The organism is Leptospira noumeaensis (assembly GCF_004770765.1).
GTDB classification, from domain to species: Bacteria; Spirochaetota; Leptospiria; order Leptospirales; family Leptospiraceae; genus Leptospira_A; species Leptospira_A noumeaensis.
In genome coordinates, this window is sequence record NZ_RQFK01000011.1 from 230,687 (window position 1) to 346,029 (window position 115,343).

The window sequence follows — 115,343 nt, forward strand, 5'->3', positions numbered from 1 at the left end:
TAACGGGCGCTAAGTGCTTGTTTAACGAGGGAGGATACCTTGGAGCCGTCTATATTTTGTCCTTTAAATTTTGCCATTACTTTACCCATCACCTTTCCCATATCCTGGGCTCCGCTCACATTCAATTCCACAATGGCTTCGTTGACAGCGATTGAGATTTCTTCTTCGGAGACTTCTTTTGGAATATAACGAGAGATGACTTCTGCTTCCTGAATTTCTTTACTAGAAAGATCAGGACGATTGGCTTTGTCATATTCGACAGCCGTGTCCTTTCTTCGTTTGAAATTGGATTTGAGGATCTGCATCACTGCAGTATCCGTCAGTTCGGAAGCACCGGTTTTGGTTAATTCATACTGAATTTCTGCTTTGATCAGACGCAAAGTGCCGAGGACGGTTTCATCCTTGGCCTTTAATGCCGTTTTTAGATCTGTACTGATCGTATCTTGCAGGGTCATTGCATCACCGGCGGAAAGATTAAAGTTTATCTTTTTTAGCGAATAATCTTTTCTTTTTGTCTCGTTTGCGTTTTGCCGCTTCGACAGCCTTCTTTTTCACAACACTAGGCTTTTCGAAGTATTCACGGCGTTTGATTTCGCTCATAATACCAGCATTCGCACAATCTCTTTTGAACCTACGAAGCGCCGCCTCAATAGATTCCCCTTCTTTTAAATAAATCCCTACTTGTGGGGTCATAGACAAACAACTGTCCTTTTGTAAAAATGGTCTAGTTTTGACGGTATCGGAAACCGCCCTGATTTGTCAATTCAGCCGAAAAACAAATCAGAAATTTTCAATGAAAATAGAGGAAAATCGGGTGTCATCGGCCAAAACGTCCCTGTCGATGGGAAAAATCTTCAGTTTGTAATCCAAAATCAAATGTTTGGACGGAAAGTAAAGCGACCCAAACCTTTGGTTGGCTCCATCTAGAGTTTCTCCGGGACAAAATAAAAAATAGGATCTAGGATTCAGTTGGAAATTAAATTCATTTTCTCTGGTTTCTTTGTGGAGGGTTGTTGTGACTTCCCTTAAAATTTCCTGGCTTTTCACCACTCCCATCGGTTTGAAAAAGGGCGAAAGATCCTGGAGATGGAAAAAGGCAATGACTCCGGATTTGGTCTGTCCAGAAAAGGAACGTTCCATCTTTTTGCGGATCGGCTCAGTGATGGTTTGGAAATCGAGAAGGTTCTTTTCTCGCATGGAAATGCCTGTGGCACAAAAGGTCAAAACCTGGTTGGACAAATCTTCCCAATTTCGTTCGGAAAGTTCTGGTCCGATTTCTTGAACCACAAGGACAAATACAGGAACTTCGCCTTCGGGAAGACGCATGATATTGATTTTTAAGTTTTTCCCTCTTTCGGTAAATGTTCCGAGGGGTTTTGGTTCCATAAATTCCAAATTCCGAACCAGATCCGTTAGTTTTTCAGAAACAAGGCCTCGCAACCATTCTTCTTTTTCGGTTCTGCCAAATTCATAAACAATTTCACCCGCAAGATAAACCCAACCCAAAATGGCACCCACACTGGCAAAACTGATGCCGAGCCTTCTCGAATGGTAGTCTGTCATTTGCATGGAGGGAGACGTATTTACATGAATTGGATCTGTCATTGGAATCTAATTTTAGTATCGGCGGCTCCATTGCCAATCAAAAGGAGAAAGGATTGCTCCTGGAGTTATCCCCCCAAAATGGAGTAAAAACCACTCGGGGAACCTGTGAACGCAACACCGAAACAAAAAAAACTCATCTCTCTATCGCAATTCATTCTAGAAGAGCAACTCAAAATCCCTCACGCTTCCGGAGAATTTACAGCCCTACTCAGCCATCTCGTTTATGCGGCTAAAATTGTCGGTCGTGAAGTGAGAAAGGCAGGACTTTTGGATGACATTCTCGGTGCCACAGAAGACACCAATGTCCAAGGCGAAACCCAGATGAAACTGGACCAATACGCGGACAATGCTTTCAACCAATCCCTAAAAATTTGTGGCCACCTTTGTGTGCTCGCAAGTGAAGAACACGAACACATCATCCCGATTCCTGGGGGATACAATATTGGGAAGTATACCATGGCCATTGATCCTTTAGATGGATCTTCCAACATCGACACCAACGTATCCATCGGAACCATTTTCTCCATCCACCAAAGGTTAGAACCAAATTCAAAAGAACCAGGTGGCGAACGCGACCTATTGCAACAAGGCCATTTACAACGTTGTGCGGGTTATATCATCTACGGATCTTCCACGATGCTTGTCCTTTCCACAGGAAAGGGAGTTTCGGGATTTACCTTGGATCCAAGTGTGGGGGAATTTTTACTCTCTCACCCCAATATGCAAATGCCTGCTTCCGGTGATATTTACTCTGCCAATGAAGGAAATGCATCCTATTGGTCCCCGGAAGTACAAGCTTACCTCCAAAAAATTAAGTCCATCGAAGGTGGAAAAAAACCAAAAACGGCCCGTTACATTGGATCCCTAGTAGCCGATTTCCATAGAAACCTTCTCAAAGGTGGGATTTTCCTTTATCCAAACGATACAAAATCTTCTAAATACCCAAATGGTAAACTCCGATTGCTCTATGAAGCAGCACCAATGGCCTTTATTGCAGAACAAGCCGGAGGAATGGCAGTGACTGTGAAAGGAGAGAGAATCCTTGATCTGACTCCAAAAGAACTTCATGAAAGAACAACGCTCGTTATTGGAAGTAAGAAGGAAGTAGAAGAATTCCTTACGTTCATTCCTAAGGCATAATTTTCGATTCAGATACAGAAATTTCTTTCAAAAGAAATCGCAATCGAGTAGTTTTGGCAGAATTAAAAGATTTTAGGAGAAAACTTTCAATGAATAAAAAACTACTCGTTTTAATTCTTGGTGTGACTATGGCTTCTGGACTTGCTTTCTGCAAAAAAGAAGAGCCAGTTGTTGAAGAAAAAATGGAAACTGTTGAAGATGCGGCAAAAAAAGTATCTACAGAAGTAGAGAAAAAAGTTGATGCAGCTATGAAAACAGCAGAAGCAGAAGCTAAAAAAGCAGCAACAGGCGCCATCAAAGACGCAACAAAAGACATTAAAAAACCTGCTGGTTTCTAAACATCTTTTCTTTGTAAAAAGAAAACCAACCGTTTAACGGTTGGTTTTTTTATTTATAAGTGATTCAAATTTTAATACTCAATTCAAAGTTCCTTTTCAATTTTTAAAGATCGAAATCTTATAATTCTAATCTCTATTCAATTTTCAGTATTTTGAATTTTAAATATCTAAATCTAACTATCTGAATATTTAATTTTTTCATGAAGTTCTTCTTCTAACGCGCATTTGGGATAAGTTCCCACATCCAACGAGATTCCAATATGTCCAAATGGATCTTGTGGAGAAATGATTCTTAAATCCCAACCATTCACAATCCAAGGGCATTGGTAATTTTTATCTCTGCATAAAATCTGTGCGGCTTTTGGTTTTGGATAGGCCCAAGCTGAAGTTTGGAACTTACATTTGTTTTCAATATCTGCTATGGTTCGAATTCGTTTGATGGCTTGGTCAAATTCTTTGAACCGGTCAATCATTGGATCGGCTAGGTCTTTTCTGAATAATCCCTTCTCCGCATTGTAAGTAAACATCACCAGAAGTTTTTCAGAAACATGTTCCTTATCCGATGTTATTTTTAAATTCTCAATGATATAACGAGCAATTTTTAAAGCATCGAGTGTGACTTCTGCCGTATCATCTGCATACTCACCTGCTTCTTCTTCATCGTCACTAGCATCATCTTCCATTCCACTTCCCGTAAGAAGGTCTTGGTTGAGTTGGTGTTTCCTTAGTTCCTCAACGTTTATATTGGCAGGTGATACACCAGGAATTTCAAACCCATTCGAACCATGGTTGTTTATGGCACTAATCACTTCTTCTGGAAGATTGAGTTTCCTTGCAATTTCAAGAGAAAGTCCAACCGCAGAAGTTAAGGAAGAACCAAAAAAACTTTGTTTGTACAATCCTTCTTTTGAAACAGAAATATCGGCACAAAGACCAGCAAGGAAACTAAACCGGTTCACCATTTTAAATCCATATTTTTTTTGAATGACCGCACCCAAACTGATCAGTCCAAAGTCAGCTAAATGATTAAAAAATTCTTTATGGCTTAGTAAAATTCTGAAAAAAGACAAAGCCAATGATTTTGAATAAAATGAATTCTGAATGATTCCTTTGAGGCTTGCCATTCTTTCAGCATTTTGTTCATATAAATGATAGATGAATTCATTGGATCTATCTTCGATTCGACTGAGGATTGCTTTGGAAAGTACCATCCGAAGCATCCGCATCAAATCCTTCGACATGGCAAGTTTGAAAGAAGGAATGTAGTTTCCTTCCATTCCTTCTAACTTCATTAAAATATTTTCTTTGATCGCAACTTTCTCTTTGATTAAAATATTTCCGTTTTTTCCAACAACAGGTTCGCTAAGGGAAACTGATCCTAATAAATCATAATCCACTGCAAAATTTTTAAATTCATTGAATTCTAAGAATTCGATACCAGCATTCGTTATTTTCATAAGTATCCTATGGAAAGTGTCTCATAGAAGAGCCTTGGAGAGCAAGATTTTTGCTTTCCTTCTGCGTCTAAATAGTGTAGTTTTTTAGACGTTTTGGAGGTTCTCGTTGGTTTCTTCTATCCCAAAAGACTCACAATCAGTGAGCGAGTTGAAAGAGTTCTACAGACAAATGGTACTTATACGAAAGTTTGAGGAAGCCGCTGCCAAAGCCTATAGCGTAGGAAAGATTGGTGGTTTTTTACATTTGTACATCGGCCAAGAGGCAGTGGGAGTTGGTTCCATTGCGGCCCTCACCCCAAAGGACTATATTGTTTCGACATATAGAGACCATGGCCATGCTTTGGCAAGGGGCTTAAATCCCAAACCATTGATGGCAGAGTTATTTGGAAAAGGCACAGGTATTTCAAAAGGTAACGGCGGTTCAATGCACTTTTTTGATAGGAACGCTCATTTTATGGGCGGGCACGGAATTGTGGGTGGGCATATCTCTCTTGCCGCAGGGATTGCATTTGCCTCTAAATTTAAAAAAGAAGATTCTGTGACGATTTGTTTTTTTGGAGAAGGAGCTGCCAATATCGGCTCCTTTCATGAAGGCTTAAACCTCGCTGCCATTTGGAAACTCCCCGTAGTATTTATTTGTGAGAACAACCATTATGCGATGGGAACTCCAGAATACCGTGCTCTTGCTGTCAAAGATGTATCGGTGAGAGCATATGCTTACGATATGGCTCGCGATCATATCGAAGGTGATGAAGTGAGAAAGGTAAAAGACCATGTCCAAGTGGCAGTGGAACGAGCAAGACGCGGGGAAGGTCCCACACTCATTGAAGTTTCCACTTACCGGTTTCGTGGCCACTCCATGTCCGATCCGGCTAAGTATAGAACCAAAGAAGAATTAGAAGCGTATAAAAAGAAAGACCCTCTGATGCGAGCAAGACATGAGCTAGAGTTAGGTGGTATTAAAACAGAGGAATTAGATAAAATGGATTTGGAAATCCAATCGCAAATCGATGAAGCTTATCAATATGCAGAAACCTCACCAGAACCTCCGCTCTCTCAATTACACAAGTATGTGTATGCGGAGGATAAATAAATGGCCATCCTAACTTATAGAGAAGCTCTGAACCGTGCCATGGTGGAAGAGATGGAAAAAGATCCACTCATTTACCTGATGGGAGAAGAAGTGGGGCATTACCAAGGGGCATATAAAGTATCCCAAGGAATGCTTGATAGATTTGGAGAAGAAAGAGTGATCGACACTCCCATTTCCGAAAATGGATTTGCGGGGATTGGAGTGGGTTCGGCGATGGTGGGCTTACGTCCCATCATTGAATTTATGACTTGGAACTTTTCCCTTGTTGCCATTGACCAAATCATCAACTCAGCTGCCAAAATGAATTATATGAGTGGGGGTCAATTTCCCATGCCGATTGTCTTTCGTGGTGCCGGTGGTGCGGGAGGAAGGCTTGGTGCCCAACACTCGCAGGCCTTCGAATCTTGGTATGCCCATTGCCCCGGCCTCAAAGTGGTTTGTCCTGCCACACCAAAAGATGCATACGGACTACTCAAATCCTCCATCAGAGACAATAACCCAACGATCTTTATCGAATCAGAAGTGTTATACGGATCCAAAGGAGAAGTCCCGGAACAGGAATACACAATCCCTTTAGGTCTTGGTGAAATCAAAAGAAAAGGTACAGACATTACCCTTGTAACTTGGTCAAGAGCCCTCGGGTTTGCTGAAGAAGCGGCGGCCATTTTAGAAAAAGAAGGAATCTCTGTAGAAATTGTGGATCTTCGCAGTTTACGTCCGTTAGATGAAAATCTCATTTACGAATCGGTCAAAAAAACAAACCGAGCTTTGGTTGTGGAAGAAGGATGGCCTGTAGCAGGATTTGGGGCTCAAATTGCTTACCTCATCCAAAAAAATGCCTTCGCCTATTTGGATCATCCTGTGGAACGAGTGACTCAAATGGATGTTCCTATGTCTTACGCCGCCAACTTAGAACGAATGAGTTTGCCGAATGCAACACGAGTTGCCGATACCATCCGCGAGATGTTACAGTAGGAGATCTGCCAATGGCAAAAATTCAAGAAATGACGCAACTTTCCCCTACGATGGAAGAAGGAACCATTGTGAAATGGTTAAAAAAGGAAGGAGATTCGGTCTCTCCTGGTGACATCATCGCCGAAGTGGAAACTGACAAAGCAGTGATGGAAATGGAAGCCTTTGAATCGGGTGTTCTCTTAAAAATCCTTCATACCGAAGGTGCCAAATTAAAAGTCGGACAGGCTTTGGCTGTGATTGGAAAACCAGGAGAAGACGTATCTTCACTAATCGCTGATCTTCCGAAACCTACACCAAACCAAACAAAGATGGAGGGAACACCCCAAACGGAATCTGATCCCCAAACTGCAAAACCGGCGACACAAGAACCGGTTGCCACTACGATCCCAAAGAAAGATACGAATGCTATCCCTTCTCCGCAAACAAAACCAACCTCGATAAACTCGGTTACCGAGGTAAATTCTGCAAACCGAGGAGGATTAAGAGTTCTTGCCTCTCCCCTTGCCAAATCCATAGCCATTGAACAAGGGATAGATTTACATACGGTGATTGGAACAGGACCTGAGGGAAGGATTACTAAAAAAGATGTTCTGGATACTTTAAACCAAGGAAGTGGAAACTCCCGGTCGACTGGTGTTGCGGCAACTCGTTCCGACGAGGTCGTGACTTTGAATGGAATGCGCAAAACCATTGCCAAACGCCTGACCGAATCCAAACAAAATCTTCCTCACTTCTATTTGAATGTGGATGTAAGTGCCAAAGCAATGGAATCCTTTCGCACAGAACTTTTGGAATTTCAAAAACATTTAGATCCAGAACTCCAAGTGAAGGTCAGCCTGAACGACATTGTCGTCAAAGCGACAGCTGCTGCCCTGAGATTCCATCCCAAAGTCAATGCGAGTTTTCAAGGAGATTCCATTTTACAATTTGGACGGGTGGATGTGGGGATTGCTGTTTCTCTAGACGGCGGACTTTTAACACCCGTTATCCGAAATGCGGATAAAAAATCCATATTAGAAATTTCGAAAGAAGTGAAGGAACTTGCCAAAAGAGCCCGCGAGAGAAAATTAAAACCCGAAGAATTCTCTGGCGGAACTTTTACCATTTCCAATTTAGGAATGTATGGAATCAGTCGGTTCACAGCCATCATCAATGAACCGGAAAGTGGAATCCTGGCAGTTGGTTCTGTGGAAGACAAACCAGTTGTGGAAAACGGGGCCGTGGTAGCTGGCCGAGTTTTGTCTCTCACCCTTTCTTGCGACCACCGAGTGATCGATGGTGCTGTCGGGGCCGAATTCTTAAGAACCCTAAAGAGTTTACTCGAACAACCGAGCCTTATGGCAGGGGTGGTCTAACTCTTAAGATGATGTGAATGGATTAAGCTGCGAAAAAATCAGCGCTTTGGATGTCGGCGATGGGGATACGAACCACACCACTTGCTAAGTTCCCGATCACGACATCGTCCATCATTTGGCGATTTTTATCGAGTTCAATGCTTTTGCCGTCTTTGAGGTGAAGAACGATATCAATTCCTCGGTAGTGGATGTATCTTTCGAGTGTGTTTTTGAATTTGTGTGCTTTGTCCATCTGGTTTCCTGTTCCTTATCTTTGTAACTTACAAAGGGTATCGTACGAATTTATGAGACCTTTAGAAAATTTTGTCTCATTAGGTAAGTTTTTTTTGACAGTATCAGGAAACCGGGAGAATTATGTCACATGAAGCCTGAGAACAGTACATCCGCCACTCCTGGCGTACGGAAAGCCGCCCTCCTCCTTTTATCCCTTGGCAAAGAAAGAGCTGCCGATGTTCTAAAACACCTAGACGACTCCATGCTCGAAGCTGTGATTTTGGAAATGTCTAAAATCCGCTCCATCTCTAAAGAAGAAAGAGAAGTCATTTTAAAAGAATTTCATAATACCATCGAAGACTTAAACGAAACTACATCCGGTGGGCTCTCCACAGCCAAGTCCCTTTTGGAACATACAGTAGGCGCAGAAAAAGCCAATGTGATCCTAAAAAAAATCCATAAAGAAGAAACTAAAAACGATTTTGAATTTTTAAACCAAGTAGAACCAGGGGTTTTACAGGGAATGCTTGGAACCGAATCCCCACAAATCATTGCCGTCACCTTATCGCATTTGGATCCCAAAAAGGCTGCCGATGTTTTGAAACTTTTTCCGAAACCAGAACAGGCAAAAATTGCCGTAAGACTCGCCACCACATCCAAAACCCATCCCGATGTGATCCAAAACATTGCTCGCATTCTCAAAAAACGATACGAAGAAAGAGACAAACAAGAATACTCCGAAGCTGGTGGGGCTCACGTCCTTGCGAACATTTTGAACTTTATGGAAAAAGGGGCCGAAGAAACGATTCTTTCCGAACTCGAAGAATCTTCTCCCGATGTTGCCGACCAAGTTCGTGAAAAACTCTATACATTCGAAGACATTCTTTCTCTTGATAACAAAGAAATGCGAATCCTGATCAATCGTTTGGCAGATGACACTTCCATCTCCCTTGCCATCCGTGGTGCAGGAGATGAAATCAGGAAAAAATTTCTAAACAATATGAGCCAAAATAGATCAGAAGATATTTTAGATGCTCTGGATATGAAACCGCGAGTCACCTTACGAGAGATAAACGAAGCAAGAAGTAAGATTGTGCAAGTGGCTAGAGTATTAGAAGAAGAAAATCAGATTCTGTTTAAGAAAGAAAAAGAAGAGTATATCGAGTAAAGGGGAAAAACCGATGGCGGAGTTGACGGGGCTCGAACCCGCGACATCCTGCGTGACAGGCAGGCACTCTAACCAACTGAGCTACAACTCCATCGGAATAAAGACCAAACTATAGAATCGACTCCGAGAGTCAACACTGTTTTCATTTGTTTTCTTGCCTTTCGTTAGAATTTTTAGAATCTGGTATTGGTTCTATGCAAATCGAAGAAAAAAAAGCCAAAGACCTTTTCCAGGATCGAATCTTTACCCTTTCCAATTTCCTTTCTGTGTCCCGAGTGTTGTTATTACCATTTTTCTTCCAAAGCACTTATACTTACGCACATGATCCGGCGAACGTAAAAGAATTATTTGCTTCCATATTCTATGCACTTGCAGCAGTTTTCAGTGATTATCTAGACGGACTCTTTGCTCGCCTCCTCCATCAAGAAACCACTCTCGGAAGATACTTAGATCCTGTTTGCGACAAACTAGTCACACTCGGTGGGCTCTTTGTGGTCACCATCCATTTTGATTTTCCGAGTTGGATCCTCATTGTTTATTTTATTAGAGAGATCCTCGGTGTTTGGCTAGGTGGGTATCTGTATTTAAAAAGAGGATTACAAGGAAGACCCAACTGGTGGGGAAAATTTGGTGTGGGGATTGTGGCCGTATCAGTGATTTGGTATATGTCTTTGCCTTACTTTTTACAGTTTGGTGCGCCTTATTCTTTTTTACTCCATCCTGTGATCTCAGCTTATGTTTTACTTTTTGTACTCACTGCGGGTGTTGTCGCTTATGTAGTTCGGTATTGGAATATAGTTTTTCATCCGGAAGCCATTGAGTTAGATCCAGAAAATAAAAAACAAGCAAAGAAATACCAAAAGATTTAATTTGATTTCTACGAATGTTTTTATTTGTCTAAACGATTTTAGTCTCAAACAAAATACCAAAAGTAGAAATCAAACTTTTAAATTTTACTTTTTAGAATCCATCTACTTCAAAGTGCCAGTTTGTTTTCTGCGAAGTAAATACCATTCATATAAATTTTGTCCCGTTTCCAGCCAAACAAATTCCGCATAATGGTAGTAAGCACCATCAGCTGCATTCATTGTCAGTGCCGAATAATTTTTGGGATTTTCATAGACACCTTTAGCAATGTCCGCAGACATTTCTGTGACGGCACCTGTAGCAATGTGTTTGTATGTGGTAAGTATTTTTCCATCAGTGGTCTTGGCTTTGGCATCCGTAATTTCGAGTTTTTTCATACCCTTGGATTGTAAGTAAGATAGAAATTCTGGTTTTCCTTGGGATTTTCTAGCTTCGGCCATTTCCCAAATGCTATTTTTACCAGACTTGTTATATACATTTGGGTTAGCTCCGGCTTCTACCAAAACCTTTACTAGCTCAAAATCTGCGTTACGTACTGCATTCCATAAAGCAGTGTCGTAATCGGGGCCAAACGTATATTCACGATATCCAGCAATGTTTGGATTGGCACCTTTTGCCAAAAGTAACTTTGCAATTTTTGCGTTGGCCACTCGGTCAAGAGCTGTTCTTGCACCCCATCGGAATTTCATTTTGAATGGCCCGATTCGATCGGTATAATCACATTCTTTAGAACGATTTTCTACCTTCGCACCTTTATCTAATAATAGTTTCACGAGACTTTCATCACCTTCCATGGCTGCAATGGTGAGTGCGTGGAAACAATCAGAAGTTTGGTTTACATCAGCACCTTCTTCGATCATTTGTTTGGCTTTGTCGAATTTACGATCTTCAATTGTGTAGGGCAAACTCGCACAAGAGACAGAGATCCATAAAAGGGAGAATGGAATGAGTTTTTTCATCCCAATATCTTAGAGGATTTCGTTGAAAAGCAAGCCAAAAACAGCCATTAGGTAGTAAGAATTGTAATATCCTTTTCGGAAGAGTTTAATTCCAAACGACTGTTTATTTTTTAACTGCCCTTCTTCTTTTGTTTGGATTTTTGTTTTGCTAATTTTTCAAATTCTCTTAACCTTAACTTTAGAATCTCTAATGTTTCTTTCATAACTGCTTTACCATGATCCACTTCAATTTCACGGACAAACCGAATGACCATACCAATGGTGTGACTGAAATACAAGGCAAAAGGTCTGACTTCTGATTCTTTTAAGATAGGTAGACAACGCAAAGTTGTTTTTACGATTAATTCGGCATTTCTATATGTATCACGATTGTCTTCAGTTACTAATTCGGGAATGGCCCTGGCACCGGCCCAAAGATTGGCGAGGGCCGGATCTTTTTGAAATATTGTTATAAATTGTTTGAAAGCAATTTCAGCGGCAACTTCCAATTCAACTATGGTTCGCACTGGCTCTAAGATTCTTTTTGTTTCTTCATACAATGAATCGTAATATTGATTCATAATGGTTAACAATAATACACTTTTTCCTGGGAAGTATTGGTATAAGGAACCAATTTGAATCCCTGCTGTTTGCGCAATTTCTCGCATACTCACAGCATCAATTCCCTTTTCACCAATTAATTCCCTGGCAGTTTTTAGAATGAGTTCGACTCGGTCACGACTTCTCGTTTGGACAGGGATTTTGAACTCAAGACTCATAAGAAAAGGAGAATTTCCTGATGATAATTTGCACTTCTTTTTTTACCAAAAGACAGAATTTGATCTTGACCGATTCTAATTTATGATCAATGATCGCATTAATGTGATCATTGATCATATTAATGCAAGAGGGATTATGGATCTCGTAAAAAACAACCAATCTGATTCTACTGGAATCATCGACAAATCAGAAACAATTTGTATTGTCGGTGCCGGACCTGCTGGCTTAACAATGGCGAGGTCCCTACTAGCAAAAGGGATTCCCTTTCAAGTTTTTGAAAAACACAACGATGTGGGAGGAATTTGGGATATCAGTAATCCAGGTTCTCCCATGTATGAAAGTGCTCACTTTATTTCTTCAAAGTATTTATCTAGTTATTTTGATTTTCCGATGCCTGAAGATTATCCAGACTATCCTTCCAATCGACAAATTTTAAAATACCACAGAGATTTTGCGAAAACCTACAATCTCTATCCATGGATTCAATTTAACACATCAATCATAGAAATCAAAGAAAAAGACGGATGTTGGATTGTTGAAACAAGTTCCAAAGAAAAGTATTTGTTTGGAGGAATTATTTGTGCCAGTGGAATCACATGGTCACCGAACCAACCAAAACTGGAAGGTGAAAATAGTTTTACCGGAAAAATATTACATAGCGTAAATTATAAATCTCCAAGTCTTTTTCATGGGAAACGCGTTCTCATCGTAGGTGCAGGTAACTCCGGATGTGATATAGCCTGTGACGCAGGAGCCAATGCGGAACAAGGATTCATTAGTGTTAGACGAGGTTACCATTTTATTCCAAAACATATACTGGGCCAACCGGCAGATGTTTTTGGAGATGGTGCTCATTGGATCCCCAATTGGATTTCTCAATTGGTATTTGGTAAGTTATTAAAATTTCTTGTCGGTGACTTAACAAAACTTGGATTACCTGCACCAGATCATAAAATCTTTGAAACTCATCCGATCATCAACGACCAGTTAATCCATAATTTAAGACACGGCGATGTCATTGCAAAACCTGATATCGAAAAACTTGAGGGTGATTCAGTCGTTTTTAAAGACGGATCTAAGGAAAAAATAGACCTCATCATTCTTGCAACAGGATACAACTGGTCCATTCCTTATATGGAAAGGAAATACTTTGAATGGAAAAATGGAAGGCCTGATCTTTACTTAACTTTGTTCAATCGGAATTTCGAAAATTTGTATGCCCTGGGTTATATGGAAACCGACGGTGGTGCTTACAAGATGTTTGATGAAATGGCAAATTTAATTGCATCCTATATCGAAGCAAAACGGAAAAAAAACTCATCCTATCTACGTTTTGCCAATCTCATCAAAACTGATAGGCCTTTATTAAATGGTAAAATCCAATACTTAAATACAGGGCGCCATTCCGTTTATGTCAATCAAGTAGCTTATAAGAACTATAGATCCAAAATCCAAAAGAAAATGGGTTGGTTCGATTTAAAACCAGGACAATTCAACTCTCTAAAATCATCAATTGGTCCTTCTATATCCCACGATCAAACTACTTCTTCTGGAATTTCCCAATGACAAAAAACAAATCCCATCCAAAGAAAAAAATTGCATTGATTACCGGCGGAGGTGGTGCCATTGCAGAAGCAATTGCCCTCCGACTCGAAAAGGAAGGATACCAACTACTTCTTTCCGACATCAGTTTAGAAAAAATGTCTCAGGTAAAAGAAAAACTAAACGGAAATCCGGTTTGTTTTGTTTGCGACCAGACGAACCCAGAGGAAATCCAAAATCTAATTCACTCCATTCAGAAAGATTATCCAGAAATCAGTGTTTTGATTAACAACGCAGGATATACCAAAGAAGGTCCTTTTACGAGCCAATCCATAAACGACATCCAAAGACAAATTTGGATCAATTTACTCAGCCCCATTCATATTACACATGGAATCCTCCCACTGATGTTGAAACGAAATGAAGGTGCCATCGTATCCATTGTTTCAATTGGAGGAATCATTGCCTTAGCCGATTCTTCACTTTACTCTGCTGGTAAATTTGGACTGAGAGGATTTTTAACCGCGCTTTATGAAGAGCTAAAAGATACGAAAATTAAGGTGTCAGGGATTTATCCGGCAGCAGTTGATACTCCCATGTTATTACATGAAGCGTTAAATGGTGGTACTGCACTCAATTGGGTGAACCAAGTCCAAACACCAGACGATGTGGCACATGCTGTCATGAAAGGAATCAAAAAAGGGAATTTGGAAATCTATGTTCCTTACTCGGATGGGCTTATCTCTAGGTTGGTAGCTGTTTTTCCTTGGCTTATGGGGAAACTGTCACCTGCCCTCTTATGGATTGGCAAACGAAACCAAGAAAAATGGTTAAAAGAAAAAGGTATGCTCCATACAAAAACAATGCACTAGGTTGGGTGAAAGGTTTGTCATTGCCACATACTAACAACTTTAAATGGATAGAATGAGGAACTGAGGATGGAATTCCAGTAGAGTGGGATAATAGAATCAATTCAAATTTCGGAATGGAAATCTCGAACCAACCTATTATCCCAAAAGGATTTAACGTCTTTTTTTCTTTCTTGCGACTTTCTTCTTCGCTGCTTTTTTCTTAGCAGTTTTCTTTTTCGCAGGTCTCTTTTTAGTGAGAACTTTTTTGGCTTTTTTCTTAGCCACTTTCTTCTTTTTAGCAGCTTTCTTCTTCTTTGCTGCCTTTTTCTTTTTAGGAGCCGCTTTTTTCTTCGCTGCTTTCTTTTTTGCGGCTTTTTTCTTCTTAGGAGCTGCTTTTTTAACCACTACTGCTACTTCCGGAGCAGGTTCTTCTTGAATCTGTGGTATTTCTATTGTTTCGTTTTCTTCCATACATGTAACCTTATGAAGATAGTATCAAATCTTCCTTCTTGGTACGATAACAAAGCGTGGATTATTAAAAGTAAATTCATTTTTATGATAAGCAATAAAACAAAACTAATTTATTTAAAAATGATTCTATTTTTGTGAGTTTGATAGCGAAAGTTCACTAACATTTCCCATTAAGTAAATAGGGAAAATTCACCTAACCCAAAAGATACGAATTCAAACATCTCCTTAGGGCTTTGCCGATCCATTTTGCAATCGAAGGATTTCTTTTTGGTATTCTTCTGCTTTGTCAGGTCGTTTTGACTTTTTATAAAGGCGAGAGAGGATCCTGATTACGGGGATCACTTCTGGTTTTCGACTGTAAATTCGTTCTGCCATATCAATTGCTTCCTCGATCAGACTTGCTTTTGCATACTGAATGGCTCCATCAAGGATCATTTGGAGTCCAGATGGATGATGATTGGAAAAATTCTCAGCCGCCTGGCCTGCCTCTGCCGGTTTCTCCAATTTACGATACACTCTGTATAATAATTTCCATACTGCCGGGTCAGAAGAATAGACATCAGCATAATTTGTTAGTAAAGTGAGAGCTTCTATATCATTATTTTTTTTTAAGAGACGAATTGGTTCTTCTAAACCCTTTTCACGACTATTTGTATCCCATTGGGGCTGAGGACGAAATCGAATGCTGAGTAAGGAAAGATCATCTGTCAGTTCCCCCACTTTTTGAAGGCGTTCCCCTAAAACCTCGATCTCACCCGCACTTGCTTCTACTTGTGACAAAATAGAAGTATGATCCATATTGATCACACGATTTGCTTCAGCATCAATCCCTATACTAAGATCATCTCGCCCATCAGAACCAATGACGATCGTATCACCAGGACGAATCCAACAGGTCTCAATCCTGGCTTTGTCTTTTTTCATCCCTAGTTTGAAATTGGTAGCTTCTTCGGATAAAAAACTTGCCTTCCCCTCTCTGTACCGAATCGGAAATGGATGTTCTGCATTGATATAATATAAAAACCCATTCTCTTCATCTACTAAACCAAGAAGGAGCGACATGGACATTGATCCTTCAAATCCTTCGAAGACATCATTAAGATCACTGAGAGCCGTATGCAACCATCGTTCAGGATAGTATCCGGATAATATTCCTTCTCTATGGGTTCGTTCTACCAAAGCTCGAAAGGCAGTTCCAAAAACAAGAACCCCACCTGCGCCTTGCATGGACTTACCCATGGCATCCCCATTCGCAAATACACAATAACTTCTACCCCGAAGGACAATTTGATCGGCTACGCAGATATCACCACCCAGTTCATATTCTCTATTTTTGAATTGGAATGCTTTTTTCTGTTTGATATAGGTTTGGAACTGAACAGTTTTCGAATGAATCCGAATTCCAGAAAGAGGACGAGTCAGAAGTGAGGTGAGATAATAATCGCCATCTTGTTGGTATTTCAAACGGCTCACTTCTCCAATCGCATCTTCATAAGAACGGTTGAGGGTGCGTAACATAAGTCCTAATAAAAATAAAATGGAGATGCCTGTGATGAGAAAATCTTCACGCCGGGCTTTGTCTGTAGAATAATCAGAAAACCAATCGGGATGATCTATTTGGATGTAATTCAGAGTAAAAACAGCAGAGACAAAAAATACAATGGCCAACCAATCAAATTTTTTTCCCAAGATGAGCATATTCAAAACTAAGATAGGTGCAAGTAACATCACATTGGCGCTGACTATTCCGCCACTGTATTGAATTTGCAAAAACGAAGTGAGGGAACTGATGATAAAGGTGGGAAGGATGAGGATTTTAAATTGGTGTTTGAACCGAGCGAGATAATAAAAGAAAATAGCAAATCCAAATGCGACCCAGAGGGCAACGAGTCCAACGATTTCAAATCCTTCGCGAAAAAATTCAGAACTAAGTCCAACCCCCATTGCGATGATGCCGGCAAGTAAGGTTCCATTTAGAATCCTATGCCGCATGACAAATTTTTCTTGTGCCCCTAAAACAAAAGAAACAAACTCAGCCAAAATTTTTTTGGTTTTTCGAAGTACAAGGCTAAGGTTCATTTCAAACATCGGATTCTCCTTTATCAAAATCCGAAGACAGTAGAAAAATTCTTTCTAAAAAACTAAAGAGAAAGAACCCAACATCGTCCCTAGGATGTAAGAAGTAATCATACGATAACCGACAATTGTCGATTATTTTTTTAGAGAAGGAAAACAAATAAGAGGGAATTAGGAAGGTGATTTTACCTGCGATTCAAATATTCAGGGAGATAACATCTTAAATAGGCAATGGCAGCCCTTCCTGCCTCATTCACCATCTCGTCCGAAATATCCCCTCCTTCGCGATAAGAGTAGCGAAAGACGGAATCAATGAGAGATACTGCAATGGCAACCTTCCTTGCCATTTCCGAAAAGTTCGGCAATACAAACTGTTCTTCCACTTGCGCTAAAGCAAGATTTGCAATGCTGGAATCCAAGGTTTTTCCTATATGCATTGTCTCTTCACTACGCACCCCATACACAACTCTCATAAGAGCCCTATCTTCACGCACCACAGAAGCTGCTTCTCTAGCCAGAAGGTGTACATAGTCTTGCCAACTAACAAAGTCAGAAGCATTTAGTTTTTCTAAACGAAGTGATACCAGATCCGCATGTACCAAACGAAGTCCAAGATACATGGCTCCCATATTCGGAAAAAAATGATAAGCGGAAGCCCGTGGAATTTCTGCTCGCGCACAAACCTTTGCAAAAGTGACGGCTTCCGGTTCTTCGATTCGTAAGAGTTCGCGTAAGGCATGGAGCAAAACCTTTCTGCGGTCAGGGTCATTTGTTTTTCCTTCCTCCAGTTTTCCTGGTAAGGTAGATCGCCTCGATTCCTTTCCTTGGGTTTGGTTTTGCCGGAGATTGTCCATTGTATCGACAGATGCCGAGTTTTTTGATACTTACAAGCAAAATTTGTCCACTTTGAAGAAAATTACTCGACAAATGCCCAAAAGGTAATATTTTATAATCGACAAATGTCGGGTTTTGGAACCATACCATTCCCACCATAAGGAAAAGTAGATGAAAGATTCAAAAATAGATTCTGTTAGGAAATCCATGCTAACCGCCTGTATTAAGTTAGCTGATTTAGGATTTTTAGCTGGGGTTGGTGGAAATTTAGCTGTGAGAATCGATTCCAAACTAATGGCAGTCACTCCCTCTGCTACCGATTATTATACAATGAAACCGGAAGACCTTTGTATCTTAGAAATCAAGGGACTAAAAATGGTGGAAGGAACCAAACAACCTACCACAGAAAGCGGAATCCATGCGTCGTTTTTTACCTTAAGACCAGAGATTGAAGTGAGTTTGCATACCCACCAACCACTAGCGAGTGCTGTCACCCTTCTTGGTTTGGATATGGAAATCCAATCAAGTGAAGGGAAAAAAAACATTGGTCCGTATCTTAGATCCATATCTTATGCACCGTCAGGTACATCCTTTCTTGTAAATGCATTCAAAAAAAGAATCAATTCAGAAACAAACGGTTACCTACTCAGAAATCATGGATTGGTTTGTGGCGCATATACGTTAGACCAAGCCATAGAAAATGTTAAGTTAATCGAAAAAGAAGCAGCAAGTTTTCTACGCACAAGAATTGAAAAAAATACAAACTTATCTTATATGACAAGTGGTATGAAACAACAGTTACTTTCTGCATTATAACTAAAAACTGCGAACTTAAAAATTTGAAGAATCACTGATTTGTATCAGTAAAGATTAAAAAGGAAAGATCATGAAAGTTAGTACTACTCTTAAGAAAAAAACTCCCAAACCAATTTCTTCTCCTGATGAGATAGAACTTAAAAATTTATGGCATAGGCTCGAAACAAAAGGTTTATTACAAAACCACAAAGCAGATCTTTCTTTCCGACTTCCAGGAAAAGGAAGTTTTCTTCTGATACATCGCGAAGAAGGAAAAAAATCAAAACCAGAAATTGCAGAATATAAAATTGAAAACCCTACAGAATCTTTACGAATCCATTTGGTGAGTGATGAAACTTTGAACTTGATTCGGTTTCACGCAAGTATGTATTCTTTAAGACCAGATATTGGTGCAGTAGCTTCTTTTCGTCCGCACTGGAGTTCTTTACTAAAAACACTCGATCATCCCCTACCCTTGGTTTTTGACGAACAGTGTCGCCAGTTAGGTGCTCCCGTCATCCACCTTCCCAAACATATAGATGGATCTGTGAAAAATAACTCCATAATTCAAAGTGGAGCCAATGCATTTCTTGATGAGAACCATGTCGTGATCACAAGTGTGACTCGGGACAAAGCCATTTACAACTGTGAGTTGATTGAAAAATGTTCTAAAGCATATCTTTTAGCATATTCCACAGGAAACCCGATCAGAAATATTCCTTGGTGGGTGCGTTTCATTGCGAAATCGAGACTTCTCAAAGATGAAAAAAAAGCAAGCCGGGCTTATGCACTTGGTCAAGCACCGACTGGGTTTAAAGCTTATTAATCATCTTTCCATTGTATTTGATAACCTTAGGAATGAGTTTATTTCATTCCTAAATAAATATCAAACTGAGCATGGTTAGGGTCGCCTGCATTTTTCCCATAAATTTCCAAATCAGCAATATAAGACCTATTTTTTTTATACTGATCTTCTGACCAAATGGTTTTCCAAGTTTCGAGTCCAATGCTGGAGATTGGCCCCCAATTTGTAGGAACTTTGAGATACGCCGATTCAGGAATTTGGATCCAATCAAGTCCTGGGTTTAACGTTTCAATTTTATCTACAGCTGCACCAATAAACATCGTATAGGCGCCCGTTTCATCGGATTCAAATTCTGTATATACCACCATCCATTCAGAAGGACTGACTCGGTTTTGAATCTGAGACAAAATACCTTCTCCTAAAAACTTCCCCCAAAGCGCGGCAATTTTACCATTCCCAGACATTTCCTCAGCGTTTGTTGTACGAGTTTTGATTCCCACAAGGGTGATGGGTTTTAAAAGAACCTTTCGATCTGTTGTGTTTTCCATACCTGAATCCTAACAGATAGGGAAATTCAATTCTTGACAATTTGTGCTTTTTTACATAACCAGATTGAAACTAAGAACAGAAAAGGACGTGCGAAACGATAAAAATTCCAAAGAAGAAGTTATGGAAAATGGATGTAAAAAAGAAAGGTGCAATTCACTATTTAATAGGAATGTAAATTTCAGATTCTGGATTTGTTTCTGATTGGAAACGGTCATCAAAGACATCAAAATCATCACTAAACTCACGCTCATAACCCGTATTCGGCATCCAAGTTCCGTATATATATTTCCATCCATTCAGAATGTCTTCGTTTGTATTTCCTGGAACGGTGAATACCATATATTTGGCTGGTTTCATGCGGTGAGTCACAAACCCACTGGGCACCTGAGTATCATTTTTGACTTGCGCCCCGATGATTACATCAAAATTTTCCGCATAATCCCAGTTTGTATAAATTCCCATAAAAGAATTTCCAATCGGTTCAGGGATACGGTTCATAATACCTTCACTAAAAAACTCGGCCCAAAACTTAGGAATGTCGATTTCGTTCTGGCATTTCTGCATGGTGGTTCTATTCGGTTTACCCATTAGTATAAATTCATTTTTTGTAATGATTTGGGTTTTGATCCTAGATCCATCGATTCGAGTTTTATCTCTTAAAGGTTCGATCTCCAATTTGAGAAAATTTCGGTGTTCGGAAGTTTTTCTAAAGTCAGAAGGATTGATACCAAATTCCGTACGAAATGCACGAAGGAAAGATTCAGGGGTTGCATAATGGTATTTTAATGCAATATCGATGATTTTGTCTTTTCCGAGAATGAGATCATTTCCCGCTTCTGTAAGCCTGCGTTTTTTTAAATAAGTATAAACGGAATATCCAGTAACGTAACGAAAAATTCTTTGGAAATGCCACCTAGACTGGAAGGCATTTTTAGAAACATCCTCAACGCCAATGTCTTCCGTTAAATGTTTTTCCATAAAACTTATTGCAAGTTCGATATGATCATAATAGTCCATGGGATAAAAACCAATACTAAAATTAAAATCCCAATGAGGGATAAATTTTTTTCTAAGTTTCCTCAGGCCATTGGTTTTTGATTTCAAGAATTGTAGGTAAAACGGAGATAAATTTTTGCACAAGATCCGGATCAAAATGGGTCCCAGATTCCTTCTTTAAAAACTCGATGGCCTCGTCCACTTCCCATGCTTTTTTATAAGGCCTTACGGTTGTTAATGCATCAAACACGTCTGCAATGGCAATGATCCTTCCTTCCAGAGGAATTTGATCTCCCTTTAACCCATATGGATATCCTGTTCCATCATATTTTTCATGGTGAGTGATGGCAATGGATCTTGCCAATTTCAAAAGGCTTGAGTTATGATCACCAATGATTTCCGCCCCAATTTCAGGATGGCGTTTCATAATTTCCCATTCGTCGGGACTGAGTTTTCCCGGTTTTTGGATGATCTGGTCAGGAATTCCGATTTTCCCCACATCATGCATGGGAGCTGCATTTAAAATCTCTTCAGCTGCCTCAGAAGAATACCCATAGGCCAAAGCGAGGGTTTGCGAATAATGACTCATCCGAATCACATGCATTCCTGTTTCATTGTCTTTGTATTCCGACGCCATACCGAGACGTTGGACAATTTGTAACCTAGTGGCTTTGACTTCATTCACATCAACAAGAGATAAATGATTTTTTATTCTAACTTTTACGATCGGTGGGCTCACCGGTTTTGTAATATAATCAACGGCTCCCAATTGAAATCCTTTTTCCTCATCAACAACGTCCGTGAGAGCAGTGACAAAAATTACAGGGATGTATTTTGTTTTTTCATTCGACTTCAGAACCTTACAAACTTCATGGCCTGTCATCTCAGGCATCATCACATCCAAAAGAATTAAGTCGGGTTCTTGTGATTCGGCTAATTCAATTCCTTTTAAACCATCTTTTGCAAATAAAAGATTATAATCCTTTTGTAAAATCTCGTTTAATATCTGTAAATTGGTAGGTTCATCATCAACAATTAAAATTTTAGGTTTAGAGTTTATCTGCACTATGATCTCCTGAAATTATATTTTTGATATTTTTTAGCTTATTTATTGTTTTTTCAAAATCAAATTGTTGGATCGATGATTCAATTTCTGAAACCAAAGTAGAATATTTAGTTCCATCCAATAAGTCATACAAATTCTTCCAATTTTGTTGATCTACCGATCCACGCGAAAAAGACTCAGTTAAATCATGAATGGACTTTAGAATTTGTTTTTCATCGTTTGCAGAAATTACTTTTCCTTCTAAAGGCCGATTCCTATTTTTTGGAATTCTATTTTTATATTTATTTTGAAATAAACTGAATGCATCAAAGAAAGTTGATTTTAAACTTTCGAATTCGTTTTTATTTAGACTTAGTTTGTTTTGTAGTTTTTCTTCTAAACGAAGAGTCACCAGAGAAATAGGAACGATTCCTAAATTAGAGGAAACACCTTTGATTTTATGTAGAAATGATTCTTGGTCGGATATATCTTTCAAATGATCCGAGAACTCCTCAATCTCAGCCTTAAAATCCTTAAAAAATCCATCCAACATAGTGATATACTTTTCTAAAGATCCAAATAAAGCCACACCCCTATCGAATTGAAATGTTTCTCCAGAGTTTACATCGGATTTTTTTTGGTTTGGAATTTCAACTGCTCCACCCAGAAGTTTTTTAATTTCAAAGAATAAATCATGTATGTCGATTGGTTTCGAAACAAACCCATCCATTCCGGCATCTTTTGCGGATTGTTTGTCTTCTTCAAAAACACTTGCAGAAAGTGCGATAATCGGTGTACGGCGAGAACTTGGTATTTCAAATTTTCGAATTTGGCGTGTCGCTTCCAAGCCGTCCATCTCTGGCATCTGGATGTCCATAAGCACCAAATCAAAAGATTTTGATTTAAAAATTTCGAAGGCCTCCAGTCCATTTTTCGCAATTTCCACCTTATGCCCATTAGATGACATTAAAAGTTGAATGAGTTCTACGTTCTGTTTGACATCATCCACAATGAGGACATCCAAACTAGGCAAATCAAAATCGATTTTTTCTGTAATTTCAAAAATGGGACTCCCTTTTTCCAAAGGAAGGGATACATAAAAATTGGTTCCAACACCAAGTTCGCTCTCAAGCCAAATTTTTCCTTTCATCAGTTCGACTAATTGTTTAGAGATTGTTGTACCAAGTCCTGTTCCTCCAAATTTTCGACTCATAGAAACATCGGCTTGTGTGAAGGGATCAAAAATTTTTTCCATTCGATCTGGTGCAATCCCTATCCCACTATCTTGGATATGGAATAAAACTTCGCCGTCTTTTGTTGTGATATTTAAGTGGATGAAACCTTCTTTGGTAAACTTAATTGCGTTTCCAAGTAAATTGGTTAAAATTTGTCGAATACGGAGACTATCTCCTTTATAATACTCTTCTAAATTTTCATCCAGTTTATAACGAAAGTCTAGTCCCTTACGTTTGGATTCCATTCCCATGGTAGAACAAACTTGGTCTACCAGTGAAATTAAAGAAAAATCGATGATTTCCAATTCCACTGCACCACGATCCAGTTTTGCCGAATTTAAAACATCGTTTAGTAATCTTAACAAAGATTTGGCGGAATTTTTAACAGTTTCCAAATGATTTTTTTGGTTTCCGATTAAATCACCAGATAACAATACTTCGGTAAATCCAATGATGGCATTCATAGGAGTTCTGATTTCATGACTCATATTTGCCAAAAAGGTTGTTTTTGTGATTGCTGCCATCTCTGCTTTTTCTTTGGATTCAATGAGTGCTTCCTCAATCATCCTTCGGTCAGTATTGTCTAAAATCACTCCATCCAAATATTTAACTTTATTGTTTTCATCTAAAACAAGACCGCCATATTCTAAAACCCAACGAATATCCCCTGATTTTTGAATGATTCGATAGTTAAGAACAAAGGTATCCGACAAATCGATGGCATTTTGAATGATATTGGCTACATGGGCACGGTCATCAGGATGAATGATTTCTGTGAAAGTACGGATACGATTAGGCTGTAAAAAATCTTGTACAGGATATCCAGATAAATTAAGAATCGCATCGCTAATGAAAATAGAAGTCCAATCTTCGTCCACAAGGCATCTGTAAACTACCCCTGGAATGTTTTGAATGAAAGATTCTAGTTGTTCTTCATTTTCTTTCAGAGCATTTTCAATTTTTATTCTTTCAGTAATATCACTAATGAGTCCGACAAAGATATCATCTTGTGGAAGTTTGGTATGACCAATTGCCAACCGAATGGGAAAAGTGGATCCATCTTTTCTAATCGCAATGGTTTCTCTTCCGATACCAATGATTTTGGCATCACCAGTTTTTAAATAATTGGAAAGATAATTGTTATGTTCTTTCTGGAATGGATTTGGCATTAAAATACTTACATTTTTTCCAATGATTTCTTTTGCCTTCCAACCAAACATCTTTTCGGCGGTAATATTAAATTCCTGGACAATCCCTTTGGTATTGATCATCACAATGGCATCGGCCGCGGTTTCGATAATCGCTCGTAACCTAGATTCACTTTTTAAAAGATTTTGAAAAAGATCTTTATAACTAATGAAAGCAATGGTAACCACTGCCGAACCAATCACAAAGATACTTCCGAATCCAACAAGGGCCACCATAAACAATTGGTCCGAACTAGACTTGTCTAAAACTTGCCCTGGTTCGATCACAAAACGGGCAGCAGCCATTCCTGTATAATGCATTCCAGAAATGGCACTACCCATAACAATTCCACTCAACATTGTGAGATAAAAGCTACGAATTTTTAAATTTGAATTTTTTAAACGGAACTGAATGAAAATAGAAAGGATTGCAAATGAAATCGCTACAACAAGGGATACCAAAAACAAATAAGGATCATACATCAATTTTGGTCGCATATCCATGGCGGCCATTCCCATATAATGCATAAAACCAATTCCGGCACCAACAATGATCCCAACGGAAATCAGTTCCTTTTTTGTGATCCTCTTTTTACTTAACGTTTGTAAGGCGAAAAAGGATGCAAAAAAACTAGGTAAGATGGATAAAATCGTGATGAGTTTATGATAAGTGACTTTTGTACACAACTCAAAAGACATCATACCAATAAAGTGCATTGACCAAACGGCTCCACCCATCGATAAACTAGAAGTAAATAAAATTGCTAAACGTGAATATTTGTTCTCAACGTTGGAAAAACGAGTGAGCATGTATAAAGAAATCCAAGAAGCAAAAATAGAAATTAAAATGGAGAGAGAAACCAACCAATGGTTATAGGTTCCTTCCACAAAATACAACTGGTCTGCCTCTAATATAAAAAAATGTTTTAGAAATTCGATACCCATATTCGTGGTTCCTACACTCACTAGATCCTATCATCCATTTAGGGATTCTTTGGATACTACCAAATTAGATAGGTTCTAATTTCTTCTTTCTATTTTAGGTACTATCACTAAAAAGATTGAAGATGTTTTGGAGGAACTAAAGGAATTGTCGCGATATTTGCTATAATCCATAAATCATCAATTCTATCTAGAAAGAAATAAATATTACATTAGTATATTACAATGTAACGTTACAATTACTATATAACCATCGATAGACCAGCCAGATCACCTTTTTCGATCATCCATCAAGGTAGACCGTTCGGTTCATACTATCATCATCCAATCAGTAAGAATTGGTATTTGGCTTGCCTTGATTTTTAGCCAAAGGATACCTTTGTTCATGGATCAAATTTTAAATCAGAAAAATGCCATCGTTACAGGTGCTGCCCTCGGAATCGGAAGAGAAACTTCGCTTTTACTCGCAAAAAAAGGAGCACACGTGATTGTTTCTGATATCAATGAACCGGAAGGAAAACGAGTCGTTCAGGAAATCGAATCCTCCGGAGGGTCAGCAGAATTTATCAAATGCGATGTTACCATTGAAGAAGATATTATATCCCTTGTAGAAACATTCAAATCTCGCAACCAACGATTGGATATTATGGTAAACAATGCAGGGATTGCCAACAAACCCACGTTTATGCATAAGGTGACAACGGAAGTTTGGAACCGTTTGATTCTAATGGATTTAACTAGTGTATTCTGGTGTCAAAAGTATGCCACAAAACTGATGCTTGGCGACCGTATCGGTGGATCGATTGTCAATGTGGCATCCATCGCAGGACTTGGTGCCTCCCCTTCCCTTGGGCCCTATTGTGTGGCCAAAGCTGGTGTGATTGAACTGACCACAACGGGAGCAATGGAGGTGGCAAGGTTTGGTGTTCGGATCAATGCTGTTTGTCCTGGTTGGACAGAAACTGCCATCTTAGATGTAGCTGGCGAACGTGGGAAGGAAGCTATGGAAAAAAATATTCCAATGGCAAGGCTTGGAAAACCAGCGGAAGTGGCAAACCTCATTGCCTTTTTAGCCTCAGAGGAATCTAGTTTTATTACGGGGTCGGTGTACCGTGTGGATGGGGGAACGAGAAGTTAGGGGAATCATTGAAAATTTCCCCGTGAAAGGGATACGAAGGGCTTGGTCTGACGGACGTCAGACGGGAGCGTTAGCGCACCCCGGAGAAGCCCGCTCTCCGAAACCCTTTCGGGGATTCACCCTAAAAAAAATCCTAGCGCATAATTTCGAATAAACGACCAAGTAAACTGTCTTGGGTTTGCATGGTTTTGGAGTTTGCCTCGTAAGCACGATTCACTTCAATCATATCCACCATTTCCGTCACAACCGATACATTGGAGGCTTCGAGATATCCTTGTAACACTTGTGGGGCGAGACGTTCCGGGAAAGCTGTGGGTTCGCCGGATTCAGGGGTGTCGGAATAAAACGAGTCCCCTTCTTTGTCTAGGTGGCGTGGGTTTTCGACCGTGCGGATTTTTAATTTGTCGAGAAGGACTGGGTCTTCAAATCTGTTTTCGCTAAAGTTGGTTCCGTCTTTGGGAGCGGTTCCGAGTTTCGCGTTGATATAAATTTCTCCATTTTCTTTCACAAGGAAATTTCCTTGATTCACTTGGATGGGACCTTTTTCCCCGAGAAGAGGAAATCCTTGTGGGGTCACCACAAACCCATTTTTATCCAAAACAAAACTACCGCTTCTTGTCAGGCGTTCGCCGCGGTTGGTTAGAACGGAAAAGAAGGCAGGTTTTTCCATTCCGGGTTGGTCTTGCACCATAAGGTCAAAGATATTATCTGTTTTTTTTACGGCACCTTGTTCGAAGCGAGTGTAAACTTCGTTCACTTCGGCACCAAACCCTAGTTTACCGACAACTGGGGATGTATCAAAGGAACCCATTGGTGTTTTTCCAATCCCATCTTCAGAATAACGATGGAGTAACATTTCAGGAAAGGTTTTGAAGACCGTGGTATCTTTTTTGAATGCAGTTTTATCCACATTGGCCAAATTGTTGGCGACCACGTCCATTCTCACTTGTTGGGAAATCATCCCATTGGCACCAGTATAGAGTCCTCGTAACATAACTTTCCTACCTATACTTTCTTTCGACAAGATCTGCCAAATCCCCAAGAGAAAATGCGACATAGTCAAAAAAGAGTTGAAGTTTTCTTTAAATTTTAGGAGAAAAGAAGGACATGAAGTTATCCATAGGAAACCTCCCCCAGTCGCTTACCGAAGAAGCCTTAGAAAAACTTCTTTCTGCTCATGGAAAAGTGGAACACCTGCAGATCAAACGGGACAAAATCACCAAGGTCTCCCTTGGTTATGGAACCGCGGATATGGCAGATGCTGATGCCACCAAGGCAATTTCTGCTCTCAACGGGAAAGAAATCGAAGGCAAGGCCATTGTCCTCGTCAACCAAGAAGAACTCACAAAATCACAAAACGAAGCTGCCAAAAAGAAAGGAAGTCCTGCCGTTTCCAAACCAACCTTTGGTAGAAACCAAACCAGTGGTGGAGGAAATACAGGAGTCCAAAGGAGAGGCGGATCTCGCGGGTCGTAAATGAAACAACTCACCGGCAGTTACCTCTCCATTGGAGCCGGAGAGAACCAAATCCCTCTCATTCGAGCGGCAAAAGCCAGAGGACTGAAAGTCATCTCGGTGGATACAAATCCGGAAGCTCCTGGCCTTGCGGAATCAGATATTCGTATATTAGAATCTACTCATGAGTATAGGAAAATCCTCCATTCCATGAGTCGTGTCCCCCTTCCCTTCAAACTGATGGGAGTGGGATCAAGATCTTATGGAAAGGCAGTGTATACTGTCTCCTATTTAGCAGAAAAGTTAAAACTTCGGGGAAATCCAAGGGACACTGTGAATTTGTTTTTGGACAAAGAAAGGTTCAAAACTGCCGTTTCTAAATTTGGAATCCCCGTTCCCACTTCTCTCCAATCCAATGGAAACGCAAAAACCAAAGAAAAAAAAATAGACCTTAGTTTTCCCCTCATTGCCAAACCCAAAGAAGGTTCTGGGAAAAAAGGGATTTCTGTATTGGAATCAGAAACCGATTATAAAAAATTCACAAGATTGAAAACGAGTGAAAGTTATTTACTAGAACCTTTGGTTTCTGGAGATGAGGTGACAGTCCTTGGATTTGTGATTGCTAAACGATTTTATTTAATTTCCCTCACAGACAAAATCACAACAGGAAAACCTAACTTTATTGAGGTGGCACATGTGGCCCCTTCCCAACACACCGATTTGGCAGGGGAAATCAAAATGATCTGCCAAGCCGTTGTGACAGCGACCAAACTAAAAACAGGTCCATTTGTTGCCGAATTCAAAATCACTAAAAATAAAGAATGCCTTCTCATCGAATCGGCACCAGAAGTGGGAGGAGAATTTTTAGCCGATGTTCTGATCCCAGAGCACTACGGATATAATTACTTTAGCGACCTACTCTCTGTGACCATTGGTGAAAAAACAAGACCTGGTTTTTTAAAAAAGGCTAAAGATGGGATCACTAAATCTGCGTTAGTGTTTACCCTTCCCAAAGAACGCCAAAAAAAAATGGGAGAACCGGTTGGATTGGAAGCATCTACTGGTGAAACAGTATTTTTCCAAAAACAATTAATCCAGACAGGTGTGGCTCTTGATAAGTTTGAGGGAAACCACAGAAGGACCCAAGTGTTTGGAATCACCACAAAACAAACCATCTCCACCAAAGATTGGTTAGATTCGCTATTCCAAAGAATTGATTCATGAAAAATGTCTGGGATGAACACTATGAAAGACCAAAATCCAAATTGGCCTTTCCTGACGAAAATTTAGTACGTCTTTTATCACGGATCCAACCGAAGAATCGGAATGCTCTAGACTTCGGATGTGGTTCCGGAAGGCATTCCTACCTTCTCCAAAATGAAGGTTATACAGTCACAGCCTGTGACACAGCAAAAACCACCATCGATCTGTTAAAGGAAGAGTCCTCCTCCATTCGATTTTTACATACCCCAGATACGGATCTTGCTTTTTCTTCCAAAGAATTTGGGCTCATCGTGAGTTGGGGGGTTTTCCATTACAACCAAAGAGAAGATGCCAAAAAACTTTTATCGTCCTTATATGAATCACTGGATACAAATGGTTATCTTTTAGGTTCCATTCGTGCGGACGGGGACACTCACCTAGGACTTTCTAAAGGGAAAATGAATTTAAAAGACTTAAGCGGTGGTTATGCGGAAACATATTCCCTAGAGGATTTAAAAAGTTTTTTATCAATTTTTTCAAACGTATCCATTGGGTATTCAGAAAGGACACCACTAGGAAAATTGGAAGAACGAATTTGCCACTGGTTTTTCCTTGCTGAAAAATAATGAAGGTTTTAGATTCCTTACAGGAAGAATGCCCACTCGACAAACTTACCGATTGGCAATTCTTATATAAAACCACAGGAAAGTATTCGGGACTTTCCATTGTCGAATGCAGACACTGCAAACTCCAAGCCCTCTTTCCTCGCACCAATCAAAAAGAACTTTATACCCAAGACTATTACCAAGGAAAAGCGGACTATACCTATATCGATGAAAGAGATCATAAAAAATTCTTTCAGTATGTTTGGGAAGCAAGGATTCGCAATATAAAGAAGTTTGTTCGCTCGGGAAACTTTTTAGATATTGGTTCATCCTTTGGCGGATTTTTGGAATCGGCTAAGGGCGAAGGATTCCAAGTGCAAGGTGTGGAAATATCAGAATATGCTTCCCGTTATGCGAATGAAATCGGAATCCCAACCTTTAACGGAAGTTTAGTCGAGGCAAGATTTCCAGACAACCACTTCCATGTGATCACCATGATCGAGGTGATTGAACATATTGAAAATCCTAGTCTCTTTTTTCAGGAACTCACTCGCATTCTAAAACCCGGAGGCCTACTCCTCCTCCAAACTGCCAATTTTGATGGATGGCAGGCCAAATCAGAGGGCCCAAACTATCACTACTATATGCCTGGCCATGTTTTTTATTACTCCGATACCATCTTAAAAAAAATATTGACGAACCTTGGATTTAGTCGTTTCGTATCGTACTTCGGAGTGGATTTTCCTTTATATGCGAAACTACAAAAATCAAGAGGATCCTTTCAAAAATGGAAAGATTATCTAAATTGGTTTCGTATTTCGTATTACCATTTTAAATCCAAATGGAAACGAAATGGATTTCCCATCACTTCAAGTTACGTTTTGTACGCTTTTAAAAAATAGGTAACCTCAAATGAATGACCTCGCCAAACCACCTTTACTCGTCCGATTGACTGCGATACCAGAAGAAAATGGTTGGAAACGAAAACTGATTTTAGGGGTTCGGGTTCTCCTTGTGTCCATCCATAGGTTTATGAAAGACGATTGCCTGATCATTGGTTCAAGTCTTGCTTATACTACCATTGTCACTCTCATCCCCACTCTTACGGTGGCCCTAGCTCTCATCACTGTGGCTTCTGGAATCCAAACAAGACAAGGGGAAATGGTAGATGAAATCAATGCTTACCTTCTTCGAAATAATATCCAATTTGATATCACTCCTTACTTGGAAACGTTAACAGATATTATTTCTACTGCATCACAAATTGGGGCTGTTGGATTTGTTGTTTTTATTTTTTCGGCTACTGCTGTTTTACGATCCTTAGAGAAGGCATTCCATATCATTTGGAAAATTGACTTACACAGAAATTTTATCAATAAGTTTGTATTTTATTTTTTTCTCATCTCTTTTGGTCCATTACTCTTTGTGGTAGGAAAAAACATCACAGATAAAATTTCGGATTCCGTGCGTCCTCCCCATCTTAAGTCTATAGTCGCAACAAAACAAGGTGAACTATGGGTAGCGGGAGAAAAAGGAAATATTGGAAGTATCAAAGAACTAAACAAATCCGTATCTTTTATTCCCAGCTCAAGTATTGATTTCGAGAACATGCTTTGTATCGATTTTGATACAGTGGAAACAGGAACTTGTAAAAAACCAGACATATCAAAAGAAAACTTTTTTCGAATTCGTAGCGTAGGAGATGCTCTTTTTTCTATTTCCGAAGAAGGAACTTTTCTTTATTCGAATGATTTAGGAAACACTTGGAATGTACAATCTCTCAAAGGGATTGCTGTTTCTGACTTTGGAGCCATTGATTATGATACTTTGTTTATCCTAACAAAAGATACACGAACTCTTCGTTATGAAATTGGGAAAACATTAAAAGAAATCAAACGGTTTACTGATCCTGCCATCACTCCCATTCGGATTCGTTTTTTTACAGAAAAAGATGGTTTTATTTTGGACAGAGAAGGTAGGCTTTGGAAAACAAGCGACGGTGGAGTTACTTTTTTTCCCCAAGAGATTTCACCGAAACCACTTAACGACATTGCTTTTCTCAATCGTAATGTTGGGTTTTTAGTGGGCGATAGCGGTGCCATTTTCAAAACCACGGACGGTGGTTATACTTGGAATGAACTAAGTCATAGAAAGTATTCTTATGAACGTGTATGGGTTTTTTCTTCGCCTAAAAAACAAGACTACGATGTTTATATTCTCACCTCTCTTGGAGATATCCTTTTGTCAGAAGATGAAGGTGAAAATTGGTCAACTGCCTACAAAGGAAAGGCCGGGATGATTTTAGACTTGATTCTACTTTCCAAAAAAAATTCGGCGGAAACCTTAGCAGATGGAACAGTTTTACCTACAGAAGAAACTTTGGAAATTGAAAGTCAAGGTGAAACCAATTCCACCAACGAAACTATGTTAGGCCTCGTTGGTGTTGGAGAATTTAATAAAATCATCCGCGTGGAAGAAGATGCAAAAGGCCAAACCATTTGGAAAAAATACCAAGGAGGAAAACGATTTTTCTCCTTGTATTCAATCTTTCAAATCCTCCTTCCTCTTCTCGCTCTTTGGTTATTCTTTTTGTTGATCTTTAACATCATTCCCAACACAAAAGTTCCGATCAAAGCCTCTTCGATTGGTGCTGCTGTTACTGGGATCATTCTTATCATTTTCTTTTGGGGTTTTATCAATATCTACCTTACCTCATTTACCGAAAAAACAATGTTAGTGTATAAAGCACTGGCAGCAATTCCCATTGCCCTACTTGCCATTTATTCCATCTCACTCATCATTTTGTATGGTGCAGAAGTCACAGCTACTTTACAATTTCCGGACAGATACATTCTTCCAAAACATCCTTTTGAAGATATCGATAACAATCTCTCATACGAGTTTTACAAAACCATCCAAGTTTTGGCCCTCACCTACGACCACCAATCAAAACAAGGGGAACTCATAAAAATTTCCGGACTAAAGAAGGCACTCCTGATGCCAGAAAAAGATTTAAATTTTATTTTAGAAAGATTAACCAATGCCAAACTCATTGAAACTACAGAAGACAAACGAATCACTCCGGTAAAACTAAAAGAACAGATTGATCTTGTAGCATTATATGAACAAACTTCTAGTTTTAAATTAGGGGCTCCGAAGGAACTGACGAAAGTTTCACCGAAACTCAATGAAAGTTTGAGTCAGATAGAGGAAAAATTAAAAGAGGAATTAAAAAAGATTTCTTTTAAAGATTTGGTTTAAGATTAAAAACTAAGTTAGGAATCAATGTGATTTTTATCTTTAGTAAACATTTGCCTTTCCTGTAAAAGGCGAATGACTAAATTTTAAAGATAAGGATTTTTTTTCACTGGCGGAAGAGAGGCTGACATTTGTTTGTAAATCTCTTCTGCAAGTCCCATGGATTCATTTTGAGAAATGTTCTTTGCATACTCATCGTATAACATATCTTCGAAGATTTCTTCCGCGTAACCACCATCGATCATTTTTTCTTTATGGATGGTGTTTTTCATTTCTTTTAACATCATCTTCACAAAAACAGATTCAAATTCCACGGATGCATCATAAAGTTTCTTTCTGTAAGGATCTTCTTTGATTTCTTCACGAATGTTTTGCGGGACTCGGAGAGAAGACGAACTCACCTTCCCCATAATTTCTTCATGAGTTTCTAGTAGATTTTGAAAATCCGAGATCCCATCTTTTTTCAGTGGTTTTATTTCGTCCGAATAGGATTTCATCCGGTTCAGGATGGATTCGTCCTGCGAACGGCTCAGTCTTCCGGAATAGTCTTGGATTTTGTGAATGTCCATATTATGTCTTCTAAATCTATCGGCAGAATTTAAAATTACTGAATCACAAGTTCTGCTTTTAATGCCCCTTGTTTTTTTAAAGCCTCTAAAATTGAGATAATGTCCCGTGTGGAAGCACCGACTTTGTTTAAGGCACCAACTACGTCCGAAACTTGGGTGGTTTCCTTTAAAACAAAAACGGACTCTCCCTTACTCTCTTCTTGGAGGGGGAAAAAATACCGAGCTTTGTCTCTACTCGCTATTTGGATGGTGAGTCCTTGTTGGGAAATTGCCACTTCATCAATGGGGATGTTTGCCCCCATCACAATCGTTCCCGTTCTTTCGTTGATCACAACCCGTGCCACAGGTGAAGAATTGACTGCTAAATTTTCTAATTTGGAAAGAAAGGCTAAATCTAGTTTGGGTTCCCCCGTTGCCATTTCTCCTGTGGAAGTTTGGCTAGATGTTTTTACTGGAAGGGGAACAAGGACTTCTGTGGGTGATACTACTTCGGGAGTTACTTGAAGTTCGGCGGTGATGGCATCCACAATCGCACCCATCGTTGTATAATCTTTTTCAAGAAGTGTGAGTTTGACAGATTTTGTCACAGGGGCATTGGGAACCGATTTTTCTAAAATGGCACCCATGGGAACAAGGGCCGTATTGGATCCTGATTTTTTATCAGCCCCACCACGTTTTTTCTCCTTTCCACCAAACGCGAGTACGCCGGAAGCAACCGCAATGGTGTCTCCATTCCCTGCTTTGAGTGGAGATTGTAAAAGCACTCCTCCCTCAAGTGAACGTGCATCCCCTAGAGAAGAAACCAAAACATCAATTTTATCCCCTTCTTTTAGGTTGACCGGAACATTAGCAGTGATAAGAACAGAGGCTGTGTTTTTCGCATCTCTTAGATTCTTTTTGGTATTCACACCAAGACCAGCGAGGTAATTTTGTAAGGCCTCTTCTGTGAGGGGGTTTTTTGTATCCCCTGTTCCGTTAAGGCCCACGACAAGACCAAATCCAGTCAGTTGGTTTTCCCGCACGGCATCAATTCGCACTAGATCTTTTAGTCTCGTTTCTACGGCAAAACTAGGAAGTGTCGCAAAGAGGAAGATGGCTAGTGCCACAAAAGGATTTCCTAAAAATCGGAGAATCTCTTTTTTCAACTCTTGGTTCGATGGTCGATTTTCTTTCAAAATAGGCATTCTCACTTACTCACTTTCACCTAAGAGTCGTTTGATATTCCTTAAAATGATTTCTTGTTTTTCAGGTTCCGATAGCTCAGCTTTTTCAGTTACTGTTCCATCGGGATTTGTGATCCGTTTCATTTGGATGTTCGGATTTGTGAGTTCTTTAGGATTCAGAGTTCCTTGGTATTCCACTCTTAGGTTGGCAATGAGATCACTGGAAATAAAACGATTTTTATCCAAATCTTCTGGGGAAATAGTTCCCGACAAACGAAGGTTAATCCTTTCTTCCGAAAGATTAAATACCTTACTTCCCTCAAGTTCCAAATTTCCTGTTCCCGGATCAATTCCTGTGACAAGGACTGCCATCACACCCACCACTTTGCCTTGGGATTTGGATTTTCCTACTTTGGATCTCATATACGTGGAATTTGAGTTATAAGCTGGAAGATCCGGGACTAACTTTTTATCCGGAACGGTTTTGATATCATTGTCAAAAGTAGCTTTGTATTCCGATTCATATTCCACACGAAGTCCGTTTTTTAAAACCACCTTAACTACAGTTCCTGGTTGGATGGTTTTCGGATAGGAATACGGATCTTTGTCTTTCCAAAGAGAATCCGCAGCGGAAAGAGTAAGACCGGTGATAGTCAATAAACCAAGAATTATCAACTCAGAAAAGAAAATCAGAAGTTTTCTGGCAACTGATGATGTAATTGGGGAACCCACTTTTGCATCTTTGTTCCTACTCAATTTTGACTTGGGCTTTTTCTTTAGATTCATAAAATCTTATATCTCTTCCAGAAGGCAGATCCCTTCGTTTTGGACTTTGGCTTTTAAAATTTTTTGTGATGCCAAATTGAGGACAGGGATTTCATCGCCGCGGTTTCCAGAGGCCAGTGCCCTTGTTTTGATTTTTAATAATAGATTTCCAGCTGTATAAACAAGTTGTACTTCTTGTCCCCGTTCGATGGTGTGTAAAGTCCTTACTTGTTTTTTTTCAATGGTCGTGTCACTAATAAGAACACCAAGAGCTGTTTTTCCCACAGGACTTTCTTCCACATACTCACGGTTATGATCTGCTGTGAAAAAAGAGCGGATTTCTACATCTTCCTCAGTTAACACTGTTTTTGCGGGAATTTCTCTTTTGGTAAAATAGGCTTTTTTCTTTTCTTCGATGAGAAAGGGAACCGATTCCGAATGAACCATCTTTCCTTCAAAATAATAGTCCAAAGGAAAAAGTCGTTTTCCGCCGTGAAGTGTGCGGCCCGTATTACGCCAAACAAGTTTGGTTCCAGAGATAACTTGTAGTGATTCTTTTTCAGAACTGAGTCGAAACAATTCTCCATCTTCACCAATTGTCTGTTCCACGGATTCTTTAAGATTTTGCCAGAGAGACCGTTCTAAATCTTTTTTAGAAACGAGAGTGGTTTTAGGGAGTAATATTCCCTCTTTTCCCATGACTTCAAAAGAAATAGATTCTCCCGCTTCTGTCATTTCTGACTTGTAACGAGAATTCAAAACATCTACCAATTGTTCAGGAGTCAAAACTTTTGGAGATTGTAAATTTTGAAAAATGACTGGGTTCCAATTTCCTTTCCAGTTGGTAAATTCAGACAGACGGATCTCCCCTGCACCCACAATGGTTTTGGGTTTTAGGTAGAGCCGAAAATCTTTTGCACTTGCCACGATGGGCAAAGAAAAACCAAAACTAAAAAGAAATAGGAACCAAACTTTCATTAACGTTTCAAACCAATTGCCGTTGAAAGCATGTTATCTGATGTTTGTATGGTTTTGGAATTGGATTCGTAAGCCCTTTGTGCCACAATCATATTCACCATCTCTTCTACGATTTTAACGTTACTCATTTCTAAAAATCCTTGTAAAACACTTCCGTATCCTTCTTGTGATGGCATCCCTGGAATTTCAGGACCAGACGCGACTGTTTCTCGAAATAAGTTTTTACCAACGGCCTGAAGACCTGCTGGGTTTACAAATCGGTAGAGTTCCAATTGGCCTATGGTTGTAGGACGGATATCGTTTCCGATTTTTACCGTCACTTCTCCTTCTTCGGAAACCATTAAAGTATTGAGAATGGCATTCTCTGGTAAGATGATGGGTGGTTCGAGTAAGTAACCGTTTGATGTAACCACTTGTTGGTTGGAATCAATTTTGTAAGATCCGTCTCTTGAGTAAGAGAAAGTTCCATCCGGCATTTGAATTTTGAAAAATGCCATCTCACCTGTAAGGGCCAGGTCCAGTTTATTTCCTGTGGCTTGAAATGATCCAATTTCGAATAACTTCTGTGTGGCGGCGACTTTCACCCCATGGCCCACATTCACACCGGTAGGAATTTCGGAAACAGAGGTGGCTGGAGTTCCCGCAAGCACTTGGTGTTGGTAGACTAAATCTTCGAAGTCCACACGATTCTTTTTGAAACCAGTGGTGTTTACGTTGGCCAAGTTGTTGGCAACCGTATCAATATGGAATTGTTGGGCAATCATTCCGGTAGCACCGGTCCAAAGGGATCGCATCATAAAAAGGCACCTCTACAGCTTCCTATCGGTAGAGTTCAAAAAAAGCTAAGTGTCTTTTTTTCTAATTATGTCTTATTTTCCAGTGCTTCCAAACCCGCCAGCTCCCCTTTCTGTGTTAGAAAGTTCTGTTACCACTTGGACAGGAAGCTGTGCCACTGCTTGGAACACAATTTGTGCCACCCGAGTTCCAGGCTCCAAAACAAAGTCAGTCCCGCTCAGGTTCAATAGTGGGATAAGAATTTCTCCCCGGTAATCAGAATCGATGGTTCCGGGGCTATTTGGCATCATAATTCGGTTCTTTGTGGAGAAGCCACTCCTTGGTCGAATTTGTCCTTCGTATCCTTCCGGGATCGACATGGCAAGTCCTGTGGGAACAAAGACCACTTCGCCTTTCGGAAGGATGAGGTTTTCAGAAAGGCAAACCGACAAATCCATTCCTGCGGAACCAGAGGTTTTGTATTCTGGGAGAACTGCTCCCTCTTTTAAAATCTGAATGTGAATTTCAGGTAATTTCATTTTGTCCTTTGGTTTCGTTATATTCGTTCTCTTGGTTCCAGGCCAGAAGGTTCTACGTAAGAATCCTTCCTGCTTCGCATCTTCTTTGCAGAGTTTGTTTTTTTTAAGTCTTCATTCTGGCCTCTTTCCAGCCTAGTTCACCTAACCACCAAACTGCGTGGGGATTTTGGAAAACTGAGATTCTGACATATCTCCCACACAAGACAAATGAACCTTTTTTAAATCAAACAACTGTTTTGCGGTTTCATTGATTTCGTCCAAGGTCACCGACTTGATGGACTTCATTCGGTCTTCCAAAGAAAAATACTTTCCATAGTAGATTTCTTGGAGGCCAATATTATTCATTCGGTTTTCTGGAAGTTCATACCCTATAGCAATCGAGCCCATTTGGTTGGACTTTGCATCCGCAAGCTCCGATTTGGAGAATCCATTTTTGGAAATACTTTCCAATTCCCGTAGAATCAGTTCCACACAGCGTGCAGCCTTTTCTTTTGATGTCGCTGAAGATATAGAAAATAATCCGGTAGTTTTGTAATACGAAGGGAAACTATAAATGCTGTAACATAGTCCTTCTTTTTCTCGGATATTTTGGAAAAGCCTAGATGCCATTCCCCCACCAAGGATAGTAGAGATGAGTTGGGTGACAGTCACTGTTCGATAATCTCTTTTGTTTCCATTCACACCAAGCATGATATGGAACTGTTCGATTTTACGGCGTTCCAAATGTTTCGAATAACTTTTTTTAGGCGCAGGAATGATGAGTTCCGTAGGATTTTTGCCCTTAGGATTTTCAAAAGAAAAATATTTGTTGGTTAGGTCTAAGATTTTTTCCCAAGTGAAATTTCCAGATACAGAAATCACCATATTCTTAGGGAAATAGTGTTTTTCAAAAAAAGTGCGAATGGATTTTTCACTCACACCGGTGACTGATTTTTTAGTGCCAATGATATCACGGCCGTAAGGTGACTTCCCAAAGATATTCCGGAAGTAATAGTCGTATACAAAATCATCAGGGGCATCTTCGTAAGAACGCATCTCTTCCATAATGACACCCTTCTCTGTTTGGATGTCTTCTTTTCGAAAAAGAGGACGAAAGAGCATATCAGAAAGAATTTCAAAAGCCAGTTCCGCTTGGTTTTTGATGGCAACTACATAGTACTGCGTGTATTCACGTCCAGTGGAACCATTTAAAATTCCACCCACTCTTTCTATGGATTCAGCGATTTCTTTACTTGTCCGTGTTTTTGTATCTTTAAAGAGCATATGCTCTAAAAAGTGAAAGTATCCATGTTCGGAATTGGTTTCGGCAAGACTGCCTTGTTTCAAAAAAACACCCACCCCCATAGAGGATGCGTGTTTCATAGGTTGGAAGAGAACCGTTAACCCATTGGGTAAAACGGTTCGTTTGCATTCGACGACAGAAACCATTAGGTTACTCCCCCCAAACAATCGTTTGGGGACTGTTTAGTTGTCTAAAAGAACATCCTTTCTGGAAAGGTCAATTTTCCCCATTTTATCAACGGAAATCACCTTCACTTGGATTTTGTCCCCTTCAGAAACGATATCACGAACCGATTGCACTCGTTTCACATCTAGTTTAGAGATGTGGCAAAGGCCCTCTTTTCCTGGAAGAATTTCAACGAAGGCACCAAAGTCAGCAATTCGTTTGATCACACCGTCGTAGATTTTTCCTACTTCGATTTCTTCAAAAATTCCATCGATCATAGCAATGGCTTTGTCTTTTGCTTCTTCACTTGGAGAAGCAATGGTTACTTTACCAGTATCATCTACGGAAATTTCAGAACCGGATTGTTCGATGATCGCACGGATCATTTTACCACCAGGGCCAATGAGTTCACCAATTCGATCTTTTGGAATTTGTTTGAGAGTGATGCGTGGTGCATTGTTACTCAAATTTCCTTTTACGGAAGAAATGGATTTGTTCATTTCGCCAAGGATGTGGTCGCGACCCACTTCTGCTTGTTCAATGGCCTTTTGTAAAACTTCCAAACCAAGTCCGTTGACTTTTAGATCCATTTGGAAAGCAGTGATCCCTTTTTTGGTTCCTGCGAGTTTGAAATCCATATCACCAAAATGATCTTCGATTCCAGCAATGTCAGAAAGCACTGCAAATCGACCCTTTTCATCACTGAAAAGACCCATAGCAATTCCTGAAACGGGACCAGAAATCGGAACTCCACCGGCCATAAGAGCCAAGGTTCCCGAACAAACGGAAGCCATAGAGGAAGATCCATTGGATTCTAAAATTTCAGATACAATTCGAATCACATAAGGAAAGTCAGTTTGTGATGGAAGGACTTTTTTGATCGCACGTTCCGCCAAGTTTCCGTGACCAATTTCACGCCTTCCAGGACCTGAGTTACGACGCACCTCTCCCACAGAGAATGCAGGGAAATTGTAGTGCAACATAAAGTTCTTTTCTTTCGAACCTTCCAAAGTTTCATATCTTTGGTTGTCAGAAGTAGTTCCTAGAGTCACAACACCAAGTGATTGGGTTTGTCCACGAGTGAACACTGCCGATCCATGAGGACCAGGAAGAACATCCACTTCACAAGAAATTTGACGAATTTCATTGGTTTTACGACCGTCAAAACGAATTCCTTCGCCGAGCACAAGTTCACGAACCACTTCATATTCTAATTCATGTAGGAAATGTTTGATATCTTTTGTTTTGTCTTCTGGAGCCAGTAGAGTTTTAAAATGTTCTACTGTCTCTTTGTTGATGGCTTTGATGTCATCATTACGTTTTGCTTTGTCTGCATTTTTGTTAGCAGCCGTCAAACGATCAAAAGCAAACTCACGAATTTTTGCGTGAAGTTCTTTGTCAGGCGCTTTTAAAACAACTTCCTTTTTTACTGTTCCGTTTTTCTTTGCCAACTCTTCTTGCATTGCAACAGCAACTTTGAGTTGTTCTTGTGCAAAACGTAGAGCCGCCATCATATCTTCTTTGGAGATTTCGTTTGCTTCCCCTTCGATCATGACGATGGCATCTTTGGTTCCCGCAACTACCAAATCCAAATCAGATTTTGTAATCTCTTCGTTCGTAGGGTTGAGAACAAATTCTCCACCGATACGACCGATACGAGCACCAGCGATAGGGCCAGCGAAAGGAATGGAAGATACGGAAAGTGCTGCCGAAGCTGCGTTAATCGCATGGCCTTGGACAGATACTTGTTTGTCTGCTGATAAAACTTGAACGAGAAGTTGTACTTCAGAGAAGTATCCTTCTGGAAACATAGGGCGAATTGGACGATCCAGAATTCTGGAAAGTAACACTTCGTGTTCTGCTGGTTTTGCTTCGCGTTTGAAGTAACCACCAGGAAAACGACCTACCGAGTAGGCTTTCTCTGTGTATTCGCAAGTAAGTGGGAAAAAATCTTGTCCTTCTTTTGGTTCGTCAGCAGCACAAACGGTTGCGAGAAGAACTAAATTTCCGGTTTTGTATACAACCGACCCGTGAGCTTGTTTTGCCCACTTGCCGGTCTCAATGGTGATAGAGTCTCTACCCCAAGAACCAGTGAACTCTGTAGCCATAGGAATTACTTCCTAAGGCCGAGTTTTTCAATCAGCTTTTTATAACTTTCCACGTTGGACTTTTTAAGGTATTCCAACAAACTCTTTCTCTGGTTCACCATTGCGATTAGACCGCGGCGAGAGTGAAAGTCCTTCTTGTTCGCTTTGAAGTGCTCAGTAAGGTCTTTGATTCGAGAGTCGAGAAGAGCGATTTGTACTTCTGCAGAACCTGTGTCGTTTGGTTTGCTACCGAATGTAGCAATGATCTGCTGTTTTTGTTCTTTTGTGATCATACTAGTGTCCAGATTTTAAGAAGGACTCATTTAGAAAACATAATTTTTGCGGAAGGGTCAAAAAATACTTTTCTGTACCGGTAGGGAATGTGGTCCGGTTTCCCTTCGTAATCGCACCAAGCAAGGATGGTTTTTTCGTCCGCGTCCACAACATAAAACCCGTTTTCCACAGGCTTTGGGAGTTTGTCCCAGATGTATCCCCCGTGGATGACAGTTTTTTTTTCCACCTCGTCCACAACGCGAGTGGGAAGTGGAAACACTTCTTTCCAATTTCTGAGGTCTTGGTTAGAAATTTGGTCCAGAGTTTTCACTCCGTTCAAATCGTATTCGCCAATGGATTCCCTTACGAGTTTTCCCAGAGAAAGGGGAATCCCCCACTTCTCCGAAAGGTCGAGGACGATTTTACGGATGTAGGTTCCCGAACTTACATGGATACGGAAGGAAAATCCAAACTCTGTCAGTTGGATGTCTTCCACTTTGTAAATCGAAATTGGTCTTTCCTTTTCTTCCACAGGAGAACCTTCCCGAACGAGATCGGACTGGCGTTTCCCTCCGACTTTCAGAGCCGAAATTTTCGGTGCTTTTTGGGAAGTGAGTTGCGTGAGTTGTCCCAGTTCCGCGAGCAATCGTTCTTTTGGAAATTCGGAAACAAAACGAGGAAGGAAGTTTTCCCTATCGTCCACTTCCACCACTCCCTCTGGATCCCCGGAATCGGTTTTGAATCCCACCACTACTTCACCGTAGTAAGACTTATCTTTTCCGAGAAACACTTGGGAGAAGGCAGTGTAATCTCCACAAGGCAAAATGAGTAGGCCTTCGGCAAACCGGTCAAGGGTTCCCGTATGGCCAACAGACTTTTGACCTAAGATCCGTTTGGTTTTCAAAACCAAATCAGAACTTGTGATCCCTGGTGGTTTGTAGACAAATAAAAATCCAGAATGGTAGGGTTTAGACATAGGATATGGCCACCTAATCAAAGCAAGTTGTCTTTTTAGTGTATAATCACACGAAGGGAAATTTTCCTTCGTCTATTTGATGACTCTTCGTTTTACCACAACCATCCATTTCTCTTTAGGATGGTGATTTTGGATCCGAATCGGAATCATCATCCTCGTCTTCGGTTTCAGATTCTTCTGGATGGAGTTCTTCGAAAAGAGTTTTGGGAGCGGATTCATCGATCAGACGATTCACTTCTAAACTTTTGATGTAGTTATTGTCCCAGACAAATGTAAATCTTGGATTGGTATGAAGGCGGAGATTTTTTCCCACAAGAGAAGATAGAAAACCGGCACAAGAAACTAGGCCTTGTGTGAGTTTTTTTCTTTCGTTATTATTGCAAAGAGCAGTAAAATACACTTTTGCATATTGGAGGTCTTCACTGATCTCAATCCGATGGAAACTCGGTAAAAAGACCCGAGGGTCTTTTACCTTGCCTTCCAAAATTGCTGTGGAGATAAGGCGAATGATCTCCGATTCGAGTTTTTTCATTCGAATGGGATTCATTTAAGCCGCCTTACAGTTTACGAGCAATCTCTCGGATCTCGTATGCTTCGATTTCATCACCCACAGAAAAGTCGTTGAAACCATCGAGTAAGATACCGCACTCAAATCCACTAAGAACATCAGCCACATCGTCTTTCATACGTTTGAGGTTTTTGATCTTACCTTCCCAAGTGATTTCACCAGACTCGCTCGAGATCACTCGAACATAAGCTTGTTTTGTGACCTTACCAGATTTAACCATACAACCTGCAATGTTACCCACTTTAGAAATTTTGAATACGTCACGGATTTCTACCTTACCGATTACGTTTTCTACTTTTTCTGGTTCGAGCATTCCTTCCATGGAAGCTTTCACCTCGTTCACAACATCGTAGATGATACTGTAGTATTTGATTTCTACTTTTTCTTTCTCTGCAAGAGAGACCGTTTTTGGATTCGCACGAGTGTGGAAACCAATCACGATGGCGTTCGAAGCCGATGCCAAAATGATATCGGAATCAACTATGGCACCTGTTCCTGCATGGATTACGTTCAGACGAACATCAACAGTAGAAAGTTTTTCTAATGCTTCTTTCACAGCTTCTGTAGATCCGCGAACGTCCGCTTTGATAATGACTTTGAGTTCTTTGAGAGCACCTTGTTTGATGATCTCACTCATATTGTCGAGAGTCACACGAGTGGCCGCATTTTTCGATTGGCCTAGTCTTTCATAATCCTGACGGCTATGAGAAATGGTTCGTGCTTCTTTGTCATCAATCACCACATCGAATGGCGCTCCTGCATCCGGAACTCCATCAAGTCCTGTCACAAGGGCAGGGAAAGAAGGTCCAGCTTCACGGATGGATCTGCCTAAATCGTCATACATGGCTCGCACACGACCTGCGTGCACTCCCGCAACAAAAGCATCTCCTACACGAAGAGTTCCGTTTTGGATGAGAACCGTTGCCACTGCACCACGACCTGGATCGAGTTTTGCTTCGACAATGGTTCCTTTTGCTTTTCGTTTTGGATTGGCTTTGTGGTCGAGAAGTTCTGCTTGGATGATGAGCATCTCAAGAAGTTTATCGATTCCAATATTACTTTTTGCAGAGATATCACAGAAGATGGTAGTTCCACCCCACTCTTCCGGTTGTAATCCGTAGTTAGAAAGTTCTTGTCTCACCTTTTCCGGGTTAGCGGCTGGTAAATCAATTTTGTTTACCGCAACAATGATTGGCACTTCTGCTTCTTTGGCGTGGTTGATGGCTTCAATCGTTTGAGGCATGACCCCATCGTCTGCTGCAACAACTAACACAACAATGTCAGTAACCGAGGCACCACGTGCTCTCATGGAAGTGAAGGCTTCGTGACCAGGTGTATCGAGGAAAGCGATTTTACCGCGTTCTGTTTCTACTTGATAAGCACCAATGTGCTGAGTGATTCCACCAGACTCACCTTCTGCCACTCGTGAAGAACGAATGGTATCGAGAAGTTTTGTTTTACCATGGTCAACGTGACCCATGATGGTAACCACTGGAGGACGAGTGATGTAGTCTTCCGGTACATCCTTTTCTTCTTCGATGACAGTTTCATCGTAAAGGGATACAATCTTCACCTTACAACCGTAATCATCGGCAAGGATGGACGCAGTTTCTGCATCAATCACATTATTGATGGTTACCATCATTCCCATTTTCATGAGTTTACTGATGACTTCACCAGGTTTTAAATTCAGTTTTTTAGCGATTTCTCCCACTTGGATGTTTTCCAAAATGGAGATTTCTTTAGGAACAGCTGCTAAAGCGGCAGCCTGTGCCTTCTGTTTACGAAAAGATTGTTTGAAAAACTTAGTGTTTTCGTTTTCTTCTCTTCCGCCCTTTTCTTTATCGAATACTTTCTTTTTGGCACCACTGGCACCGCCAGCGCCGGGAGGTCCACCGGGCGCACCAAAAGGAGCATCACCAGGAGGTCTACCTGCACCAGGGCCACCTTGACCGATGGGTCTTGCTCCGCGATTCCCTTGGTAGCCACCAGGGCCACCTTGTCCAGGTCCACGATTTCCTTGGTAGCCACCGCCGCCTTGTCCAGGTCCACGATTTCCTTGGTAGCCACCGCCGCCTTGTCCAGGTCCACGATTTCCTTGGTAGCCACCGCCACCTTGTCCAGGTCCACGATTTCCTTGGTAGCCACCGCCACCTTGTCCAGGTCCACGATTTCCTTGGTAGCCAGTACCTTGACCTTCCGGTCTTTGGGGACGCGGAGTCGTAGGACGCGAAACAATCGGGTTACGATCTTCTTTTCTAAAATAACCTTGGTTTCCTCCTCCTTGTTGGCCGCCTTGGCCAGCGCCACCACCGGAGCGGTAGTTAGGAGAAGATGTATCACCAGAAAGGATGGATTCGGGTTTACGATCCATCGGAGGTCTTTCTCTTTCTGCTTGTGGTTCCGGTTTTCTTTCTGGCCGGGACACAATGGGTGATGCTTGGGAAGGAGCTTGTGGACCGGAACCGAGTCCCTGTCTTTTGGCTTCCTCACGAATGAGTTCATTCAAATCCTTCTTTTTGTCCGAAGCAGGAGAAGTTGTTTTGGCTTCTGTGCTTTGCGGACTCGCACCGGATTCTTTTTTCTCATCTGCAGGTGCCGCTTTTTTCTTGATGACAAGCTTTTTCTTGGTTTTGTCACCACTGGCTCCCTGCTGGAGGGTTTCTTTAATCGATTTTTGCTCTTCCATAGTATGCCTTAAAACTTAACCCTCTTCTACCCATTCGATAGATTCACGGAGCAGACGCAAAATTTGCTCTGCTGTTGTTTTCCCGATTCCGGAAATTTTCGAAAGTTCCTCTTGGCTGAACTCGAGAAGGGTTTCCACATTTTTGATCCCGCCGGCTTCGAGAAGACCAACGATCCTTGGAGTGAGTCCAGGAACTTCGGATAACGGAGTGTATCCGGAATCCTCTTCTTCCTCGTCTGCACTTTCACCATATTGGTCATCTGACTCTTCCATTGCTTCTTGTTGGGCATTGAAGAGTCGATCCAGTTTTTCACGAGCTTCTGGAGAAGCTAGTTCCTGGTTGTATTGGGATACTGTTTTGATATCAATTTTGAAACCGGAAAGTTGAGATACGAGTTTTACGTTCGATCCGTTGATTCCGATGGCAAGAGAAAGAGATTCATCCGGAACGATGACAAGAGCATCTCCTCTTTTTCTGTCCACATGCACTTCTACTGGTTTTGCAGGAGAAATAGCATTGGCGATAAATACACTTGGTTCATCCGAATGAAGGACAATGTCGATCCTTTCGTTTCCAAGTTCTCTGACGATGGCTTGGATCCGAACTCCCTTCATCCCTACGCAAGCACCCACAGGGTCTACGTCAGACTTACTAGTGGTAACAACCACCTTGGTTCTGTAAGACGGGATACGAGCGACATCACGAATTTCCACGATGCCATCATACACTTCAGGAATTTCCATCTCGAAGAGTTTTTTCACAAAGTCACCCGATGCACGGGAGAGTGTGATGACAGGCATTGGTTCGCGGGGTCTGAGTTCTACCCTAGAAATGATGGCTTTCAGACGATCCCCTTGGCGGTATTTTTCCCCTGGGTTCTGGTCTTTTTTCAGCATGATCCCTTCTACCTTACCGAGGTCGATGGACATGATGTCTTTTTTCCAACGTTGGAAGTACCCGTGAGTGAGTTCCCCTTCTTTGGATTTATATTCTTGGTAGAGTAATTCCTTTTCCATGTCACGAAGACGTTGGAAAACCATTTGTTTGGCTTGGCTAGAAAGAACCCGAGAAAGGTCTTGTGGTTTTTCAAACACACGCATTTGGGTTCCCACTTGTGCAGAAGGATCCAATTTGGTTGCTTCTTCCAGAGAAATCTCTAGAGGGTTTGTTGTTTTATCTTCTACCACGTCACGAAGGACAGAGATGATGATTTCGTTTTTGTTGTCGGACCCGAAGTCTACTTGGCAACGGTCATCTGTTTCCGCTTCCAATCCGACTTTTTTCCGATAGGCGGCGAGAAGTGAGTCTCGAATGACACCGAGTACGAGTTCTCTATCAAGAGATTTATCCTGACAGAATTGTTGGATGGCTTCGAATAGCCCAGTTTCTTTCGTTGCTTGTTTTGTCGCCATAGTCTTAAATTTCTAAATACAAATTTCCCTTTCGTATTTCTGCGATGGGCATAGATACCGATTTTTGGTTCTTTTTGTGTCGAGTTTTACGATCGTAAAGCGTAAGCTCGACAGAATCCCCCGAAACCGGTCCCAAACGATACAATCGTTTGTCCCATTTTCCTGCTTCCAGCGGTACTTCTAGTTTGACTAAAAGTCCTTGGAAACGAATTAAATCCTCCGGCAGACGCAAAACACGTTCTGCTCCCGCTGAGGAGACTTGGAGAGTGAAATCAAATTCCTCTCCCCATAAATCCAGCTCCTCTTTGAGTCTCCTAGACACAGTCTCACAGTCTTCTAAACTAGCAGAGCCAGTTTTGTCTGTGAGATGATCCAGTTCAATCTCAATGAGGGCGTGGTTCTTCCGATTCTGTACTTGGAGCGAAAAAAGCGCTAGAGGTGGAGCGAGAACACGTAAAGTAAGTTCTCTGATGTTTTCCTCGGTATATACCAAACCATTTCCAAAAGATCCCAAAAGGGATCTGTATAAGAGACCCAGCCCATGTTAAAATTTAACATGTCTACTGTCAACTTAGGAAAAGCGAGTTGTCCTGTAAATAAAAAATTAGGGAATGGATGTTGCACCATGCGAATCCTTTATCTCATCCTCACCCTGATCTTTTCCCTTTCCTGCCTTCGCTTCCGCGTGGAAAACTTGAAAGAAGAAATCCTCTTCCGCATCCCCCTTGGACAAACCAATGAAAGTTTTGAAGGTGTCGTGGTGAACCAAGTCCTCACCAACGTTCCCTTAACCATCCCCAACTCTTCCAATATTAGCGCAATGGCGGACAATAAACAAGCGGTAATCAAACTTTTTGATAGAAATGGAAGGCTTGATGCCACTCTAGGAAACCCGGATTTCAAATCCATTTCCGGAATCCCCCATTATCCGTTTCGATTTGGTGGGATCGGAATTGTTGCCATGAATGAAGACGGAGACCTAATTGTACAAAATCGGATTTCATCGAAGGGAATGGAACTTCCCCAAGGCCAAGAAAACCTATACAAAACGTATAGTGGTGCCTTTTCTACTCAAGGAACGACGGTATTACCCTCATTCCTTGTACAAATTTCACAAAAAGGTGTCGTGAAATTTATGTTAGGGGCATCTGGAAAAAACTCAGAACCCTTTCGTTATATTGAATTCATTCTCCCGGGGGAAGGCGAAAAATTATTTGTCTACCACCGCATTGCAGAAGAAATGCGACTTTCCTATTTTGAAGAAGGAGAACTCAAAGGGAACTTAAAAGAATCAGGCCTCGATGTGTTTGCGAGTAACGATTCCAAAGAATATGACATCACTCTAGATAAACTTTTGCCTCATCCAGAAGGTGAGTATGTTCTCGGATCTTTTAGTTATTATTCCAAAAAAGACAAACGGTTTAAGTTTCGTCGGATCTTTCGTTTTGTTTTTGATTCCAAAAGTTCTGAATTTTTGAAAGAGATCCAAGACCCTTCGGAGATATTATTTTCCATCAGAAACAATGGTGAGTTTTATATTTGGGAAACGGAAGACGGTGGAAATGCGGCAAGGCTCCAAGTCCACGATAAAGAAGGAAACCATATCAATAATAAACGAATTCCTTTTTCAAGTCCCCGTGGCCAATGGCGAGAAACCTATACAGATGCTTTTGATAATATTTATTCCGTTCGGATTCGCGCAGGGGCTTTGGAAGTCTATCGTTGGATTTAAATGAAACAAAAACCCTTATTCACCAACCAAGAATCTAAGGCATTAGATTCTCTCACCGCAAAAGAATTAGGGTTTAATGAAGAGACTCTAATGGGAATGGCTGCCCTTTCTGTATTCCATGCCAATGAAGATTTATGGAAAACAGCAGAGTCCATTTGGATTCTTTGCGGGACAGGAGGGAATGGTGGGGACGGTTATGCCCTCGCCCACACCCTTCACCAAGAAGGATATTCTGTTCGTTGTTTTGCCACGTCACCAAACAAATCCGAGGCGGGAAAGTTCTACGAATCTTTGGTTTTAAAAACACTCGGAATCATTGGTAATGTAGAGGACTTTTATAGAGAATGGGAAGAGGCAGAGGAAGACTCTGTTTTACTTGTGGATGCCCTCCTTGGAACTGGATTCCAGGGAAACCTATCTGAAGTACTAATTGAACTCATAGAAACCATCAACGATTCCGATGTCTTTTTTTACCGGTTGTCACTCGACACACCCAGTGGATGGAATCCATACATTCTTGGAGAATCGGCAAAAACCAATGTATTTGTGTATGCCGATTCCATTGAAGAACTGGGAACAAGGAAATGGGAAAACATTGGATTTATTTACGAAAAAGATTCCATCATTCCTAGATACTATGAATCCATTGGATTTCCAATTCGTACCCACCTAAACAATGATAACTTTTCTAATCGATTCTACCTAGAACCAGATCCAGAATCAGCAACCTCAGTGATCAAAAGAAAAAACAAAGATCATAAATACAGTGCGGGGTCTGCGATTTTTTTCGGTGGGGAACAAGGAATGGAAGGCGCGATCCTCCTATCCGAAGAAGCCTTTTCACGACTCGGTGGAGGGATTAGTAAAATCTTCTCCCCATCTTCTCAAATGACATCTCTCATTTTAAAAGATGATCTATCTAAAATGGCAAAAACCTCACCGTTTTCAGAAATTTCCGAAGATCCTTTTTTTTCGAAAACAAAAACAATCGTTGTCGGGCCTGGCCTCACAAAGTATCCAAAAGAATTGGAAGGATGGAATTTACCTGAAGGTAAAAAAATGATTTTGGATGCAGGGGCCATTCCCAGTTTTGGAATGAAACTCCCCAATGGAAAAAATATCCTACTCACCCCCCATGTGGGAGAATTAAATCGAATGACTGGAAAAACTCATAATTCTGTCCAGACCGCCTATGATACGTTAATCGAATTCTGTCCACAAAACAATGTATATGTGTTACTCAAATCTTTTGTCAGCCTTCTTGTTTGTCCCGATGGTTCTTCTTATGTTTGGGAATCACCCAATCCAAAACTCGCAACCATGGGAACGGGAGATTTGTTATCAGGAATTTTAGCAAGATACCTGAGTTTGGATTTTGAAATACCTGAATCGGTTCAACTAGCCCTATCCTTTTTGGATCATTCCAAACAATTGGAAGAACCTTATCCATCGGCACACCAAATTCTAAAATCCCTTGTGGAGTTAGTATAAATGGGAAAAGGATTCCACTCACGTTCGCCGGAAGAATTTCGCGAATACCTAAAACAAATCGGCGATAAAAACAAAAAAACCAGATGGAGACAAATTGTCATCCTGATTGATTTAGTCCTAGTGATTCTTATTTTTTATATTGGGTTTCGGGCCTTAAACCCAGGGAATTTTCAAAACAGAACTCAGTCCGACAAACAGATCGTAGACGGATATCCAACTTATTTGACTCTTTCCCGCGAAGAAGATGAAAAGTTCCAAGGTTATTTTTTATTTATCGAAAATAATACAAAAAATCCACTTCAAGTTCCAAATCCTAACTGGAAATCCGAATTTCGTATCAAAACAAGGCAAGGGGTTTTGTGTTTCCAGGAAGAAATCATTTGGGAGAACCGAACCATTCCCCCGAATGCCAACGGATTTTTATACCATTCTGTTTCCAAAGAAAAATGGAAGTCCCTAATTTCCGATTGCCGAAAGGAAATTTTTGATGAAGATGCCTCTATCTTTCGTTCGAAGTTTCGTTCCCTCGATTTAGGTTTTTATTCACAAGTGCTCATCCATTCCGAAGACAGAACGTACACTTTTCAAATCAAACAAAAACCCTATAAATGATAATGAAAAATAGGAATCTCAAGTAATCCTTAGAGAACTAGAAACAACCTTTCCCTCAAGTACAATCAAATCCCCACCTACCAGTATTGTTCTAAGTTCCATATCTTTTTTTAAGCATCATTATCTTTCGAGTGTTACCGCAGGATATTCTTCTAAATAACTTTCACCATTCACACCGTAATAAATTACTTTTCTGTTAGTAAAATCAGCATCATATCCTACTACACCTGCTTCCCAAGTTGCCTTTAAAAATTCGGGGAAGGTACTTTTTCCTTCTTGGTCAGTCCGGATTGCCTTAATTAAATCTTCTCGGTGAAACTTCGGAATTTCATGGACTCCTGACACAAGTGGATTTCCCTGTTGGACAACAGAGCCTTCTTTCATTATGTAGATGGCTTGGCAAGAAGGAAGATACCATCGATTCATAAGAACGCCGGCTTCTCTTAGAACTTCCGCTAAGATTGGGAACCCGCCTACTTTCGGACGAATGGACATCGCAAATTTTTGGGCTTCTGTTAGTTTTGTTGTTAGGTTGGACATTGTGTTCTCCTCATTCAATTGGGTTTAAGTTTAGTTTATGTGCTTCTGCGAGTTTCACGAGAGTTTTGCGTAGTTCCTCTTTTTCTGATTTGGAGAGCAAAGAGAAAAAAGCGGAATCGTTTTCATCTGCAATCAATGAAAGTTTTGGGACAAGTTTTATCCCTTCTTTCGTCAGTTTGATTTCTTGGTAACGCCGATCTCCACTTGCTTCTTCGCGACTCACAAGTCCTTTGCCTAGTAGCCTGTCGATGAGTTTGGAAACTGCTCCCCGACTAAGGCCAGTACTCTCTGCGATGATACTAGGCGAAGTGTTGGTTTCAAAAGAATACATTTCACGAAGGATCACCCATTCAGCAACTGTCACATCCAAAGCGGCAAGTTTCGAAGCAAAAGTATGCGAAACCGCATTGGAAACAACCCGCAAATGGTATCCCAAGTGAGACTTTAAGTGGCTAGGCTCTAAATCTTGTTTTTTGGGCATAAACTCAATATAGTTTCCTAGTAAACTATTGTCAAGGAAATTAAATTGAAAATTAAATCTTGCTACGCTTTTTTAGATTATTAATTTGTGTAAGTTACAGCGTACAGCGGTTAGAAAATATGATTAGATCGAAGATATGATACATCCATTGACTAAAAAACAAATAGCTATTTTTTCCATTTCCTTAGTCATTTCTATGATTGGTTTCAAATTACTATTTGCGAATTTTTTGGAGCAAAAATTCCTCTTTTGAAGATTTACTCAGGCAGACTGCCAATGATATCAATCGAAATTGCCCACAAACTATAGACAAAGATACCAGGCTCGACAACGTTGCCATTTTTCCAAACAAACGTTTTCAATACAATTACAGCATCATTGCCTATTCTGCTTCCGAAATTGACATTCAGGCTTTAGAAAAAAATTTATATCCGGTCATTTTGAATACGATCAAATCTAGTCCAGATATGAAACTGTTTCGTGAGAATGAAGTGACACTCGTATATTCTTATCGAGATAAAATGGGGAATTATATTTTTTCTATGGAATTTAAACCAAACGACTATAACTGAATGAAAACCTTTGTTTGTTGGGTTAACCCGCAACACACCGATGTAAGTAACGGGAAACTAAAGTACGTTTGGTCGAGCTGGAACCTTTGGGAAATAAATTTGAGTTTGTTTTCTGGAAGGATATCCTGTTTTTAACAGAAACCTTATTTCACACAAACTGCACAATTTTGAATATTATCGGAAAATTGAGACATATATGCCTCTCCTTGAGACCCATAATTAGATCCGCTTGGCCTTGAATAAAAACTTGTTTGAAGAGAAGGCAATCCACTGATCGTTGATGCCGAACAAATTAAATTTGACAAACTTGCGGAAGGCGCTGAGGGACTCGGAGCCGATCGAATGTAAGGCATTTGCATATAACCTACATAAGCTGTTATCCAACCGGAAGCACAGGAGGTTGAACCCCAAGCTACGTAACTTGCACCCATTGGGACGTCTCCTCCTGCGCCAGCGCCCATAAATACAGAAAGACCGAGCACAGCCATTAAACCATTCTTAGCCGAATCATTATTTGATTGAAGCAAGCCACAGTTAGCAAACGTTATTACAAAATAAAAAAGAATAAATTTTACAATCTTCATTTGAACGAAATTTAAGTAAATAAATTACTCATCAAGTAAAATCTCCTTTTAAAATATCAAAATTTCCAGATCTACTAATTCTATAAATTCATTAATCCATTATGTTTAAGAAGAAAAACAAAAACCACCTAAACTATTTTTTAGCAGAGCTTAGACTTAGTAAACACTTCTTAATTCATATTAAATTCATTTTTATCAGGACTCACTTAACCTACAAAAGACATTGAGTTCCCCAATCATAAAAGCCAAACGACAAATTCCAAATAAGTGGTATAAATCCCGTAGTAGAATAATTTCGACTAATGAGTATCCGATAGAATTGAATGCAAATCAAGGCTATTGGAGAAATTCAATCCTGAATATCGAGATAGGTTCATTCAGGCTGATTTTACAAGGAATTTAGTGGCTATGGATACTTTAATCGTTGGGACATTGAAAGGAATAGGAAGAGTCTATTTGCAAACAGTTATTGATTGTCACTCCAGATATGCATGGGGAACTCTTCTTACATCGAAAATGCCAATTACTGCCGTCCAAACTTTGAATAATGAAGTCCTTCCTTTTTTCCAAGAACATAATGTTTCAATTAAAACGATTCTTACAGACAATGGACGAGAATACTGTGGATAAGAAGACTAACATCCTTTTGAATTATTCCTACAGCTAGAAGATATAGAACATAGAACGACAAAAGCGGGAAGACTTCATCGAACATTGCTTTACGAACACTTCAGAGTTGCTGACAGAACTAACTTTTATGAAAGTGTAGCTGAGATGGAAAAAGATTTTCAGGCATATCTAAAGTTCTATAACAACGAAAGATCAAATCAAGGAAGAAATATGAATGGAAGAACTCCCTATCAAGTTTTCCAAGAAGGAATCAGAGAATTAAAAAAGGTGGAAGAAATTTAATTTAATCTAAGCTAGAGGAAAGTGTAAAGGAAATACTATATCTGTACAAATAATCTCGATATTAACGAACGTTGTCTTCACAATTTTAGTTTATTTTATTCCTTTAAAGAATTATTTAAAATTTCTCTATAAAGAGACATCTCAGACCCAATTAAATAATCATTCTTGATTTCATTTTTCATTGATTTTTGATTGCATAAATGATTTTGATTTAATTCACAAATCAAAATCATCCTATATTCGATTGCAAACTCAATCCATGGCCTATAACCAGAACCTTGTATGCCATTCAAAATCTTTTGATAAGAATTCAATGCTTCAATTTGATTTAATTTTTCTCTATAACTCTTATCTATATCCAATATATCATTTAAAACAGTTAAATATCTATTTCCCGGATATTCGGATAATTCCTTTTTAATTGATGCATGAAAAAAAGAGGCTTGAGAGTCACATTTCTTTAAAATACTTTGATGAGCGTGAATCCTGAATAGATAAAATGTAGGCTTAACATCATATTTATAACTACCTACGGAAATATGTTTTCTTTTGATATTAGTCCATAAATCGGAATTTAAGCAGCCCGATTCCAGTGATTCTATGATTGCTTCACCCCGATTAATAATTTCATATTTTTGAATTTGTCTTATGCTTTCTTTAAAACTAGAAATGTATTCATACTTTGAATTTAAGAATAGAGAAAAATACAATTGATGCATTTTTGCAATATAGAAAACTTCCGTTTCATTACGGTTATTTGCAGCTGATTGAGCTTTCATTAAAACAGGAATCGCATTTTCAATTAATCCAGATTCTTCATAAAGAATTGCTTTCCATATCAAAACACTGGAATCTAATTCATACAATTCTTCAATTGATCTCATATATGACATTAACTCGCCGACTGAGTAATTGCTTGAATTTATATAAAAGTCCTGATTATTGAGCTGACTACGAGTATAAACTTGGGTCGATATGACCTCAAAAGCTAAAAAAAATACCAAACAGAACATTATATACTTTTTTCTTATTTTATTCAGACCAAACATATATAATTAAAATTTAATACCTATCTCAAAGTAAAGAGCTTGTGCACCTTGCTTTATAGTATCTAAATCCTTTCTCAAACTTTCAATTAAGATTTTTTCTTTTAATAATTCATCTAGACCATAACTCTCCAAATAGAGATAATTAAGTTCAAAATGTTTTTTTGTTCCAGGGTTTGAAGCCACTTTAATATTATAACCAATATTGATAAACATTGAATCATTCAAATCTATCATGAAGCCTGTATCTAAACCTATGTATACTCTTGAGGATGAATTATAGCTAAAGCCTCTCGGTAATTCGATGTCGAACGGATTTATTTGAAATGCTTTAAGATATTTTACATCTCTTGGTCCGGTCGATCCTATCATTGGGCCGACATAAAAAGAATTGTTGAACGGAAAATTTCTAAAAATTAGCTCAATATCTGGACGATATACTTTATATTCCCCGATATATTCGCCAAACCCAAAAAGTGGGCTAAAGATTGGGTTTCTAATCGTTCGATTATAGTTGTTCAAATTATGAAATCGAAGTAATATCGAATTTTGATTAGATATAAAATACATTATTGATAAAGAAATACCCTCACCGATGCCAGATCTCCCATATATCTCATCCTCTTCTTGTAAGAATTTATCTGAGTTTATCGAAAAAATAGATCTTTGAACTCCAAAATTTGAAATTGATATTCCAAATTTTGGGGATAAATTTGAACCTTTTCCTTGGGCAATCAAAGGAGTAAAAAAATACAAAAATGAAAATAATACAATATATCTAAATTTTATCATTTTTCTTTGTCCCCCTCTTTTCCCTTTTCAATTTCTTCCTTGGAAAGACAATGTGGCGTAGATAAACCAGAGGGAATACCACATCTAAAAATATATGTAATTATCATTTCTCGTTGAATATATTCTGCATCCGCCAATGGCGACAAAGGTTCTCCACTAGCATAATCATACCCCGGGTTCCAACGGCTTCCTTTCTTAATATCAGTTCTATTTTTTACTCTTTGTGCATAACTTCTAGCATAACAATCTTTAAAAGCAGCGGTTCCAAATCCAAAATATACTGCACAACCTATTGATCTTCGCTTATGTGCATCTTCCTGTTTACGTAAAGCTCTCTTATCATTTAACTCAATCGGTTTCCTGCGAAAATCGTTATATTGTTTAGATAACCAATTGCTCAAATCAGATTTTTCTAATGCTCCAAAGAAGTTTTTCATCCGAAACAAATTGTCCAAATCATTCCCCTTATTCCTAGAGTAACTTCCTCCGCTAGCTAACCACCGAGCCCCGCCATCTATACCTCTTCCTGCATTCCGTCCCGCATAATCTAGTCCACGACCCATACTTCGCATTTGTTGTGAGGCAATTTTTGAAGCACCAAACACGGCATGACGAAGAATTTGGTTTATCATATGCATATAATTTGTACTATTCCCCGTACTATCAAGAAATGCTATCGGATTCCCTTCTACATACATCATCCGGTTCATCCCTTGTTCCTTATCCGGAAACACCATACCATCATTACTAGTAAACCGACCCAAAGCAGCATCATAGTATCTCGCCTTGTAATAATACAATCCACTTTCCTGGTCTTCTTCTTGTCCCGTATATTTGAATTTAGTAATGTCTGGGCCATAAGAGTCGGTTCGAAGTATCTCTCCATAAGGTTTGTAAGTGATATGACTCTTACCACCTCTCTCCCCACCAGCTAGAACATTTCCGTTCCCATCGGTAATCATGGTTATGCTTCCCAAATGGTCTGGATGGAAAAAATACATTCCAGATACTCTCGCGTTGCCTGTAGAGGAACCTCCTCCCCCACCACTTCCACCTTGGTCTGGTTCGTCTCCAACAGACTGAGTATCACTAGGTATACCATTTCCTAAGCCTAACATCCAAATTGGTGTTCCACTTTCACCCTCCGCACCACCCAGTAACAAGGGAAAACATCCAGCCGTTGTGGTAAAAGTAAATAGAACCACAAATAACGCGGTTCCATAACGAGGAATTTGTTTTTGGATTCTATTGGTTAAATCAGGTAAGATAGAGATTCCAAATAAGTCAATGGTTAGGCTCTCTGTATTTGTTCCTTCTGTTTGGTCTTTTGTTTTGTATACCACCCAGAACAAAAGTCCAAGAATTACCACCCAAGGTAAGGCTCTGTGACCTTCTCTGATCTTTCCATCCACATATACATTTGTATCTTCTAAAAAACTGATAAATGCAAACCCAACTCGGTTCTTCCAGTAAGTATCACAATCGATGTTTACATCCTTGCAAAAGGGATTTACTAACCAATCGTTCGATGCCATCTGGTTCAGTAATATCGCATCCCCTCGGCTATACTGAGCCACCATATCTCCTTCCGCTCCTACCACATACAATGTATGTTTCTCTTGTGCTCCTGGAGTTCTATGGATCTCATAATAGTTACCAAAGCTATAAGTTGTAGTATTCGAATTCTGTAAGGACTTTTTAATCCTCATCCCCGAATGGTCATAAGTGTATTCGAACCTGTCCCCACCATTCGTTTCAATTCGTTGCAGTTTGTTTTGTGCATTATAGACAAGTGTATCCCCATTGCGAGTGGTCATATTCCCCATCGCATCATAGGTATAACCAACAATTCCTGTGTTAGGACTATTCACTCTGGTAACCGCATGGATATGGTTTCCATTATCATAGGAATAAGTAAATGCTCCCTTATTGAGTAAGTTTCCATTCCTATGGTAATTGTAGTTCTCTTCTCCATACTTACCAAGTGCCTTCGTCACTCGGTTCAAATGGTCGTATTCAAAACTTTGGGATCTCGATTCATTCATTAGATCTGTAATCGCAGATATGTTTCCACGTTTGTCATAATCATACTTGAGGCTTTGTTCGACAGAACTGTCTTTTAGGTAAGTCACAAGGCTTTGTGGTCGCATGCGAAGTGGGTCGTAGCCAATCTTTGTGACAATCCCATTTCCAGTTTTACGTTCTATATAATATTTTTCATCCGCGACCTTTGGACCCTCATAACTCACCACTGTATGGTTAAGGCTATTCCCATCATGAGAGTCCATTGTCAAAAAGGCAAGTTGGCCTGTCCCTGTGTAGTGGTTGCGAACCAGTGTTCCTTCTGGGTAAGTGATGGTTTTGACTCGACCAAACGCATCATAAGATCTTTGGAAAAGCACCTGCAAATCGTCAATGGTGCGTTTTTCACCAATTACATTCCCTTTTCTATCATATGCAAGTTCTGTAACCCCAGAACTATCTGTCACTTTGGTTAATTTTCCTATCACATGAGTGCTTGCGACAGAATTTCCAGAATCATATTCATAGATTGTTGGAATGTCATTTCCAGGAATCACCTTAGTGATCCTTCCCATTCCATCCACTTCCTTACGAATTACAACCCCACGTGCATCGGTTTGTGTCAGTAAATCCCCTGCCACATTGTAAGTATAGTTTATGGTTCCTGAATTGGAATCGCTATATCTAATTTTTCGACCACCAATATCATAACCAATTTCTGTAATCCCGTTACCTGGGTCAGAGATTTGAACCATACGGTCTGCATTATCATATTGGTATTGTAATGTTTCCCCTTGGGCTGTTTTTGTAACAAGCCTACCCCAATTGTCCTGGTTTTGCGTTTCTGTGCGTATCACTTCGGATTGATTTGTAGTTGTGACAGACGTAGTGCGAAGTCCATATACCATTCGGGAAATTTCTCCGGTAGCCGCAATGGTTTCTTTAGGTCGTTCCTCTGTGTCTTCCGATTGAGTGTAATAATAAGTATAAGACCACCGAGGAGACTCGCCAGTAAAATAAGAATTAGATTTCTGGATCTCCCGGCCAAGAGAATCATACTTTGTTTCAACCGTAGAAACAATTCCATCCACAACGAGAGATTCTTTTTTAACAATCTTTCCCTGTAAATCCGTTGTTTCCTTTGTCCAAACCTCTCCCTCATCGGAATGTGTTATTTGTTTTGTGGCAAAATGTGATCCATCAAAAGAATACTCGATGGATTCCTGCTTTTCCCCGTCCAAATAACTAGCAGTCTTTCTTCCATATTCGTCATATTCGAAAGTGACCACATTTCCGTTTGGATCTTCTACGCTTAGCTCTAAATCCAGTTTCTTATCGTAAGTTTTTTTGGTAGTTTGCCCCAGTGCATTCCTTGCCACCGTAGGATTACTGCGGGTGATGTCCCCATATTCATAGGACAAAGTCCTACCGAGAGAATCAGTTGAACTTGTCACATTCCCAATGGCATCATAGGAATAATATACAGAATACCACTGCCCTGAACTTACTAGCTTACTTTCCGAAGCCATATCGGCTCCGTTATAAGTCCATTTTTTATGTTCCACCAAACTACCGTTCACTGTTTTTTTAGATTCTGTCGGCAGCGCGAGTATCTTCATGGCAGAATTATTTTGGTAACTCATTTCTACCCGAGTGTTTCGACCGTTGTGATTCTCATCATTAACACTAGGGGAATAAGCATACGAAGGATCATATATCACCGAACTTGTGACATGGTCTTTGAGTTGTCCGTTTTCGTATTGGGAAGTTTCACTCGAGGTTTGTAAAGCTAGCTTGGTTCCGGTATGTGGTGTAAATTTTGTATATCCTTTCGATTCTTCCGATACCAAAACATCATTTCCCGTAAATACTAGAACACTTCCTACAAATCCTGGGAAATTGGGATTTTGTAAGTAATTGGTGACTACTTTCGATTTAGAAACTCCATCCACAAATAATCGTGCAGAAATCGACTCAAATCCATAGTTTAATCCAGTTTCCATATCGCCAGGTTTATACCTTGAATTAGAGTATGAGTATTCAGTTTTCTCAATAGGAAACCCGACTCCCTGAACAGAAGTAACTCTCGAAACAAGCATCGAAGAAAAAATATTTGGTAAAGAAGTATTATAGTTTCCGGAGCCTTTAACAACAGCACCAGACATATTTTTCTTCCATGTGTATTCAATGGAAATCTCACTTCCTGGAACGTTATTAACAACTTTAGTGATCAATCCTCCAAGCACTTGCGGGCTATTGGATAGGATTTGTTTGGTGACTGATGTTTTGCCATACTGATAGTAAAAATCGACTATACCATCTTCATTTCTATCCTCAAATCTAGCACTAGATACATCCTCTGCCTCCAATGCAAATACGAGTCGATCTGAAAATTGCCCATTTCCCTCACCAAAATAAACATGAAAGTTATTAGAATTAAATTCCTTAACTATAAAATCTACCTTACCATCCTCATTAGTATCAGCAAAATCATAACTTGCAGTAAACTTTTTATTAAAATCATGTCCCTTTGCCAAACGATCAGGCTTTACAATTGTATTCAAAGTAGTTGTAACTATATTTGAGGTATCAAACTTTCCACCTGTGTTAAAGATTACTTTGACTTGATTTGTCATAGTATATGCATCTTCTAGTCCATAGTCGAAAGGATTGCTTAGGCTATTTCTGTTGACTAAAGATACTAGGTCAGGAAGACCATCGCTATTGACATCGACTAACCAATTTTTTCCCATATAGCCGACGATCGACTGCGGCAAATCCATTAGACTTTGTGAAAGTGATCCGTTCGAAATATTTAATTTCGAAATAACCATTTGAAATGTAGCACCACTCAAATTAACATTTTTAATTTTGCCCACCTCTTCCTTATATTCCAAATCATGGCGAGCTAAAATCTCTTTAAACTTGTCCTCAAAAAACTGTTTGCCGACGGAATTTGATATAATCTCTTTCTGCGAAGAAGTAGCAGTTCCAGGTGATCCAACCAATTCCCAATATAAAGGTCGATCATCTACAAAAACCTTCAAAGATAGTGAATCTTTTTCCTCATCAGTAACTTCTTTACCTTCGAATATTAGGAATATTTGATCAATATAAGATTGACGCTCAGCATTTGCTGAGTTTATCTCCGTTAATTGCCTTGCTTTCAATTCGGCTATCTGAGACAGTTCCGATGACTGATTGATGCTAGCAATAAAAACATGCTCTGGGAGTCCATCACCATCTATATCAGAAAACTGATTCATCCGGTGTACTAACAATGGATTAGTTTCAATGGTTTCTTGATTTGGACTTCGATTACTCCCTAGCCATATTATTTTTTCTGGCAGAAAACTTCGCCCCTGAGACAAATAAATGGAAATACGATCATTCGCAAAATGAATAAAATCAGCGCGTCCGTCTCGATTGATATCAACTAAATAGTCCCTAGGTACATAATTATTCGACATAGTAAAATTTTGGTGATAAGGATTTAAGGCGATATTCGAGAAAGGAGCATAGTTTCCAAGTGAGCTTCCATCAGAAAAGGCAACATTAAGATGGCCGTTCCTTTCGAATACCAAGTCAGTCCGCATATCACCGTCAACATCACCTAGGTCAAAATATGTATTGTATTTAATAGGAAATTTCGGTGAACCATATTCTCTATTATTCTTTTGATCGTTTGTTAATATGCTGAGATTATCATAATCCATAAATCCGTGCAATCGTGAATATTCAGCAACTCCATCGCCATCAAAGTCTGTCGGGAATGCTGATTTGGATGGCGAGTTCACACCATTATTACACGCATCAGCTTGAAGGAAAAAATACTGATAACATACATATGCAATAGCATCGTTTTGGATACCTAACATGAGTGCCATACATGCAATGGGACCCCAATTACAACTGTCTCGATTATCATTGCCTACAGGATATCTTCCGACAAATTCAGTTTTATTATTGAAAGTTTGTACAATATCTGTTGATGCATTATAATCCACTCCTTCAGTTAACCCACCACCAGAAACAAAGGAATTCGTTAATTCCCTTAATCTTGGATCCTTTATGCGATCTGCCCCGCTATTTATTTGTAGTTTTGCAGTTTGAGCTGCAAACAATATTGCTTTCCAGAACGCAATATTTCTATCTTCCACGTCTTGCTGCTCTCCATAGCCTCCAGACAATGTTAACGCACCGGCTGTCAGTTTTGATGAAACTCCTTCGTGAGCTGGTGCATAAGAAAACTCTAATGGCTGATGAGTTGATAAAGAAAAGAAATTATCTTTTTCAAATTCGATTTTGGTTAGCAAAGAAGTCTTAATTGAGTTTAGTTCAGAATAGTTGAACTCATAACTGTGAACATGAGAACCTTCTGAATAGAAGCGAATTTTCTTTAACCTAAGATCTCGAATTATTAATTGTTTCTCAAAAAAATTCCTGTTAAAATCATTTCTCGTTTCATATTCAAAGCGGATTTCACGTTGATTCCCCGCGTATGAAATTTTCTTTAGGTAAATCTCGCCCTTAACAATTTCCCAATCATAGTTTATTGTTTCACCATGAGGTTCGCGAATCTCAGACAATGCCCAGACTCGAACAGCTCCATTGCTCATCAATGCGCTTGAATTTCCTGACCCGTATGTGTATTTTTTACCCGTTTTATCAAAAGCGATAAACTCAGCTGGACCTAAACCATAATCTCCCTGAGGATAAAAACTAAAGAAACTCTCTTCTTTTGAATATAATACAGAATTTTGACCTGCACTACTAACAAGCTGACCATGGTCGGAAGACTCATAATGGTCGGTTGAGTCATATTTCAAACCAAAAGATGGGTCACGTTTTATAAAACTAATACCGCTAAGTGACCATCCCTTCCCAAGAAGCCCAGATTGGCTAATTGAATTATAAGATAAAGATAAACTCGGAGTTAATCCTCCCGTTCCATCAGGAACTTCCAAAGGAATCGAAAAATTTGCATTTCCATTTTGGTCAACTGAGACTTCCGGCATTTGTTGTGGTAACTTTTGTCCAGCGAGAAACGACAAAAATAAAAAAGAAAACAAAGTAATAAGAATTAATTTAATTAAAATTTGTCGCATAGCGTCTCTCACATAACAAATAAAGAATATAGTCTTGCCATCTAACTGGCACCAAAAGATGTTGTCAACGAATCCTTCTGAAAATAGATGAAACGCTTCACATTACCCCTGTTACCCATATTTACGATCCTTTTCCTAGGCATTTTAACGATTCCACTAAGCCCAGCAGAACTCCGATTCCCCAATGGGGACGTCTTTCATACTGAATTTGTCTATGAAGATGAACGTTTGCTTGTAGTTCGTTTCAAGGGCTCTGAATATAAAGTCCCCAAAAAAGATCTTGAATATTATGATTTAGTTAACAAAGGACAACTCAATAATTCTTACAAAATTGCAATTTTATCCTTAAAAAACGGAAGTGTAATCAAAGGAACAATCGCTGATAGAACCAAAGATGAGGTAATCATTAAGTCAGAACTGGGATTTTTAACAATAAATAAGAATGAAATTAAAAATAGTTTGTCAGAAGTCGACGAAAGTCCAGAATTTCCCACTGTTTATCTGGCAAATGATAAACTAGACAACCAAACAAGAGTTGGAGGCAGTCTTACCTACTTACCACTTTTCCCTCCTCTTGGAACGCAAACGCCACCACTTTATGGTTTGTCAGTCTTTACCGAACCGGCATTTTTAAGATTCAAAAACACATACCAAATGGGATTCAAATTTGAATATTTGCAATCCACTGGGCCCACCAAAGAAATTACAACCCAATCTGGATATATTTACTTACATCAGTCAAAAATCTTTCAATCAAATCCTTTATTAGATTTTTATGGAATTGTAGGTATCGGAGCTACATCGATTGTATTTCGATTTGATCAGAACTCTTCTAAAGTTGGATCAAACCCTTCCGCATACGTTGAATTAGGCTGGCAAGGGCTTAAATATGGACCTTCCTTCTATCGCATAGGTTGGAAAAACTTATGCTTCTTTGAAATCGAAAAAGTTCATTGTGGATCGGGGCTCGAATTAACTGGTGGAGTCAACTTCTAATGAAATTCATAATTACATTTATTTTTACGTTCTTTCTCATAGGGAACTGTTCTTCCCCCCTAACGGAAGGTGGAAATGCTAATAACGCCAAAATCGAATGGCAAATTGTCACAGGCATATCAACTACTTCCGCAGTTGTTAGTTGGAAATGTTCAGGCAAAGTCCCTGGATTTTTAGTAACGACTGGGCCCAACTACAACAATGTTGATACTTCTTTTATCGATAGTGAAATTCACGCGATAGCTCTCTCTAATTTAATTACCGACTCAGATTACAAGTATGTTCCTTCCTGTGGTACAAAAGAAAATGGACTCGGCATACCCGCTACTTTCAAAACTCTTTCTGATAACGCAGTAATATTTCGCAGAAGCATTTGGATCGTAGGTGGCATTGGTTCCGACAAAAATGCTGTTAGCGAAATTGACTATTTTGATCCTGTGGAGAATATTTGGCACTCTGCAGTTACAAATGTTCCTACACCTAGACTCAATGCTCAGATCGTATCTTTTAAAAACAAGATCTACGTTATAGGCGGAATTATCAAAAATGGCGCGGCTTATACGATGAGCCGGTTAGTCGAAGCATATGATCCCTTAAACAATACATGGAATAGGAATCTCGCGGATATACCTTCCACCTTACAAGGAGGGGTCATCGGATCTTTCGATGAAGAGATAGTTATTCTAGGTGGAACTACTACAACCGATATGACCACGGGTACGATATTCAATACGATTTATAAATTCTATCCAAATATCGGAAGTAATGGAACTTGGGTTAGTATGTTATCAAGTACCAATATTTTTCCACGTATCGATATGGCCGGATGCACCTACAACGGAAGTTTAATTTTTACGGGAGGAAGATTTTATTCAGACGGATTGGCTTATGCCACAACAGATGCCTATGCCCCATCACTCAATTCAACATCAGGTAAAATTGAAGCATCCATTTCACTCGCACGCCATGGCTCAGGTTACGCTTGTTACCGACCTATCTCCACGGATCCTTATCCAACTGACACCCCTGCCTTATTTGTTGCAGGTGGTTCCACTGGAACCAATATTTCTCAACCAGTTACGGCTGTGACTAATTCAAATCGATTTGAATACTCTTATTTAGGGAATGCATCCAACGCCTTTGCGACTGGTTCAAACATTCCAATAGCACTCTATTACCCAACAATGGAAGTTTCTTATGAGAAAAGAAAACTCTATTTATTCGGAGGTGCATCGGAATTTAACCTACCTGTCGACCAAGTTTATTCACTCGATTTAGCCAATCCTGGTGGCAGTCCTTGGGTTCCCGAACCAATAAGTATGCCAAGAAGTAGATTTGGGCACAAAGCAGTCATACTAAGCAGATAAAATATGAAAAAGATAACTTTAATTTTACTTTTTCTTATCACCACCGCTATCGTCGCAGATGCAGTTTCAGAAGAAGATACATTTCTATACAGACATCATTTAAAAGAAAAAAAATTCGTAGAAGCTCAGGATCTTTTAAGCAAATTTCAAAATTCGAAAATTGACCAAACAAAACTGGAGTTACTTGAAACAGAATTATGGATAGCAAAAGGAGAAGACTTATATTCAAAAAAACAATTCAAATCTGCTTTTCCATATTATAACGATGCCTACGCTAGATGGAGAACCAATCCATTAATTAAAGATCGATATACTGAACTTTCAGGTAAAATACTCCATGATGAGGAAATGTCTAAACAACAAGGAAATCCGAAGATATACAAACAGCCTATAGATAAAGAAAAAGAATTTATATACTTACCTTCTAACTCAGAAGCCTATTTTTTAATCAATAGTTTCCGTATTGAAGACCTAGAAAACCAAACAAAAATTATGTATGGAATTGCCGGTTCAATTTTTACTCTTTTACTCATTCAAGTAATCATTAATTTAATTTTACTCATCAGAAAATAGCCAGAATCACTATGGGTCGCAATCATTTGGCTCACAAAACTGTTCGATTCCCGGCTTCTATGTGTTATGCGGATTTGGTTTGTGGTTAGATATGTTCTGTGCCCCAGGAGGGAATCGAACCCCCACTGTCGGTTCCGAAGACCGATGTTCTATCCGTTGAACTACCAGGGCAGAGAGATAGATGTAATGTCAGGATAAGGGGGCCCTGTGTTCGGGCAAATGATTTTTTGGAAGGGAGAGGCTCATACGTATGATGTAAGTGGCAAGAAGGATGGTCCAACCAATCAGGAAAAAACGAAGGAATAGAAAGATATAATAAATGGGTTTGGGTTTGCCAGGAACCATAAAGATAGTGAGGTCATTGACAGTTACAATTTCTGAGCCGGGATTTTTTTTTCTGATGGAATCGAAGGCCTTACGAAAATCACCAAGTCTTTGTGAGGGATCTAAACGGAAGTCATTGGTATACCGGAGGGAACCTTCATCACCGAAGGCATAAAAATTGGACTCCCATCCAAGAAAACTAAACTCAACTGGCAAAGATCCAGGAGGGTTACGGAGGAAAAAATATAGAGTCCCTGCTTCGTAAGAGAAAGAAGGAATCTGACCTTCGAACCGTAATTTCTCGCGACTGAACCCGTCTTCATAAAAGTCCGACCAATCTCCCCATTGGTAGATGGTTCCCGATTCATCCTTCCAAAGGAAACCACCAAGGTTTGGGATGGATTCAAGTTGAACTTCAAAGTTTAGCAGTTTCTCATTTTTGGATTTTACATCCAATCTGGAAAGAGAAAAGGAACGAATGGTATTTTTTAATTGGATACGAAGGTCACGGATTTCTGCGGCATTGGACTCGGTGATGCGTTTTCGAATTTCGGTTTCTTCCTTTCGGAAAGGATTGGCAAAGACAACTTCAGAGATTGAATAAATGAGTTCCGTCAGCGGGTCAGAAGAATCCAGTTTTGTTTGGGCATAAGTTCGTTCATAACCAAAACCTGAGAGAAAAAGGATGAACAAAAAATAGATTCTCATCTCTTTACCTATCGGCCAAATTGGGAAGAATGATGAATTGTCCTATCTGTGAAGCCCATAAAAATGAATCAGAAATTGTATTCCAAAACCAAAACTGGATCCTCCGAAAGGCAGACCAAAACCTAGATGGATATTTGTACATGGAACACAAAGGGCATGTAGACTCTTGGTTTGATTTGAGTTTATCTGCCTTTGAAAACTATGGTCGGGCTCTCCACAAAGCCACTGAAATTTTAAAAACATTCCAACCTGAAAAAATGTACATCGTTGCGATTGCCGAACGAGTTCCCCACTTACATGTACATTTAATCCCGAGATATGAAAACCAAGAGAAAGGATTGGATCATATCGCAAAAGCAACGGGCCCTGGTTTTCCAAAGCCAATGTAATTCATAAGATTTTGAAAAAAACGCTAGGTTTTTTACAAATGGTTTCTAGTATTTTTCCTTGTGATTTTAGAGAGACATCCAACAAACCAAGTTCCCGTGTATGCGGCCAGTGACCTGACTGACTTACAAGAACGATTTTTTCTTTTACAAAGAGAAAGTGTTAACCAGAAGATTGCTCATATTTTTCTTATCGAAGGATTTGCATCAACGGGCAAAGGCTCCATTTTACAATCGTTAACGATCAGACTTGATCCAAGAAAGTTTAAAGTTTACTCACCTTATGTAGACCAATCGGAAGACAGGGGTTATCCTTTCCTTTGGAATTTTTGGAAAGTGGTTCCTCGTTATGGGGAATTACTTTTTTATCTCAACACCTACTACAGCCGCCTAGCCTACCTTCGTTCCGAAAAAAAGATTGGCCTATCCGAATACGACCAAAGGTTACTCTCCATCCTTAACACAGAAAGAATTCTTTCCAAAGACAAAGTCATTGTTCATAAATTCTTTTTGCATATTTCCAAAAAAGATCAAAAAAAACGCCTGGAAGATTCTAAAAAGAAAAAGAAAGAATGGGAACTTTCCCACTTTGACAAAGACCAAGGAGAACATTACAACCGTTACTTTGAAATTTTTGATTCAATTTTGAGTGCTTCCCGCACCATCGATTCACCTTGGCAAATCATCTATAATTCCAAAAAAGAAGAAACCAAACTCCTTGTTTTTGAAGCCATCATTGAACGTTTAGAAAGAATTTTACAGTTTGACTCGAGGGCTGCCCTCCACTCGATCAATCACGGAACCGAACTCATCCCATGAAAACATATAAAACACAATCCAGAACCCTCAACTTAAACCAACTAGAAAAAAACCAAGTTCTTTCACCTGACGAATACCAGGCGAAGATGAAGGTTCTAAAAAACAAAATTCGCGATCTAACATTTCTAGCCAAAGCGAAAGCAAGGCCCGTTTTATTTGTTTTCGAAGGTTGGGATGCTGCCGGCAAAGGAGGAGTCATCCGTCGCCTAACACAAGAAATGGATCCAAGGCTATTTGAAGTTCATAACATTGCTGCACCTAGTTCCGAAGAAATCCAACACCATTATCTCTGGAGGTTTTGGAACCGAATTCCACAGAAAGGCCATATTGGAATTTTTGATCGCTCCCACTATGGCCGTGTCCTTGTGGAAAGAGTGGAAGGATTTGCCTCCGAATCAGAATGGTCGAGAGCCTATGAAGAAATTTTACTCTTCGAAGAACAATTAGTCAGCTTCGGAACCATCATCGTTAAATTTTGGCTTCATATCGATTCCGGTGAACAATTGTTACGTTTTGAATCCAGAAAGAATGATCCGCTCAAACGTTGGAAACTCACCGACGAAGATTGGCGTAACCGCGACAAATGGGCACTCTACGAAGAAGCTGCCAACCAAATGTTTGCCAAAACCGACGCACCCAAAGCCCCTTGGTTTTTAGTCCCAGCCAATGACAAATACTTTGCCCGAGTGATGGTTTTAGAAACAGTTGTGAGAAGGTTAGAGGAAGAGTTGGAATAGTTAAATAGACAAAAAAATTGTAAGATCAAAAATTTGGGCAAGTCCCGAAATTCTTATTTATCATAGAAAATGACATCCGTTTGGCGAATCTATTTTTCACCTGTATCGACACTCAAGGCGAAATCTACAAAATCTTAATATTTCAGAGTTCCATTTTTCTTTAGGTGTCGATTTACTAAAAAAGAGGATTTACAAAGAAAACAAGCCACTCGAAACAAAATACAGGAATTATTCTTCAGCATTCAAAATGCATTCCTAACAAAATAACAATTCTAAATGGTCTGTTTCTAAAGTTACATTTCGTCTCATTTTTTGATATATTCCTCTTAAACAAAAGAAAGTTTATGCTAAAAATGGACTCAAACGGATCACCGAATTATGCACAAATGGTTTTGGACAATTCCACGGATGCCATTGTCCTCATCGGTCTAAATTATTCCGTTTTAGCCTTCAACCAAAGTTTACTCGACACACTCAAAGCTTATTCTGGAAGAATTATTAAAATTGGTGAGGATTATAGAAGTTTTGTCACGGAACAAGACAAAGAAGTTTTCCATGTCCTTGTACAAAAGGCAATTTTAGGCGAAACAACATTAATCGAAAGGCATTCAGACTACAAAGGACTTTCCATTTGGTTTGAATACAGAATGAGTCCCACTTATGATAGAGAAAAAAATCTTTTGGGAGTTTGTCTTCGCGCAAAAAACATAGACACAAGAAAAAAAATGGAGATTGCCCTATCCGAAAGCGAACAAAAGTTTAGAAACTTAATTGAATCGGCCCCTAACTCAATTTTGATCATTGATACATCTGGTAAAATTGTTCATTGTAATATAGAAACAGAAAATACGTTTGGTTTTAAAAAAGAAGAACTCATCGACAAATCCGTAGAATGTCTAGTTCCCCTTCGATACAAATCGGGACATGATCTTTTGGTTGCAGATTATATAACAAGTCCCAAACCAATGCGCGTTGGAAAAAACCAATTCACTTCGGCTTTGAAAAAAGATGGAACGGAAATTTTTGTCGAAATCAGTTTGAACGGATTCGAAGTCAATCAAACCAACTATGTTTCAGCAATCATCGTAGACATTACAGAAAAAATCCAAACTGAAAACAAAATCAAAGCTCAAATCCAGGAACTAAAAGAGATTGCAAGGATCCAATCTCACGAAATCCGAAGGCCACTTGCTAATATCTTAGGGCTTTTGGAACTTTTAGAATCAGGAATGTCCAAAGAAAAAACGAGCGAAATCCATTCTTTTTTACGACAATCAGCGAAAGACCTGGATTCACTTGTTTGCGAAATAGTCAAACGAACATCGGTGAGTTTAACCGAATAAAATTCTAATCTAAATAATCCAAAAAAAACGATTATAATTTTAGTAGATTATTTAGTGGTTCTTGTGAACACTCCGTCCCATCCTTCTGCGGGAGGATTTTGAAACAATGTCTGGCATCTTTTGATGAGAAGATGGCTTGCGACGTCTTTGTATCCATAAATTTTGGATACAGTTTCAAAGCAACTGATGGCTTTTTCCCACTCGCGATTGGAATACAACCGAAATCCCTCTTCATACATTTTTTCGGCTTCTATTCCCTTGGGAGTGAGTTCTGAACTATAGGACACCAAACTATAGATTTTAACAGGAGCTTCCTTTCCCTTCACACGAATCCAATCCAAAAATCGAAAATGGAATTCATCTTTACAAACAGATTCAATACTTTCAGAGACAAGGATAGAGGTTCCGTAATCTTTTGCTGCTGCTTCCAATCGTGCCGCTAAGTTTACCGTATCCCCCATCATCGTGTACGAAGCCAAACTATCGGTTCCCATAAAACCAACCTTAGCTGGTCCACAGTTCAGACCAATACGGAACTTCATCTCACGGGCTGTTTTGGTATAATCCATTTTTTCATTCCAAACAGATCGTAACACTTCCAGTTCATTCACCATTTCGAGTGCCGTTTTACAAGCAAGCCTTGGATGTTCTTTATTTTGAATGGGAGCTCCAAAAATTCCCACAATGGCATCACCAATGTATTTATCCAAAGTTCCAGAGTTAACTTTTAGAATTTTTGTCATCGCAGACAAGTATTCATTCAGTAACCTTGCCAAATCACTGGCACTCAGTTCCTCACTGATACTTGAAAATCCTGCAACATCAGAAAAAAATGCAGTAATTTCCCACTCTCCTCCCTTTTTCAGAGATTCCATATTTTCGAGAGCTTCACTCACAACCCCAGGATCAACTAGGTTACGCAAAACACTATTGAATTTTCGTTTTTCTTTTCCTTCGGTATATGTGAGATATGCAAATCCCATGAGATAAGAAAGAGGAAAGGCGATGATAAAAGGGGAACTTGCTAGAACCAAATCCATTCGATATAAAAAATAAAACAAACCAACAAACATTGAAATGGCGAGGACTGGATAAATATTTCTTAAAAAATGCCATTGGTTGACAAAAAGTATGACCACACCTACGATCAGGATAAAAAGAGTAAATCCTATACCCCAAACCTCAGGAAGTTCTTTTAGCATATGGCCTTCAATCAAATTAGAGGCAAATACCGCCTGACCAATCACACCCGGAAAAAGACCGAATGGTGTCACCACATCATCGTGGGTCGATGCCGCAGAAGTTCCAATCAAAACAATTTTGTTTTCAAATAGTGTAGGAGGAACTAAAAGTTTTTCAGGATCTTCCACTTCACTCGAATTGAGTTGGTTTAAGGACTCAATGATTCCTGCAGCCGAGTAACGAGGAATGTTTCGAATTTCTTCTTCTGTATAAAAATAGGCACGAACCAGTCCGTCCTTACCCAAAGGGATTTCTCTTTTTATCCCCTCTTTTTGAATCGTAAAATTATCATTTTTCCATTCCGTTTCATAACTTTGTCCAGTAACAAATGCTTGCAAGGCGAGCGTAGGAAAATGATTATTTTTCCACCGAATGAATGGGGTAAACCGACGAAGGATTCCATCATTATCTGGAATGACATTCACCACATGTAACATTGGTGCAGTAATTCCAATTTCCCCAATAGGGAAAGATGCATTTTCATAACGCGGAAACGGTGAATTCTCGGGTAAAGGAACATTGAACTTTTCGGCAAGTATCCCATCTTCCTCCCTTGGGATCACAATCCCTCCATCCCGGAAATTGGCCGCATGCGAAATCTCACCTAAACTTTGATTGGCGGCGACCAAAGCTTCATCATAATCAGACCTTTCGGTAAACATAATATCTATGATGGTGATTTTCGGAGGAGTAATGAGTTTGGTATAACCGATGATTGTCGGATATATATTTCTTTTCCAAGGCCACTGCCCGAGTTCTGGATGATCGGCATACTTTGCAATGCTCTGTTCATCAATATCAATAATGACAATATCTTTAGAAAACTTATGATGAGATGGTAGTAGATGAAAAAGTGAATCAGATAATTTTCGATTTAAAGTATTAGAAAAACCGAATAAAGAGACAAGACCAAGAATGGTTCCTGGGATTAGAACCATCAGAATCAAAGGAAAAAGGTATTTTTTTTGTTTCATGGTTTGAGTTTTGATTTGAATTCACTCCAGCGGTCTTTGACAAAAGGTGTGTTATCAGTTGAAAGAATTGATTCGAAATATACTAATTTGGCGATACGAGTCGTGGTGTCAGGATGTGTTTTTTTTAAGGATTCTGTCCCTTCTGCTTTAGATATTGTATTTAAAAAACTAGAAAGTCCAGTGGGAGAATACCCTACTTGGCCTGTCAGGCCAACGGCAGCTTCATCTGCTTCCAATTCTAATTTCATGTCTCTACCTGTTTCAAAAAGTTGTTTTTCCATTTCATCGAGTAGTGTAGAAGTGGCTGCATTCACAACTTCACCACCCGGTGGCGATAGTAGGCCGGACAAAATGTCCAAAAACAAATTTGATTGTTTGAACTCACCATTGTGAAACAAAACGATGTGACCCATTTCATGACCAATGATCCCCGCAAGTTCTGATTCTGTTTGTATTTTTTTTAATGTTCCCGTTGTTAGAAACACAAATCCACCGGGACAAGCAAAAGCATTGACTTCATTTGATTCAATCACTCCCACACGAAAACTTAAATCTTTCCTAGATGACACAGAAGCCAGACGAGAGGCAATGGTGTTTAAGTAACCTGTGAGTTCCGTATCTTTTACCACTGGATATTTTTTTAATAATCTAGCAGCAAGAGAACGCCCTACTTTTACTTCCGCTTTTGTCTCTGCCAAAACATTCAATTCAGAATTAGAATACACTGAATTACTAATATTTAAATTTTCAACTCTAGAGTTTGGCTGATCCTGTTGACTCAGTTGTTCTGGAAACGGAACAGATTCTACCCAACGTAAGGACTCAAAATCATACAGATCCCCTTCCCCTCGGACTCTCATTTTTTGTGTTTCCGAAAGGCCACGTGCTGCCGCTGTTTTTGTAAAATCGGAGGCTCTCTGTCTTGCCACCACTGCCTCAGAAGAATTGGAAGTAATGCCTAGTTTGATTTGGTTTCCGGGAGGAAGAGGAGATACAAAGAGTTTGGAGACCCAACCGGAACGATTCTCTGCCCGAACCTGTACAAAAAGTCCTTGTTCACTGACAGGTGCGAGTACGTCCCCCATTTGTAATGGGAATCCATCGGCACTGAGTTTCGGTTGGGAAAGGAGTTTTGCCTTTGTGCTTTGTACGTATACATTGCCCTTAGCTATGAGTGTTTGTGCTAAAAAAAGAAACAAAAAGGTGTGAGACAGAGCTCTCATGCAATAAATTATGTATTTTCACCTAATTGCTGAAAACTCTTTTTTTATAGAAAGACTTTAGAATTGACATTTCCTTTCGCATTCTTGAAATGAACGCGTGATGCATCATCTTTTTCTAATATTCCTTCTGATTTTCTTCACCTTTACGAGTTGTAAAAAAGAAAAAGACGAAAGTAATTCACTCTCAGCTCTTGTAACTCGTTTCCTTGTCCGAAGCCTGCTTAACTCCAATATCAATTCCGAACTTCCATCCAATCTGAGTGTGGCCGTTCCTCGTTCCATCCGCAAACCATCATCTGGTCTTGGAGCTTCCCTTGGTAAAACAACGAAAAACAAAAAGTTCATTTCCGTTTCCAAAGGAATTGCCCAAGACACTTTTGACTATGGGTTTACTGGGCAGGCATTTTTAACAGAAGGAACGTCCATTGTTTCTGAAATCCTCAGAGATTCCAAACGAGACTTGGTGCTCATCAGTGGTGCCTATAATGTAGCCAAAAGAAACCCAGGTGTTTGTGTTCCTGGTGGGACATCGACGGTAAGTATCACTCCCTCAATGGAAAACGAATTCCTAGAAGGGATTGAACGACTGGGACTCAGCGCGGAAGAAGCAAGAGGAGAACTTGCCAGTTTACAAAATGAAGGGATCCTTCCTTATATCGGACAAACTGTACCTACACCCGCTATGGTGTACAAAACACTATCCAATAACGAGTACGATGCGGAAATTTCCTATTCGTTTGCTGAATCTATTGGCACACCACAACCCTGCCCTTCTAATAATAAGTTTCAAAAAAGTTTAAAATTCAAAACAGATAAATCAAAAATTTTTAGTTCCATCACACGTTCCTTAAAAGTGTTTGGAATTTCTCTCAGTGTGGAAGCCTCGATCACATACATCACCCAAGCCGGAAAAAAAGACAAGGCCATCCTCAATATCAAACAAGTCACAACTACATCTGGAAGCACTGACAAATCGACAACAAGATTTACCTTTGAAGAATGTGATAACGACACAAATGCCAATGCAAATAATTGTGTGACCCTTAGTTATAGCAATGTTTACGATAGTTCCGGGGACAAGGTCACAACCTCAGTCAAAGGAAAAACCAATGATTTTGGTGGCTATGTCACCACAGAATACATAGACAATAACAATGGTTATGAATATTATTTAGAAGAAACCTATGATGAAAATGGGGATACTGGATATTTTGCGGTAGATTATTATGATTTGAATGATAATTCGAATGATGAATACGAAGAACTTGGTTACTTTGATTATGATATCTATGGCGAGTTTTATGAAACAGGAGCCAATGCCTACAAATTCGAATGGGATGTATTCGTAGATTTTACTACTTCGCCTTTACCTTCTGGTGGTGGTGGTATTGGAGTGGCAGTCGGATTTACTGAATACGACGCCTATGTGATTATGCCTGCTGGCATAGATCCAAATGACTTTCCTGACGAATATATCGGTTGGGGAGAATACTTTAAAAATGTTAATAGCGGTGGCCCAGTATATTACGTAGATTTTTACGGAGACGCAGACCAAGTAGCAACATCTGTTATTTGGCGTTATACGATCAATGCAAGCGGCAATGAAGTCTACATACTTATACCATCTGGAACCAATACCATTTACCAAATCTAATCATAATAAAAATACCAAATGAAAACTTACAAATTATTACTTACCTCATTACTCCTGACACCAAGTGTACTTTTTGCTTCGGAGCCTTACCATAATGTCCAAGGGTTTTATGGGGAACGTGCTGCTGGTCTCGGTGGGGCTTTTACAGCCATTGCAGATGATCCGTCAGGTGCCTATTACAACCCAGCAGGTCTTGGTTTTACTTACAACGACGGAATCTCCATTTCCGCCAGTAATTTTAAAGATGTAAAACGAAGTTATATCAACATCGATACCCCAGGCCAGGTTTACAACCAAACCCACCAAGGATTTGATCCAAACTTTATCGGTTTGTTAAAGAACTTTGATCGCTGGAAGTTTGCCTTTTCGATCGTCAATACTTACAATTATTCATACAACCGAGTGGATCAAGTAAACTACCCTCTTGTATCTCCCTCAATCAATTCCACGAGAAACTATACAAAAGAAAGATACAACCAACTTCTAGTAGGTCCAAGCGCAGCTTACCTTCTCTCCGATAAACTTTCCGTAGGTGCTACACTTTATTACTTAAACGATACAAAAGAAGTTTCAAGGACTCAGTTCCAACAATTTTCTGATCTAAGTTACGTTATGCGTTCCTATGTGGACAACCGTAGAACTTCGGGAATTATGCCGGTCATTGGAATCCAATACCAACCCATACAAAAGGTGTCACTGGGATTTAGTTACCGCCGAATCTTTGTTATGGGCGGAAACAGGTTATACAATGAAGTTTACGCGGACTCTACCAGAAGGCCTGGATCCTCTGCAATCGATTTTATCGAAGGAACGGGAGACGGAGCCTCTTCCATTGAGGCGGGAGTTCTCACTCAAAAACCAAAACTCACCACTTCCATCCCACAAACGTCGGAGATGCGATTCGGAATTGCATTTTTTCCTACATCAAGGTTTCTCGCCTCCTTCGATATGATCCACACCACAGGATACAAATCTCGGATGAACCAGGACGAAATTAGTACCTTTGGAAGAAGAGTCACTTATACCATCAACGATACGGAAATTCGAGAACTGACAAGGGCATCAACCACCAACTTTGCGGCGGGTATGGAATATTATTTGGCAGACACATTTTCAGTGTTAGGTGGCATTTACACAAACGAACCCAATACAAAACCAATTTCTTGGACAGAGTCCGCAGTCGATTTATACTTACAAAATGCTTACGGAAACCAAGTGCAGGTAAATTCCGGAGACAATAGTTTGGTTTACAAAGTGGCAAGGTCGGGAACGAACCCCAGAAATGAATACTCTAGAAACAAAGGACTCAGTTTAGGATTTTCCTGGGTGACATCCAAATCTTCTGTTTCCGTAACTTATATCAGAGAAGTAGGAAATGGAAATTCTAGGATTGATCCAAATTCCCTTTCCCAAACCTTTGAATACAGTGCCCATTCTGTTTACATTATGGTAAGTTCTAGAAACTAACCATGATAAAGTATTTTACTTTGGACTCTGGTTCAAGGTAAAATACTCTTTGGCATCTTCGTAACCGTGCCTAAGTAAGATTTCTGCTTGTTCCTTTTTAAAATTTAAGATACTCACAAGACCTAACATTCGTTTGGGAGCAATTACGGAAACTTTTGCATTTTTAAATTGTGTGCGTAGTCCTAGTAGAAAGTTTTCTATTGGTGTGAGGCCTTGCATCACAGCCTTTCTATATTCAAATCCTTGTTCGACACTGCGATAAGAACCAAGTAAATAAAGTTCAAATAATCTTTCTAAGGCTTCGTCCTTGGTTTCCGGTGTCTCCATCATCTGAACTCCTCCCACAGGAGAAAGAAGGACGACAACTATTTCAGAGGCCTCGTGAGTGAGCGCGGGCAAAATCGGAGTATTAGCCATCACTCCTCCATCCCAATAAGGTTCCCCATCAATCACTTGCCAAGGAAAGATCATGGGAATGGCAGAAGATGCTAAGATATGTTCGATTCTTAAACTAGGATTTTCAAAAAACTTTAATTCTGAAGTGAGGATATTCACAGCCGAGATAATCACTTTTGTTTTGGATTCGTTGAGTGCGGTAAAATCCATATTTTCGTGGATGAATTTTTTTAAGGGATAGGTTTCCACAAGGGGATAGTATTTTCTTCGAAAAAGACCCTTTAGCATATTCCAGACTGAATAACGCATGATATTTTTTTGGTTCAAACGTAGCCATAATTCAGAAAGTCTGCTGGAATTCATTCCTGAACCAATGGCACAGGCGTTGATGGCACCAACCGATGTCCCACAAATGATGTCAGGTTTCCAATGGATCTCTTCTAAATACCGCAGAACACCTGCTTGGTAGGCACCTCTTGCACCACCACCCGACAATACCAATGCTCTTTTTTTAGCCATCTATTTAGCTCCCGTAAATACGTCACGGCCTGTGATATACCTTTCCTTCCACCATTTTTCGTTTAAGGATTGGATGACCACACCACGACTCGTAGAGGCATGGATAAAATTTCCATTTTCTAAAACCATTCCGACATGAGTGATTTTACTTGTGTTTGGTGATGCAGAGAAAAATACTAAATTTCCCATTTGTTGTTTGTCGCGTGAAACTGACTTACCAATCTGTGCTTGGTCTCTCGCGGATCGGGGAATTGTTTTTTCATTCATTCCAATTTTTGAATCGGTTAATATGGATTTGGTAAGTCCAGAACAGTCCACTCCTCTTTTGGAATACCCACCATACAAATACGGAGTTCCTATCCAAGTTTGGCCAACAGTTTCCACTAACTTACGTTTGTCTTTTTCACCCACAGTTGTTTGAACTGAAGGAGAATTTAGTTCTTCTAAAAATAGAATGTTTGGATCTAGTTTCGGGCGTTCTTTTGTAACCCACTCGCCTTGTTCATTCCAAACAATTTCTGTGCGTCTTTCTGATTTTTGAAAATTTTCTTTTGTGGAAGTAGGACTAAGGACTTGGATGGTGTCGGCTTTTACAATTTCCCAATCCTTAACTTCTATTTTTTTTCCTTCCTTCTGAAACCATTCATCTAGGAATTTGTTTTTTTTCTCATCACTGAGAGTTTGGATTTGTTTCGGAAGGACTGCCTCCAAACTTTTGAGGGTGGCATTGGAATTTTCTTCCTTTTTACGCGAGAGAACCACCAATCGTCCGGCAACTAATACGGAAGCTCCACTCCATTGTTTGGCCCTGGCAACTCTTAAAATTTCAAGAACCGTATCTTCAGGAAGTTTTGATTTTGTGGTTTCTTTAAAAAATTTTCCAAGATAAGGGATGTCTTTTTTGTTAGGTTTTGCTGTGATGAAATAAGGAATCAATTCTTCTGTTTCTTCCCAAGTGTATCCATAGTCTTTTAAAATGACAAACCTTTCGACCCCTTCTGCAAATTCAGGAGCGGGTATGGATTCAAAAGCGGCCCAAACTCTTAGTGACTGCACAATTTCTTTTACAGATGGGTCATTGGCACGATCCTCCAAACGTTTTCGAATTTCATTACGAATGAGGAGTGTTTCTTGTTTGTTATAAACGGAGGCAACTAACGAGTCTAAGTTTTGGGCGATAAGAGAATTTCCAAGAAGTAGAAAAAAAATAAAACCAGATAAAAATCTATAAATTCGAGAAATTACAAACATACTTTGTATGATAAGGTTTAGAATTTATTGTAAAGAAGGATTTAGAAATTTTTCTTTGTTTCTTTTGATTTTATCAATGGAAGAAACATATCCTAGTTCCATCAAACGTTCATATGCAAACCAATCCAAAAGTCCAAAATTATTTGTAGGGATTTGTAAAAATAAATCAGAAATTTTTTCTGTTTGGCGGATGCGGTCCCGACTCGAAGCCAAAATCGAACGAATGATGATATCACCAATAGGAGGAAATTTAGGTCTTAAAATTTCATTGAAGTTGATGAGGTTAGTAATTTGTATGAGAGGGTTTGTCATCACCCCTGGATTTGTTTGATCAAAATAAGTGCAGAGTTCTTTGTCTTGGTCAGGATAAATATCCCCGAACACATCCACAGAAATGATTTTTCCGGCACCTCGTTCTTTCAGAGTGATCCCAGGAACATTATCCAATACTCCTCCATCCACATAAACCACTCCATCATCAATGAAAGGAGGAACCACTCCGGGAATTGAGGTACTCGCACGAATGGCCTTCCATAAATCTCCTTTGTCATGTACATGAATTTCTGAATGGGAAAGATCGGTGGAGATGGCATAATAAGGAATCCACAAATCTTCAATTTGGATGGATCCAAAAAATTGGCGAATGGCCTCTGTGTATTTTTTTCCTGTAGTGAGGGATAAAACAGGAACCGTATATTCGTTTAACAAGTCTTTGGAGATCCAAAATGCTTTGGCTTTTTCCTTACTACCAGAACTTGTTTCCCCCATGGCAATGAGCGCAGAAAAAATAGATCCGGCACTGGTTCCAGAAACCATATCAATCGGAATTTGGTGTTCTTCCAAAGCAGATAAAACTCCCAAATGTGCAAAACCTTTGGCACCGCCTCCACCCAGAGAAAGTCCAATGGATTTTCCAAGGAGTCCTCGCCCCAACCTTTCCCAAGTATCGAGCCTATCCAAATGAACATGATAATGACGGTTAAACTTTCTTTTGTGTAAATGTCGGATGGTTCCAGGGACTACAACCAATGGATCTGGTTGGAGGAGAACCAAAACATGATTGATCTCTTTGAATTGTTTGGGATCTAAAATAGATTCTAAATGGATACAATTTGGATCTGAGTTTGCATCCTTAATGTATAAAATGGTATCGGATTGGCGAAGGGCTCTCCTCATCCAAGCTGACACATCTTTTTTATCTTCTAATAAATAAAAAACATAATCAAACTCCGCTTCCAATTGCGAAAAAAATCGAATGATCCAAGGTTCACGGTCTTTTTCCTCTAACGTCTGTAACTCGCTTGTTCGTTCCAGAAAAAAAGTTTCATCCACCACACAAAAGGATCCATACCGCAAAAACACGAGACCCATTTTATGAATGATTTCATCCAAACAATCTTTTGGTAAGGCTGAAAGAATGGAAAAGGTGCGAGAAACAGGAACAAACCCTTTGTTTTCTGTTTTGGCATTTGCTAAACGTTCGGCGATGATTTTGGTAATTTGTAAAAGGCTTTCGGGATATTTGAGAAGGATAGACAGAGCAATGTCCCGGGGAACACGAATGAGTTCCGAATCGCGGATGGCTTTGACAGTGGCGGAACGTTTTTCCCCAGTGATGAGACTGAGTTCCCCAATGATGTCTAGTCGTTTGAATTCTCCCACATCACGAACAGAACCATCTGACCCGCGTTTTTCATAACGCAATTTTCCTGCGGCCAAAATGTACAAATCATTTCCATCGGAATTTTCAGCAAATAACACCTCACCACCTACTAAAAATTCCCGAACTGTGTTTTCCTTCAGTTCCCGAAGCACTGTATGCGGTAAATTTTTAAAGAGATCTGCTAGAGTTAGATACTGAGCCAGATGAGGATGTTTTGAGATCCGAATTCGTTTCACCACAAAGGTTTTACGTAAGTTTTAAAAAAAACTCAACCTCCTTTTCTTTTTTTAAGATACTCTTCCAGGGTTTCCAATGAGTGGATTCACGCATTGTGATTCTGTGATAAAAAGATTGGTGGTCAAACCGGTGGGATCTTAGATTTTGGAAGTAGGATTCAAAGGATGATTGCAAGTTTACGCGGGAAATTAATTCAACTAGAAATGGACCATCTTGTCCTAGATGTGGCGGGTGTCGGTTACGAAATCCACATTCCGTTTCCTTTGCATTTAGAATGTAAGGACAAAATGAAAGAAGAGATTTTTATCCACATCTTTCATTCCATCACCGATCGCGGAGAACGACTCTTTGGATTTTCTACAAGGAAAGACCGCGAACTTTTCCAACTCATCAAATCACTTCATGGAATTGGTGAACTCACCGCACTCAAAATCCTTTCTTTTTTCCATGCCGACGATTTGTATAAAATTGCAAAAGAAGATGATAGAAAAACTTTGGAAAAAATTCCCAAAGTCAAAGGCAAAACCTCAGAAAAAATCTTATTTGAAATCAAACAAAACTTAAAAAAATTAGAAATCTTTTTAAGTGACGAATCATCTAAAACAGAATCGGAAGATAGAGAAATAGACTTAGCAACACTTGCCCTCATCCAACTAGGATTTGATGAAAAAACTGCCACCAAACAAGTGACTGACGCGAAAAAACTAAATCCTCTCGCCACCGCTTCTGAAATTGTCAAACAAGTCATTACAGGAACTAGGTAAACTAAAACATTCGGAGGAGAAACCATTTCCCCTCCGCTTTGACAAAACTAGGATTGATTAAATACCTTTCTAGTTTTGGGTTCTCTAAAAACCGAAACTTCACTTCCACTTCTTCACTAGAACCCACATAAAAATCAACTGACACTTGTTTTGCTGTCAAAAACACATCGCGGACAGTTAAATTTCCAGAACTTCCCTTTTTGGAATCTAATTTCTCGGAATGAAAATAATAAACCTGGAAATATCCGTTGGGATCTTTTAAATCCGCTTTCACTTCCTCGACTGTCCAGTATCCTTTGGCATCAACATACAAACCTTTGGTGGGATGGACAAGGCTGATGAGATGGGTAAACTCACCCAAACAAAGATCGGAAAGTAAAATTTTTAGTTCTGAGACAATGACAGTTTGGTCAAATTTAGAAATGGAGGTTCCATACACCTTTCCAACGCTGAAAGGAATGGGACAGGAAATTGTTTGGGACTCTCGTCGGGTTGAGCTTAGATTTCCTTCCCTAGTTTGTGTCTGCCCTACTTCATTCAGATCCACAGGCTTATCTAAAGGCTTGGAACCAGATGTTTGGATTTGGCAACCATACGAAAAACTAAAAATGAATAGAAAAAACCAAATTTGTTTTGTATAAGATTTCATTACATTGTTTTGTTCAGAAGGTCTTCAAACAAATCCCCACTGTACATCTCAAGAGCACCGTTACTGGCTGCGATGATTTTTTTCCCAGCTTCTGTGACATCAAAATTTCCAATTACATAACCTTTGGTGGCGCCTAACTCTTCCATTTGGTTTGTCATCTCGCGAAGGAATACATCGGATACTTTGGCATCCTTCCATTTTCGAACTCGGAATAAAGCTCTTTTGTTTACATCCTCTTTGGAAGAGGCAAGTAAGTTCACCCCATCCGCTTCCGGGTTCGACATTTCTTTTGTGACGCGGTATCCCATACTCATCACCATTCGAGTGGCTTGGTTTTTGAAATTGGTTCCCGGAAGGCTAATAAACTTTTCAAATTTATCGAGGCCGAGCATATCTAGTTTAGAAGTTAGTTTTTTTCCTGCATCATCCACCATCCCTTTGATATTAAATGGTTTGGAAGAACGCATCCCACTCAGTTCAAAGTATCTGGAATTGGGAAATAAGTTCACAGAAAGTAAATTGAGTTCCCGGGAAAGGTCATACTCATGGGTGAGTGACTCGACAGTCCCAGTACCTCGTTCCAATCTATATTTTAAATTCGCAAGTGCCACAACATCCGGATCATCCAATCTTTCTGCTTCTGCTTCAATCAAATATTCGGAGGCATCATCAAGCCTACCCATATACACGGTAATCATTGCAAAGTGGATGCTTGTTTCTATAATTTCACTCGGCCAGGCATTGAGCCTTGCCATTTCCATACACAACCTTCCATACTTCAATGCTTCAGGAAAATTTTGCATAAGGATGGCTTCTGTCATTAAAAACTGAAACAAAGTAAACCGAACAAACTCGTCTTCGATCTGTTCGCTGATGGCCACAGCCGTTTTTACAGCATCTTTGTGTTTGTTTTCACGGGATAAAGAAAGCGCATATAAAAATCCAGAAACAGGAGACTTTTCTAGTTTGTATGCCTTTTCAAAGTATTCCCTTTCCTTTCCCCCGCCAGTCACACCAGAGATCACACCCCGAGCAATGAAGTAAGAGGAAAGATTGATTTTTTCTTCTGGGACACGTGAGAAAAAATGTTCTGCTATTTTAAATTCTTTTTGGCCAAGGGCCATAAATCCCAAACGAAGGCAGGCAATGGGATTGGAACGATCGGTTTGGAGGGTGTCCAAATAATGAAAGAAGGCTTCTTCAAAAAAATCTTTGTTATAATAGATATCAGCAATGCGGTTGGAAACTGTTACAGAATCGATTTCTTTGGTATATCGGTTGTTCTTTTTAATGATTTCGAGGTGTTTGGCCTCGTTTAAGGGATCATTCTCCATGGCATAGATCTTTGCCATGACATAGTGACCATAGGGGTTCTGGTGGTCTTCCTCGAGTTTTTCTCGAACAAGAGCCCTTGCATCTAGAAAATTTCCAAGTGTGGCGAGACTCAAAGCCTTGGCATAACTATCCCTTCTTTGCCCCACAATGAAGGTCAAAAGAAACCCGAGCATAATCACAGCTGCTCCCACAAAGATAAAAAATGCCAAATTCGCTTACTTCCTATTTTCCTATTTTAGTTGGTAAAAAAGAGTCTTACGTCAATTCTGTCCTGGAAGTGATACAACTCACCTACATTTCGTTCGCTCTACGACTTCTCTTCCGGGATCGACTCTATTCGATGGCCTATGGCCTCGTCGGAGCCCTGGTTTTTACATTCTTTTTACTCGCTATTAGGATTCACTTCCATTTGTACGGAGGTGTGTCCCTTACTAGTATCGTTTCCTTTGACCAATCTCCGCAGATTCTTTTTTTCGCTACGAGTTTTGCACTGATGGCTCTCTTTTTCTTCCATTGCCTTCATGGTCTTGGGGATATTGGAGTGATGATGGCCATCGGAGGGAACCGACTGGGATGTATTTGGCTACACTCACTGTCCTTATTTTTCCTATTTCTTCCCAGTTTCCTACTGGCAATCATTATCAATTTAGGAAGTTTGAATCCACCTCCCGACTTTGGGATTTTTAGTGAACTGAAATCCATTTTTTCTTGTTTGGTTCTCTTTATCGCTCTTGGTTTTTTGGTTTCTGTTCCTACCATTGGAATCAGTTCTTATATTGATCCTTACAAATCCATTCGGAGACAAAAATAATGTTACTCCGAGTACACAGCCTAACCAAACGATTTGGCAAAGATGAAGCAGTCAGTTCCGTAAGTTTCGATGTGAACCAAGGTGACTATGTTGCCATCATTGGACCATCGGGATCTGGCAAAACCACCCTACTTTCTATGTTAACCGGAATGTTATCCCCCACGGAAGGGGACATTTTGTACGACCAAATCAAACTTTCCCAAATTTCCAAACAGGAACTCGCAGAAATTCGTGCCCGTGACCTTGGACTCGTTTTTCAATTTTCCGAACTTGTGGGAAATTTAACCATCAAAGAAAATATACTCCTTCCCGCCTTATTTACACGTAAGTTTTCAAATGATGATTACATTCGTAAATGCGATTATTTGATCGAACATTTAAAGTTAGGTGACATTCAAAATTCCCTTCCTCGCACTTTATCAGGGGGACAAATTCAGAAAGCTGCCATTGCGCGTTCTCTGATCAATGATCCTGCCATTTTATTTGCGGACGAACCGTCCGGAGATTTAGATCCCGAAAATAGTTATTTGGTTCAACTTCTACTCAACGAATACAACAAACGAAACCATTCCATCATTTTAGTCACACATGATATGAAACTGGCTTTCGATGCCCAAACCGTTTATGAAATGAAAAACGGAAAGTTCGACCAGGTCATTAAGGGAGAATGAGTTTGGGTTTGGCGATTGGTGTGGATATCGGTGGTGGAAGCATTCGTGCGAGCCTATTCGATCAATCTGGAAAAGAACTCCAATCGGCACATTCCCCCACTCCTGAAAATTTAAACAATGAACGTTTTTTAACCATTCTTAAAGACACCATCCGACCTTTGGTTCCAGAAGCAAAGGCAATTGGAGTTGGATCTCCTGGTCCCTTAGACAATGAACGGGGAGTCTTGATCGCAAGTGCCAATATGAAAGGTCTAGAAAACCTTCCCATCAAAGAATCCTTAAGTAAAGAATTTTCACTTCCCGTCTGGTATGAAAATGATGCCAACTGTGCAGCACTTGGTGAAGCCTATTTTGGTTTTTATAAAGATTCAGAATCCCAACTCATCTTAACTCTAGGAACAGGAGTTGGTGGTGGGTTTGTTGACAAAGGGATTTTGTATTCCGGTTATCTTGGCAATGGTATAGAAATTGGCCATACCACAGCGGTCATTGGTGGTGCCCTTTGCGGGTGCGGGGTCAAAGGTTGTGTCGAAAGTTATTTTTCTACTCGGGGATTTATCAACCGTTATCTGGAAAAAACAAATATCCGATTGCATGGGGCCGAAGAATTTTTCCAACTGATTCGAAAAAAAGACCAAGTGGCGGAAGAAATTTTAAATTTTGGAACCTTGGCTTTAGCCCATTCGGTGCGTGGCGCCATTCATTTATTAAACCCAGAAGCTGTTGTTTTTGTGGGAGGGATTACAAAATCCTATGATTTATTTGGTAAAACCTTAGAGGCGGAAATTCGATCCACAATATTTCCTGTGTTAAATGATAGATTAAAAATCGGCGTCGGGGGAAGTTTATCCGGTACTTTGGGAGCTGCCTCTCTTGTATTTTCGAAGGAGAAAGTTTAATATGGAAAATTGTCTTTTCTGTAAAATTGCCAGTGGAGAAATTCCAAGTAAAAAGGAATACGAATCAGAAAACATTTTAGTGTTTCATGATATCACACCCCAAGCACCCTTCCATGTCCTCATCATTCCCAAAGTTCATATCCCCAGTATGAACGAAATTGGAGATTTGGATCCAGAAATCTTAAAAGAAATCTTTCAAATCATTCCTAATCTGGCCAAACAAAATGGAATTGCAGAAAAGGGATATAGACTCGTCAATAACTGTGGGAATTTTGGCGGACAAACTGTACACCACATCCACTTCCATCTATTAGGTGGTCGTCATATGAACTGGCCACCGGGTTAAAAAGGAAAACATGAGAAAATTAATATTTGGAATTTTAGTTTCAGGGATTGCAGTTTATTTTCTTTCAAAGAACTTCGATATCAAAGAATTCGAACGTTTGGAAGGAAAAATCAATTGGTGGATTTTCCCACTACTTTTTCTTTCTAACTTATGGGCCTTTGTCCCGTTTTCCATTCGTTGGTATCATCTTTTAGAAAAAAAGATTAGTTTTTCGCAAAGTTTCACAACCTCCATCATTGGTGTTGGACTCAATATGGTTCTCCCGGCTCGGGGCGGAGACCTTGTTCGCCTCATCATGAACAAACGAGATACGGAACTCCCACTCACTCATCTTTTCAGTCGAATCTTTTTAGAAAAGGTAATGGATCTTGGATCTGTTGTGATCATTGGTGCCTCCGCTCTTTTTTTTATGGGCCTGGGACAATCTAAAAACTTAAACCTACTTCTAATATCCACTCTTGTCATTTCTGGAATGATTGTGGGCCTCGTGTTAGTTCGTTATTTTTTAGAGACTCTGAGAGGCATTGCAAAAAAAGGATTTGCCCTGATCGGTAAACATAAACTTTACGAAGACAAGTTAGACCACCATTTGGTAGAATTTTCCTCATTTCTCAAAGGTGACAAACTCCTGAAACCAGTCCTTTACTCGATACCCACATGGATCTTTGGTTATGCGATATCCTACTACCTTGCCGGGTTACTGATAGGTATGCCGATTCTTTTTCCAGAAGCTTTATTATTTATGTTTCTTGGAGGGATGGGTGTTGCGATCCCTTCTGCTCCGTCAGGAATCGGTGTTTTCCATGCGGCAATCATTTCTGGATTTATCATTGTGGGACGTGATCCTGGGGAAGGACTTGTTTATGCTACTGTCGTCCACCTAACACAATTCATCATCACAACCAGTTTGGCTTTAGTGGCTTATTTGTATTGGCGTTTGACTCACAAAAACCAAACAAAATAAGAAATTCTTTCGCAGAAAATTTCTGCAGGCAATCAAACCCTTTTGTCAAACATTGAACTGTTTGGCAAAGGCAACCACCGGCAAACAACCGATTGGTTACCTTTATTTAAATCAATTAACCTAGAGCTTTAATCACATCCTCTGGTGCTTGGACTAGTTCCACAAGCACACCTTCACTACAAAGGGGAAATTCCTCATTTCCTTTTGGGTGAATGAAACAAACATTATATCCCGCTGCTCCTTTTCGAATCCCCCCAGGGGTAAACCGAACACCTTGTTTGGTGAGATATTCTACACACTCTTCCAATTTATCAATCCATAGACCAATATGGTTTAATTTTGGATCGTGTACTTTGGGACTTTTGTTTGGATCAATCGGTTGCATAAGGTCAATTTCAACCTTAAAAGGCCCGTTCCCCATGGACAAAATGTCCTCATCCACATTTTCTTTTTCACTTTTGTAATCAGAAACTTTGGTAAGTCCCATAACATCCACCCAAAACTTGGATAACTTTTCTTTCGACTCACCACCAATGGCAACTTGTTGGATTCCTAATACTTTGAAGGGACGGGACATGATCTACCTCAATCGTTGTAATTTGCAAAAAATATAATTTCTACCTCACCACATTCTTTGAATGACCTTCTTAAGAAAATTATTTTTCTCCTCTATTTTTCTAAATTCTCGGCGAGGCCCCCCAATTTCTTTCAGAACAAAGATTTAGCTTTTGTACCATTGGAATTTTTCCCTTTGATGGGGGCCCGGGCTACTCTGGGGTGCGCGTTCGCTTCCGTCCTTCGGACCTTCGCCCGCCGTATCCCTCTCGCAGAAATAACTCCATTATATAACTCGAATCAGAAGATACAATTTGAATGATATTTGATTTGACTGCCACCTATAACACTGCTAAATAAAGAAATAAAAGAAGGTTTTAAATGAAAAAAATTTTAACATTAGTTATCTTAAGCGTTGTTGGTCTAGGCCTAATCAACTGTACCAGTTTAAACATTGTTGATCCCAAAAAAGAAATAACCCCACAAATTCCAAATGATAAAGCAATTTACTTTATTAAAGCAAACTTTAATGCGGGAACAGAAACCATCTACAATGTAACTTTAGAAAATTTTGATCTAATCAATAGTGAAATCTCCGGCCACTCCCTTGATTTAGGTGCAGGAAACAAAGACAACCCGAACATTCTTACCGGATGTTTTTTATTTACTGGCATTAACACAGTTTATGCTCTCTATGAAGCACAAATTCGTACAACTGGAGGAAAAATTAGAACTGTTAAGTTAGCTGATAAAAAAAGTTGGAACCTATCCACTGAAGGTGCGAAGGTTCCTATTTTTGCAGGAACACTCAGTTATCTGGATGGGAAATTAGATGTTTCTGATCTTGGATTCAAAGAATGTACGACAGAACTCTCAGCAAAATATCCAACAATCGATTTTTCAAAAGCAGAGGAAATGCTAAAAAGAAAACCAAAACAAGATTCTAAAAATAAAAAATAATGACTCACTAAAAAAATGAATTGAGGTGTTGGATTTCATAATTGTTTTCCAAGACCTTGATTCTTATTGAAACCAAAAGAACATCTTGCTCTCTCATATCTTAAAAAAAATTCTATATATTCCTTGCTTCTAGTCAGCGAGTCATATAAAATATTGAATCTATGGATGAGAATCAAAAACTCCAATTTATCAAATCCAACTTTTGGAAAAAAATCAAAGAGACGGGCAAAAAAATCCCCTTCCTAAAAGATGTTATCGCCATGTATTATTGTTTGATGGATGAAACTACATCCCTCACCGCCAAAACATCGATTGCCCTCGCTTTAGTTTATTTTATATCACCCATAGATGCAATCCCTGATGTAATTTTGGGGTTAGGGTTTACTGATGATGCAGGAGTGATTGCCACCACCCTACTCATCATCAAATCCCAGCTAAAACCGGAACACTATACCAAAGCAAACGAATCCTTATCGAACTGACCATGTGTAATTTTCTTGCTATTTTTTAATTGGTATCAGTTTTCTTTTTCCAAAACAATCTGATTACAAACAAAACCAAGAATAAAATTACGATCTAATATATCAATTTAACGAGGAATTCTTTCAGAGATAAGAAATAAATCGAATGGAATTTCCATTGATCCACAAATATACAGGAAACTACCTGTTTGCAAAGGAGCATCGCTGATTTGGCTTAATCCATTCGCCTCGGCGGCCTCCTCCAGTTTGATCCTCAAATGTTTAAGGTTATAACCATTTCAAAAGTATTTGTTTTAAATTTTCTTTTTGGACTGGTTTGCTGATATAATCATTCATTCCAATCCCCAAACATTTTTCTTTTTCTCCAGCAATGATCCCGGCTGTCACAGCAATAATAGGTAAAGTTTTTCCTGATTCAAGTTTTCTAATTTCTTTTGTAGCATCATATCCATTCATCACAGGCATTTGGATGTCCATAAGAATCAATGTCGGTGGTTCCGATTGGAAAACGGAAATGGCCTCTTCTCCATTTTGGGCTTCCAGAATTTTTACCTCGGGTAAAATTCGTTTGATGAAATTTTTCATCAGTCCGAGGTTCACAGGATTGTCTTCTACAACTAAAATTTTGGAGGACTGGACGGTCTTGGCGCGAAGGTTCATTTCCTCTTCCAGGGATTTAGTTTCAGATTCCATTGGATTCAATATAGGATCAAATTCTGGGATTCTAAGTTGGATATCAAAATAAAATTCACTTCCTTGGTTCAACTCACTTTTTAATTGCAATTTGGACTTCATAAGGGTTAGAAGTTGTTTACAAATGGTTAAACCCAAGCCCGTTCCACCGAACTTCCGTGTGGTGGAAAAATCTTCCTGAGTAAAGGAATCAAAAATTTTTTCTTGGCTTTCTTTTGCAATGCCGATCCCCGTATCTTTGATGGAAATTCTTATACTTACTTTCTTCGGATCTGCCAAATCCAAACGTGTGACATTACATTCCACCAAACCTGATTCCGTAAACTTGATGGCATTCCCGATCAAATTCAATATTACCTGACGCAAACGATTGGAGTCAAACATCAGTAGTGTTGGAATATTTTCATCGATATGAAAATGAATATCCAAACCTTTAATGATGGCTTGGATATTCATAATTTTTATGGCTTCCATCACTATTTTTTTAAGATCGTATGATTCTTCTGCAAGTTGTAGTTTACCTGCTTCTGCTTTGGAAAAGTCTAAAATATCATTTACAATATTAAGAAGTGCATGTGCTGATTGTTTTACAATTTGTGCATATTCATTATAAGAAGAATTCTCCAACGTCTCTGCCAGTAAATCCGAGTATCCAATGATTCCGTTTAATGGAGTTCTGATCTCATGACTCATATTGGCTAAAAATTCTGACTTCGCACTGTATGCTTTTTCAGCAAATTCTTTGGCATATTTTAATTCTAATTTGGTTTCATAGGCTTCTGTGATGTCACGAGTAAACATAAGAATTCCACCAATACCACCACCTAACTTTTTCCAAGGACGAATTTCCCATTGTAAAACTTGATCTTTTTCCCAACCAGGTGGCCGCCAAACGTCTTCATCTCTTTTTAATATTTCCCCACTTAAACCCCGAGAATGAATCTTTTTCCATTCCGAACCAATATTAGGGAAAATTTCATAATGACCTTTTCCTATGACTTCTTCTTTCGAAAAAGGGATTTTATAATCCTCAATCCAACGTTGACTGAGTGCCACATAACGCATCTCTTGGTCTAACATAGCAACAGCTGCCGGTGCATGTTCCACAAACGACCATAAAATTGCCGTTTGTGAGGCAAGAGCTGTTTCCCATTTTTTACTTTCATTGATATCTTGGATGGTTCCGTAAATTTTTACGATTTTTCCATCTTCGTATTCTGCCCGACCAATGACTCGCACCCAAGTTTGGTTTCCTTTTGCTGTCACCATTTCCAATTCTAAATCGTATTCTTTACCTTCTTTTAAAAGTAAATCAACGGCATTGGAAATCTTTCTTTGGCTCTCTTCTGAATGATAAAAACTAATTCCACCACTGACACTAGGGATATAATCATCTTCTACTTCATGAATTCTTTTTGATACATTGGTCCAGTTTGCCTTATTGGTTTTTAAATCCAAATCCCAACCACCGATTTTGGCTAAACCAGCTACTTGATCCAAAAGCCTCGATAAATTTTGTAATTCCATCTCAGCTTGAAGTGAGTCAGAAATATCTAAAATTTGAGAAAGATAATAAATTGGGTTTCCTGAATGGTCTCGAATGATGGACTTACTGAGTACGGCCCAAATCAAATGACCATCTTTTGTTACATAACGTTTTTTGATTTGAAAACTCTGGATAGATCCACGATTTAGTTTTTCTAAATAAGAAAGCTCTACTTTCAAATCTTCAGGATGAGTGATCTCCGAAATAGATTTTGTTTTTAATTCTTCTGCAGAATACCCAAGCCATTGGCAAAAAGTAGGATTCACTTCAATCACTTCGCCATGAGGATTCTCAATTTTCATTCCGATACTTGAACTTCGAAACGCCGAGGAAAATAAATCCCGGGAAAGTTCTGTAGATTGTAGGATATGTGGGTTTGTATTGTTTGAGAACTCCATACTGGAATCCAAAACAATGAGTATAAACTGTTTTCCAGATTCCGTAAATTCCTTGAGATACATTCGGAAAGGGAACCCGGCACTATTACTCGGATCAAAACAAATACGACCGATGATAGAATCTTTTGATCCAAGTGCCGCTTCCAGACGAATCCCCGAACTCGGAAGAATACATTCCGCAGGAAACGATTGTTCTTCTGTCATTCCCATTGACTTACAAGCAACAGGACTAGGATACACAATGCCAACAGAGGTATCCCAAACTAGAAACCCATGTAAACCAGACTCCAGCACCAATTCACATAACTCTCGTTTGCCTGCAATAAATGTTATTGGATTCATCATTTCTAAGAATTCGGGAATTTATCTAGGAAACTTCACCGAAAATAGTCCTCTTAGTTCCCCAACTTTGTAACCAATGGCTTTGTCGTTTGGATATTCTTGGTTAAGAATTTGTTTCGTTGATTTTTGAATCTCATTTGAATTTCCATGGCATTGGAGACAGAATCCCATCACAGGAATGGGAATGTAAACTATTACAGAATCATCCGACGTGATGGATTTGTTTGGAAATACACCCTCATAAGTTTTTAATTTTTCTACTTCTAAAAAAATTTTTTCCTCATTTGCGGAGAGTAAATTTGATTGGTTCCGCGGTTTATTTGTGATACGGCGAAGAGAGACTCCATGTTTTTGACCTAATCCATTCGTAAATCCAATGGCATTCAGTTTACAAAATGGAACCGCTTGTTCTGTCCCACCCTCAGCAATTTTCGAATTCAGTTTATGTATCAAATTGGTTTTGGCTTCATTCGTGATCGTTATGGCGATACTTTCGTAGTCAGGAGTTTTGGATTGGCAACCAAATCCAAAACTAAAGAAAACCAGCAAAAAAAAGATCCTAAAAACAAGGGCTTTCACTTCTATCATATAGTTCTAAATCATAAAGGTTCTTTTTCATTCTGCAATTCTAAAAAGAGCCGTTTGACAGCACGAACTAGTCCCAAAATCTTGACCTTGGTTCCTAATATGAAACAAACGAAATTGGCAATCATAGGTGCTGGTGGCCTTACGGGAAAAGAACTGACAAAACTTCTCGCCCACCATCCAAATTTTGAACTCGTACATGTCACTTCCAACCAAGTGGATGGAAAACACATTCGCGAAGTATTCCCTGATCTCAGCCATTTACCTGATCTAAAGTTTCAAAAACACGATGCCCCTGTTCCGAAAGAGGCAGGCATTGTCCTTGCCACTCCGAATGAAGTTTCTTTGGAAAAGGCACCGCAGTTCTTAAAGGAAGGTAGAAAGGTCATTGACCTTTCAGGAACCTTCCGACTCCACAACAAAGAGAAATTCGAAAAGGCATATCAGTTTTCGCATTCTGAATTCGGAATGATGGATCAAGTTGTATATGGACTTCCTGAACTTTTCAGAGAAAAATTAAAGAATGCTCAGTTTGTTTCGAATCCAGGTTGTTATGCGACCTCTGCCATTCTTCCGGTAGCCCTTCTCGGAAACCTTAGAAAAGAAATCCAAGGCCCAGTCATCGTGGATGCCAAATCAGGTGTCAGTGGTGCTGGTGGTAGAACGGAAGAAATCAAATTTGCTTATACCAATGTATATGAAAATTTTCGAGCTTATAAAATTCTCACACACCAACACGAACCAGAAATGGAAGAATATGGTTTTGTGGGAACGGAAGAAAAAGAAATCCACTTCACACCCCATCTACTCCCGATCTATCGAGGGATCCTTGCAACAATCTATCTTTCCTTCCCCAAAGGAATTAGTGCGGAACAAATAAAAGAAAAATTTCAATCAGCTGCAGAGAAAGAACCTTTTGTTCGGCTCTACCAAACTCCAGAAGAAATTGAGATTCGAAAGGTTCAGAATACAAACTTTTTGGATCTTGGATTCCGAATCAAAGGGAATACTTTGGTAATTGTTTCAGCGTTAGACAACCTTGTCAAAGGGGCGGCAGGACAAGCCTTACAGAATTTGAATTTGATGTACGGATATCCGGAAACTGAAGGACTTGTTACCCTTTAATCGCAACCAAACACTCATCACAGGAGCATTTGAGGGAGAAGTCGGAATCCTTCGTGCTTCTGGAAAATTTCCCCATCTAGAAGTAATGGGAATTGGAAATTTAGAAGCAGCGATCAATTTATCCCAATTCCTTTCTCAGAATCAAGAGATTCAAAATATTATTTTTTTTGGATCTTGTGGGGCCTACGAATGGACAGGGATTTCTATTGGGGAAATTGTCTCACCAAACTTTATCTATACGAAAGAATTAAGCCACGCACTTAAACTTTCCAAACAAATCCAAGGAAACCCAGAGTTTTATGAGCTGGTTCCAGACAAATCATTCCAAACGGCAAATTGTAATGCGCCCACAACCATCACTTTGGCCGAAATAAAGAACCCACCAGAATCCTCTTGGGAGAGTTTAGAAGTGGAAAACTTGGAACTATTTGGAATCGCGAAGGTGGCCGCAAAATTTTCCGTAACGGTGACGGCTTATTTAGCAGTAACGAATCTAGTGGGGCCGCAAGGATCTACGGACTGGGCCAAAAACTGGAAAACCCTCTCCCATTCCCTGCAAAATCAATTTCTAAAGGAATGAAATTCCGACTTCTAAAGAAAATCCGAACCAAACCTAATTCGTAAAAAATTTACCCTGTTAATTTTCTATTCTCCTAAAACCTCTTTTACACATCCATTCGTCAACACACGTTTAGTCCAATTCTCAACTGACAACGGAATCTTTATATCCATCATTGGAATATTTTTGATAAAAGGAGCATATAAAACTTCTAAAAAACCAAATTGGTTTTCATGCAGGTAATCATTTGATTCCAAAATCCCTTCCAAAATATCCAAATGCCTTCCCATCCTTTTGGCCGAGTCTTTCATTCGTTTCTCGTCCCATTTTTCTTCTGGCAGAAATTTTTTAGCGAAATAGACAACACTTCCTGGAAAACAAAATTCGGACTCACAACGGTTGATGTCTTGGTTTAGAATTGCCCTTGATTGGAGGTCTTCAGAAAAAAATGGATTTGGAAAGCCATGTTTTTCTTCCAAATAACGGATGATAGCCACTGATTCTGCCAAAACAAAGTCACCATCTTGAAATGTAGGAACCTTTCCATAAGGATTGATTTGTAAATATGGTCTTTTCCTATTTTCCAATTTGTCCAATGCGACAGTCACCGTTTCATAAGGTATGTTTCTATATCGCAAATAAATATGCACTCGCATACTATAAGGCGAACGAGGATGGGAAAATAACTTATACATATACGGAAACTCCGAACTTTCTAAAACTGAACTTTTTGATTCTATTTTCAATTAATAAGGAAACCAAAAGATTCCTTCTCTTTTTAATTTTTCTATCGCATAACGGTCTGTCATACCAGCAATGTAATCACAAATAACTCGCATCCGACCTTCCTCCTCTTCCCGTTTACGATAGGATTCTGGAATGGATTCCGGATGGGATTCAAAATGTTTAAAAAGTAAAAATATGGTTTCTTTTCCTCTTTCACTCATTCGCGAAACTTCTGGATGACGGTATAGTTTTCCAAACAAAAAGGATTTGAGTTCTGTAAATTCGTCTTGGAATCCTTCCGAGAACTGCACTATTTTTTTTTGATTCTGGAAGGCCAACGCAACATCTTCTCTGGTCGTCACCGAATACTTTGTTAAATTGGAATCGATACTATCGATCAAATCAGAAACCATTAAGTTAAGAATGACCCTTCCCAGTGATCTCGAAATCGAATCTTTATCAGAAAATATGGATTTGGGAAGTGTTTCTTCCATTCGTTTCCAAACTTTTAATTGTTTCACGTCAGAGAGTTCCAGAAGTCCACTTTCTAATCCATCTTCCAAATCATGAGCACTATAAGTAATTTCATCCGAACTATCGACTACCATTGCTTCGAGTGAAGGGCCAAGACCTCGTCTAACATCAAGTAAATCCGATTTCTCATAATCTCCACCATGTTTCATAATTCCGAGAAGAGTTTCACCACAAAGATTGAGACCTGGAAATTCAGGATACCGTCTTTCTAACTTTTGAACCACACGTAACGACTGTTTATTGTGTTCGAAACCACCCCGTCCTCGCATCAGTTCAGAAAGAGCTTCTTGGCCTGCATGACCAAAAGGAGAGTGGCCCAAATCATGAGCAAGGGCAATGGTCTCACTCAAGTCTTCATTCAGTCCAAGCACCTTCGATATGGTTTTAGAAATCCCTGCAACTTCTAAAGTATGGGTGAGACGATTTCGAAAATGATCTCCTTCTGAATAAACAAAAACTTGAGTTTTGTAGTCTAACCTTTTGAATGCATGCGAATGGATGATACGATCTCTATCTCTTTGAAAAGGAAGGCGGTATGGATGTTCCGGTTCCTCATACTCTCGTTCCCCCGGATTTCGACTGCTTACTGCATAAGGAGCAAGGTTTTTTTCTTCACTGGCAAGGAGCTCGTTTCTCCCTTTCTTCATAAATCTCTTTCCTTTTTGAACGAAACCATAAAATCAGTATAAATCCCTCATGGACTTTCTACAAACTCTAGTTTCCATTTTTATGCAATACGGTTATTTTGCCGTTTTTGGAATTCTAATCCTCTGTGGATTTGGTCTTCCTGTCCCTGAAGATATCTCTCTCACTGCTGGTGGAGTGATTGCCGGTCTCGGTTATGCAAATGTACACATCATGTTTTTTGTGGGGATGGCCGGGGTTCTTCTCGGAGATAGTTTTGTATTTTGGCTCGGAAGTTATTACGGCGAAAAGGCCCTTACCCTTCCTGTTTTAAGATCGGTTCTCCATCCAGAACGGTTTGAAAAGGTTCGGGAACAGTTTAAAAAATATGGTCGTTGGGTGGTCTTTTTCGGAAGGTTTATGCCTGGTCTCAGGATGCCTATCTTCTTTACCGCAGGAACTTCCAAACAAATCAGTTTCATTCGTTTCGTTCTTACCGATGGATTTGCCGCTCTCATTTCCGTACCCATTTGGGTCTATTTAGGATATTACGGGGCCCATAATTTTGATGAACTTATGGGTTGGGTTCGTAATGGCCAAACCATCATCTTAAGCCTAGTGGCGGTTGCCATCTTAGTGGTTGCCTTCTACTGGTGGCGGAGGAAAAACCGAGAAAAAAGAGGGGAAAAATGAACGCTGGTCATTTTTTATTCCGACTCTGCTTTACCGGATTGGCGATTTTCTCCACATTCCGTTGTACCAATTATTCCACAACAGCCTCTGTTCAGGCCCCACCCACCCTGATTTCGATCGTCAACAACGGGAATTCCAATTTTATCCTAAAAGTTCGGGCACAAAACCCAGAATTCATCTTCCAAGGTTATCGAATTTACTCGGGAGCGACAGAAGCCTTGGCCCAAAACCCCACGGATCTGAATTTAGGAGCGGAATGTTTTCTAGCCCAAGCAGCCATCGTACAACCCATTGAATACACTTTCGAAGTCGACCCTTCGACCAATCCTAACACAGCAGGGGTCTCCTGCCGGATTTTTACCACCCTCATCCCAGGAACTTACATTTCGATGAGAACTCTCGGCCTCGCCGTCAACTTGCAGGATAGCACTAGCACCTTTCGGGTTTCCATCCCCTCGAACACTCTTATTGTCCCTTAAAATAAAACTTTCTTGCATTTAAGTCAAATGCGTGTATTTTTTTCCGGAATCATGGGATTTCTTTGTACTTTTTTAGAATTTTTCTAAAAAAGTAGCCCCAAGGAACGAACTTGAGGATACAAATAGAAAGGGAGTATTCCCTGTTATCTTTTGGAGGATGATACAAAATGTACCAAACAAAACATTGGTCAAAAATCGCAATGGCAGGACTAGTTTTAGTTTCTGTTGTTGCTTGTGGAAAATCAAGATCTGTCAAAATCTCTGACTCGAATGTAGAGAGAGCCACTACCCCAGCAAAACTACCTGCTGACATTGAAAAACTCTGGAAAAACAGACAAAACGAACAAGACCTCAGACAAGCACTTGTTGGTTTAGAGAAATTTGCTATTGAGAACCCTCAATATGCTGACGTAAAAGTTTTGCTCTGCCGAGGAAACTACCTATTAAGTGACGGACATCTTTGGTTAAAACTTACAGGTGACGCCGATGCAGACGAAAAAGTAAAAGAGGAATCCATCCAATTTTATGATGCTGCTGTGACTTGGTGTGAAGCTGCTCTTGCATTAAATCCAAAATTTAGAGACAAGGTAGTCAAAGAAAAACTAGCGATTGAAAAATCTTTAGATGTTCTTGGCCCACAAGACATTGATGCTCTCTACTGGAGATACGCATCCCTTGCTAAATGGTCTCGTTTGGTAGGATTTACCACATTACTTGCAAACCGTTCTAATTTTTCTGCAATGGTGAACCGAGTCAAAGAAATCGAAAAATCCATGGGTAAAGAATATTTCTACTCTGCAACACTCAGATATGATGCAGCAAGTAACGCTCTTTCTCCAACGGGAGATAAAAAGCTCGCAGCAAAACTTTTTGAAGAAGCAATTGCAAAACACCCTAACTACTTTGCGGTTCGAGTTTTGTATGCAGAAAGTAGCTTAAAAGGAAACGAAGACAAATTCAAAAAACAATTGGAATATGTTTTGAAAGGAAAAGCTGCATCCCTTCCTGAAATCGAAGCGGATCAAATCGTAGAACAACGTAAAGCTAAGAAATTACTCGACGAACTATAGACATTAACTAGGAGAACTAGATGTTTTTAAAACAATTAAAGTATTTAGTTTGTGTAAGTTTGGCCCTCACGATCAGTGGGGGTTTATTTGCCCAAACAACCGTTAAGTTGGCAACTGTAGCACCGGAAGGATCTCCGTGGGCGAATGAACTTGCTAAAATCAAAAAGAAAATTGAATCAGAATCCCAAGGCCAAATTAAGTTTAAAATTTACCCTGGTGGACAGATGGGTGGAGAAAACGAAATCCTCCAACAGGTCATCCGTGGGAAACTACAAGGTGCTGGTCTTACCGCAGGTGCTCTCGCGAACACTGTAAAGGAATTAAACGTACTCGAGATTCCTTATCTATTTGATTCTTACGCACAAGCGGACTGTGTTTTAGATGACCATTTACAAGAAGACTTTCGTAAATTATTTGAAGCCAAAGGACTCATTTTTGTGACTTGGGCAGAAAATGGATACCGTTCCATTGGAACCAAATCCGCTCCTGTCAAAACACCAGAAGATCTTAAAGGTGTTAAAATCAGAATCCAAGAATCTCCTGTTCATATTGCTTATTGGAAACAATTAGGTGTGAGTGGAATTCCTATCGCGATTCCAGAAGTTCTTCCGTCCCTCCAAACAGGTGTGGTAGAAGGATTTGATAACACTCCTCTTTTCACTTTGGCAGCAGAATGGCAAACTGCGATCAAATACTTCACTTTGACTCGCCATATTTACCAACCTGCAGCCATCCTTTATTCCAAAAAGTTTTGGGACACATTAAATGATGAGCAAAAGAAAACACTTATGGGTGAAGGAAATAAACTCGCTCCAGGTGCTAGACAAGCGGTTCGTTCTATCGAAAAGAACATGATTGCTACATTAAAAAAAGCTGATGTAGTTGTTTACGAACCTTCTAAATCTGATTTAGCAGGGTTTAAGTCTGCAGCCGGTGCCGTTTCAGGCCAAGTGGTTGGAAAAATCGGCGGTCAATCCAAATCGATCTACGACAAAATCCAAAAAGCCAAAGCAGCTTGCGGCCCATAAGTTAAGGAAGGATATAGATACATGAAATTCGTCGAACGAATTCTAAATACTTTGAGTTTCGGCGAGAAATGGGCGGGGGGAATTTGTTTCCTTCTGCTCACTCTTCTCATGATTGCTGACGTTTCCAAACGAGAGGTAGTCGATAAAGTTTTTAATTGGATCCTTGAAACCACAGAAGCCTATCCAAATACCGGCGTTGCTGGTTTTGTTGGGGACTGGAGTGTCTACATTGCAGAATCCATTCACAGTGGATCTTCTGGATTTATTGAGTGGCTTGGCCTTGGTGGAATCATTTGGGCACAAAAACTCTCCCTCTATTTTATGTTATGGGGTGGTCTTTTTGGATCAGCACTTGCAAGTGCAAAAGGTTCCCACTTACGTCCAGAAATTGCAGACAAAGTATTACCAAAAAAACTTTTACCTTATGTTAAGGTAATCGAACAGTGGGTAATTTCTTTTTTCTTTTTATTCCTAGCATACCTATCTGTCATTTATGTTCTAGAAAGTATCACCTTAGATGAAGTGAATCCTGTAACGGAAATTCACTTATGGAAAGTACAAGTTATTTTTCCTTACATCTTTATCTCTATGGGTTTCAGACATTTGTGTTACGGAATTTTTCCAGCACTCATTCCTTCCGATATCAATGAAGCTACAGAAGCTTTGGAACTTGCGGAAAAAGAACTTTCCGAATCTAATTCACGGGGGAATCACTAATGGGTTCTTGGGGAATACTCCTACTCTTACTTGCTTTAATTTTACTCAGACAACCACTCATCGTACTGATGGGTGCCATCACTGTGTATTGTTATTATTTTTTACCAGACCCTCCGCTTGAGTCTTTTCAAGAACTCAATAGCATCATAGGGGATTTGTTTTTTGCCGGTGATAAAGAAATCCTACTTGCGATTCCTCTTTTCATCATTGCAGGAAATTTGATGACTCATGGAAGTATTGCAAGACGACTCATTCGGATTGCCCAAGCCATGACAGCACCCATTCCTGCCGGCCTAGCAATCGCAGGGGTATTTTCTTGCGGGATCTTTGCTGCCATTTCTGGATCCTCACCGGTGACTCTCATTGCCATTGGTGGTCTCATGTATCCTTCCCTTACCAAAGCAGGATACCCAACTCAGTTTTCCATGGGCCTTCTTGCCTCTGGGGGAACTCTTGGAATCATCATCCCGCCGAGCATTCCAATGATCGTTTATGCGATTATGGTGGGAGTTTCTGTTACCGATCTTTTCATCGCAGGGATTGGTCCTGGAATTTTACTCATGTCTCTTCTTATGATCTACTCCGTGTTTCGCGCAGGAAATGTAGGACGTGGAAAATGGGACTGGGCAGAAATCCGCACCGCTTGGAAAGAAGGTGTGCTTGCCCTTCTTATGCCAGTGGTCATTCTCGGGGGAATCTACTCTGGTTTTTTTACTGCTACAGAATCAGCGGCCATTGCGGTATTTTATGCGATCCTCGTAGAAGTATTCATCCACAAAGAACTTAGTTTTCCTAAGATTCCCAAAATCATGGCAGAAAGTGCTGAGATGCTCGGAATTCTATTCCTGATCTTAATCCTTGCCGTTAGTTTGAACAAGTTCATGATCGAAAACGAAATTCCTCAAAATCTCGTAGCGACCATGTCTGAACTCATTTCAAGCCCGGTGACCTTCCTCATTGGTGTGAACGTTTTGTTACTCATCGTGGGAATGTTTATGGATATTATGAGTGCCATTCTTGTACTGGCTCCACTACTTGCGCCAATGGCAGTCAACTATGGAATCAATCCCGTTCACTTCGGAATCATTATGATTGTGAACTTAGAAATTGGTTACTTAACGCCGCCAGTGGGTGTGAACTTATTTGTGGCATCTGGTATCTTCAAACAACCGTTAGGTAAGGTCATCCAATCGGTAGCTCCTATTGTGGGACTCTTCCTGATTGGACTCATGCTCATCAGTTGGATACCTGAAATATCCCTGGGACTTTTAGGCGGGGAAGCAGCGGCACCAACACCTTAAACTATTAAACTTACATCATTCTTTTTACAAGGATCATCCGGACACTCGGATGATTCGTGACAAAAAGATTTTTTTTAGAAAAGCCGGGTTTATCTCGGCTTTTTCTTTTGGTAAGGATTTTGTATTAACGCAACCAAACACGAAGGCGTTCTAAAGAGTCTTTGGCATCTTTTGCCCAAAGACTAGTAGAATGGTTTTTTATAATTTCCGCATATACTTGAAGGACTGGTTCTAAGTCTTTACGCAATTGCACAAGTTCTTTGTTCAAACTTCCCGAAAGTTCAATGGGATGTAGGTTTCGTTTTTCGTAATAACTTAAGATTGCTTCTGTTTCTTTTTCTTTAGCCAATTTGTATTCGTGAAAAACAGGATCTTTGGATGGTTTAATAGGCGGCTTATTTTTATCCCCATAATTTATATCCTCACGACCGCTTGGTGAGAAGGGTTCTTCTTCCGGATGGATGAGGAGATGGTCTTTTAGGGATTCATAATGTTTGTTTAGTTCCACAAACATCACATCACTGGTAAACTCTCCGGAATCGGGATGGTATTTTTTAGCAAGTTTATGATAGGATTCTTTGAGTTCCGATTCGGTAAACCCAGGGCCAAGACCTAAAAAGTGGAGGGAATCATTTAACAGTAATTTTTTGTCCATGAGAGGCCAGAAGACTGGATCAAATGTGATTTCAATCGACGTTTGATGCTGAATTCCCAATATTCTTTTTTACTCTCATTCATTTCGAAAACAAGTAATTCTTGGACTTTCTTTTGGAGATTTCTTGCTTCATCCAACTTTGAAAATACAGATTCAGAAATAGAAATTTCTTCCGCAGAATGGACTTCCTTTTCCCCTCTTTCCCAAATTTCCCTATCTACTGCTTCCAACTTTCGAACAATGATTTCATTTTTGAATTCGATTTTAACGGCGGAATCGGCATCACGATAAGAAAGTAGTTCTTCTTCTCTTTTTAAATTGGAGATGAGTGAATCCAAGTATTGGATCTTTTTTTGTAAGAGCTGAAAGGTTGAATGTTTTGCGGAAATCATAAATTGAATCTTTAACCAGTGATGGAAATTCCCGTAGGCCTTGCGCCGGGTGCCGTATTTGGATTGGGACTGTCTTTTTTTTCCAGCTCTTCCCAAGAGATTTTTAATTCGATGAGGATTTTGATACATTCTTCAATGATCTTTTTGTCTTTCAGCATATTCGCTTCTAACAATCTTTTCTTCAAATAAACGTATAAGGACAATAGATTGTTTGCGACTTCTTTCCCCTCTTCCATATTGAGAGAAAGTAAGAGTTCTGTGATGATGTCTTGGGTTTTGATGATATTGTTGTTCACAACGTCATACTTTCGGGGAGTCATATTGTCTTTTGCCACACCTAAAAAGCGGATGGCTCCGTCAAAGAGCATCACAATCAGTTTGATTTGGCTAACGGTAGATATCTCATTGGCTTTGTATTCATTGTAAGCAGAGGCACCAGTTTTTCTCGCAAGCGACATTTTTTTCTCCTGAGTATTCCCATCGACCAAAAAGGATACTTGCTTAATGACCCAAGTGAATATTCTTAGAATATCACATGGGAAAAATAAAACGTGTAGTTTTTTTGGCCTCGGGAAGAGGGTCCAATTTTACCGCTTCCGTCGAGTACATTCGTAAAAAAAAGCTAAAGATCGACCTGGTAGCCCTTGTGACAGACAACCCGGAAGCTAAGGCCCTAGGCATTGCCAAATCCTTTGGAATCCCTACAAAGGTCATTCCTTACGCTACCTATTCCCAAAAGGCCGATTACCACAGAGATTTACTCCAAATTGTGGAAGGTTTGGAACCAGACCTGGTTGTGGCTTGCGGGTACATGAGAATCTTAAAACCAGAATTTGTCCGCCTGTTTAAAAACAAAATCATCAATGTCCACCCAAGCCTCCTTCCCGCCTTCCCCGGACTCGATTCCCAAAAACAAGCTCTGGACTATGGGGTGAAGGTTGCAGGGTGTACGGTTCATTTTGTGGAGGAAGGTGTGGACACAGGTCCCATCATATTGCAAAAAGCGATTGCCATTGCCCCCGAATGGACTGAAAAAGAACTATCCCTTGCAATCCTTGCGGAAGAACACAAAATCCTTCCGCTCGCTATACAACTGTTTTGTGAAGATAAATTAAAAATCAAAGAACGAAAGGTAGAAATCCTAAAATGATCGAAATCAAACGAGCACTCGTATCCGTATCCGATAAAGCCGGAATTACAGAGATCTGTTCCTTCCTCGCCAAAAACGGAGTGGAAATTCTTTCCACTGGCGGAACCTATGATGCCCTCTCCAAAGCAGGAATTCCTGTGAAAAAGGTAGATGAGTTTACTGGTTTTCCAGAGATCCTACATGGCCGAGTGAAAACCCTTCATCCAAAAATCCATGGCGGACTCCTTGGTGACACAACAAACCCTGACCATGTAAAACAAATGGAAAGTAATGGAATTGTTCCCATCACCCTTGTGATTGTGAACCTTTATCCTTTTGTCAAAACGGTGATGAAACCAGATGTAACCCTAGAAGATGCAATCGAAAACATTGATATCGGTGGGCCGTCTATGCTCCGTTCGGCGGCAAAAAATCATAAAAACGTAGTGGTTCTCACAGATCCAAAAGACTACGAGTCTTTCCAATCAGAGTTTACGGCAAACAAAGGAAAGGTATCACGAGAGACTGCATTTCAGTACGCAGCCAAAGTATTTTCGGAAACTGCTTCTTATGACTCTGCTATCTCTACTTTCTTTAATAAAAAGTTAGATATCAAATACCCTGATAAAATCACTTTTGCTTTTAATAAAAAACAAAAGCTCAGATACGGTGAAAACCCACACCAAGACGCTGCATTTTATGAACCGCTTTTTATCAAATCACAGTTTGAAGCCTTACAAGGAAAAGAACTCTCCTTCAATAATATGTTGGATTTTGATGCCGCATTTCACGTAGCAAGCCTACTTCCTAAAAATGCTGTTTCCATAGTCAAACACTTAAACCCGTGTGGCATTGCTTTTGGAGAAAACGTCCTCGAATCCTTTGAACTCGCAAGAAAAACAGATCCTATTTCTGCTTTTGGTGGAATCATTGGAATCCATGGCCGTGTGGAAAAAGATGCTGCGGAAGAAATCACAAAGAACTTTGTAGAAGGTGTGATTGCTGAAAGTTTTTCTGAGGAAGCTTTGGAGATTTTCGGGAAAAAACCTAACATTCGTTTGATCCCTATTGCTAAATTTGATGAGGCCTTGGATGAACTTGATTTACGTTCTCTCCACCACGGACTTCTCATTCAAAATCGTGACTACGATTTGATTACAAAAGACAAACTCAAAATTGTTTCGAAAAAACAACCAACTGCTGATGACTTAGAAGGATTGATGTTTGCTTGGAACTGTGTGAAGTTTATCAAATCCAATGCCATTGTTTATACGGATCAAAACTCAACTCTTGGAATTGGAGCCGGACAAATGTCTCGAGTGGATTCGGTAGAACTCGGTGCGATGAAAGCGCAAAAAGTGGGACTTTCTGTTGTAGGGTCTTACGTAGGTAGTGATGCGTTTTTTCCTTTCCGTGATGGAATTGATGCCATTGCCAAAGTGGGTGCAAAGGCCATCATCCAACCAGGTGGATCCATCCGTGATGAAGAAGTCATCCAAGCCGCAGACGAACATGGTCTGATTATGGTGTTCACTGGAATGAGGCATTTCCGTCACTAATGGAATTTTTTCTTTTCCTCCTATTTCTCACCTTCTTTGGTTTGGTGACAGCTGTATTCGTTTATTATGTTAAGATACTATTCTTTTCAAAAAAAACCAATTACCGCAGAGAAGAACTAACAGACATTCGTGGAGATGTGTTCCGCATTTGTTTGGATGTTTTGGAATCGGGGGGAAATTTAATCTACGGGAGCGGGACCTTTTTCGGAAGTGCCCTTCTTGTTTGGCTTTGGTCCCTTCTTGGATCCGTCCTCGGAGAAAAAGGGCCTGGGCCTTTCGAACATATCTTCCATATGCCGATTTTCTTTTTGGCTCTATTCTTTTCCTTTCCGTTTTTAAAAGAGGCTTATCGTGGTGAAAAATACCTCGCTCTCGTAAAACCAACACTCTCAGGTCTTGCCTTAGGAAATTTAGCGGCCGGTGCCGTACATTACGGCCTGGATCGTGATCTTTTCTTTTTGTTTTATTTGTTACTTCTCTTCGTACAAATTCCGGTTCTCGTTTTTCTTTGGAACCGGGAACCCATCTTTGGAATGAGTTTTGAGGAAAGTGAATCTTCCTACTCCTATGAATCGGAGGATGATTGGGGAGCACCTTCCGCGACTTCGGGCTCAGTACAGGAGAATGGTTGGGAAGAGGAAGACGAAGGGCCATTCACCGAAGAAACCGATGATTTTGGTTTGGGGGACGACCCTTTCCGAGATGATTTTAAGTAAGAAACAGGTTCTCTTTTTCGAAACTTTGACCGATAGAAATCATATGAAGAAATATCTGGTTTTCCTTCTTTTCCTAGTCCCTGGACTTCTTAGTGCCCAAACAGAAATGCCCAATAGTTTGGACGGATTTGCAGAAGCTTCTTGGGGAATGACCTTTGAATCCATTCGCGAAAAATTTTTGTCCATGGCTACCAATCCGGAATCAAAGGAAAAGATCGAACTCTTAAATGAAAAAAAAGAGGAAAGCCTTCTCATCAAAAGAAATGGAATCTTTTATCTTTACCGTTTTTATAAAACTCCGGAATTACTTAAAGAAGTCCGCCCGAAAAGGGAAGGAACTGCGGAAACCGATCCTTCCATCGATGGACAAACCGAATTTCGTGAAAATGGAATCCTATTCTCCGTAGGTGTGACTTTCAACTTAGTACCAACAGATAAAATCAAAGAGAAGATGGAAAAGAAATATGGAAAACCCAGGAAGGAATCCATTGGGGATGACAAAGTTTCTGGCGCTGCCATTTGGGAACTTGTCGAAAGACGTGAGAACCCTCCTCGCGGTGGATTTGCCGTGGTTTGGAGAGAAGGATACAAAAAAGCTCCTTACACTCGTCGGATAGATTATTTTTCGGCCAACTTAAAAGAGGTGATCGCTAAGGATTATGTCGATTTCTTCAGTGTTCAAGAAACAAAAACCTTGCGGGATTTAATCCCGTAGTTACCCTGTCTCGTGAGGCTTGGCAATCCAAGCCATCCATACGAGGCAAAATGAATTTATTTTTAGACACAGCCAACATCGACGAAATCAAAAAGGTCCATGAACTTGGTCTCCTAGACGGAATCACCACAAACCCTTCTATCATTGCAAAGTCCGGTCGTAAGTTCACGGAAGTCATCAAAGAAATTTGTAGTTTCGTGAAAGGACCTGTGAGTGCTGAAGTTCTTGCAACCGATGCTCCCACAATGATCAAAGAAGGTTTAGAACTTTCTAAAATTGCAGAAAACGTTGTCGTAAAAGTACCTCTCATTCCAGAAGGAATCAAAGCGGTAAAAGCGTTCTCTGACCAAGGAATCCAAACCAACGTAACTCTTTGTTTCACTGCCAACCAAGCTCTACTTGCTGCCAAAGCGGGTGCAAGTTTTATCTCTCCTTTTGTGGGACGTTTGGATGATATTGGATATGATGGATTGGAACTGATCTCTGAGATCCGAGACATTTATGACAACTACGGAATCGAAACACAAATCCTTGCAGCATCGGTTCGCCACCCCATCCACTTCAAAGAAGTTGCTCTTCGTGGGGCAGATTGTGTAACTCTACCTTACTCTGTATTTGAAATGCTTTTCAAACACCCACTGACTGACAGTGGACTTGCAAAGTTTGTAGAAGATTCAAAAAAACTAAACTGGTAAAAACTTAAAACCACACCACCGGATACTTTCGGTGGTGGACAAAATTATTTACTACGAGCGCATTCACTAGTAAAATCATTACCCCAATAAAAACGGGGAACAAAATAAAATCCACTCCCACTCCCCCAAGAACTCCAGTCATAGCAGTGGCTCCACCTGGTGGGTGTAAGGTGTGAGTCATATACATCACAAAAATCGATAACCCTACAGAAAATCCAATGGTAAAAAAATTGGTTCCAAGTGTGGCCACAAGGATGACTGCAATGGTAGCAGAGATCAAATGACCTCCAATTAAATTTCTCGGTTGAGAAAGTGGAGCATCGGGAACTGCAAAAAGCAAAACTGCAGTGGCACCAAAAGAACCAATCAGGAGAGAATGCCCCGATAAATTGGTTATGGCTAAAATTGACCAAATGGCCACACTACTACTAATCAAACTCCAAATCGCAAACCGAAGGGATCTTTTGGGACGACTCACTCGAAGAGGAGCTTTGATTTTATAAGGAATGTTCCTAAATCTATCTTTCAGCGTAATTTACCCAAATATCTTTCATTTGGTCAATAAAACAAAATGCTGATTGATGCGAGGCATCATTAAATAAATCGCAAGTTCCTGGTTTGTTCCAATTAAGTGTATTGGCACCATAAGAAGTGGAAAGAGATTCAATTGGCTCCCACCAAACTTCCTTTATATGAAACTTTTCATAATACTGATAATAATCACCATATACCTTTGGCCAAAGAACTAAGGTTTTGATTTTGTTTTTTCGAGTGAGTTCTAAAAAGGCTTCCACATAGGGTTTTTGTGATTCACCCAAAGTATAACTACTCATATACAAACTTCCAATCCGAAGTGTATCTTTTTTGATTTTTTCTACTGGATTGGACTGCACTCCATACATCAAATATTCACCTTTGGTATAGTTGATGAGTTGGAATTCTTGGTTATGAGAAGATTTATACTCTTTAAGTTTCCCTCTTTTGAGTCGCGAACTAAAAAGAGATAGATTGAGTTCTACACTTCGAATGGTAAAAACTTTATCTAAGATATAAGTCCATTTTTCTTTTAATGGAATGTCTTTCCAAACAATGTCCAAACAATCTTTGTCACATCCCATCCGTAGAAAAGGAGAAAGGATAAATCCTTTGTGATCGTCAAAGGCTTCTGGACTGAGTGAAAGAATGACAAACTCTGGTTTGATTCCCAAATCCAAAAGTTTTTTCAGTTGGATATAGGAATTCATCGGAATTCCTTGTGGGCTGCTGAAATTATAGAGAGTCCAATTTTTTTTATAAGGATCGGGGATTCCTAATTCAGAAAAAGGATAAGAACGCGAATCACCAAATACAAGTGCCAGTTTTTTTTCTGTTGCTTCTGCATCATTCAAAAGCCTTTTTTCTAAAACCTTTCTCTGAAAATAAAAAACAGAATTACCTGCCTGGAGAAATTCATCATGAAAGACTGGCAAAAGAAAAATTTTATCTACAAAAAAGATAAAAACAAAAAGAAACACAGGATATAATAAAAACGGTTTTGATTTCAAAAACACAAATCCCCTAACCTCACAATTTTAACACTGGATTGGATTCTTCAACTAAATTAAGAAGCCGGTTTTCCAAGAACCTGCTCTTCGGTCACAACTTTGTATTTCCCTTCTTCCAGAACAAAATCTCGTAAATCCAACTTTCCGATCCGAATTCGATAGAGATCCAGAACCACCATTTCCTTGGCCTTACACATTCTACGGATTTGGCGTTTTTTGCCTTCTTTCAAAATGATACTGAGATAACTAGTAAATCCTGGAGGTGTTTTTTCAGGAACCACATTGGCGGGTTTTACAGAAAGAGCTCTAAGTGTTTCTCCACCTTCCCTTACACCTAACATAAATTCATCGGCAATCGGTTTCCAAGCAACGGGTTGTTTCAAACTGATGATGTATTCTTTATCGATTTTGTTCCGTGGGTGTGTGACTTTTTGGATGAAGTCTCCATCTATGGATAAAAGTAAAAGTCCACGAGAATCCAAATCCAAACGGCCAGCATAATTGTATTTTTGGAAACTTTCCGGTAGGAGTGAAAAGATGGTGTTCTCATGGAACTTATCTTCGTGGGAAGTTAGGTAACCTGGTGGTTTGTTGAAGGCAATGATTTTCGGTCGTTTGAGAGATTCCCCTTCCATTTGGACAGGTTTCCCATCAAAACTAACAGAATCAGATTCTGAGACTTGAAAGGAAAGATCCGTGATGGTGCTTCCGTTGACTTTGATTCGGCCAGCGAGGACCAATTCTTCCACTTTTCGACGGGAACCGAGACCTAATTTGGCAAGAAATGCGTTGATCCTCATGATTTTCCATTTTACAAAGTGGCCTCATTTCAAAAAGTCTAAAGAAGGTATGAATCCACTAAAAAAGAAACCTCGCTCTAAAAATATCAGCCCCCGAGCGGTGCACCCAGAGTGGATGAAAGTGCGAGTGAGTTTTCCTACAGAAGGTGATGCCCTCTCCAAAGTAAGAGAAGAGGTAGAATCCAAAAAATTACATACCGTTTGTGAATCTGCCAGTTGTCCGAACCTGAACCATTGTTGGAACCGTCGCACCGCCACCTATATGCTTTCGGGAGATATCTGCACAAGACGATGTCAGTACTGTGATGTGGCTTTTGGAAAACCAAAACCACTCGACTTAGAGGAACCGGAACGAGTGGCAAGGTCTGTAGCCGAACTCGGCCTTCGCCATGTAGTATTAACTGCAGTCAATCGTGACGATTTAAAAGATGGGGGTGCGGCTCATTTTGCTGAAACCATCACAAAAATTAAATCCTATCTTCCGACTTGTTCCATTGAAGTTTTAATCCCCGATTTCAAAGCCAAAGAAGAATCTTTAAAAATTCTTTATGATGCAAAACCTAATATCATCAACCATAACATAGAAACCGTAGAACGTCTGTTCCCTACAATCACTCCACAAAAGAACTACAAACGCTCGTTATCAGTTCTTTCACATATATCCAATCATGGATTTCTAACGAAAAGTGGTTTGATTTTAGGACTGGGAGAAAAGGAAGAAGACGTAAAACAATGTTTAGATGATCTTTTTGCCCATGGAGTTCGGATGCTCACCATTGGACAATACCTCCAACCAGGCCCTACTCATTATCCGGTGCAAGAATTTGTGAAACCTGAAGTTTTCGATTATTGGAAAGAAACAGCTTACAAGATTGGATTCAAAACCATAGCCTCAGGTCCACTCGTTCGGTCTTCTTATCATGCGGATGAATATTTTTCTGATTAATCTCAGAATTTATCCGAAAGATTAGGTATGGACCAGAAACAATTGAAGGCATTTCAGGAAAACCTTGCCAAAACTTTTTTTCTCTCCATCTTAAAAGACTTAAGTGAAATTGGAGAACCACTCTCTGATTTTGAAGTTAAGGTTCTGATCCAAAAGGCTCTTTCTCATTCTTCTGATTTACAAGTGGAATGGGGAGATATGGATCGGTTTGGAAATAGCACCTTACTTGTGAAATACGAATCCAACCTACTTTTGATAGAAGCAAGTCCTCTCATCAGTACCATTCGAATCCTCTGGAACGAATACAAATCCAAAGAGAATTGATTGGTACTTTCTAGCGAAAGAACCACTAACCAACTAATTTTAATTCACGATTTCACCATTTGTTTTTCGTTAATAGATGGGCCGAAATCAATGTACATAAAAAAAGCCCGAAAGATTTCTCTTCCAGGCTTCTTTTCTACTTAAGGGTTGGTTTGTTTAGAATTTGGATTTTTGTTGAAGGTCGTAAATGACTTCTTCTACATTGTCCATATCAATTTTTTTGACCCCATTTTCAGTGTGAACAATCAACTGACCGTTTTCTTGGTTGATGATCGCTCCAATCACTGTTTTACCGTCTACGAGAACGATTTTTTCAATTCTTTCGTAGTAGTTTACGATGTCTTTTTTAGATTTAAATTCTTTCGGTTGGTTAGCCAAAGACTCTTCGAATTTTTTCTTCTCATCTTCTTGGCGTTTTGCAACTTCAGTTTCAATTGCCTGTCTCTTAGCATCAATTTCTTGTTTCTTCAACTCATCTAACTTTTCAGTTTGAGCTGATTCGCTAAGTTTCACAATTTCCTCGGCAGTTTTTTTATCAACTGTCACGATGGTTCTGATTTCTTGTTCTTCGTTTTTAGTCAGTTTAGCGTTTTCAACAACGAGTTTTTCTTTCTCAGAAGTTTTGAATGCTTTAGACAAATCCAAAGTTTTGATATCAGCAGATTTTGCTAGTTCTGCAGATTTTGCAGATTGAGTGGATGCTTGGTCTTTCTCTAAGATTACTTCTGCTTTCGCTAAAGATTCTTGGAGTTTTTTCAAGTCAGCATTTCCAGAAATTTCTTCTGTAGAAAGTTTTTCCAAAGCAGGAACACGTGGAGCAAATGCAACCGCACCTTCTACTACTTTTACTTTCGCTGGTTTTCCATCAGCAGATTCTACGATGAAAGACGTTCCGCGCACACCCGCAATCGCAGTTGGTGTTACGACAGTAAAGTTGTCTTCTTTCTTAGCTTTGTTGACTTTCGCAAAAACCTTCCCGGAAACCAGAGCAATTTGAGTGTCTGTGGTTCCAGAGCTGTCTTGGGAAAGTTTTGCAAAGTCAATCGCGGACTTAGGAGAGATACGAATGCTCGATCCATCCGCAAATTGGATGTCTACTTTTCCATTGTCGCCTGTGACTACGTTATCCCCGGATTTCAAAAGAGCACCAAGATGCGCTTTTTCTTCTGTTTGGTCTGCGTGTTGGATTTTTGAATCTCCTACCGCAAATACGACTACCGCAGATAAATCTGCTGGTTTTTTAGGTGCTTCTGACACTTCTGCGTCTGGTTTCTTACAAACTGTAAGACCAGTGAAAAGAAGCGCGAGGCCCATTATGGTTAGTTTCGATGCTTTCATATCGTCCTGTCCCTTAGTGAAATTCAACTTTCGTCACTTTAATCAACAAACCGGGTATTGAAAAATTCCCAGCTTTTTTGTATTTTTTTCTGGAATGAAAAAAAATTCATTAGTTCGGAAAAAAAATAATTTAGTGACTGGATTTGTAAACGAATATTCAGTATTTTTCCCCGAAACGGGGTATTTTCAAGGGAAAAGAAGGGGTTTCCTTTGGAAAATCGCTTTGTCTAAGACATAGGACGAAAAAAACTCCCATTATGGCTGAAACTTCTACACTGAACCAAAGACCCGCCTCCTCCATCAAACTCCTAGAAGAAATGGAGCGGATGTATAAAGACCTACCTATGGAAGCCATTGTCAAACAAGACATCTTAAGGCAAGGCATTCACTTTTTACCAGAATCCTTTCAAGTCAAAGATCCTTATAAATCCAAAGACTACTTTATCTTTTCCTTCGATCATATCCCTCTTGCCGACCTAAAAGATGGGGCAGACACCAAAGCCCCCGAAGAGATTAAAATTTCAGGAGGTCACTTTGGCCTTTTAAAAACAGTGATCTCTACAAGAAACAACCCGAACTCTCCTTACAAAATGAAATCAAAGGAAGGAATTCCGACTCTGTATTTAGAAGAAACAGAGATTGGAAGTGCTGAGTACCCGCCCATTCCTTCTTGGTACAAACACAAAACCAAATCAGGAAAGTTACCGGGGGAAATTGCACCGGTAATCGAATGGGGTTACCTTTTGTACCTAACTGTTTTTCGTAACTGTCAATACTTTGGAAAAGATGAAGAATGTGCTTATTGTGACATCAACCATAACTACCGCCAACAAAAAGGTGCCGGCAGACCTTATACGGGAGTGAAGGATGTGGATGATATCTTAGAAGTCCTTTCTTGGGTGGATGCGGAAGACGAAGTAGCCAAAGTGTACACTCTAACTGGTGGATCGGTGCTTACCAATCTAAAGAAAAAATCAGAAGTGGATTTTTACCTCCAATACCCGGAAGCCATTGAAGCTAGGTTCCCCAAACGTTGGATGGGAAAACTAGTGGCGCAAGCTTTTGAAAAAGAAGACTGCCAAAAGTTCAAAGATGCAGGAATCCAAATTTATCACCCAAACTATGAAGTTTGGGATAAGGCACTTTTTGAAAAAATCTGCCCTGGAAAATCCAGTTGGATTGGTTACGAAAATTGGATTCGTCGGGTTGTGGATTCTGCTGAAGTGTTTGGGCCTGAAAATGTAATCCCTAACTTTGTGGGAGGGGTGGAACTTTCTGAACCTTGGGGTTTTAAAACGGTACCGGAAGCCATCAATTCCACAAAACAAGGTTTGGATTTTTTTATGTCCAAGGGAATTGTTCCCAGATTTACAGCGTGGTGTCCGGAACCTTATACTACCCTTGGCCAACAAGCAGGTCCGCCCCTTGTGTATTTTTGTGAACTCCTCCGAGCTTGGAAAGAAACCTTTGAAAAATACGGATTGCCTACGCCTCCAGGTTATGGAGATCCAGGCCCAGGTAAGGCAGTATTTTCTGTTTCGGCTTTTATGGATGTGATAGGATATTCTGGACGAAATTAGTCCTTTCCTGTACAAAGAAAAAACTAAAATCCGTATATGCGAAAACTCATTCTACTTACGGGAGTTTTTTCTCTCCTGTTTTTCCAAATTGCCTGTTATGGTCCCGAACAGGAAGAATCCTACCAATTCCGCCAAGGGGTTCTAGACATCCATGACCTCACTTTCAAAGAAGATACCATTGTAGATCTTTATGGAGAGTGGGAATTGTATTTTGGAGAATTCCACTACCCACCATTTCATGGAAAGAAAACTCTCACTGGGTATTTGGCCATTCCTAGTTCCTGGCAAGATGAAGAATTTGGAGGAGTGGAATTACCAAGGACGGGACATGTCACCTTACGTGCGTTTGTTCACATCAGCAAACAAACCATTGGCCAAGAATTAAGAATTTATATTCCTGATATCGCCTCGTCCTATCGATTTTTTGCCAATGGTATTTTGATTGGCGGCCAAGGAAAACCTGGGATCAACAAATTTGATGATACACCGAGGATCAAATCCAAATACTATACTCTCATTCCTGACAAAGAAGTCATCGAACTAGTCTTTCATATTGCCAACTACGATAACAATTTTGGTGGATTTTGGGCCATACCAAGTATAGGAAATAAAAATGCACTGGATAGGGAGAAAATGCTCTCCAATGCTCGTGAACTTTTTTTACTCGGAGCCCTTGTTCTCATTGGTCTTTATCATTTTGGATTGTATTTTTACAAAAGAAAAGAAACTTCCATTTTTTATTTTGCTCTCTTTTGTTTTTTGCTCGGGATTCGGTTGGCCTTTACGGGAGAAAGGTATATCTTAGAAGTATTTCCTAACTTTCATTGGCCCACTGCATTTCGGATTGAATTTGCTTCTTATTATTTTGCAGTCCCGACGTTTTTATTATTTATTTATTCATTATTTCCCGAAGAGTCCAATTCCAAATACGTACGTTCTGCACTCATAGCAAGCACCGTTTTTGCACTTACACTGTTTCTACCAATTTCAATTTTTACCATTTTATTATATGGGTTCCAAGTTTTAGCATTTTTAACGATTGGGTATGTCATACATATCAATTTAAAAGCGGTGATCAACAAACGTCCCAATTCTAAATTATTCTTTTTTGGACTTCTCATTTTGGCTTTTTCTGTGGCCTTTGATATTTTACGTCACAGTGTGAA

At 39.7% G+C, this 115,343-nt stretch carries 110 protein-coding genes, 2 tRNA genes and 1 pseudogene (2 of these 113 running past the window's edge); 56 read left to right on the forward strand and 57 right to left on the reverse strand.

Going from position 1 to position 115,343, the window contains the following annotated elements; translation table 11 throughout:
* The 3 genes from EHQ24_RS04235 to EHQ24_RS04245 all read right to left on the reverse strand — a co-directional run.
* Positions 1 to 455: the 5' portion of a GatB/YqeY domain-containing protein gene (locus EHQ24_RS04235; protein ID WP_135600443.1), read on the reverse strand. The gene continues 1 nt to the left of window position 1, outside the view; the window shows 455 of its 456 coding nt (coding positions 1-455); it begins with the start codon at positions 453 to 455; only part of the stop codon is in view: it crosses the left edge, with 2 bases visible at positions 1 to 2.
* Between the two features lie 19 nt (positions 456 to 474).
* Positions 475 to 693 (reverse strand): 30S ribosomal protein S21, encoded by a 219-nt coding sequence (gene rpsU, locus EHQ24_RS04240; RefSeq protein WP_002973784.1) that lies wholly within the window; start codon positions 691 to 693, stop codon positions 475 to 477.
* A gap of 87 nt (positions 694 to 780) precedes the next feature.
* Positions 781 to 1,605 (reverse strand): hypothetical protein, encoded by an 825-nt coding sequence (locus EHQ24_RS04245; RefSeq protein ID WP_167483043.1) that lies wholly within the window; start codon positions 1,603 to 1,605, stop codon positions 781 to 783.
* Between the two features lie 105 nt (positions 1,606 to 1,710).
* Between EHQ24_RS04245 and fbp the strand changes: the two genes are divergently transcribed.
* On the forward strand, positions 1,711 to 2,745 hold the full coding sequence (gene fbp, locus EHQ24_RS04250; protein WP_135600444.1) for a class 1 fructose-bisphosphatase: 1,035 nt from the start codon (positions 1,711 to 1,713) through the stop codon (positions 2,743 to 2,745).
* Positions 2,746 to 2,798: 53 nt separating this feature from the next.
* On the forward strand, positions 2,799 to 3,083 hold the full coding sequence (locus EHQ24_RS04255) for a hypothetical protein (RefSeq protein ID WP_244310292.1): 285 nt from the start codon (positions 2,799 to 2,801) through the stop codon (positions 3,081 to 3,083).
* Positions 3,084 to 3,256: 173 nt separating this feature from the next.
* Here EHQ24_RS04255 and EHQ24_RS04260 read toward each other — a convergent pair whose 3' ends face one another.
* The gene (locus EHQ24_RS04260) at positions 3,257 to 4,540 is read right to left on the reverse strand and encodes a hypothetical protein (protein ID WP_135600445.1); all 1,284 of its coding nucleotides are present in this window, start codon (positions 4,538 to 4,540) and stop codon (positions 3,257 to 3,259) included.
* A 106-nt stretch (positions 4,541 to 4,646) separates the two neighbouring features.
* On the opposite strand from EHQ24_RS04260, the gene pdhA reads away from it, so the two are divergent.
* The 3 genes from pdhA to EHQ24_RS04275 are packed head-to-tail and all read left to right on the forward strand — an operon-like array spanning position 4,647 to position 7,963.
* On the forward strand, positions 4,647 to 5,633 hold the full coding sequence (gene pdhA, locus EHQ24_RS04265; RefSeq protein ID WP_135600446.1) for a pyruvate dehydrogenase (acetyl-transferring) E1 component subunit alpha: 987 nt from the start codon (positions 4,647 to 4,649) through the stop codon (positions 5,631 to 5,633).
* Positions 5,634 to 6,608, forward strand: a complete 975-nt coding sequence (locus EHQ24_RS04270; RefSeq protein WP_135600447.1) for a pyruvate dehydrogenase complex E1 component subunit beta — start codon at positions 5,634 to 5,636, stop codon at positions 6,606 to 6,608. It abuts the gene before it with no gap.
* Between the two features lie 11 nt (positions 6,609 to 6,619).
* Positions 6,620 to 7,963, forward strand: coding sequence for a pyruvate dehydrogenase complex dihydrolipoamide acetyltransferase (locus EHQ24_RS04275; RefSeq protein ID WP_135600448.1), 1,344 nt, complete (start codon positions 6,620 to 6,622; stop codon positions 7,961 to 7,963).
* A gap of 22 nt (positions 7,964 to 7,985) precedes the next feature.
* Here the strand turns inward: EHQ24_RS04275 and EHQ24_RS04280 are convergent, their stop codons facing one another.
* Positions 7,986 to 8,195: a hypothetical protein gene (locus EHQ24_RS04280; RefSeq protein ID WP_135600449.1), complete on the reverse strand. Its 210-nt coding sequence runs from the start codon at positions 8,193 to 8,195 to the stop codon at positions 7,986 to 7,988.
* Between the two features lie 129 nt (positions 8,196 to 8,324).
* Between EHQ24_RS04280 and fliG the strand changes: the two genes are divergently transcribed.
* Positions 8,325 to 9,344 carry a flagellar motor switch protein FliG gene (fliG, locus tag EHQ24_RS04285; RefSeq protein ID WP_100742779.1) on the forward strand — a complete coding sequence of 340 codons (1,020 nt, stop codon included), beginning with the start codon at positions 8,325 to 8,327 and terminating at the stop codon, positions 9,342 to 9,344.
* 14 nt (positions 9,345 to 9,358) lie between these two features.
* Here fliG and EHQ24_RS04290 read toward each other — a convergent pair.
* A tRNA-Asp gene (locus tag EHQ24_RS04290) sits at positions 9,359 to 9,435 on the reverse strand.
* Between the two features lie 103 nt (positions 9,436 to 9,538).
* Here EHQ24_RS04290 and EHQ24_RS04295 point away from each other — a divergent pair.
* A complete protein-coding gene (locus EHQ24_RS04295; RefSeq protein WP_135600750.1) occupies positions 9,539 to 10,213 on the forward strand; it encodes a CDP-alcohol phosphatidyltransferase family protein in 675 nt (224 codons plus the stop codon).
* 102 nt (positions 10,214 to 10,315) lie between these two features.
* Here the strand turns inward: EHQ24_RS04295 and EHQ24_RS04300 are convergent, their stop codons facing one another.
* Together EHQ24_RS04300 and EHQ24_RS04305 are read right to left on the reverse strand one after the other, a co-directional pair.
* Entirely contained in the window at positions 10,316 to 11,170 is an 855-nt protein-coding gene (locus EHQ24_RS04300; RefSeq protein WP_135600450.1) for an ankyrin repeat domain-containing protein, read from the reverse strand.
* Between the two features lie 110 nt (positions 11,171 to 11,280).
* A complete protein-coding gene (locus tag EHQ24_RS04305) occupies positions 11,281 to 11,928 on the reverse strand; it encodes a TetR/AcrR family transcriptional regulator (protein WP_135600451.1) in 648 nt (215 codons plus the stop codon).
* Positions 11,929 to 12,064: 136 nt separating this feature from the next.
* On the opposite strand from EHQ24_RS04305, the gene EHQ24_RS04310 reads away from it, so the two are divergent.
* Both EHQ24_RS04310 and EHQ24_RS04315 read left to right on the forward strand, forming a co-directional pair.
* Positions 12,065 to 13,495 carry a flavin-containing monooxygenase gene (locus EHQ24_RS04310; protein ID WP_135600751.1) on the forward strand — a complete coding sequence of 477 codons (1,431 nt, stop codon included), beginning with the start codon at positions 12,065 to 12,067 and terminating at the stop codon, positions 13,493 to 13,495.
* Positions 13,492 to 14,343, forward strand: a complete 852-nt coding sequence (locus EHQ24_RS04315) for an SDR family NAD(P)-dependent oxidoreductase (protein ID WP_244310294.1) — start codon at positions 13,492 to 13,494, stop codon at positions 14,341 to 14,343. The genes EHQ24_RS04310 and EHQ24_RS04315 overlap by 4 nt, the downstream gene beginning before the upstream one ends.
* A gap of 150 nt (positions 14,344 to 14,493) precedes the next feature.
* On the opposite strand, the gene EHQ24_RS04320 is transcribed toward EHQ24_RS04315, so the two are convergent.
* The 3 genes from EHQ24_RS04320 to EHQ24_RS04330 form a co-directional block, all read right to left on the reverse strand.
* On the reverse strand, positions 14,494 to 14,793 hold the full coding sequence (locus tag EHQ24_RS04320; RefSeq protein WP_135600452.1) for a hypothetical protein: 300 nt from the start codon (positions 14,791 to 14,793) through the stop codon (positions 14,494 to 14,496).
* A gap of 225 nt (positions 14,794 to 15,018) precedes the next feature.
* Complete coding sequence (locus EHQ24_RS04325; RefSeq protein ID WP_425270065.1) at positions 15,019 to 16,872, reverse strand: SpoIIE family protein phosphatase; 1,854 nt, start codon at positions 16,870 to 16,872, stop codon at positions 15,019 to 15,021.
* A gap of 182 nt (positions 16,873 to 17,054) precedes the next feature.
* The gene (locus tag EHQ24_RS04330; RefSeq protein WP_135600454.1) at positions 17,055 to 17,723 is read right to left on the reverse strand and encodes a TetR/AcrR family transcriptional regulator; all 669 of its coding nucleotides are present in this window, start codon (positions 17,721 to 17,723) and stop codon (positions 17,055 to 17,057) included.
* Between the two features lie 151 nt (positions 17,724 to 17,874).
* Here EHQ24_RS04330 and EHQ24_RS04335 point away from each other — a divergent pair, with 151 nt between their 5' ends.
* Both EHQ24_RS04335 and EHQ24_RS04340 read left to right on the forward strand, forming a co-directional pair.
* Positions 17,875 to 18,519: a class II aldolase/adducin family protein gene (locus EHQ24_RS04335; RefSeq protein WP_135600455.1), complete on the forward strand. Its 645-nt coding sequence runs from the start codon at positions 17,875 to 17,877 to the stop codon at positions 18,517 to 18,519.
* Positions 18,520 to 18,589: 70 nt separating this feature from the next.
* Complete coding sequence (locus EHQ24_RS04340) at positions 18,590 to 19,324, forward strand: aldose epimerase (RefSeq protein ID WP_135600456.1); 735 nt, start codon at positions 18,590 to 18,592, stop codon at positions 19,322 to 19,324.
* A gap of 38 nt (positions 19,325 to 19,362) precedes the next feature.
* Here the strand turns inward: EHQ24_RS04340 and EHQ24_RS04345 are convergent, their stop codons facing one another.
* The 4 genes from EHQ24_RS04345 to EHQ24_RS04360 form a co-directional block, all read right to left on the reverse strand.
* Entirely contained in the window at positions 19,363 to 19,851 is a 489-nt protein-coding gene (locus EHQ24_RS04345) for a GyrI-like domain-containing protein (protein WP_135600457.1), read from the reverse strand.
* A gap of 157 nt (positions 19,852 to 20,008) precedes the next feature.
* Positions 20,009 to 20,869, reverse strand: coding sequence for an AraC family transcriptional regulator (locus tag EHQ24_RS04350; RefSeq protein WP_135600458.1), 861 nt, complete (start codon positions 20,867 to 20,869; stop codon positions 20,009 to 20,011).
* 52 nt (positions 20,870 to 20,921) lie between these two features.
* Positions 20,922 to 21,914, reverse strand: a complete 993-nt coding sequence (locus EHQ24_RS04355) for a response regulator (RefSeq protein WP_135600459.1) — start codon at positions 21,912 to 21,914, stop codon at positions 20,922 to 20,924.
* Positions 21,898 to 25,260 carry an MHYT domain-containing protein gene (locus tag EHQ24_RS04360; RefSeq protein WP_135600460.1) on the reverse strand — a complete coding sequence of 1,121 codons (3,363 nt, stop codon included), beginning with the start codon at positions 25,258 to 25,260 and terminating at the stop codon, positions 21,898 to 21,900. The genes EHQ24_RS04355 and EHQ24_RS04360 overlap by 17 nt, the downstream gene beginning before the upstream one ends.
* 382 nt (positions 25,261 to 25,642) lie before the next feature.
* Here EHQ24_RS04360 and EHQ24_RS04365 point away from each other — a divergent pair, with 382 nt between their 5' ends.
* The gene (locus EHQ24_RS04365; RefSeq protein WP_135600461.1) at positions 25,643 to 26,395 is read left to right on the forward strand and encodes an SDR family NAD(P)-dependent oxidoreductase; all 753 of its coding nucleotides are present in this window, start codon (positions 25,643 to 25,645) and stop codon (positions 26,393 to 26,395) included.
* A 133-nt stretch (positions 26,396 to 26,528) separates the two neighbouring features.
* Here EHQ24_RS04365 and EHQ24_RS04370 read toward each other — a convergent pair whose 3' ends face one another.
* Positions 26,529 to 27,389, reverse strand: coding sequence for a flagellar hook-basal body protein (locus EHQ24_RS04370; RefSeq protein WP_135600462.1), 861 nt, complete (start codon positions 27,387 to 27,389; stop codon positions 26,529 to 26,531).
* Positions 27,390 to 27,502: 113 nt separating this feature from the next.
* Here EHQ24_RS04370 and EHQ24_RS04375 point away from each other — a divergent pair, with 113 nt between their 5' ends.
* Genes EHQ24_RS04375 through EHQ24_RS04395 form a run of 5 tightly spaced genes read left to right on the forward strand, consistent with a single transcriptional unit; the run spans position 27,503 to position 32,919 of the window.
* Positions 27,503 to 27,871, forward strand: coding sequence for an RNA recognition motif domain-containing protein (locus EHQ24_RS04375; RefSeq protein WP_135600463.1), 369 nt, complete (start codon positions 27,503 to 27,505; stop codon positions 27,869 to 27,871).
* A complete protein-coding gene (locus tag EHQ24_RS04380) occupies positions 27,872 to 29,074 on the forward strand; it encodes an ATP-grasp domain-containing protein (RefSeq protein WP_135600464.1) in 1,203 nt (400 codons plus the stop codon).
* Positions 29,071 to 29,679, forward strand: coding sequence for a class I SAM-dependent methyltransferase (locus EHQ24_RS04385; RefSeq protein WP_135600465.1), 609 nt, complete (start codon positions 29,071 to 29,073; stop codon positions 29,677 to 29,679). The genes EHQ24_RS04380 and EHQ24_RS04385 overlap by 4 nt, the downstream gene beginning before the upstream one ends.
* Complete coding sequence (locus tag EHQ24_RS04390) at positions 29,679 to 30,560, forward strand: class I SAM-dependent methyltransferase (RefSeq protein ID WP_135600466.1); 882 nt, start codon at positions 29,679 to 29,681, stop codon at positions 30,558 to 30,560. The genes EHQ24_RS04385 and EHQ24_RS04390 overlap by 1 nt, the downstream gene beginning before the upstream one ends.
* Before the next feature lie 10 nt (positions 30,561 to 30,570).
* Positions 30,571 to 32,919, forward strand: a complete 2,349-nt coding sequence (locus EHQ24_RS04395) for a YhjD/YihY/BrkB family envelope integrity protein (protein WP_135600467.1) — start codon at positions 30,571 to 30,573, stop codon at positions 32,917 to 32,919.
* A gap of 83 nt (positions 32,920 to 33,002) precedes the next feature.
* Here EHQ24_RS04395 and EHQ24_RS04400 read toward each other — a convergent pair whose 3' ends face one another.
* The 14 genes from EHQ24_RS04400 to rimP all read right to left on the reverse strand — a co-directional run bounded on the left by EHQ24_RS04400 (position 33,003) and on the right by rimP (position 47,650).
* Positions 33,003 to 33,485 carry a rod-binding protein gene (locus tag EHQ24_RS04400; protein ID WP_135600468.1) on the reverse strand — a complete coding sequence of 161 codons (483 nt, stop codon included), beginning with the start codon at positions 33,483 to 33,485 and terminating at the stop codon, positions 33,003 to 33,005.
* A 35-nt stretch (positions 33,486 to 33,520) separates the two neighbouring features.
* A complete protein-coding gene (locus tag EHQ24_RS04405; protein WP_135600469.1) occupies positions 33,521 to 34,669 on the reverse strand; it encodes a flagellar basal body P-ring protein FlgI in 1,149 nt (382 codons plus the stop codon).
* Positions 34,670 to 34,675: 6 nt separating this feature from the next.
* The gene (locus EHQ24_RS04410) at positions 34,676 to 35,434 is read right to left on the reverse strand and encodes a flagellar basal body L-ring protein FlgH (RefSeq protein ID WP_244310295.1); all 759 of its coding nucleotides are present in this window, start codon (positions 35,432 to 35,434) and stop codon (positions 34,676 to 34,678) included.
* Positions 35,435 to 35,440: 6 nt separating this feature from the next.
* Complete coding sequence (flgA, locus tag EHQ24_RS04415; RefSeq protein WP_135600470.1) at positions 35,441 to 36,391, reverse strand: flagellar basal body P-ring formation chaperone FlgA; 951 nt, start codon at positions 36,389 to 36,391, stop codon at positions 35,441 to 35,443.
* Positions 36,391 to 37,188 (reverse strand): flagellar basal-body rod protein FlgG, encoded by a 798-nt coding sequence (gene flgG / locus EHQ24_RS04420; RefSeq protein WP_004788667.1) that lies wholly within the window; start codon positions 37,186 to 37,188, stop codon positions 36,391 to 36,393. The genes flgA and flgG overlap by 1 nt, the downstream gene beginning before the upstream one ends.
* Positions 37,189 to 37,260: 72 nt before the next feature.
* On the reverse strand, positions 37,261 to 37,704 hold the full coding sequence (gene dut, locus EHQ24_RS04425; protein ID WP_135600471.1) for a dUTP diphosphatase: 444 nt from the start codon (positions 37,702 to 37,704) through the stop codon (positions 37,261 to 37,263).
* A gap of 141 nt (positions 37,705 to 37,845) precedes the next feature.
* Positions 37,846 to 39,132 (reverse strand): M16 family metallopeptidase, encoded by a 1,287-nt coding sequence (locus tag EHQ24_RS04430; protein ID WP_135600472.1) that lies wholly within the window; start codon positions 39,130 to 39,132, stop codon positions 37,846 to 37,848.
* Between the two features lie 36 nt (positions 39,133 to 39,168).
* Positions 39,169 to 41,259 (reverse strand): polyribonucleotide nucleotidyltransferase, encoded by a 2,091-nt coding sequence (gene pnp, locus EHQ24_RS04435; protein WP_135600473.1) that lies wholly within the window; start codon positions 41,257 to 41,259, stop codon positions 39,169 to 39,171.
* Positions 41,260 to 41,264: 5 nt separating this feature from the next.
* Positions 41,265 to 41,531: a 30S ribosomal protein S15 gene (rpsO, locus tag EHQ24_RS04440; protein ID WP_100742754.1), complete on the reverse strand. Its 267-nt coding sequence runs from the start codon at positions 41,529 to 41,531 to the stop codon at positions 41,265 to 41,267.
* A gap of 26 nt (positions 41,532 to 41,557) precedes the next feature.
* The gene (gene truB / locus EHQ24_RS04445; RefSeq protein ID WP_135600474.1) at positions 41,558 to 42,487 is read right to left on the reverse strand and encodes a tRNA pseudouridine(55) synthase TruB; all 930 of its coding nucleotides are present in this window, start codon (positions 42,485 to 42,487) and stop codon (positions 41,558 to 41,560) included.
* Between the two features lie 115 nt (positions 42,488 to 42,602).
* Positions 42,603 to 43,034, reverse strand: a complete 432-nt coding sequence (gene rbfA, locus EHQ24_RS04450) for a 30S ribosome-binding factor RbfA (protein WP_135600475.1) — start codon at positions 43,032 to 43,034, stop codon at positions 42,603 to 42,605.
* A 10-nt stretch (positions 43,035 to 43,044) separates the two neighbouring features.
* The gene (gene infB / locus EHQ24_RS04455) at positions 43,045 to 45,744 is read right to left on the reverse strand and encodes a translation initiation factor IF-2 (RefSeq protein WP_135600476.1); all 2,700 of its coding nucleotides are present in this window, start codon (positions 45,742 to 45,744) and stop codon (positions 43,045 to 43,047) included.
* Between the two features lie 15 nt (positions 45,745 to 45,759).
* A complete protein-coding gene (gene nusA, locus EHQ24_RS04460; protein WP_135600477.1) occupies positions 45,760 to 47,157 on the reverse strand; it encodes a transcription termination factor NusA in 1,398 nt (465 codons plus the stop codon).
* 4 nt (positions 47,158 to 47,161) lie between these two features.
* Entirely contained in the window at positions 47,162 to 47,650 is a 489-nt protein-coding gene (rimP, locus tag EHQ24_RS04465; RefSeq protein WP_243401270.1) for a ribosome maturation factor RimP, read from the reverse strand.
* Positions 47,651 to 47,698: 48 nt separating this feature from the next.
* On the opposite strand from rimP, the gene EHQ24_RS04470 reads away from it, so the two are divergent.
* From EHQ24_RS04470 to EHQ24_RS04480, 3 genes are read left to right on the forward strand one after another with little or no spacing between them, the layout of a single operon-like run.
* Positions 47,699 to 48,889 carry an LIC_12708 family protein gene (locus EHQ24_RS04470; protein WP_244310296.1) on the forward strand — a complete coding sequence of 397 codons (1,191 nt, stop codon included), beginning with the start codon at positions 47,699 to 47,701 and terminating at the stop codon, positions 48,887 to 48,889.
* Positions 48,890 to 50,380 (forward strand): NAD(P)H-hydrate epimerase, encoded by a 1,491-nt coding sequence (locus EHQ24_RS04475; RefSeq protein WP_135600478.1) that lies wholly within the window; start codon positions 48,890 to 48,892, stop codon positions 50,378 to 50,380. It abuts the gene before it with no gap.
* The gene (locus tag EHQ24_RS04480; protein WP_135600479.1) at positions 50,381 to 50,992 is read left to right on the forward strand and encodes a hypothetical protein; all 612 of its coding nucleotides are present in this window, start codon (positions 50,381 to 50,383) and stop codon (positions 50,990 to 50,992) included.
* 120 nt (positions 50,993 to 51,112) lie between these two features.
* Here EHQ24_RS04480 and EHQ24_RS04485 read toward each other — a convergent pair whose 3' ends face one another.
* Positions 51,113 to 51,532, reverse strand: coding sequence for a DUF1398 domain-containing protein (locus tag EHQ24_RS04485; RefSeq protein WP_135600480.1), 420 nt, complete (start codon positions 51,530 to 51,532; stop codon positions 51,113 to 51,115).
* Between the two features lie 10 nt (positions 51,533 to 51,542).
* The gene (locus EHQ24_RS04490) at positions 51,543 to 52,013 is read right to left on the reverse strand and encodes a MarR family winged helix-turn-helix transcriptional regulator (RefSeq protein ID WP_135600481.1); all 471 of its coding nucleotides are present in this window, start codon (positions 52,011 to 52,013) and stop codon (positions 51,543 to 51,545) included.
* A 218-nt stretch (positions 52,014 to 52,231) separates the two neighbouring features.
* Here EHQ24_RS04490 and EHQ24_RS04495 point away from each other — a divergent pair, with 218 nt between their 5' ends.
* Positions 52,232 to 52,585 (forward strand): hypothetical protein, encoded by a 354-nt coding sequence (locus EHQ24_RS04495; RefSeq protein ID WP_135600482.1) that lies wholly within the window; start codon positions 52,232 to 52,234, stop codon positions 52,583 to 52,585.
* A 143-nt stretch (positions 52,586 to 52,728) separates the two neighbouring features.
* Here EHQ24_RS04495 and EHQ24_RS04500 read toward each other — a convergent pair whose 3' ends face one another.
* Positions 52,729 to 53,073 carry a hypothetical protein gene (locus EHQ24_RS04500; RefSeq protein WP_135600483.1) on the reverse strand — a complete coding sequence of 115 codons (345 nt, stop codon included), beginning with the start codon at positions 53,071 to 53,073 and terminating at the stop codon, positions 52,729 to 52,731.
* A 429-nt stretch (positions 53,074 to 53,502) separates the two neighbouring features.
* Here EHQ24_RS04500 and EHQ24_RS04505 point away from each other — a divergent pair.
* Positions 53,503 to 54,081: pseudogene (locus tag EHQ24_RS04505) on the forward strand (DDE-type integrase/transposase/recombinase); the annotation flags it as partial.
* Between the two features lie 95 nt (positions 54,082 to 54,176).
* On the opposite strand, the gene EHQ24_RS04510 reads toward EHQ24_RS04505, so the two are convergent.
* From EHQ24_RS04510 to EHQ24_RS04520, 3 genes are all read right to left on the reverse strand, one after another.
* Positions 54,177 to 54,965, reverse strand: coding sequence for a hypothetical protein (locus tag EHQ24_RS04510; protein ID WP_135600484.1), 789 nt, complete (start codon positions 54,963 to 54,965; stop codon positions 54,177 to 54,179).
* A gap of 171 nt (positions 54,966 to 55,136) precedes the next feature.
* A complete protein-coding gene (locus EHQ24_RS04515; RefSeq protein ID WP_135600485.1) occupies positions 55,137 to 55,919 on the reverse strand; it encodes a hypothetical protein in 783 nt (260 codons plus the stop codon).
* The gene (locus EHQ24_RS04520) at positions 55,916 to 63,049 is read right to left on the reverse strand and encodes an RHS repeat-associated core domain-containing protein (RefSeq protein ID WP_135600486.1); all 7,134 of its coding nucleotides are present in this window, start codon (positions 63,047 to 63,049) and stop codon (positions 55,916 to 55,918) included. The genes EHQ24_RS04515 and EHQ24_RS04520 overlap by 4 nt, the downstream gene beginning before the upstream one ends.
* 87 nt (positions 63,050 to 63,136) lie before the next feature.
* Between EHQ24_RS04520 and EHQ24_RS04525 the strand changes: the two genes are divergently transcribed.
* Genes EHQ24_RS04525 through EHQ24_RS04535 form a run of 3 tightly spaced genes read left to right on the forward strand, consistent with a single transcriptional unit; the run spans position 63,137 to position 65,985 of the window.
* The gene (locus EHQ24_RS04525; RefSeq protein WP_135600487.1) at positions 63,137 to 64,045 is read left to right on the forward strand and encodes an LA_3334 family protein; all 909 of its coding nucleotides are present in this window, start codon (positions 63,137 to 63,139) and stop codon (positions 64,043 to 64,045) included.
* Positions 64,045 to 65,412 carry a kelch repeat domain-containing protein gene (locus tag EHQ24_RS04530; protein WP_135600488.1) on the forward strand — a complete coding sequence of 456 codons (1,368 nt, stop codon included), beginning with the start codon at positions 64,045 to 64,047 and terminating at the stop codon, positions 65,410 to 65,412. Before EHQ24_RS04525 ends, EHQ24_RS04530 begins: the two co-directional genes overlap by 1 nt.
* A gap of 3 nt (positions 65,413 to 65,415) precedes the next feature.
* Entirely contained in the window at positions 65,416 to 65,985 is a 570-nt protein-coding gene (locus EHQ24_RS04535) for a hypothetical protein (RefSeq protein WP_135600489.1), read from the forward strand.
* A gap of 99 nt (positions 65,986 to 66,084) precedes the next feature.
* On the opposite strand, the gene EHQ24_RS04540 is transcribed toward EHQ24_RS04535, so the two are convergent.
* Both EHQ24_RS04540 and EHQ24_RS04545 read right to left on the reverse strand, forming a co-directional pair.
* Positions 66,085 to 66,156 (reverse strand) — tRNA-Arg (locus tag EHQ24_RS04540).
* Positions 66,157 to 66,174: 18 nt separating this feature from the next.
* A complete protein-coding gene (locus EHQ24_RS04545; protein WP_135600490.1) occupies positions 66,175 to 67,017 on the reverse strand; it encodes a hypothetical protein in 843 nt (280 codons plus the stop codon).
* Between the two features lie 32 nt (positions 67,018 to 67,049).
* Between EHQ24_RS04545 and EHQ24_RS04550 the strand changes: the two genes are divergently transcribed.
* The 4 genes from EHQ24_RS04550 to EHQ24_RS04565 all read left to right on the forward strand — a co-directional run bounded on the left by EHQ24_RS04550 (position 67,050) and on the right by EHQ24_RS04565 (position 70,302).
* The gene (locus EHQ24_RS04550) at positions 67,050 to 67,406 is read left to right on the forward strand and encodes an HIT family protein (protein WP_135600491.1); all 357 of its coding nucleotides are present in this window, start codon (positions 67,050 to 67,052) and stop codon (positions 67,404 to 67,406) included.
* 60 nt (positions 67,407 to 67,466) lie between these two features.
* Positions 67,467 to 68,222, forward strand: a complete 756-nt coding sequence (locus EHQ24_RS04555; RefSeq protein WP_135600492.1) for a polyphosphate kinase — start codon at positions 67,467 to 67,469, stop codon at positions 68,220 to 68,222.
* Positions 68,219 to 68,959 (forward strand): UDP-galactose-lipid carrier transferase, encoded by a 741-nt coding sequence (locus EHQ24_RS04560; protein ID WP_135600493.1) that lies wholly within the window; start codon positions 68,219 to 68,221, stop codon positions 68,957 to 68,959. Before EHQ24_RS04555 ends, EHQ24_RS04560 begins: the two co-directional genes overlap by 4 nt.
* 353 nt (positions 68,960 to 69,312) lie before the next feature.
* Complete coding sequence (locus EHQ24_RS04565; protein ID WP_244310297.1) at positions 69,313 to 70,302, forward strand: PAS domain-containing protein; 990 nt, start codon at positions 69,313 to 69,315, stop codon at positions 70,300 to 70,302.
* 47 nt (positions 70,303 to 70,349) lie between these two features.
* On the opposite strand, the gene EHQ24_RS04570 is transcribed toward EHQ24_RS04565, so the two are convergent.
* Both EHQ24_RS04570 and EHQ24_RS04575 read right to left on the reverse strand, forming a co-directional pair.
* Entirely contained in the window at positions 70,350 to 72,518 is a 2,169-nt protein-coding gene (locus EHQ24_RS04570; RefSeq protein WP_135600494.1) for an adenylate/guanylate cyclase domain-containing protein, read from the reverse strand.
* A complete protein-coding gene (locus EHQ24_RS04575; RefSeq protein WP_135600495.1) occupies positions 72,515 to 73,741 on the reverse strand; it encodes a M48 family metalloprotease in 1,227 nt (408 codons plus the stop codon). Before EHQ24_RS04575 ends, EHQ24_RS04570 begins: the two co-directional genes overlap by 4 nt.
* 100 nt (positions 73,742 to 73,841) lie before the next feature.
* Here EHQ24_RS04575 and EHQ24_RS04580 point away from each other — a divergent pair, with 100 nt between their 5' ends.
* Positions 73,842 to 75,395, forward strand: a complete 1,554-nt coding sequence (locus EHQ24_RS04580; RefSeq protein ID WP_135600496.1) for a hypothetical protein — start codon at positions 73,842 to 73,844, stop codon at positions 75,393 to 75,395.
* 18 nt (positions 75,396 to 75,413) lie between these two features.
* Complete coding sequence (locus EHQ24_RS04585) at positions 75,414 to 76,862, forward strand: OmpP1/FadL family transporter (protein ID WP_135600497.1); 1,449 nt, start codon at positions 75,414 to 75,416, stop codon at positions 76,860 to 76,862.
* A 15-nt stretch (positions 76,863 to 76,877) separates the two neighbouring features.
* Here EHQ24_RS04585 and EHQ24_RS04590 read toward each other — a convergent pair whose 3' ends face one another.
* The 3 genes from EHQ24_RS04590 to EHQ24_RS04600 are packed head-to-tail and all read right to left on the reverse strand — an operon-like array spanning position 76,878 to position 80,927.
* Positions 76,878 to 77,777 (reverse strand): patatin-like phospholipase family protein, encoded by a 900-nt coding sequence (locus EHQ24_RS04590; protein ID WP_135600498.1) that lies wholly within the window; start codon positions 77,775 to 77,777, stop codon positions 76,878 to 76,880.
* Positions 77,778 to 79,028: a C40 family peptidase gene (locus EHQ24_RS04595; protein WP_135600499.1), complete on the reverse strand. Its 1,251-nt coding sequence runs from the start codon at positions 79,026 to 79,028 to the stop codon at positions 77,778 to 77,780. It lies immediately after the preceding gene.
* Positions 79,029 to 79,052: 24 nt separating this feature from the next.
* Complete coding sequence (locus EHQ24_RS04600) at positions 79,053 to 80,927, reverse strand: patatin-like phospholipase family protein (protein WP_135600500.1); 1,875 nt, start codon at positions 80,925 to 80,927, stop codon at positions 79,053 to 79,055.
* 165 nt (positions 80,928 to 81,092) lie between these two features.
* Between EHQ24_RS04600 and ruvA the strand changes: the two genes are divergently transcribed.
* A complete protein-coding gene (ruvA, locus tag EHQ24_RS04605) occupies positions 81,093 to 81,692 on the forward strand; it encodes a Holliday junction branch migration protein RuvA (protein WP_135600501.1) in 600 nt (199 codons plus the stop codon).
* Position 81,693: 1 nt separating this feature from the next.
* Here the strand turns inward: ruvA and EHQ24_RS04610 are convergent, their stop codons facing one another.
* Positions 81,694 to 82,341: a hypothetical protein gene (locus EHQ24_RS04610; RefSeq protein WP_135600502.1), complete on the reverse strand. Its 648-nt coding sequence runs from the start codon at positions 82,339 to 82,341 to the stop codon at positions 81,694 to 81,696.
* On the reverse strand, positions 82,341 to 83,885 hold the full coding sequence (locus EHQ24_RS04615; protein WP_135600503.1) for a restriction endonuclease: 1,545 nt from the start codon (positions 83,883 to 83,885) through the stop codon (positions 82,341 to 82,343). The genes EHQ24_RS04610 and EHQ24_RS04615 overlap by 1 nt, the downstream gene beginning before the upstream one ends.
* On the opposite strand from EHQ24_RS04615, the gene EHQ24_RS04620 reads away from it, so the two are divergent.
* From EHQ24_RS04620 to EHQ24_RS04640, 5 genes are read left to right on the forward strand one after another with little or no spacing between them, the layout of a single operon-like run.
* The gene (locus tag EHQ24_RS04620; RefSeq protein WP_135600504.1) at positions 83,879 to 84,487 is read left to right on the forward strand and encodes an ABC transporter permease; all 609 of its coding nucleotides are present in this window, start codon (positions 83,879 to 83,881) and stop codon (positions 84,485 to 84,487) included. The genes EHQ24_RS04615 and EHQ24_RS04620 overlap by 7 nt on opposite strands.
* Entirely contained in the window at positions 84,487 to 85,158 is a 672-nt protein-coding gene (locus EHQ24_RS04625) for an ABC transporter ATP-binding protein (protein WP_100790243.1), read from the forward strand. Before EHQ24_RS04620 ends, EHQ24_RS04625 begins: the two co-directional genes overlap by 1 nt.
* The gene (locus EHQ24_RS04630) at positions 85,155 to 86,057 is read left to right on the forward strand and encodes an ROK family protein (protein WP_425270066.1); all 903 of its coding nucleotides are present in this window, start codon (positions 85,155 to 85,157) and stop codon (positions 86,055 to 86,057) included. The genes EHQ24_RS04625 and EHQ24_RS04630 overlap by 4 nt, the downstream gene beginning before the upstream one ends.
* A 1-nt stretch (position 86,058) precedes the next feature.
* Positions 86,059 to 86,403 (forward strand): histidine triad nucleotide-binding protein, encoded by a 345-nt coding sequence (locus EHQ24_RS04635; RefSeq protein WP_135600505.1) that lies wholly within the window; start codon positions 86,059 to 86,061, stop codon positions 86,401 to 86,403.
* A gap of 10 nt (positions 86,404 to 86,413) precedes the next feature.
* Positions 86,414 to 87,367 (forward strand): lysylphosphatidylglycerol synthase transmembrane domain-containing protein, encoded by a 954-nt coding sequence (locus EHQ24_RS04640; protein WP_135600506.1) that lies wholly within the window; start codon positions 86,414 to 86,416, stop codon positions 87,365 to 87,367.
* A 115-nt stretch (positions 87,368 to 87,482) separates the two neighbouring features.
* On the opposite strand, the gene EHQ24_RS04645 is transcribed toward EHQ24_RS04640, so the two are convergent.
* Positions 87,483 to 87,944 (reverse strand): VOC family protein, encoded by a 462-nt coding sequence (locus EHQ24_RS04645; RefSeq protein ID WP_135583822.1) that lies wholly within the window; start codon positions 87,942 to 87,944, stop codon positions 87,483 to 87,485.
* A 359-nt stretch (positions 87,945 to 88,303) separates the two neighbouring features.
* On the opposite strand from EHQ24_RS04645, the gene EHQ24_RS04650 reads away from it, so the two are divergent.
* Both EHQ24_RS04650 and EHQ24_RS04655 read left to right on the forward strand, forming a co-directional pair.
* Positions 88,304 to 88,882 (forward strand): hypothetical protein, encoded by a 579-nt coding sequence (locus EHQ24_RS04650; protein ID WP_135600507.1) that lies wholly within the window; start codon positions 88,304 to 88,306, stop codon positions 88,880 to 88,882.
* 161 nt (positions 88,883 to 89,043) lie between these two features.
* Positions 89,044 to 89,364: a YkvA family protein gene (locus EHQ24_RS04655; protein ID WP_135600508.1), complete on the forward strand. Its 321-nt coding sequence runs from the start codon at positions 89,044 to 89,046 to the stop codon at positions 89,362 to 89,364.
* A 267-nt stretch (positions 89,365 to 89,631) separates the two neighbouring features.
* Here EHQ24_RS04655 and EHQ24_RS04660 read toward each other — a convergent pair whose 3' ends face one another.
* Both EHQ24_RS04660 and EHQ24_RS04665 read right to left on the reverse strand, forming a co-directional pair.
* Positions 89,632 to 92,343: a PAS domain S-box protein gene (locus EHQ24_RS04660; RefSeq protein ID WP_135600509.1), complete on the reverse strand. Its 2,712-nt coding sequence runs from the start codon at positions 92,341 to 92,343 to the stop codon at positions 89,632 to 89,634.
* A gap of 21 nt (positions 92,344 to 92,364) precedes the next feature.
* Positions 92,365 to 92,931 carry a Tll0287-like domain-containing protein gene (locus EHQ24_RS04665; protein ID WP_208725700.1) on the reverse strand — a complete coding sequence of 189 codons (567 nt, stop codon included), beginning with the start codon at positions 92,929 to 92,931 and terminating at the stop codon, positions 92,365 to 92,367.
* Positions 92,932 to 93,030: 99 nt separating this feature from the next.
* On the opposite strand from EHQ24_RS04665, the gene argC reads away from it, so the two are divergent.
* Both argC and EHQ24_RS04675 read left to right on the forward strand, forming a co-directional pair.
* The gene (argC, locus tag EHQ24_RS04670) at positions 93,031 to 94,053 is read left to right on the forward strand and encodes an N-acetyl-gamma-glutamyl-phosphate reductase (RefSeq protein WP_135600510.1); all 1,023 of its coding nucleotides are present in this window, start codon (positions 93,031 to 93,033) and stop codon (positions 94,051 to 94,053) included.
* Positions 94,040 to 94,633, forward strand: coding sequence for a phosphorylase (locus EHQ24_RS04675; RefSeq protein ID WP_135600511.1), 594 nt, complete (start codon positions 94,040 to 94,042; stop codon positions 94,631 to 94,633). Before argC ends, EHQ24_RS04675 begins: the two co-directional genes overlap by 14 nt.
* 65 nt (positions 94,634 to 94,698) lie before the next feature.
* Here EHQ24_RS04675 and EHQ24_RS04680 read toward each other — a convergent pair whose 3' ends face one another.
* Both EHQ24_RS04680 and EHQ24_RS04685 read right to left on the reverse strand, forming a co-directional pair.
* Positions 94,699 to 95,307, reverse strand: coding sequence for a glutathione S-transferase family protein (locus EHQ24_RS04680; protein WP_135600512.1), 609 nt, complete (start codon positions 95,305 to 95,307; stop codon positions 94,699 to 94,701).
* A 51-nt stretch (positions 95,308 to 95,358) separates the two neighbouring features.
* Complete coding sequence (locus EHQ24_RS04685; RefSeq protein WP_135600513.1) at positions 95,359 to 96,519, reverse strand: deoxyguanosinetriphosphate triphosphohydrolase; 1,161 nt, start codon at positions 96,517 to 96,519, stop codon at positions 95,359 to 95,361.
* A gap of 49 nt (positions 96,520 to 96,568) precedes the next feature.
* Here EHQ24_RS04685 and EHQ24_RS04690 point away from each other — a divergent pair, with 49 nt between their 5' ends.
* From EHQ24_RS04690 to EHQ24_RS04715, 6 genes are all read left to right on the forward strand, one after another.
* Entirely contained in the window at positions 96,569 to 97,189 is a 621-nt protein-coding gene (locus EHQ24_RS04690) for a DedA family protein (RefSeq protein WP_135600514.1), read from the forward strand.
* Complete coding sequence (locus tag EHQ24_RS04695) at positions 97,186 to 97,668, forward strand: LIC11661 family lipoprotein (protein WP_135600515.1); 483 nt, start codon at positions 97,186 to 97,188, stop codon at positions 97,666 to 97,668. Before EHQ24_RS04690 ends, EHQ24_RS04695 begins: the two co-directional genes overlap by 4 nt.
* A 167-nt stretch (positions 97,669 to 97,835) precedes the next feature.
* Entirely contained in the window at positions 97,836 to 98,738 is a 903-nt protein-coding gene (locus tag EHQ24_RS04700) for a TRAP transporter TatT component family protein (protein ID WP_135600516.1), read from the forward strand.
* A gap of 20 nt (positions 98,739 to 98,758) precedes the next feature.
* A complete protein-coding gene (dctP, locus tag EHQ24_RS04705) occupies positions 98,759 to 99,766 on the forward strand; it encodes a TRAP transporter substrate-binding protein DctP (protein WP_135600517.1) in 1,008 nt (335 codons plus the stop codon).
* A 21-nt stretch (positions 99,767 to 99,787) separates the two neighbouring features.
* Complete coding sequence (locus EHQ24_RS04710; protein ID WP_135600518.1) at positions 99,788 to 100,483, forward strand: TRAP transporter small permease; 696 nt, start codon at positions 99,788 to 99,790, stop codon at positions 100,481 to 100,483.
* Positions 100,483 to 101,784 (forward strand): TRAP transporter large permease, encoded by a 1,302-nt coding sequence (locus EHQ24_RS04715; RefSeq protein WP_135600519.1) that lies wholly within the window; start codon positions 100,483 to 100,485, stop codon positions 101,782 to 101,784. The genes EHQ24_RS04710 and EHQ24_RS04715 overlap by 1 nt, the downstream gene beginning before the upstream one ends.
* A gap of 124 nt (positions 101,785 to 101,908) precedes the next feature.
* Here EHQ24_RS04715 and EHQ24_RS04720 read toward each other — a convergent pair whose 3' ends face one another.
* From EHQ24_RS04720 to fliS, 3 genes are read right to left on the reverse strand one after another with little or no spacing between them, the layout of a single operon-like run.
* On the reverse strand, positions 101,909 to 102,439 hold the full coding sequence (locus tag EHQ24_RS04720; RefSeq protein ID WP_135600520.1) for a J domain-containing protein: 531 nt from the start codon (positions 102,437 to 102,439) through the stop codon (positions 101,909 to 101,911).
* Positions 102,418 to 102,831: a thioredoxin domain-containing protein gene (locus EHQ24_RS04725; RefSeq protein ID WP_135600521.1), complete on the reverse strand. Its 414-nt coding sequence runs from the start codon at positions 102,829 to 102,831 to the stop codon at positions 102,418 to 102,420. The genes EHQ24_RS04720 and EHQ24_RS04725 overlap by 22 nt, the downstream gene beginning before the upstream one ends.
* An 11-nt stretch (positions 102,832 to 102,842) precedes the next feature.
* Positions 102,843 to 103,289 (reverse strand): flagellar export chaperone FliS, encoded by a 447-nt coding sequence (fliS, locus tag EHQ24_RS04730; RefSeq protein ID WP_135600522.1) that lies wholly within the window; start codon positions 103,287 to 103,289, stop codon positions 102,843 to 102,845.
* A gap of 77 nt (positions 103,290 to 103,366) precedes the next feature.
* Here fliS and purN point away from each other — a divergent pair, with 77 nt between their 5' ends.
* From purN to fsa, 5 genes are read left to right on the forward strand one after another with little or no spacing between them, the layout of a single operon-like run.
* On the forward strand, positions 103,367 to 103,981 hold the full coding sequence (gene purN, locus EHQ24_RS04735; protein WP_135600523.1) for a phosphoribosylglycinamide formyltransferase: 615 nt from the start codon (positions 103,367 to 103,369) through the stop codon (positions 103,979 to 103,981).
* Positions 103,978 to 105,519, forward strand: a complete 1,542-nt coding sequence (gene purH / locus EHQ24_RS04740; RefSeq protein ID WP_135600524.1) for a bifunctional phosphoribosylaminoimidazolecarboxamide formyltransferase/IMP cyclohydrolase — start codon at positions 103,978 to 103,980, stop codon at positions 105,517 to 105,519. Before purN ends, purH begins: the two co-directional genes overlap by 4 nt.
* A complete protein-coding gene (locus EHQ24_RS04745; RefSeq protein ID WP_135600525.1) occupies positions 105,519 to 106,235 on the forward strand; it encodes a hypothetical protein in 717 nt (238 codons plus the stop codon). Before purH ends, EHQ24_RS04745 begins: the two co-directional genes overlap by 1 nt.
* Positions 106,236 to 106,278: 43 nt before the next feature.
* A complete protein-coding gene (locus tag EHQ24_RS04750; protein ID WP_167483044.1) occupies positions 106,279 to 106,950 on the forward strand; it encodes a hypothetical protein in 672 nt (223 codons plus the stop codon).
* A 50-nt stretch (positions 106,951 to 107,000) separates the two neighbouring features.
* Entirely contained in the window at positions 107,001 to 107,645 is a 645-nt protein-coding gene (gene fsa / locus EHQ24_RS04755; protein ID WP_100742700.1) for a fructose-6-phosphate aldolase, read from the forward strand.
* 4 nt (positions 107,646 to 107,649) lie between these two features.
* On the opposite strand, the gene EHQ24_RS04760 is transcribed toward fsa, so the two are convergent.
* From EHQ24_RS04760 to EHQ24_RS04770, 3 genes are read right to left on the reverse strand one after another with little or no spacing between them, the layout of a single operon-like run.
* Positions 107,650 to 108,123 (reverse strand): HPP family protein, encoded by a 474-nt coding sequence (locus EHQ24_RS04760; RefSeq protein WP_244310298.1) that lies wholly within the window; start codon positions 108,121 to 108,123, stop codon positions 107,650 to 107,652.
* 40 nt (positions 108,124 to 108,163) lie between these two features.
* On the reverse strand, positions 108,164 to 109,189 hold the full coding sequence (locus tag EHQ24_RS04765) for a DUF1574 domain-containing protein (protein WP_135600527.1): 1,026 nt from the start codon (positions 109,187 to 109,189) through the stop codon (positions 108,164 to 108,166).
* Positions 109,190 to 109,245: 56 nt separating this feature from the next.
* Positions 109,246 to 109,989 (reverse strand): pseudouridine synthase, encoded by a 744-nt coding sequence (locus tag EHQ24_RS04770; protein WP_135600528.1) that lies wholly within the window; start codon positions 109,987 to 109,989, stop codon positions 109,246 to 109,248.
* Positions 109,990 to 110,038: 49 nt separating this feature from the next.
* Here EHQ24_RS04770 and lipA point away from each other — a divergent pair, with 49 nt between their 5' ends.
* Positions 110,039 to 110,935 carry a lipoyl synthase gene (lipA, locus tag EHQ24_RS04775; RefSeq protein ID WP_167483045.1) on the forward strand — a complete coding sequence of 299 codons (897 nt, stop codon included), beginning with the start codon at positions 110,039 to 110,041 and terminating at the stop codon, positions 110,933 to 110,935.
* Between the two features lie 27 nt (positions 110,936 to 110,962).
* Entirely contained in the window at positions 110,963 to 111,259 is a 297-nt protein-coding gene (locus EHQ24_RS04780) for a hypothetical protein (protein ID WP_135600530.1), read from the forward strand.
* Between the two features lie 156 nt (positions 111,260 to 111,415).
* On the opposite strand, the gene EHQ24_RS04785 is transcribed toward EHQ24_RS04780, so the two are convergent.
* Positions 111,416 to 112,597 carry a lipoprotein LipL45 gene (locus tag EHQ24_RS04785; protein ID WP_135600531.1) on the reverse strand — a complete coding sequence of 394 codons (1,182 nt, stop codon included), beginning with the start codon at positions 112,595 to 112,597 and terminating at the stop codon, positions 111,416 to 111,418.
* Between the two features lie 257 nt (positions 112,598 to 112,854).
* Here EHQ24_RS04785 and EHQ24_RS04790 point away from each other — a divergent pair, with 257 nt between their 5' ends.
* Together EHQ24_RS04790 and EHQ24_RS04795 are read left to right on the forward strand one after the other, a co-directional pair.
* Positions 112,855 to 114,177, forward strand: a complete 1,323-nt coding sequence (locus EHQ24_RS04790; RefSeq protein WP_135600532.1) for a radical SAM protein — start codon at positions 112,855 to 112,857, stop codon at positions 114,175 to 114,177.
* Between the two features lie 36 nt (positions 114,178 to 114,213).
* Positions 114,214 to 115,343 carry the 5' portion of a PP2C family protein-serine/threonine phosphatase gene (locus EHQ24_RS04795; protein ID WP_135600533.1) on the forward strand. 946 nt of this gene lie beyond the right edge of the window, so 1,130 of the gene's 2,076 nt are visible here — the first part of the coding sequence; the start codon lies at positions 114,214 to 114,216; the stop codon falls past the right edge of the window.

Coding starts and splice junctions, on each gene's coding strand:
- rpsU (WP_002973784.1), bottom strand. CDS start 693: ATGACCCCACAAGTAGGGATTTATTTAAAAGAAGGGGAATCTATTGAG.
- EHQ24_RS04245 (WP_167483043.1), bottom strand. CDS start 1,605: ATGACAGATCCAATTCATGTAAATACGTCTCCCTCCATGCAAATGACA.
- EHQ24_RS04260 (WP_135600445.1), bottom strand. CDS start 4,540: ATGAAAATAACGAATGCTGGTATCGAATTCTTAGAATTCAATGAATTT.
- EHQ24_RS04270 (WP_135600447.1), top strand. CDS start 5,634: ATGGCCATCCTAACTTATAGAGAAGCTCTGAACCGTGCCATGGTGGAA.
- EHQ24_RS04275 (WP_135600448.1), top strand. CDS start 6,620: ATGGCAAAAATTCAAGAAATGACGCAACTTTCCCCTACGATGGAAGAA.
- EHQ24_RS04280 (WP_135600449.1), bottom strand. CDS start 8,195: ATGGACAAAGCACACAAATTCAAAAACACACTCGAAAGATACATCCAC.
- fliG (WP_100742779.1), top strand. CDS start 8,325: ATGAAGCCTGAGAACAGTACATCCGCCACTCCTGGCGTACGGAAAGCC.
- EHQ24_RS04295 (WP_135600750.1), top strand. CDS start 9,539: ATGCAAATCGAAGAAAAAAAAGCCAAAGACCTTTTCCAGGATCGAATC.
- EHQ24_RS04300 (WP_135600450.1), bottom strand. CDS start 11,170: ATGAAAAAACTCATTCCATTCTCCCTTTTATGGATCTCTGTCTCTTGT.
- EHQ24_RS04305 (WP_135600451.1), bottom strand. CDS start 11,928: ATGAGTCTTGAGTTCAAAATCCCTGTCCAAACGAGAAGTCGTGACCGA.
- EHQ24_RS04310 (WP_135600751.1), top strand. CDS start 12,065: ATGGATCTCGTAAAAAACAACCAATCTGATTCTACTGGAATCATCGAC.
- EHQ24_RS04315 (WP_244310294.1), top strand. CDS start 13,492: ATGACAAAAAACAAATCCCATCCAAAGAAAAAAATTGCATTGATTACC.
- EHQ24_RS04320 (WP_135600452.1), bottom strand. CDS start 14,793: ATGGAAGAAAACGAAACAATAGAAATACCACAGATTCAAGAAGAACCT.
- EHQ24_RS04325 (WP_425270065.1), bottom strand. CDS start 16,872: ATGAACCTTAGCCTTGTACTTCGAAAAACCAAAAAAATTTTGGCTGAG.
- EHQ24_RS04330 (WP_135600454.1), bottom strand. CDS start 17,723: ATGGACAATCTCCGGCAAAACCAAACCCAAGGAAAGGAATCGAGGCGA.
- EHQ24_RS04335 (WP_135600455.1), top strand. CDS start 17,875: ATGAAAGATTCAAAAATAGATTCTGTTAGGAAATCCATGCTAACCGCC.
- EHQ24_RS04340 (WP_135600456.1), top strand. CDS start 18,590: ATGAAAGTTAGTACTACTCTTAAGAAAAAAACTCCCAAACCAATTTCT.
- EHQ24_RS04345 (WP_135600457.1), bottom strand. CDS start 19,851: ATGGAAAACACAACAGATCGAAAGGTTCTTTTAAAACCCATCACCCTT.
- EHQ24_RS04350 (WP_135600458.1), bottom strand. CDS start 20,869: ATGGACTATTATGATCATATCGAACTTGCAATAAGTTTTATGGAAAAA.
- EHQ24_RS04360 (WP_135600460.1), bottom strand. CDS start 25,260: ATGGGTATCGAATTTCTAAAACATTTTTTTATATTAGAGGCAGACCAG.
- EHQ24_RS04365 (WP_135600461.1), top strand. CDS start 25,643: ATGGATCAAATTTTAAATCAGAAAAATGCCATCGTTACAGGTGCTGCC.
- EHQ24_RS04370 (WP_135600462.1), bottom strand. CDS start 27,389: ATGTTACGAGGACTCTATACTGGTGCCAATGGGATGATTTCCCAACAA.
- EHQ24_RS04375 (WP_135600463.1), top strand. CDS start 27,503: ATGAAGTTATCCATAGGAAACCTCCCCCAGTCGCTTACCGAAGAAGCC.
- EHQ24_RS04380 (WP_135600464.1), top strand. CDS start 27,872: ATGAAACAACTCACCGGCAGTTACCTCTCCATTGGAGCCGGAGAGAAC.
- EHQ24_RS04385 (WP_135600465.1), top strand. CDS start 29,071: ATGAAAAATGTCTGGGATGAACACTATGAAAGACCAAAATCCAAATTG.
- EHQ24_RS04390 (WP_135600466.1), top strand. CDS start 29,679: ATGAAGGTTTTAGATTCCTTACAGGAAGAATGCCCACTCGACAAACTT.
- EHQ24_RS04395 (WP_135600467.1), top strand. CDS start 30,571: ATGAATGACCTCGCCAAACCACCTTTACTCGTCCGATTGACTGCGATA.
- EHQ24_RS04400 (WP_135600468.1), bottom strand. CDS start 33,485: ATGGACATTCACAAAATCCAAGACTATTCCGGAAGACTGAGCCGTTCG.
- EHQ24_RS04405 (WP_135600469.1), bottom strand. CDS start 34,669: ATGCCTATTTTGAAAGAAAATCGACCATCGAACCAAGAGTTGAAAAAA.
- EHQ24_RS04410 (WP_244310295.1), bottom strand. CDS start 35,434: ATGAATCTAAAGAAAAAGCCCAAGTCAAAATTGAGTAGGAACAAAGAT.
- flgA (WP_135600470.1), bottom strand. CDS start 36,391: ATGAAAGTTTGGTTCCTATTTCTTTTTAGTTTTGGTTTTTCTTTGCCC.
- flgG (WP_004788667.1), bottom strand. CDS start 37,188: ATGATGCGATCCCTTTGGACCGGTGCTACCGGAATGATTGCCCAACAA.
- dut (WP_135600471.1), bottom strand. CDS start 37,704: ATGAAATTACCTGAAATTCACATTCAGATTTTAAAAGAGGGAGCAGTT.
- EHQ24_RS04430 (WP_135600472.1), bottom strand. CDS start 39,132: ATGGTTTCTGTCGTCGAATGCAAACGAACCGTTTTACCCAATGGGTTA.
- pnp (WP_135600473.1), bottom strand. CDS start 41,259: ATGGCTACAGAGTTCACTGGTTCTTGGGGTAGAGACTCTATCACCATT.
- rpsO (WP_100742754.1), bottom strand. CDS start 41,531: ATGATCACAAAAGAACAAAAACAGCAGATCATTGCTACATTCGGTAGC.
- truB (WP_135600474.1), bottom strand. CDS start 42,487: ATGTCTAAACCCTACCATTCTGGATTTTTATTTGTCTACAAACCACCA.
- rbfA (WP_135600475.1), bottom strand. CDS start 43,034: ATGAATCCCATTCGAATGAAAAAACTCGAATCGGAGATCATTCGCCTT.
- infB (WP_135600476.1), bottom strand. CDS start 45,744: ATGGAAGAGCAAAAATCGATTAAAGAAACCCTCCAGCAGGGAGCCAGT.
- nusA (WP_135600477.1), bottom strand. CDS start 47,157: ATGGCGACAAAACAAGCAACGAAAGAAACTGGGCTATTCGAAGCCATC.
- EHQ24_RS04470 (WP_244310296.1), top strand. CDS start 47,699: ATGTTAAAATTTAACATGTCTACTGTCAACTTAGGAAAAGCGAGTTGT.
- EHQ24_RS04475 (WP_135600478.1), top strand. CDS start 48,890: ATGAAACAAAAACCCTTATTCACCAACCAAGAATCTAAGGCATTAGAT.
- EHQ24_RS04480 (WP_135600479.1), top strand. CDS start 50,381: ATGGGAAAAGGATTCCACTCACGTTCGCCGGAAGAATTTCGCGAATAC.
- EHQ24_RS04485 (WP_135600480.1), bottom strand. CDS start 51,532: ATGTCCAACCTAACAACAAAACTAACAGAAGCCCAAAAATTTGCGATG.
- EHQ24_RS04490 (WP_135600481.1), bottom strand. CDS start 52,013: ATGCCCAAAAAACAAGATTTAGAGCCTAGCCACTTAAAGTCTCACTTG.
- EHQ24_RS04500 (WP_135600483.1), bottom strand. CDS start 53,073: ATGGCTGTGCTCGGTCTTTCTGTATTTATGGGCGCTGGCGCAGGAGGA.
- EHQ24_RS04510 (WP_135600484.1), bottom strand. CDS start 54,965: ATGAGATCAATTGAAGAATTGTATGAATTAGATTCCAGTGTTTTGATA.
- EHQ24_RS04515 (WP_135600485.1), bottom strand. CDS start 55,919: ATGATAAAATTTAGATATATTGTATTATTTTCATTTTTGTATTTTTTT.
- EHQ24_RS04520 (WP_135600486.1), bottom strand. CDS start 63,049: ATGCGACAAATTTTAATTAAATTAATTCTTATTACTTTGTTTTCTTTT.
- EHQ24_RS04525 (WP_135600487.1), top strand. CDS start 63,137: ATGAAACGCTTCACATTACCCCTGTTACCCATATTTACGATCCTTTTC.
- EHQ24_RS04530 (WP_135600488.1), top strand. CDS start 64,045: ATGAAATTCATAATTACATTTATTTTTACGTTCTTTCTCATAGGGAAC.
- EHQ24_RS04535 (WP_135600489.1), top strand. CDS start 65,416: ATGAAAAAGATAACTTTAATTTTACTTTTTCTTATCACCACCGCTATC.
- EHQ24_RS04545 (WP_135600490.1), bottom strand. CDS start 67,017: ATGAGAATCTATTTTTTGTTCATCCTTTTTCTCTCAGGTTTTGGTTAT.
- EHQ24_RS04550 (WP_135600491.1), top strand. CDS start 67,050: ATGAATTGTCCTATCTGTGAAGCCCATAAAAATGAATCAGAAATTGTA.
- EHQ24_RS04560 (WP_135600493.1), top strand. CDS start 68,219: ATGAAAACATATAAAACACAATCCAGAACCCTCAACTTAAACCAACTA.
- EHQ24_RS04565 (WP_244310297.1), top strand. CDS start 69,313: ATGGACTCAAACGGATCACCGAATTATGCACAAATGGTTTTGGACAAT.
- EHQ24_RS04570 (WP_135600494.1), bottom strand. CDS start 72,518: ATGAAACAAAAAAAATACCTTTTTCCTTTGATTCTGATGGTTCTAATC.
- EHQ24_RS04575 (WP_135600495.1), bottom strand. CDS start 73,741: ATGAGAGCTCTGTCTCACACCTTTTTGTTTCTTTTTTTAGCACAAACA.
- EHQ24_RS04580 (WP_135600496.1), top strand. CDS start 73,842: ATGCATCATCTTTTTCTAATATTCCTTCTGATTTTCTTCACCTTTACG.
- EHQ24_RS04585 (WP_135600497.1), top strand. CDS start 75,414: ATGAAAACTTACAAATTATTACTTACCTCATTACTCCTGACACCAAGT.
- EHQ24_RS04590 (WP_135600498.1), bottom strand. CDS start 77,777: ATGGCTAAAAAAAGAGCATTGGTATTGTCGGGTGGTGGTGCAAGAGGT.
- EHQ24_RS04595 (WP_135600499.1), bottom strand. CDS start 79,028: ATGTTTGTAATTTCTCGAATTTATAGATTTTTATCTGGTTTTATTTTT.
- ruvA (WP_135600501.1), top strand. CDS start 81,093: ATGATTGCAAGTTTACGCGGGAAATTAATTCAACTAGAAATGGACCAT.
- EHQ24_RS04610 (WP_135600502.1), bottom strand. CDS start 82,341: ATGAAATCTTATACAAAACAAATTTGGTTTTTTCTATTCATTTTTAGT.
- EHQ24_RS04620 (WP_135600504.1), top strand. CDS start 83,879: ATGCCAAATTCGCTTACTTCCTATTTTCCTATTTTAGTTGGTAAAAAA.
- EHQ24_RS04625 (WP_100790243.1), top strand. CDS start 84,487: ATGTTACTCCGAGTACACAGCCTAACCAAACGATTTGGCAAAGATGAA.
- EHQ24_RS04630 (WP_425270066.1), top strand. CDS start 85,155: ATGAGTTTGGGTTTGGCGATTGGTGTGGATATCGGTGGTGGAAGCATT.
- EHQ24_RS04635 (WP_135600505.1), top strand. CDS start 86,059: ATGGAAAATTGTCTTTTCTGTAAAATTGCCAGTGGAGAAATTCCAAGT.
- EHQ24_RS04640 (WP_135600506.1), top strand. CDS start 86,414: ATGAGAAAATTAATATTTGGAATTTTAGTTTCAGGGATTGCAGTTTAT.
- EHQ24_RS04645 (WP_135583822.1), bottom strand. CDS start 87,944: ATGTCCCGTCCCTTCAAAGTATTAGGAATCCAACAAGTTGCCATTGGT.
- EHQ24_RS04650 (WP_135600507.1), top strand. CDS start 88,304: ATGAAAAAAATTTTAACATTAGTTATCTTAAGCGTTGTTGGTCTAGGC.
- EHQ24_RS04655 (WP_135600508.1), top strand. CDS start 89,044: ATGGATGAGAATCAAAAACTCCAATTTATCAAATCCAACTTTTGGAAA.
- EHQ24_RS04660 (WP_135600509.1), bottom strand. CDS start 92,343: ATGAATCCAATAACATTTATTGCAGGCAAACGAGAGTTATGTGAATTG.
- EHQ24_RS04665 (WP_208725700.1), bottom strand. CDS start 92,931: ATGATAGAAGTGAAAGCCCTTGTTTTTAGGATCTTTTTTTTGCTGGTT.
- argC (WP_135600510.1), top strand. CDS start 93,031: ATGAAACAAACGAAATTGGCAATCATAGGTGCTGGTGGCCTTACGGGA.
- EHQ24_RS04680 (WP_135600512.1), bottom strand. CDS start 95,307: ATGTATAAGTTATTTTCCCATCCTCGTTCGCCTTATAGTATGCGAGTG.
- EHQ24_RS04685 (WP_135600513.1), bottom strand. CDS start 96,519: ATGAAGAAAGGGAGAAACGAGCTCCTTGCCAGTGAAGAAAAAAACCTT.
- EHQ24_RS04690 (WP_135600514.1), top strand. CDS start 96,569: ATGGACTTTCTACAAACTCTAGTTTCCATTTTTATGCAATACGGTTAT.
- EHQ24_RS04695 (WP_135600515.1), top strand. CDS start 97,186: ATGAACGCTGGTCATTTTTTATTCCGACTCTGCTTTACCGGATTGGCG.
- EHQ24_RS04700 (WP_135600516.1), top strand. CDS start 97,836: ATGTACCAAACAAAACATTGGTCAAAAATCGCAATGGCAGGACTAGTT.
- dctP (WP_135600517.1), top strand. CDS start 98,759: ATGTTTTTAAAACAATTAAAGTATTTAGTTTGTGTAAGTTTGGCCCTC.
- EHQ24_RS04710 (WP_135600518.1), top strand. CDS start 99,788: ATGAAATTCGTCGAACGAATTCTAAATACTTTGAGTTTCGGCGAGAAA.
- EHQ24_RS04715 (WP_135600519.1), top strand. CDS start 100,483: ATGGGTTCTTGGGGAATACTCCTACTCTTACTTGCTTTAATTTTACTC.
- EHQ24_RS04720 (WP_135600520.1), bottom strand. CDS start 102,439: ATGGACAAAAAATTACTGTTAAATGATTCCCTCCACTTTTTAGGTCTT.
- EHQ24_RS04725 (WP_135600521.1), bottom strand. CDS start 102,831: ATGATTTCCGCAAAACATTCAACCTTTCAGCTCTTACAAAAAAAGATC.
- fliS (WP_135600522.1), bottom strand. CDS start 103,289: ATGTCGCTTGCGAGAAAAACTGGTGCCTCTGCTTACAATGAATACAAA.
- purN (WP_135600523.1), top strand. CDS start 103,367: ATGGGAAAAATAAAACGTGTAGTTTTTTTGGCCTCGGGAAGAGGGTCC.
- purH (WP_135600524.1), top strand. CDS start 103,978: ATGATCGAAATCAAACGAGCACTCGTATCCGTATCCGATAAAGCCGGA.
- EHQ24_RS04745 (WP_135600525.1), top strand. CDS start 105,519: ATGGAATTTTTTCTTTTCCTCCTATTTCTCACCTTCTTTGGTTTGGTG.
- EHQ24_RS04750 (WP_167483044.1), top strand. CDS start 106,279: ATGAAGAAATATCTGGTTTTCCTTCTTTTCCTAGTCCCTGGACTTCTT.
- fsa (WP_100742700.1), top strand. CDS start 107,001: ATGAATTTATTTTTAGACACAGCCAACATCGACGAAATCAAAAAGGTC.
- EHQ24_RS04770 (WP_135600528.1), bottom strand. CDS start 109,989: ATGAGGATCAACGCATTTCTTGCCAAATTAGGTCTCGGTTCCCGTCGA.
- lipA (WP_167483045.1), top strand. CDS start 110,039: ATGAATCCACTAAAAAAGAAACCTCGCTCTAAAAATATCAGCCCCCGA.
- EHQ24_RS04780 (WP_135600530.1), top strand. CDS start 110,963: ATGGACCAGAAACAATTGAAGGCATTTCAGGAAAACCTTGCCAAAACT.
- EHQ24_RS04785 (WP_135600531.1), bottom strand. CDS start 112,597: ATGAAAGCATCGAAACTAACCATAATGGGCCTCGCGCTTCTTTTCACT.
- EHQ24_RS04790 (WP_135600532.1), top strand. CDS start 112,855: ATGGCTGAAACTTCTACACTGAACCAAAGACCCGCCTCCTCCATCAAA.